This is a genomic window from Fibrella arboris (genome assembly GCF_041321095.1).
Lineage (GTDB): Bacteria > Bacteroidota > Bacteroidia > Cytophagales > Spirosomataceae > Fibrella > Fibrella arboris.
The window spans coordinates 230,687-346,029 of record NZ_JBGGWE010000005.1 but is presented as its reverse complement, the minus strand read 5'-3'; the positions used below and the strand labels follow the sequence as shown (position 1 = coordinate 346,029).

Below are 115,343 nucleotides of genomic sequence, written 5' to 3'. Positions count from 1 at the left end.
ACATCAAAACGGGACTGCAAACGCTGCTCGATAACCCCGATGCCAGCCAGAGCCTGAAAAACTACATCAACGCCTATTCAGGTCGCCTGGCCGAGCGGAATGGTGGTATCAATGATTTCTATGGCGTATTCGATATCCGGCTGCTGAAGCGGTTCCGGGTGGGCGGTACCCGGGCCATCGAAGTGTCGGGCGATATTTTCAATTTCGCTAACTTCCTGAATCGTAACTGGGGTGTCAACCGGTCGTTGGGTTCACAGGCGCTGTATGCACTGGGTATTCCAGCAACCAGCACGTCGCCCGTTGTGCCTGGTTTCAGTCAGGCTACCCGCAGCTTTAACTACCGGGTCAACAACACGGGAGCCGTAACGCCTTCCGGCGACCCCTTCCAGGTGCAGATCGGTCTGCGGTATAGTTTCTAGATGGTCCTAATTGACAACCAACAAGACGTATGAAATCAATCTTTCTGGGGCTGTTGCTGCTAGGTGCCCAGCCACTGCTTGCCCAACCTAAACTGGATCGTCAGGGGCATCGGGGTACGCGGGGGCTGATGCCGGAGAATACCATTCCAGCCATGAAAAAAGCCCTCGATCTGGGTGTGCAGACGCTGGAACTGGACGTGGTCATCTCGAAAGACGGTCAGGTGGTTGTGTCGCATGACCCATACATGGCAGCCGATATTACCACAAAACCCGATGGTACATCCGTTACGGCCGACGAGCAGAAGTCTATCAACCTCTACCAACTGACCTACGACCAGATTAAACGGTATGACGTGGGTAGCAAACCGCATCCGCAGTTTCCCCAGCAGCAGAAGTTTCGGGCCTACAAACCCTTGCTGGCCGAACTGATCGATTCGGTAGACACCTATGCCCGGGCGAAACGTTTGCCACCGCCCCGCTACAACATAGAAATCAAATCAAGCCCAACGACCGATGGGGTGTACCATCCCGAGCCCGCTGCCTTTGTCAAGCTCGTCCTGCCCATCTGCCAGCAGAAACTGGGTACGCGCTACAATGTGCAATCGTTCGACGCCCGCCCCTTACAGTTGATTCATCAGCAGTACCCATCAGTTCGGCTAGCATACCTGACCGCCAATGCCAAATCGGTGGAGGAGAATCTGGCCGTGCTCGGGTTTAAACCGCAGGTGTATAGCCCTTATTACAAAGCCGTTACAAGCGAAACGGTAAAGACTTGCCATCAGCAGGGTATGCAGATCATTCCCTGGACGGTGAACACCAAAGCAGAGATTGACCAGTTGATTGGCCTGCAGGTGGATGGAATCATCACTGATTATCCGAACCTCTTTTAGCAGCGTCACACCTTGACAAAAAAGCCCCGATTCACTGAATCGGGGCTTTTTGCTTTTATCTATTTAACCTTCCCAGAACCCACCGAAGACGTAGAGATACCTGCTTCTGATTGGTTTATGGTCTATATACGGTGAAGTTTACCCGTTTAGATTTCCTGGAAGCTGGTAGCCCCGTGCTTATTGAGTAAGCGGTTCGTGAATGGATAGGTGTCTACTAGCCGAAGTTGTTACAAATAATTTACTAACCGGCATATTTTGGAACGGTATTTGGTGTAAACATATGAACAAAGTATGTTTCTTTTTACTGTACTAAAAGTCGATTAGGAATATGTAGTAAAGAGATATACTCAACTTGTAACGACGCGCTTTATGAATACAGGTGTACAATGTCCTAAATGTAGATCATATCAACTATCTGGTAAACGTAAGACCCTGAGGCCGAAGAAGGCAGCCGAAGATGTCATCTTTGCTGACGGCATCGATACGCTGGCTCAGGTCTACCGCTACGGTGGTATCAATGTGCAATGCACCGACTGTAACTATGAGTGGGACCCTTCGGAACGGATCGTTGAAGAACGGATACGTACCCACCAGCAAAAGCTACAACACGAAAAAAAGTGGAAAGCGGCGTTTTATAAAGCTGTTGAACAGGATGATCGGCTGGAAGCCGGTCGGATTCTGGAGCAGGAACGGGAGTACCTCTACCAGCGAGCCAGTGTTCGGCGGGCGTACAGTATTCTGAAAAAAGAAGACCAGTCGGTCTATGTATTCATGGCAACGCTGTTTGCTGTTTGTATCTGCCTGGTGGCTGGTATCCTCTTCGGATTTGCTGAATAGCTTCTGAACTAGGAATAAAGATGCCATTCCAGGGCCAGCGTCTGTAACATCTGAATGATACGGGGAATCGTTAACGGCTTGGTCAGGAAACCATTGGCACCTAAGGCGAGTGCTCTTTCCCGGTCATGAACAGAGCAGGAAGTGGTTAACATGACAACTGGTAACAGCCGAAAGGCTGTGCGGCTACGTATTTCCTCCAGCGCCTCAAAGCCATTTTTGCGGCTCATATTTATATCCAGCAACACCAGACGCGGTAGAACGGATGTTTTCTCCAAACGGAGTAACAAATCATCTCCGTCTTCTAAAAGTGTCAGGGATACTGACGGTAATACGCTTTTAAACGCGAGTTCGATCAAAAAAAGATCGTCGGTGTCGTCGTCTATTATCCAAACAGCAGGCTGATTAGTCATGGATAGGGTAAGTATAAGTACGGTTAGTATAGCTATTTATCAATAATAGGCTAATCGGTAACAAATACAAGCATAAATTGACGCAGAGTACAAATCAGTTAGGGTATGGTTCTTTATAGAATACATTAACAGGCGGTAGTACCCAGGTGAATCGTTTACGTTTCTTGAGTATATCATCACGTCCGACTGCGGTCAGGTAGGGGGGAGGACTGTGCAAAAAGTACGAAAAGGCTATAGCGACGGTTCGCCCGTTGGAACGCCGGAACCTTTTTTTATGCCCTAAATCCAATCTATACTTGTTTAGATGCCGTTTATAGCCTAGTATTCACCAGGCTATGAGAAATCCGTTCCCCGCGTTGATCACTTACATGTTGGTTCAAACCATCCTGTTGTACCCATTTGCGTCCTGTATATCGCTGGCATGTATCGTTCTGATCGGCTGGGGATTGGCGCTGAGTGAATTGATACCGCTCTTCAGCGGCAAGCAGCCCGTAGGTACTGCGTATCAGGATTGACGCTTGGTGAGCGGGCCATCAGCCCATTTAGGCGCCCAGTAGAAACAGGCAGCCATAAAAAAAGCCGCTTCAGATGAAGCGGCTTTGTGCTCTCGTAGGGATTCGAACCCCAAACCTCCTCATCCGTAGTGAGGTGCTCTATCCAGTTGAGCTACGAAAGCATTCCCGTGTTGGGATTGCAAAAGTAGTGCAAAAAAGAGGTTTGTCAAATTACCGGCCCTGAAATTTTGTGGGTTTTTTCATCAGAAACGAACCGATACCCTCTGCTACATCATTTGTCTGGCCTAGTCTGTCCTGATTATCAGCCTCCTGCTCGAGCTGGTGAGCCAGGTCGGAATAGAGTGATTGGTTCAAAACTTTTTTCATAGCTCCGATAGCCAGTGTAGGAGCGGCGGCATAATAGGCGACAAGATCGGCAACGGCGCTATCTAGTTCATCAGCGGCGACCGATTGGTTCACCAGACCAAGTGAGGCGGCTTCGGGGCCATATACACGCCGACCAGTGCTGCATAACTCGAATGCCTTGAGCGGGCCAATGAGCCGGGGCAGGAAGAACGTAGATCCGGCATCGGGCATGAGGCCGATGTTAACAAAGATCTGGCTGAAATAGGCCTCGTTGCTGCACACAAGCACATCGCAGGCCAACGCCAGCGAGAAACCCGCGCCAGCTGCTACCCCATTCACGCGCCCAATAATGGGTTTGGCTATGGTCCGCATGGCCATGATCATGGGATGATAGCCGTTACGCAGTGATTCGCCCAGCGCCATGCCACCGCCCGATAATTGAGCGGTGGCAAAGCCTTCTTTCAGGTCGGCACCTGAACAAAATGCTTTGTCGCCAGCTCCGGTCAGCACGATCACCCGCACTGTGGCGTCGGTGCCGGCCTGATTGATGCCCGCCGTAATGTCGCGGATGAGTCCAGGGCTCAGCGCGTTGTAGACTTGCGGCCGGTTGAGCGTAAGACGGCAGATGCCCTCTTCGACGGAGTAAAGCAGGTTTTCAAACACGAGGTTAGCGGTCGTTTAGCTAATTAGTAGGCAAGCATACTACTTTTTGCGGGAATAGCGAAGCGCTTAAGGAATGGGGCGTGGGAAAAGGGAGGTGAAGAACCAACAAACTCGACCGACTAAACCCTTACAGGCTCTGTCATTTTACGCCAAAGAACAGGCGCATGGGCGGTATAGGGCGGATGAGCAGCAGGTACGTGGCCAGGCAGATCGCCAAGGAAACGAAACTGACCGTCAGGAAGCCGCTGTATACGCCGAGGCCGGTGCGTGTCAGCACGTAATAGCCAACGACAACGATCACGGTCTGGTGCAGAATATAGAAAGGGTACACGGCTGCATTCAACTGCGGGAGCCAGCGGTGATTTTTGTTCAGGTACGTGTATCCGTAGCCGACCGTCATCAATACCGAAAACCAGGTGAGGCAAATGCTGTTAAAACTGTAGAGCGTTCGTATCAGGGCGTTCTGGTCGATCTCGTCGTCGCTCAAAATGGTACGGGAGCCGTAAAGTAGGGCCGTACAGATCAGCGTAGCCACAAAATAAGCCCGTCGCTGATCGGCCAGCAGTTGCCAGAACGCCCGGCGGCTGATGAGCAGGTAACCCAGCCAGAACAGCAGCAGATTCTTCATGAAATAGGCCCAGTCATCAACGAGGCCATGCGTCTCACGAGGGAAGAGACCGCCCAGAACAACATCGTTGACGAGCAACGGCACAACCAGCCACAGCGCTCCACCCCGACGCACCAGCAACGTACCCAGCCAGTTAGTGAACAGCTGACCTCGCGTACTGTTCAGCCACCGAAAGACGGGAATACTCAGCAGCGAGTAGAAAAACAGGTAACAGATGAACCACAGATGGTGCCAGCTGAACGCCCCGCCGCTACCGCCGTCTTTGTACGACTGGAAACGTAATACTTCTGGATAAAAATCGAGGTAACTACCCGTGAACCGGCCCCGGAACAACCATTCGATGTAAATCTGCGGTGGCACAACCACGAACATACCGAAGACCAGCGGAATGAACAGCCGCCTGACGCGCTCGGACGCGTAGGCCCCGTAGCTCCGTTTTTGAAGCGCGAAAAAGGTGCCGGCGCCGGAAATGAAGAACAGGAGCGGCATACGCCAGCGGTGAAGCCAGCGCATCACTTCTTCCATGGGCTGGCTGTGTTCAGGGCTTTTTATATGCCAGCCCCACGAAACATAGATCATGCCGGTATGGTAGAAAAGCAGGATCACAATAGCGAGGAGGCGCAGCCAGTCGAGGTCATATCGGCGAGTGGCAGGAGCGATCGTAGGCGATGTGGGGGCGGCGGAATCCGTTTGCATACAGGGCTTATGGTTTGACTTGCCAAAGGTGTGGCCATGCGCCTAAAATCCACTATTTGCCCATCGTCTCGAAGTTCACGCCGGTCGGCACGAAGTGGTCAACGGCCTTGCTGGCGCTCAATTTGCGCGGCGTCGCGAAATTGAGCGGGTGTCTGATTGGTGATGCGTTTAAAGGCCGTATGAAACGCCGATGGCGAATTGTAGCCTACCCGCTCGGCAATCTCGTCGATCTTCAGGTACGCCGTGTCGGGACTGTGCAGCAGTCGTTGCGCCTCAGCAATGCGATAGGTTGCCAGCCAGTCGAAAAAACGTTGTCCCAGCCGGTCGTTGAGCAGTTGCGACAGGTGATGGGGGCTGGTATTGAGCCGGGTTGCAAGCTTAGGCAACGACATATCGGTCTGTAGATAAGGCTTTTCGGTGATCAGTAGGTGCTCCAGTTTGCGAAGTACAGCGTCTTCCACTTCTTCCGACAGCGACGATTTCTCGTACTTTTTTCTGGGCTCGTCAGGTACGTTGCTGGTTGGCGAGTCGGCTGGGTCAGGTACGTTGTCGCGGAAGAAATCGGAGCCGCGCATCACCAGAAAACTGGTCACATAAATAACGCCCGTGAGGTAGCAGGCCAGCAGGTAATCGCCCAGGTCTTCATGGAACTGTGGTTTTACGATAACGATCAATACCGGCAATACAGAGAACAGGAGCGTCAGGTTTCGCAGCCGGGCGAAAATGGCGGGCGACGCGGCCCAGACTGACCGGCCTGCCTGCTGGAGCGCTCGTCGGATAATCAGGAAGGCCAGCACATTGTAGGTCAGGCAGCTGATCAGCGTAAGTTCATCGATGTATTCCCGAATGCCGAAAAAATCTTCGTGCAGGTAGTAGGGTGGATCCGGTATGGAGGGTAGTTCAGGATGCCAGGCTTCAAGGTAATTGTTGTATTTATAGTCGATAGGCTGAACCAACCATGAAACGGCATCAACGCTCCATAACAGCATCGGAAGCAGATGCCAGTACCAGTGCCGGGGCAGCCGCCCATGAATGCGTGCAAATACGTACAGGAAAAAGAGCGGCCCCATGCCAAAGTTGAGCGGCTCCGAAAAGTCGACCCAGGCTAATGCCTGGAACATGTAATTGCTGTAGCACAGGAAAATTTCGCCGATAATGGCCGAAACGCCGATCATCAACCAGCCCAGGCAGCGATTGGCCACGTTTGTCTGTCGGCTGCCGGTGAGAAAAAAGAAGCCGAGGAACAGCCCCTGAGCCACCCCAAGCAGGATGATCAGACCAAACAGATCGAGGTGGGGCGGAAGAAGGCGCATAGCACAAACTTACCCAAACCCGTCTGAAAACGATAGCGTACTGCAGAATAACGCGCGTAACTGGTTTGGGCTGTAAATCGCCGGTTGCTCAACGGTATCGGCTAACAAGCTGCGAATAAACTGGCGATTTGCGATACTCTTTCCGAACGAAGTCGAGTAGGGGATCTTTTTTCAGGAAGTCTTTCGGAATACCCATCTGCAAGGCCTTTTCCAGCTGAACGGCAGCCTGCTCGTCATCGTCGGCCTGGAGATGAGCGCAGGCCAGCACGTACCTGAGTTTAGGCGCAATGTCGGGCATGATCGATTTGGTTAACGCCCCGCTCAGACGCACGTTAGCGGGCATCTGACCAGTACGTACCTGGGTGTAGGTACGCAGATACAGACATTCATCGGTACAGGCGAGCCCGTCGTACTGCCCTACTTTGTTCAACTCGCTGAGGGCCTCCAGGTATTTGCCGAGGGAAATCAGGCAACGGCCTTTGCCCAACGCAATAGCAGAAGCCAACTGGTGATCATGATCCAACTCCTGACAGCGATTGTAAGCGCTGAGAGCCTCTTCTGTTTTCTCCCGCTTTTCCAGCAAAATGGCCAGGGGCAACTGATGGTCGGCTACGGTAGGTTCCAGCTGCGCCGCCCGGTTAAAATCGTCGCGGGCGCGGTCAGGTTTGCCGATCGCTTCGTAGGTACGTCCCCGTGCGGTGTAGGCCGCAGCCCAGTCTTTCGACATGGCCAATGCCGCCTCGAACTGATCGAGGGCGACCTCATACTTATGCAGTTCATAGGCGCACCGGCCCGACAGGTAGTAGGCATCGGCAAACAGAGTGGCCGGATACCGCTTTTCGAGCTGCTTGCGCTGATTGAGCAATTCGGTCAGCGTTGTCTGAGCCTGATCGTACTGGCGCAGCCCATACAAGGCTTTTGCTTCGCCAAGCAATGCGTTCTGTAGGGTGTTTGAAAGCCCAACGGCCTGCCTGAAATCGGTAGCGGCCTGGGCATATCGGTTCATTTTGAGGTACGTCAAGCCCCGCTCGTAGAGAATTACCCCGTTGGTTGGGTTATAGGCGAGTGCTTTCGTCAAGGCGCTGTCAGATTTGGGGTAGTCACCAAGCGAATAGTAGATTTTGCCGGTAGAAAGCCAGGCGTCTGAGAAGTCAGGTTTCAACTGAAGGCTGGTCGCCAGATGGCCGAGGGCTTCAGGAATGCGCCGTTCCTGCACACTAAAATCGCTTTGCTGGTAGAAACTGGCGGCGATAGAGTCGATTTGCGTTTTGAAAAGGGGGTCGAGACCAAGCTCGTTAGCCCTGGTAAAATCGGCCCCGGCGGCGGCCACCTGTTTCAGGCACAGTTCGGCCACGCCCCGGCGAAAATACAGCTCCGGCTGGCGGCGGCTCCGGTTGATCCCTTCAGTAAAGTCGGCTTCGGCCTTGTCGCAGGCGCCCATTTTTTGGAACAACAAACCCCGCATCAGGTAGTAACGCGGGTTCTGATTACTGATCTTAAGGGCTTCACCATAGTCGGCAATGGCTTCGGTGGTGCGGTTGGTGCGGACCCGGTAGCCCGCCCGGCGCGCCAGCAATTCCGCATTAGCCGGGTCAACCGTCAGATAGACGGATAGATCGGCGGCGGCTTTGGGGTAATCGTTGAGGCGCGCATACAGATCGGCCCTTGATTCAAGGGCATCCAGGTTTTGAAAATCAACCGTCAATGACTCGTTCAGATCCCGCAGGGCATCTTTGTATTCGCCCAGTTGCGTCAGGCATTTACCACGCCCGAGCAGCCAGTCAGACAGGTTCGTCTGGTCGCCGGTTTGTTTGGCCTGTTTTCGTTCGGCATCGAGCAGCCGTCCGTATTCTTTAACCAGTTCGCGATACTGGCCGGCCGAGAATCGCTCGTCGAGTTCGGCTTTGCGGCGGGCCTTGCCAACGAGGTCCTTGCGTTGAACGTCGAGGTTGGTCGAGTCGGGTTGCTGATCGGCAATGCGCTGTGCCAGCGAGAGGGCTTCGGTGTAGCGCCGTTTGCGCAGGGCTAACCCCAGCTGTTTTTTCTGTTCAACCAATGAGTTGCGGCTTCGTTCTTCCAGAACTTTCTGAATCCGGAACATACGCAGCTTGGGGGTCAGGTCTTCGATCGGCTTCTGTTTTTCGGCCTGTTCGTAGAAACGCTGAGCCGTTTCCAGGTCGTTGGCGGCCAGCGCCGCTTCGCCATCGGCCAGGAGCTTCTGGTAGGCCAGCAGCGCCGCTTTTTCCCGTTCGCGTTCAGGATCCACGGGGGGCGCCGTGGCTACAGCAGACGCTTTGGCTGAATCTGACCGAACGGCGGCTGAATCGGTTGTCGCCATTAGCCTGCGTGGGGCCACTTCTTTTAACGCAATGTTGTTCAAGGTGGCATTGACCGAATCGGCAGGGGTAGCAAAAGCAATGCGGGTGATCACGACCGTCCATTTGGAGCCGGTCTGGTCGGCCCGCACTTCGGCCACCCGCCGAACGGGCCCGTATGGTTTATCGATCTTGGTGTGTTTACCCCGAAAAAGGGAGGTGAACAACACTTTGACGTACAGGCTACTGGCCTTTTTCAGGTCCGATACGGCAATGTCTGAAAAACTGATTGTACTCTCGGCTGATTTCGCGTAGAGCAGATCGAAATTGGCCAGGTACTTCTCAACGGGCATGTCGAACACCGTACCGGCAGCGGCCCGGTTGGGGCTGATGTCATCTTCAACGATGATGTCTTTATTGGCGAAAAGCTGGTTGGTCCCGGGGGCGTAACTCTCGCTGATCAGCGCGTTGCGTTCCGCTTCGCCCAGATCGGCCAGGCTCAAGACATTCAGTAAATCGCTCAAGCCAAGCTCTATTTTACGCCGGGCCAGTAGCTTCACCTCTTCGTTGTCGCGAGTGGTTAGTTCCTGCGCAACCGCACAGGTTCCAACCGTAAGCAGGATCGAAAAGGCAAATAGCCAGCTGCGTAGCGGTCTGATCATGAGTGTATTGGTTATTGGGTAGCCACCACGCCGACATTACCCAGCAGCACGGCCCATTTGCGAAGGTCTTCGCCTTCCGTTTGTTTTTTGTAGGGGGTAAGCATCACGTCGACGTCTTTTTCGGTGATGTCGCTATACTGTACAGAACCCGTCTGATTTAGGCCGGAGAAGCGTTGTTCACCCTTAATTTTTCCGTAATAGTTACCGTCGTCTTTCTGAGTCAGCTCCTGCACATACTGAATGTCGGTCCATTCGAGCACGACGCTTTTGTAGGGCAGGAGCTTCAGCCGAATCAGGTAGTCGCGCATTTTCAGGTTGGTTGGCGCGCCACCCCGAATCGCGGAACTGATCTGAATGGTTGAGCCGGGTTTGAACATGGACAGGATCTGGCCAATGGCCTTGTCTTTCTGGCTGGTTTCTGTCGCTTTGTCGGCTACTACCCCCAGCAGCACACCAAACTCTTCAACCCGTTGCAGGGCCTGCTGGCGGTATTCCTCATACTGGGCATCGGTCAGCTTCAATACGGCGCCGGCCGAGGCCACTGGGGCGGGTTTGGGTGGTTCAGGCGCTGGGGCTGGTTTAGGGGCCTGACGTTCAACAACGGGGGGCGGTGTTTCTTTGGGTTTAGCGGCTGCTGGTGCGCTGGCAACGGCTGGCGGTAACGCCCCGCCCAACTGATCGATCTTATCGCAGAGCACAGCGGCTTCAGCAAATAGCTCGTGCTTGCCGTTTTTGTAGAACACGCCAATCAACTCGGATTTAGGCATGCTGACCGATTTCCCTTTCAGGGTGGTGTAGGTGATGGTTGTTCCCTGATTGGACTTGATGGTGCCGTAAATCACTTCGGCGGGCCGGTTTCTGATCAGCATGTCATGGGTGAGTGGCTCTTTGCCCGACATAAACTGATCGATAAACCGGGTACGTTTATCGGCGGGCATATACCATAACTGATCCAGACAAACGAACCGACCCCGCCGGTTAACGATTACCAGCACCCGGTCGGCCCCGTAGGTGAACTTCACCGTAGATTCCCCTTTTTTTACATCCACCGATATACGCTCGTGCGACAGGCTGATCAGCTTTCCCTCCACATGAGTCTGATCGGCCAGATACAGGACGTCCTGGGCCATTGTCCAGGTAGATAAACCAAGGCAAAGCAGGGTGGCATAGAAGTAGACTCGCATAACCAGGATTAATCGTTTTATGGAATCTGCAAATAGAACGGTACGTCGATGATATCGCCATTAGGCAGGGCTACCTTGATGGTTTCGCTGATAATCTGTCCAGATGTCCACTTGCCGGTCCGGCGGGCGGCTGTCCATGTTGAGCGGTAAAGCTGTGCGCTACCCCGGAGCAAGTTGCCTAGTGTACCAAAGGATGTAACCAGTTGTTCGGCGTCTTTTGCGTAGAAGAAAGCACCGCCTGTTTCATTCGCCATCCGTGAGAGGACACTCACATTTACGCCATTACTCAACCCAACCATATAGAGAGGGACCCCCTGATTCTTGGCCCTGTCGATGGCATTCGCCAGCGTAGCACTGGAATTGGTATTCTCTCCATCCGTAAAGATAATGACCGCCTTGTTGGCTGTTTTAGCGTTAGTGGCCGTGTAATCAGTCATCAAGACGGAGCTATAATACAGGGGGGTACCGCCATCTTCCGTCGTTGCCAGCGTATCCAGCGACTTCTTCATGGCGGCTGTATTGCGGGAAAATGTCTGGTGTACTTTAACCGCCCCGAAGTAATCGTCGGTGAAACTGGCCAGACCGGCCTGATCACTGGTTCCCAGATAATCCAGGAAAATCTTGCTGGCCGAAATGCGTAAATCTTTCGGGTCTGTCGACAGAATACTCCCTGACTGATCAAGCAGGAGCATGGCTGAGTAGCCGCCCGTTTTCGCCGCCTGGTTCACGACCTCCAGTTTCGCTAAGGAATAGGTGAAACTGGCGGGGCTGGTAGCGGTGATCCCGAAGTTGCTCTGATTGAGTCCCTGCACATACTTGCCGCTTCGGTCAACGACGTACATATCTACCCGAAACTCAATTTTGTCGCCTCCAACGGCTCCGGTAACCAGGCCACCCAGCGAAGCTACAGACGGCTTGCCAACAATCTGAGGGCGAGCGGGTAGGGGCACCTCCACTTCGCGGCGGCAACTCCAGGTAAGTAAAAAAATGCTGATCAGCAGCAGCGGCATCAGCCGGATGTTGTACAAGGTTCTCATGATATGGATAGCTTATTTTTTAGGCGAATTGAAACCGATACCAAGCCGGAAACTGGCAATGCCAACCTGCTCGGAGAGGGTCTGCTGAAATTCGGTGAAACTCAGGTTCTTCACGTTCAATAACTGGTAGCGCAGGCTTAGGTCGATCAAGAGTGCTTTGCCCCGAATTTCGTAGCCGAGGCTGCCCCCGTAGGTAATAGGCGTCGACTTCACCGATTCGTTGGCCGGTGTGGGATGTCCTTCTGAAGTCGATACGGAGGACATAAGGAGCGTAGCGCCGCCTTCGGGCATGATGTAAAGGCCCCCCAATGGGTAAATTTTGAGCCCCACCTGAACCGGAATCTGGGTGAGCTTCTTGGTTTCACTGTATTCGGCTGAACCGTCGCGCGTGTATTTTCTGGTCAGTTCCCAACCGTAATAACCCGCCGTAAGCGAAATGGCGACTGGCTTGAGAAACTGGTAGTCAACCCGAATGCTTGCGCCTATGTTTTGTTTCATTCCAAAGCCGGTAGAGTCACTCAGCCAGGCTTTTCCTTTATTCAAAAATTCAGGATAATAGGCGAACTCGGGGCCAACCGTAATATGAAAATGGCTGAACTTGTTGACGTTCGCGTAGGTAGCCACTGCTCTGGACGGGCTGTAGGTGGAGGAAGCCGACGCCGCCGTTGGGCTGGACGTTCCGGGGCTGGCTGTAGACGGGGCGGGCGTTGTTACGACCTTCTCTTCGGGTAACGGGCTGATGGTTTCAACGCTACCGTCGCTAAACACAACTTTCCAGACCTCGGCTCGTGGCAACGTCTGCTTGACCGTCGGGTTGGCTGGCTCGCGATACACTACGCCGGTCTCGGTCAACTCATCGATCTTCACTGCCAGCGTTGATTTGTCCAGTTTGTACACCATGTCTTTGTAGATGACCACGGGTTGGGCTGGTTTGGCTGGCTGGGCGGGGCGAACTGTTCTGGTCGGTTTGACTGGCTGCTTTTTTCGGGGCGTCTGGGCGATGGCCAGTGCGTGCAGAAAAACAAAGGTGGTCAGTAAGAGTACTCTCATAACGGGTCTGTTTACAGTGCAGATAGTTTGTAAGCGGAAAGCAGAAACTACACAACCAGCTAGCGAAGGGCTATGGATGGCAGCGGAAGAGAGGCAGTCAATAGCCGGTAAGCAGTAGGCAGCTAAAGGGCATTATCGGGTACGTTGGCTTGCAGTGGCCGGGTACGAAGGAGCGGTAATTGGGTTAGCACAGCTGATCGGTACTGACGGCCCATAGCCAGTGTCTGGTTGGCAATGACCAGTTCGTTGCCATGCATGACATCGATCCGGTGCAGGTTGACAATATGACTCCGCGAAATGCGACGGAAGATCGTACCGTCGAGTTGCGTGGCGATATTGCCCAGGTGTGTGGAGATCCGGTACGTCTTATGAACGGTGACTACATCGACCCAACTGCCTTCGGCCCGCAGGTAGAGCACATCCATCTTAGGTACTTTCTCGTAACGCTGATAGGTATCGCTCAGGAACATACAGTCTTCGAGTCGATACAGATGAAAAGTAGAGTCGGGCATAAGCAGAGCAGAAATACTGTCTCACCGGCTTATTCCCGGAGTTTCAGAAAGGTGATCATTACAGTGTGGATTTGCTTGGATGTATTTACAAGTATAAGGACTGCTGCAGTGAAAGGGTCGCCCGTTTTGACAAACCAGTGGTTTGTTTTGATAAACTGGCGTTTTTAGCCAACAAACGCAGTAGACTACTTGATAAGGTGTCTATTGATCAATGGGTTAAGTGAATGCCTGGCCCCTGAATGTGGTCATCGAAGATCAATTCTGAACTTGCCTTCACTGACAGTCATTGGCTGGCCGGTACTGGTACGGCCGGTGAACATAAAGGTGCCTTCGGCATACCCTTCGGGATCGTACAAACTAATCGTAAGCGAATTGCCGGTGCTGGTCGGCACGGTGTAATCATCAACGGATGTGAAACTTTTTATCAGGCCAAACTCAACGGATAACCCGCCTTTCTGGGCGGTGAAAACGCCTGCTTTCGGGTTATCGGCCGACACCTTTATCGAATAAAGCTGGCTATTGGCGCTGGATGTTAAGGGCAGCAGTCCCCACAAATAAAAGTAGGAGTCATCGCCCAGCGAGGAGGCATTGTAGCTTGAGTACGCTACGCCGTTGATCTTGCAGGAAATGAATTCGTCTGTTTTTTCAGGCGTCACATCCGGGTCGGCCGATCGGCAGCCCGCGAAGAAAGCGCTGATGCCAACGAACAGGACTACAGACAGTCCTGTTCGGGCCATTGAACGTAAGGTGCTCATCGACTAATGGAGAGGTTGAATTTTTGCGTCTGTCCGAACCTGCGAACTGCTCAGCACCCGCTCGTAGCCCAGGTTCGATAGGGGCGCATAGTTGATCATTGACTCGGCGCTCTGGGCCATGAGCCACGAAGAGCAGCAAACCGGCAGCCTACCAGGGCTAGTTTACGGAACAGGGATTGCATGGGTGAACAAAGGTTAGATGATGAAAAAAGATGTAGATAGAAGCGGAGTAATTCAGGGGTCGCAGAGCAGGCAATGGCGTAGCCCAGCACGACGGAATCCCGAACGACGGGAACAAAATTCCATACGGGTGGTCCGGTAGGAAATAGCAGTTTTAATGATTTTAGTAGCGATTCTGCCAGGTCAGATTGCTAATTCTGCCAGGGAGAGCCCGTGGAAACGACAGAGTAAATAGTTGATTCCATGATTGTTTGCTGGTAGAGCAGTGGCGATACTTGCAGTGGCTATTAGCCCTTGCCAACCTACTCCCTGGGTCATGCTCACACCTTTCTTGAAATACCTGTTTGCTCTGGGCTGGCTGCTGGCTGGCGCCCCAGGTACGTTGCTGGCCCAGGTAACACTCACCGACCAAACGAACCAGTATACTATTGGGCGGCAGGTGGCTATCCTGGCAGATACTAACCACGTTTTCCGTACCCTGCCCGACGTGCTGCGCGACTCGGTCAGCCGTGCGTTTGAGCCGAGCCAGCAGCAGTCGCCCAACCGGGGGTTTTCCACCGCCGACTACTGGGTACGTTTCGACCTGACCAACCAGAGCCGGGCGAATCGATCGTGGCTACTTGAGATTGGCTTCGGTAATTTCTCGATGATCGACCTCTATCTGGTGTCGAAACGAACCGGAAAAGTGATCCACAAACGAGGCGGAGAACTGCTGGGGCGCCAAGCGCGTGAGATCTCGTATTATACCTATCTGTTCTACCTGCCCATCAGCCCCGGAGATCCGCAGACAGTCTATATCCGGCTTGTATCGACCTTCGGGCAGGCGACGTTCCCGCTGTTTATCCTGCGCGAGGATGCCTTTGTTCACTCGGCGCAGCTATCGGGTTTGCTGTGGGGGTTGTATTATGGCTTTCTGGTATCGGTTTTCTTATACCATCTGTTTCTTTTGCTGCTCAACCGGGAGAAAAACTACCTGCTGCTGACCCTCTACCTCGCCGCCTACATCTTCTACGAAATAACGCGGGGATACTGTGTGGGCGTACGGTTTTTATGGCCGGGCCATGTCTGGCTTTTAACCCACGGCCTGGCCACCGCCTTCACGCTGACGATCACCAGTTTCATGGTCTTTTACAGCTCGGTGCTCGACCTGAAACTGGTTGCGCCAAGACTTCAGACCGGCATTTATGGCCTCATCGGCATGTCGATCATGGGTTGGTTGCTCACCCTGTTTTCCTTGCCCGGCATCTCGCAAAACCTGATCATTACCGCTGGCGGCGTTATCTCTGGCTCGTATGTCATCTTTCTGGGTAGCTATTGCTGGTACCTGGGCTACCGGCCTGCGCGGTATTACTGGGCGGCTGCGGTGGCCATTTTTCTGGGCGGCCTTGTTCATTCAATGAATCGGGCGGGCATCATTCCTGGCTCTAACTTTTTTGTGCATTACACGCTCAACCTGGGCTCGGTGCTGGAATTCGTCTTCCTGTCTATCGGTGTAGCGGATACGGTGCGCACCGAACGGCGGCAACGTACCCAGCTGCGACAGCAGCTCACCACGGAGGTAGACGCTGCCGAACTGCGGGGACTGGCGGATGAACGCGAACGGGTTGCCGCCGAGATTCATGACGGTGTGGGCAACTCGCTGCTGAACCTGCGGGAGTCGATTCGGAGTATGCAAACCGGCGATAAGGCAACGCCGGCCCTCAACAAACTGGAACAGCTGGTGCAGGACACGTACGACGAAGTGCGAAAGATTGCCAACGATATGTTGCCGGCCGAATTTGAACAGAAAGGCCTGGAAGTGGCCCTCCGGGAATTGGTCACTACGCTCAATTACAGCAACCAGACCCAGTTTTACTTACTGATGTCGGGCCATGAATCTCAACTGAAACCGGCGACCCAGTTTCAACTCTATCTGGTGATTGTTGAGCTGATCAACAACATCCTCAAGCATGCCAACGCTACCGAAGCCAGCATCCGCTTCACAAAGACCGGCGACCTCCTACAGGTTACTATTCGAGACAACGGCATCGGGCTTATCAGTACGCCCACTACTGTTTCCCGACGAGGCTGGACCAACGTCAGGAAACGGCTCAGCCGGGTAGGAGGGCATTTTCAGCTCGTCGATAAAACGGAAAAGGGGGTAAGTATTGCTATTTCTGTCCCTGTTAGTCCAGCATCCCATACTTAAAAGCAAAATGGGCAATACCGACATTCGATCGAACCCCCAGTTTTGTCATCAGGTTGGCCCGGTGCGTGTTCACCGTCGATTCGGAAACCGACAGATCATCGGCAATCTGACTGTTAGACCAGTCGCGGGCTATGCGCATCATTACTTCCCGTTCGCGGGACGTAATCGTACGCAGTGGCTCATATTCCTGGTCAGTATGCTTAGTCGATTCTGGTGTCGTGGCCAGAATCTGGACCAGTTCAGGACTAAAATACCGTCGGTTTGAGTGAACCAGGTTGATCGCTGCCAGGACGTCGTCGGCATTGTAGCGTTTGAGAACATAGCCATCGGCTCCGGCCAGCACGGCTTCCCGCACTTCGTTGGTTTTCTCAACCATGGTGTAGAAGATCACCTTCATGGTCGGGTAGTGTTCTTTAACCTGTAACAGCAGATGGATACCCGACATCCCGGCATCGAAATGCATATCACAGACCAGTATGTCGACAGGGTATTTTTTCAAAAAAGTTAAGGCTTCCTGAGGTGAATGAGCCTGGCCAGCCACCTCGACCTGGTTGATAGTGCTGAGAAAATGAGCCAATCCACTAACAATAAGCGGATGATCATCAAGCAATAAAACGGTTGTCATTACTTAGTCGGATGATGTGAATAAGCTGTGCACCTGCATTTTACAGGTGCACAGTTTGTTCCTAAACTACGATGTTTATACTAATCAAGGAATAATTAACCCTAAAAATCAACTATTTGGTAAAGGTGATGTGGTGCCGCCACGACGTCTGGGTGTCATGGCCGCCAGCCACTGTTTGACCATAAACCGGCTTATATTCCAGATGGCGCCAAACCACGATGCGTAGATGACCCAGCCGTATTTAGGTACTCCGAACAGATCGATTTGCCCCTCATACAATAGGTTGCTGAGCACCGTCATCAGCCTAGGAAGTAAATCAGGATTCGCCGTTCCGCCGATCAGGTATCTTCTGCCTGCTTTGAGCCCGTCGATAAGGCTGTTGGTATAAAATTGTTGCTGTTCTCCAGGCAACCACCCCAGGCTTCGGTCGCGACAGAGGAGCGTGATTTCGGCCATCTGATCGATAGCTATTCGCTTCGTTTTCAGGGCTTTGACTTGTTGTGCTGACGCTAAAGGAACCAGACACCTGTAGGGCGGTTTCTTGTTGATCACATAGGTGCATACCCACCGGTCAGGGTCTTCGGGGCGCACGTGCGCGTAGGCCATAGCGCCTTCCAGGTACGTCCGGTCGACGTGGGCGCCTTCGTTGTGTTGATTAAAGGCTATGAGTCGGTCATAGTCTGTAGGAGTGATACGCTGTTTGACTAACATGACAAAACGGATTTGGTCCGTTTGTGCATGTCATTGACTCAAAAAGTGCCCCCCCCATAGTCAGGCAGACAGGGGGCGGGATTGGGGCCGGCAGGCGTTACATACTACCTGTCAGGGGGTATACTGCCATAATTGCCCTGTATCGGTGCCTATGTATACCCTATTGTTTGCCGTGAACTGGTAGATCATACGCCCGGCAATGGGGCAGTTTTTTAACTCTGTCCACCCGTTGGGCGGCGCGTAGCGCCAGAGTCGTTTAGGGCGCCCATCGACCCAGTCGGTAATACAGAAGCCGTAGTTACGCACCGAAAAAGCCAGTCTGGCAATCTGTGATTCGCGTGGGGCCGGTGAGTCGGTCGGGATCCAGGCGGGGGTTTGGGTGGGGTCGAAGCGCAGGCATTCTCTGCTGAATGAGGTGCTGATAAGATAGAACTGCTGGTTCAGGGTGAAGGATACCTGCGATTCGGCACTGCCCGATGACAGCGGCCGTTTCCAGTTGACCGGGCTGGTCCAGCCATTCGTGGCGGGATCGTACTGCCAAACGTCGAGCGTATCCTGCGAAAAACGGTTTGTAAGAATCACATACCCCCGATTGTTGAGTCCCGCCGTATGGGCCAGCCCTGTCCCTTTTCGGGGCAGCGGCGCAATGGTATCCCATTGGTCAACGTCGGGCTTATAGCGCCAGAACGTAGCGGGCCCGCCGGGCTCAAATGTGTTGTAGGGGTTGCCGACATAAGCGGCCGTGCTGGTGGCAAAAACGCGGTTAGCGCCCAGGGTACTGCCACGCTGGCCGGGAAATGGCTTGCGGGTACGCGCCGAATCGGTTTTAGGCAGGTATTCCCACAAAGCGCTGCCGTCGAAAACAGCATCCAGCAAGATGTAACCCCGGTCCTGTACAGCAAAGGCGAGTTCGGTTGTGGAACTGCCAAATACCGGTTTTCGGAGTTGCTGCCAGCTATCGCAGGGGTCTTTATACAACCTCCGAATGGCGCTGATGTCTGACGCGTCGAGTACAGTTTGTGTGGTTAGCCGCTCGCCCGCCATAACTGAAGTCGGCACTGTTGAGGTCGCCAGCCCCAGGGCGGCACCAATCTGGAACAGCAGCACTCGCTGCAACGCAGCCGGATCCTGAAGGAGTGCGCGCCGGAGCCGTATGGTGCAGCTACTGTCTTTTGTCGACTTGATCAGTTGCGATAGAGGAGGCAGTGGCTGGCCGATCAGGCCAAAGCTGGTGTAGGTCGTTTTAGCCGAAGACAAACTGTCGCTGAACACAATGTTGATGTCGGCAGGAGTGGTTGGCAAAACCCGCTCAAAGGTTAAAAACCCGTGCCCCTCCGCCCAGCGGTCGAAAGGAATTTCCAGGGTCTTCTGTAAACGGCTGAGGTCCGACTCGTTGAGTTGATCGGAAACCGCATACCGAAAGAGGCATTGATCAAAGCGATGGCTGGCTGTTGGTTGCTGGTAATCGCTGATGAGGTAGAAGGGCTGGGCTGGTGAGAGTTCCTGGCCAATGCAGCCCGCCGCGATGAAACCAATGAACAGGCCATAGTACAATAGCTTTTTCATTACCAGAACCGGCCAGAAAGTTCGAGACTAATCGTATGCAGAGTGGCGCGGATGGGGTCGGGTGCCTGGGTGCTGAACCGGAGCGGTTGTGGCTGGTAGAGGAGCCATAGCCGGTAATGACCCTCTTTGTGGCGCCAGCTTGAGTGGCCATACCCCACACCCACTACTGGCCATAGACTGGCCTGAGGAACCGGCGGTTGGTTTGGTTTCACCCCATTGTTGCTGTACGTGAACGCTAGTGGCAGGGCGGCTGCCAGCCCGCCAGTCAGTCGCCAGCCTCGCCGCCAGTGCTGAAGATCGCCATCGTCGCGCCCCAGCCGACGAACGTACCTGGAACGTAGCTGGAAGTTGATGGTGTTGAAACGCTCAAGGATGTGCCAGCTATCGGCCTCCTGGATCAGCGTGCTGAATGAATGCCCCGTCAGGAGCAGGTCGGTCTCGAGGCTATGGCGACGGTACCAGGGGCTGATTGTCAGTCGGACGCCGCCCAGCCAGCCAGCCCCGTTGCTGGCTGCTACGGGGTTGCCATTGCGGGTGAGTACAGGCCGCTGGAAGAAGCCACCCCCAACCAGCTCAACCGAAAACTGTTCCCGGCGCACCAGCGAATCGCGGCGGGCACGTTCAAGGGCCGTCAGCTCGTTTAGTTGAGCCTTATCGGTAGTGACAAGCGCAAATCCATAGGCCGTTTCTGTGTCGATATGAATGGGATTGTTGGGGTCATAAGCGCCCGGCTCCGTAGACGAGCGATCGTAGGTGGCAAGGTAGCTTTTGAGGTATTCCGGGTTACGGAGCCGCGCCCACTGCTGGTCGATAACTTGTTTTCGCAAGGGGATACTCGGGTGTGTCGGGGTGGCTGCTTTATTGATGATGGTGGGCAGTAGGCTGAAGATCACGTCCATATCATGCTGGGTTACTTTACGCTGCTTGATGATCAGCCAGAGCCCCAACGCGTCGGCTTCCAGCTCTTGCAGGTGTTGCCGCGATAGAAATACAACTTGTGGTTTCGTTTTTTTATCGCCGGCCGTCGTGTAGCTAACGGGTTGATAAGGGCCACCTGCGGCCATTCTGGCACCCGGATGCCCGCTGAGGCCGAAGGCCTCGGTGGTGTGCCCCAGCAGGTGGTGGGCCAGTTCATGGGCCAGCACAAAGGCATCGCCCTGACTGGCCCCGTTGCGAAGGTGGGTGATCAGTGCCGGACTGTAAAAAATATACTTTTGCTGGTTAGCGGCGCAGATTTCAGACATGGCTGCATAACCGGGGCAGACAAACGGTTTGGTGATGATCAGCAGCCGATTGGTGAATGGCTTGAGCAATTCATTGGCCAGCGATTGCGCTTCTGCCTCCGTGATTTGGGGACCCAGACCAAAGCCCGAGGTCGGTTTGATGAGCGCACAGCCACAGCCTGCTTGTTGTTGTGGTTGTGCCAGTAAACCCAGGGGTATCAGGCAGAAGAGCAGGACAGATACCCACTTAGCGGCGTTCATCAGCAAGATCGGTTAAGGTTGGCTGGCCAGCTACCAGGGTATACGTGTGCTGACCGGTTTTGAGCCGGTACTGGCTCGTGTTCGGAATACGTTCGAGACGCCACCGGGCTGTGGACCCGGTACCTACGGTTTTACCATACAGGAAAAGCGTATCATTGGGCCATCGATAGCGGTCGGCGGTGCGCAATGCTCCCAATAGCCCCGGCGCGTGGGAGTACTGTACCACTTGCAGGGGTGCGCCCCCCATCCCCATACTGTCTGACGCGTCGCTGGAAAGGGGTAGCGTAGCTGGTACCGGCCGGGGCGGCAGGCTAAGCGACCAGAAGCCACCTACCAGCAGCACATAGGCGGCAGCAAACAACAACGGCCTAACCAGCGGCGCATATTTTTTACCAAAAATGATATCAACTGAAAAGGGGGTCGGCTTCTGGGTAACATACCGGACGGCTCCCTCTTTCCGGTCCATTGGCCCGGGCTTCAGTTCAGCAGACAGCGCCGCAGTGGTCTGGTTAAAGGCAAGGGCATCCTGCTCGTCGGCCAGGAAATTATGGACCAGCCACAAGGCCACAACCTCCTGCTCGAAGGCCGGGTCTTGCCGGCAGCGGGCCGCTACCCGTTCGTGTAGGGCCTCGGGAAGCTGACCCGTCAGGTATTGCTCTATAAGCCAGATACGGTCAGCCAGCGGATTTGTATCAGTTACCTCCATAAACGGCGTTTGTCGAGACGCTGGCGGGCGTCGGCCAGCTGTTTGTCAAGGAGTTTCAAAACGGCTGTGTAGTTCTGCAGGTCTGGGTCAGCCGCCAATTGAGGCGCCACGGTCACCACCAGCTGCGCCAGGCAGATACGGTGCCTCAGGCCAATCTTCTTTTCGCTGAGCGGCTTGTCTTTATACGTAATGGTAGCAGCAAGTTGGGCCAGGGAACCAATTGAGCCAGGTTGTCGGATAGCCACGTCGAATCGCGCCATAAAGGCATCTTCGGTTAAGGGCTGTATAGCGTCGGCGCGTTGGGCTACCACACGCAGACGGCTCACATCCAGCCCGTACTGGTGCACGATGATGCGTTGGCATACGTCGCTCATCGCCTCCAGTGCTTGTGTGATTACCTGGTGCGAGCGCTGATAAAATCGCACGATGTGGGCTGGGATCAGGGGCTTTGGCGGGAGCGTACTGGCTGTTTCCCGCCGTCGCCGGGGCAACTGTATTCGATGGGCTTTGGTGCGCTTCCTTGACCGGATCCCTTCCAGCATGACCCGGCGCAGGATGCCGATAAAATAAGCGTCGAGCGACGAGGTTAGCAAAAAGCGGGGGTCAAGCAACTCGTCAACAAACACGTCCAGCGCATATTGCCGTACCTGTTCCTGATCGTCGTCGAGGCCGAGGCCGGACGGATGGCGGCTCATGTGGCGGCTCAGGTACCGTTCCCCGGCTGCCCGGAAGCGGTTAAGCCATTGGGCAGGCGGCTGATTTTGGTGAAGGCGATAAACCAGCACCTGATCGGCAAGGAGCTGATCAAGTAGGTCTGGTTTTTTGTGATTACCCTTTCGGAGCGAAGCAATGGCAGCGTTATGGGCTCGCTCTGCCAGTTCACCGCTGTCATGACTCGAAATGCCATGCTTCTCTTTGAGTTGCGCTATGGCCCAGGGCTGAAAACCGGCTGAAAATTTTGACTCTGCGCTGGCACCTGCGAAAATTTGCCCGGCATAGCGTTGCCAGGCGAACGGCACTATTTCCTGACTACTCATGGCAAGGCAAACCTGGTACGCCGGGCGGCTTTGTAACAAAGAAACAACCCGGCTTGTACACCATCAAGTACTGGTAACAACAAATTGAGGCTGGTCTGATAGAACGGCTGTTCTGTTGTAGTGCCGTCAGGCTGCCAGGGTGTCGACAACAGGGTGGATCACCTGTCGTTCAACGAATGTTAGCTGGATCATAACAAATAAACAACATGTATTATCAACCAGCAAGGGTGCTGCCAACTAAGTCAACGTAAGGCGTTTACCTAACCGTGTAGGCTACGCTGCCTGCTTAGGCCAGCCAAAGAACGGCCAGCCCGCTTACCACTATGCCCAGCCCCAGCCCAGCCCCCACCTGCCCGACTGTGTGGGCGTTTAGTTGTAGCCGGGCCGTACCCAGCAGCCCACTGAGGGCAATCAGGACAACGAACGGGATAAATAATTCGGAGTCGCTGTGTTTAAGCAACATCAGCATGACAGTGCCCAGTACGCCACCAATCCCTACCATGTGGGCGCTGATTTTCCAGACTGTGTTGATAATACCGACCAGCAGGATGGAAAGGGTGATACTGCCCAAGATAATGGCTACTTCGGGGGATGTCTCTGAAAACAGGCTCATCTTAAACGCAAACAGGTACGTTACCACCGAATAAACAACCCCCGAAAGCAGATACGGAAGCCGCCGGTCAGTCCGGTTGGGCATGGTCAGGTCGGTGAGAAAGCCCGTCCGATACAGGTAGAGGATCAGCAGGCTGGGTATGGCAAACGTGCCGATGAAAACCAGAATGAGCAGGCTGAAACGTAATTCAGGGTTGTAGGTATCGACGTTGAGGCGGGCGGGGGCCACGTACAGCAGCAGGCCAAACAGCCAACTGGGCATCATCAACGGATGAAAAACAACGGAAAGCAGGTAAGCGAGACGGGGGTGCAATATGAGTTTTCTGTTTACTGTTTACTGTCTTCTGTTGCTCCGCTACTTCAGCAATGTGCTTCTGGTTAGCGGAGCAACAGAAGACAGTAAACAGTAAACAGAAAACTTCTCAAAGCTGTTTCCGCAAGCGGGCCACGGGAATATTTAGTTGCTCGCGGTACTTGGCTACCGTCCGGCGGGCAATGTTGTACCCTTTGTCGTTCAGCATTTTCTCCAGCTTATCGTCAGAGAGCGGATTAACTTTTGGCTCGGTGTCGATCATGTCTTTGAGAATGTTCTTCACCTCGCGGCTGCTGACGTCTTCGCCCGAGTCGGTAGCAATACCTTCCGAGAAAAAGTATTTCAGCGGATAGATACCAAACTCGGTCTGAACGGCTTTGCTGTTGGCCACCCGCGAAATCGTCGATACGTCCATATCGATCATCTGTGCGATATCTTTCAGGATCATCGGCCGCAGCTTGTTCTCGTCGCCGGTCAGGAAGAAATCATATTGATAGCGAACAATGGCGTTCATCGTCTTCAGCAGGGTCTGTTGCCGTTGCTTGATGGCATCGATGAACCACTTGGCGGCGTCGAGTTTCTGTTTCACGAAACTGACGGTCTCTTTCAGGCTTTTGTTCGTCTTGTTGCTCTTGTCGTAGGTGTCGAGCATATCAGCAAACGACCGGCTGATTTTCAGTTCCGGTGCGTTGCGTGAATTCAAGGTCAGTTCCAGCTTTCCGCCATTGTTGGTGAGCAGAAAATCGGGCATCAGGTACTGGACCGTGTTGTCGTCGCCTTCGACCGAACCCGGTTTTGGATTCAGCTTAATGATGATATCGACCACCCGTTTCAGCGCATCGTCGCTGACATTGAGCCGCCGCTGAATCTTATCGTAATGTTTCTTGGAAAACTCGTCGAAGAACTCCTGAATGATACGGATGGCCAGCTGAACGTATGGGTCCGATGAGTCTTTCCGGCGCAACTGAAGCAGCAGGCACTCCTGCAGATCGCGGGCCGCAATACCCGGCGGGTCAAACGTCTGAATCTTGTGTAAGACCTCCTCTACCTCGTCGGTGTCTACGAACACGTTTTGTGAAAAAGCCATGTCGTTGACGATAGCCTGCAGCGACCGGCGGATGTAACCGTCGTTCTCGATACTGCCCAGCAACTGAAGGCCAATGGCGCGCTGTTCTTCGGTAAGTTGCAGGTAACCAAACTGTTGCATCATCGAGTCCATCAGGCTCGACATGGTGGCAATGGGCATCTCGCGGTCCTCGTCATTATACGATCCATCCCCCTGCATTTTGTAGCCTGCAAATTCGTCGTTGGCCAGGTACCCATCGATGTCCAGATCGTCGTTGCGGTCTGTATACTCATCTTTGTCGTCGAATTCCCCGCTATCGTCGTACTCGTCTTTGGTGTCGAACTCCTCATCCATCCCCTCTTCCAGGGCTGGATTGATTTCCAACTCTTCCTCAATACGAGTTTCCAGTTCAGCCGTCGGAATTTGCAGCAACTTAATAAACTGAATCTGCTGCGGCGACAGTTTCTGCTGTAGTGACTGGCTAAGGCTAAGTTTCTGCATATATAAGATCGCGCTGAAGCGGAGTGGGTTAGATAAGCGAAGGACGCATGAACAATGCGTATCCCAAGAGCCGCCCCTCAATTATCAGACCAATTTAATTCTGTTTTGTTGGGACTGTCAAGAAAAAATTCATCACCTCACCAATAGGCGGGTACGTACCTACGTTATAACTGGTTGTTTGTGAGTAAAGAAAGCGACTTTGGGGCTCGTTTTGCCTGCGAAAAAAATGTGCCTATGGCTAAACGGGCATGGCCAAATCCTGACAAGCAGTAACCTATACGTCTGTTTCGGGTTAGGAAGATATGAATGCTCCTGATCGTTTTGTTGACGGGTTCGATGTGATCTTGCTCGACCTGATGGATACCCTGATGTTTGGTGGTAATCGGTTTTCTGATGAACAGGCCTATGCGCAGACTTACCGGAAACTGGGTGGTACCTACCACTCTGATAGTGAGGTGCAATGGGTCATTCAGCAGGTTTATGAGACCATGAATGAGCATTACGCCAACCCGGCCTACCACGAGAATTTTCGGCCTGTCAGCACGTACCTGGACGAAACACTGGAGACACTGGGCCTACCCCGAACCGATGCCGCCCGGCTCCACAATGTGTTTGCCCATCACGAGCTGGGGCACGTACCTGAGGTACATTGTCAGGCCCTACGCGAACTGGCAAAAACGCACCGGCTGGGGTTGGTGAGCAACCTGTGGTCCGAAAAAGCCTTATTTATCCGGGCATTCCGGCAGAGCCACATTCATCACCTCTTCGATACGCTGGTGTTCTCCTCGGATTATAACATTATCAAGCCATCGCCAAAACTGTTCCAGAAGGCCCTTGACCAGTTCGAGTGCCCGCCTGAGCGCGTTCTCTTCATTGGCGATAGCCCCGAGCGCGATATGGCCGGCGCCGAAGCCCTCGGACTAGGTACGTTGCTGGTCACCGGCGGCCACAAAACAACGTACCCAGGCCGCACCGCCACCGACATCTGCGCTTTACTGGCTTGACGGCAGCGCCGTGGCGATAAAAAAACAGCCTCACTAAAGGTGAAGCTGTTTGTACTGGTCAAACCGAATAGGCTGGGGTACCGCTACGCAATCTGCCGACCAAATGTTTCCAGCGCTGATGCCAATTGCTGCAATGAACCCTGCGCGTCGCCGCCAGCCTGTGATGAAGCGGCTGCTGTCTGCTGAGACAGGCTCATCAGAATAGTTGAGATTTCGCTGCTGTCAGGGGCGTCGTCTTCGAGCGCTTCTTTCAGCGAATTCAGGGCATCGCTGATTGGGCTGTCCTCGCCCAGGGTGGCAATCCAGCTGTCGATCAGTGACGTGCCGTCGGTAGGCGATACGCTTGATGGGTCACCATTCAGGGCCTGAACGGTTTGGCTGGCCAGGGTCGAGGCGTCTTGATGTTGAGAAGTCATGACTGTATTTTTTGTAGTTAAAGACTATAGGCTAAAAGGATTTGTATTGCTTTTTTGTTTATGCTCATTTGGTTAAGAACGTTCAGGGATTGATAACTATAAGCTAACAGTAGCGTGAATCTTGGATAAAGCAACTTTTAACTGTCTAATAGTTGGGTAATTGATTCGGGTGCGGTCCTTAAGCCTGCCGGGGATCGCAGCGGCGAACCGGCCTAGTCGAAGGGACCGCACGCGAAGCAATTGTAGTAAAGCCGACCTATAGCTCACGTTAACAGTAGACGTCAGATTCAGGTAAGGGGTGTTTTCAGCGCCGGTAGCACCCTGACAAGAAGCCGGATTTTCGGAATGTACTAGCTCGTCAAACCCTTTCCTGTTGCATCTTTGTTAGGCTTGTAAACCTGCATGAGTAAACGAAGGAGTACACTCTTTCACTCACCGAACCGTCGGACCGTCGCTCTGTCACTCTTTCTCTGAATGAAACTAGTAAAAGTTGCCGCTGGGGTGCTGAACCAGACCCCGCTGGATTGGGACCACAACCAGCAAAACATCATCAATGCCATTGATGCGGCCCGCAGCCAGGGGGTGAGGCTGCTTTGTTTGCCCGAACTCTGCATCTCCGGCTATAACTGCGAAGACATGTTCTATGCGCAGAATACCGTTGATCAATCTATTGCGTCATTGCTCGAGATTGTTGGGCATACAGCCGATATGGCTGTGTCGGTCGGGTTGCCCATGCGGCACAATAACCGCACATTCAACGTAGCCTGCTTTATCGTCAATAAGCGTATCATGGGCTTTGTGGCCAAGCAATACCTGCCTGGAAACGGCATTCACTATGAACCACGCTGGTTCCAGCCCTGGACGGTGGGGGTGCGCGACGAGACCCATATCGGTGAGTTTAGCTATCCGTTCGGCGACCTGATCTTCGACCTGTCGGGCATTCGTGTCGGTTTCGAGATCTGCGAAGATGCCTGGATTGCCAATCGGCCGGGTCGGGCGCTGTACGAACGGGGCGTCGACATCATGCTGAACCCGTCGGCCAGTCATTTTGCGTTTGGTAAGTCCGTGACCCGCGAACGACTGGTGGTCGATGCGTCGCGGTCGTTTGGGGTTAGCTATGTGTATACCAACCTGTTGGGGAACGAAGCGGGCCGGGCTATTTATGACGGCGACGCCATGGTGGCTTCTAACGGTGAACTGCTGGTATCGGGTCCGCGCCTGAGCTACGAAGACATGCACATCGTGGCGGCGGTTGTGGATGTAGACATGACCCGGCTTAACCAGACGCAGAACCGAGGTAACCTGGCTTACTCGTTACCCAATCTACGCGTGACCGACCGGTTCGACTGGCCCGAGATCAGCCCGGTGATCCAGAAAGCCGAACTCGAGCCCTGGGAGCGGTTTGGCAGCATCAAGGAAGAAGAATTTGCCCGGGCTGTGGCGCTTGGCCTGTTTGATTACCTGCGCAAAAGCCGCTCGCAGGGGTACGTGCTTAGCCTGTCGGGTGGAGCCGACTCGTCGGCTATTGCCGCTACGGTGTACTTGATGGTGCGTATGGCGGTGGAAAATATTGGTCTTGACGGGGTAAAGAAAAAGCTGCATCACCTGACAGCCGTTCAGGACTGCGACAGTGCCGAAGCCATGGTCGGTAAACTGCTGACCACTATTTATCAGGGTACCAGTAACTCGTCGGACGATACGTTCAATTCCGCTAAAGAACTGGCCGAGAGCCTGGGCGCTACGTTTATGAACATCAACATCGACGGATTGGTCGATACGTATACGGGCCTGATCGAAGGGCAAATTGGCCGCAAACTGTTATGGGACACCGACGATCTGGCCCTGCAAAATATTCAGGCGCGGGTACGGGCACCGGGCGTCTGGATGCTGGCCAACCTGAAAAACGCCTTGCTGCTCAGCACGTCGAACCGATCAGAAGCGGCCGTTGGCTACGCCACTATGGACGGCGACACGGCGGGTAGCATTTCGCCCATCACCGGCATCGACAAGCATTTTCTGCGAGGCTGGCTGCGCTGGCTGGAAACCGAGGGCTTAAACGTCATCAACACCGCAAGTCCCGATGCACAGATCAAGCTGACTGGCCTGAACCGGGTGAACAACCTGCAACCCACCGCCGAACTCCGTCCGCTCGACCGGAACCAGACCGACGAAAATGACCTGATGCCCTACGACGTGCTGAATGAGATCGAGAACGCCGGTATTCGGGATAAACAGGCTCCGGTCGATGTATTTAAGCTGATCGAGGCGAAATTTGGTGGGCAGCATAGCCGTGAGAATCTGCTGATGTGGGTCGAGCGTTTTTATAAGCTCTGGAGTCGAAACCAGTGGAAGCGGGAGCGCTACGCCCCCAGTTTCCACCTCGACGACCACAGCCTGGACCCACGTACCTGGATGCGCTTCCCCATTCTGTCGGGTGGCTTCGAGAAGGAACTCGCCTACATGCGTGAATGGGCTGGCGAAAACAGCGGGAAAAATAACCGGAAAGGAAAGATTGGGTTTTAAGAATAAGGGGTCATTGATTATCATCAAGTGGTCATTACACTGCGCTGTCATTAGTTGTTATTCATAGCAAGACAACTAATGACAGCGCAATGTAATGACCACTTGATGACAATCAATGACCCTGTTTAAATGTATGAATGCTTCCCCCCGTAACCTCGTTATTCCCGGTTTGCTTTTTGCCATGTTCTGGGCGTCGGCGTCGGTAGCCACAAAATTTGGTGTGCAGTCGGCGCCGCCGCTGGTGCTGGCTACGGTCCGCTTCCTGATCGCCGGGAGTGGTATGTTGCTGGTCGCCTATGTATTCCAGAAAGGTAATCCAATGCCGACGGGTGTCGAGTGGCAGCGACTAACGATTTTTGCGGCGTTGAACACAACCATCTACCTCGGTCTGTTCGTGCTGGCGTTGAAGCAGGTATCGGCGGGGATCGGCAGCCTCTCAACAGCCACGAACCCATTGTTTATCACCTTGATGTCGGCCATTTTCTTGCGCCGGCCATTGCGCTGGCAGGAAGCGGCGGGGCTTCTGCTAGGTCTGCTGGGTGTATGCGTAGCGGCCTATCCATTGCTCGGCAAGGCCTACGCTACGGTAGAAGGACTACTCATCTTACTGGGTAGTATGCTGTCTATTTCGGCGGCAACGGTTTATTACGCCCGTTACAACTGGCGCCTGCCCAATCTGGTAATCAATGGCTGGCAGGTGCTCATCGGCGGGGTACTGATCCTGCCCGTGACACTGCTTGCCACAGACATCCGTACTACCACGTTCGATGGTCGATTCTGGGCATCGGTCGGTTGGCTTATTGGCCCGGTATCTGTATTGGCACTTCAGTTGTGGTTCCGGCTAGTCCGGGCCGATGCCGTGAAAGCGTCGCTCTGGCTGTTTCTGTGCCCTATCTTCGGCTTTGCTTATTCGTCGCTGCTGCTGAACGAACCCATCACGGCCTACACCATGGTGGGCACCGTACTGGTCATCGCCGGGCTGGGACTTGGTCGACAAACGAAGGGGACTACTGCCTAATTTACGTATATGAAGAAACCGGTATGTTCGTTACGATGGTATCCGCGTGCACTGGAACGTACCTGGCGCTGCCACGGAAAGCTGCTCTCTATGCCTCATTTATACGCTATGAATCGATTCTACTGGCTCGCCCTGACAGTACTGCTTACACTACCCAATGGCAGACTGACAGCCCAGACTAGTCAGCGCTATCTGATGATGTCCATCAACAACAACTACATTGGAAATGGCGATAACGGTGTTGAGTCGATTAATCAGCTGAAAGCCAATGGTGGAAACGCCGTACTGATTACTGTTCTGTGGAGCACTGTCAATAACTGGCAGAAAGACGCGCCGAACCCCTGGCAGCAGTATGACGATCAGATTGCCGCTGCCCGCCGGAACGGGCTGAAAATCGCGCTGCGGATCTGGATCGACAACCAGCGCTTCGATACCCCGTCTGATCCGAATAACAACATGGAAGATGGGTACAACGGCTGGAGCGCTGCCGACCGGATGCAGGGATACAATATTTACGGGCAGAATCTGCGGGTTTACCAACAGTTTGACGGCCTTCATGAGAATAGGGGTACGTTCCGGGTTTTTACCAGTTTCGCCGCCCCGTCTACCGTTGAGAAAGGAACGACCTTTGCCACACGGGTGGCGCAACGGTATGGGTATTTAGCAAACACCAATGAATTGCTGTACATCTGTGTAGGCACCACCGGCCAGGGCGAGTACGGCTATCCAATCAGTACGACCAAGGGGCTCGATGGAGATATTGAACGGCTTTTCGATTATTCCGAGCCCATGCTACGCGGGTATAGAATCTGGCTGAAATCAAAATACAGAGGGTCTATCAGTCGGCTAAAGGCGGCCTGGAAAGGCGATGGGCAGCCCTCCGATTCTTTCGAGCAAATTCGGCCAAAGGCTCCCAATGGCCGGTTTAAAGGCGCTTTCGACGGCGAGGCTGGCCTGGACTGGTACCGGTACCGGCATAGCGTCATGAAAACATTCATGCTCGAAGTAGTCGCCGCGATCAAAGCCGTTGATAACCGGCTCAAGGTTATTCAGGAATATGGCTCTGTGTACGATAAGCTCTCCGTTCGGCGGGGCAGTTTTAGCTTTAAAGACACTGGCGAAAGTCTGGATGGTATCAAAATAAACGATGGGCATTTCTCCGACTTCCGATTTGCAACGGATCTGGCTCGGTCGAACTCACCGGGGAAACTGATTGTCAACGAGGTTGAAGGCAATCTGAGCCGCCACAACAACCCTATTCTACGCGATGAGCTGCTCAGGCAGTTCACCGAGTGTTTCGAGCATGGCGCCCAGATGATCTCAGTGTTCAATTTTGACCTTACCTATGAAATCGACCGGGGCGTGTTCAGGGAAATAGCCGCCCGATACATTACCAATACAGGCCCGGTTGTTCGGGCCCCTAAGCAACATGTTACCTATACCACATCGGGCATATTGTCTGCTGATGGCTGTGCAACCAACCGGGATTCGTATGCACTCGATTGCCAGGCGTATAAAGACTGGCGGGCCGTGTATGACCTGAGCGGTGGCCAGCCGGTAAACTTCATTCAGCAAGATGATATTCTGTCGCCTCCAACGCTGGAGGTGCCGCGCTATAATCGGGTGTTGGTACTAGGAAACGCCCTGACCGAAAAAGCGCCCGATGCCGCTATTGGCTGGACGGGCGGACCCTGGGGCATGGCCGCCACCAGCCGGGCGAAAGACTACGTGAGTTTGCTGACCGAGAAATTGAAAGAGCAGAACCCTGATGTGTCGGTGCAACGGCTACGGCTCGATGAGTGGGAACGTACCTACGCCACTAAAACCTTCCCTTACAAAACGGCTGTGACCGATAAAGTGGTGGCCCTATGGCCTGGAAACAGGCCCGATCTGGTCATCGTCTCGCTCTCTGAAAATGTCAGCCAGACCAGCTTTGATGCTACCACTTTCCGCGACGAAGTGCTGAAACTGGTGGTATCCACTGGGTTCACCACTGGAATTACCGTACTGCGGAACTCATTTTTCCCCGGCAAAAGCAAATCGAACGCCGTGCTCCGACAGGTAGCCGAAGAAACGGGCTGGCAGTTTGTAAACCTGGCCTGCCTTCGGGGCGATGAGGTATTAACGGCTGCTACCGATTGGCCCAGGGCTGATAGCCTGGTGAAGCAGTATCCCGGCGATGCAGGCATGAGCGCTATGGCCGACCTGTATTGTTCGCAGATTCCGGGTTTGAATTGCAGCGCGGTGGGGCCAACTCCAACCGTGTCTAGAATACGCGTGCATTTTGGTGTCGATTCCTGCCAGACCTGTAGCGATCGCTGCCGCAGCGGCCTCATCCAGGGCTCGCAGGACAGCACTGCCTGGACTACCCTGGCCATTCTGCATCAGCCCGCCCGGGGGTGGAACGAGTATGTGGTCAATGCCGATCAGCCGTGGCGGTATGTCAGGTACGTTGCCGCTAAAAACTGTTATGGCGAGCTGACCGAACTGGAATTCTATGCCAGCAATCGAAAGTTGAAAGGCACCCCCTTTGGCAGCGGAACCAGCACAACGACCGGTTATTTGTCGGCACTGGATGGGAACCTGGCCACGGTCTGGAAAGGCACTGTGCCTGGCCCGCAGAATACCGTAGGCCTGGATTTTGGCGTGCCTTCGTCAGATCCCGATCCCATCGTGTGGTGTCCTGATCTGGATGAGACAAAAACAAGCGCACAGCTGGAGCTGGCCCCCAATCCCGCCAGCGATTTTGTCACGTACCTGTATCAGATGCCCACTACCGAAGCCGTTACACTCGACGTGTTTGATCTGGCTGGCCGACTCATCAGTCATCAGGACTTTGCTGGCAGCGACGTGCGTCAGCAGGTAAGGATAAACGTTGGCAACTGGATGCCGGGTATGTACATTGCCAAGATCAAGGCAGGTACGTTTGCCGCATCGAAACGCTTCCTGATTGCCCGGTAAGTGAATCGTTTGGGGCTAACGGGGTAGGCTCCGCAGGGGGCGTCTCGCGTCGGCCATTAGCCAGTCATGGCTTCAGAATACGCATCTCTACACGCCGGTTGAACTGACGGCTTTTTTCGTAATTATTGGTGGCCACGGGCCGGGTTCCCCCATACCCCTTGGTCAGAATGCGGCTGGCATTAATGCCTTTACTGACCAGAAACGTCTTTACGGCCTCGGCGCGCTGCTTCGACAAAGCGACGTTCTGATCGAAATCACCCTGATTATCTGTGTGTCCGGCCAATTCGATATTGATCGATGGATGTTGCGTCAGGAAAACCAATACCCGGTCGAGGTCGGCTTTGGCTTCGGGTACCATATCGGCCGTGCTCTGCACAAACTGAATCGCCCGCAGGTCAATGGTCTTGTCGGTGACGGTGAGCGGCGGTTTGGCGGGAGCAGCGGCAGAGACGGGCGCGTTAGGTGGCGTTCGGTTGAGGTAAATTGTTTTGCCAAATAACCGGACCGCCCGACTATCCGAGAACGCCATCCGCTCTTCGGTGGGTACGTACCCGGCCGCCTGCGCCACAATCCGGTACGATTCCTTCGTGCTCAGACTGAGCTTGAAACTACCGTCGGGCGAAGCTGTCTTTGCCTGGGCTGCTTTTCCGGCCTGTGTGACGGCTTCAACGGTAGCGCCGATAACGGGTTGACGGGTGGCAGCATCAAGAACCAGCCCTTCCAGCGACGCTTTATCACTTTGGCCAAATCCGGTCAGCGTACTACACAAAAGCCCCACAACGAGGCCTGATTTACGGAATAGAGTCATACTAGTTAAGCAACGGCAAACGGTGCTCAAAAGTACGGGACAAGCCGTGATAAACGGTAAAAAAAGCCTGTGACCATCCACGAAAATAAGTGACAAAATTGGCTGAAATTTTGTTTGTATCTAACTGTTAATCAATTAGTTAACGACGTGAATTTGGCTCCAAAAAATGAACGCTCAACTAGTCTTGTTTGTTAGTAGTGTATGAGAGAAACAACCAATGTGTCGATGGCCTCTTTGCCTACGCAGATGCCCGTGCAACCGGTCCCGGTAGACGACAGCTGGCGGAGTGCCGCCCAGCGTAAGTCGATCCCGGCGCAGGTGTTCTTGAACCACTTCTTCGCCATGGATTACCATATCCAGCATCAGAACGATCTGTTCGATCTGGCTAAGTTTCCTATTTTCCGCCAGTTTGGTGGTCTTGGAGCGGCCGATAAGCAGGCGGCTTTGGAGAAGTTACTGCTCAATAGCTGGAGTGCCGAGTACGCACTTCGTATTACGCCTATTTTGAATGATCGGTCGGTCGATTCGGAACAGTACTTGCAAAGCTCGTTGCACTGGACGTTCCCACAGGCCTACTATAGTGTGCTGTTCAGCGCCCGTGCTTTTTTGGCGGCGCAAAACAGCAATGTGAGTAACGAAGAGCTGATTCGGAAGCGGATCGGCAATACAGTGGTGCGTGGGTATTATCCGGCCTCTATCGGGTATTATGCGCTTGGTCCGATCAACAGCTACCGGATTCAGCGGTTGCCCATGGCGAAGCGAATGGCCGAGGCTGGCCGGTCTGACCTGACGTTGCCATCGCGTACTACGTCGGCGCAGATCGAAGTGGCCCAGTTTCTAAAAACAACGCGCGATCAGCGGATCAAAGCCTTGCGCAATGCCGTTCAGAATAATCCTAAAACGGCGCTGCGTTCGGCGCGTACAGGAGAGATACTGCAAAAGTTTGGCCCTGAGCAATACAAGCTGTTGGCCAGACAGATAGGTTATACGACCTTTTTCGACATGTTGAGTCGGCTGCGTATTTCGTCGGCGAACGGAAGTGGGAGTCCCCGCGAAATTGAACGCTTTGTTGATTCGGAAGTAGATGTGCGGCTGTTTCACCAGAGCCTGGTCAACATTGTGACGCATGTAAACTCTGTGCACGAAGCCTATATTGCCAAAGCACTGGGGATTGATCGTTATCGCCAGCTGATCGCAAAGCTGCCAACGTACCTACAGGAGAGCTTCGTGCGTGATCGGCTCACGACCGTGATCGAGCCATTACTGGCTGCCGCTGAACAGGACTACTAGTCGTGATCACTCCGCCAGGCTGTCACTGATGACCAATAACCACCAGTGACAGCCAGGCGGAGTGATCATGTAATGACTATTGACTTTTTAAAATGGCCAGCCCCACGCCCGAGTCGGCGGCGCCATAATACACCCACCATTCGCCGGGATGACCGGCCGGGGTGTTAGACACCCAGCCATTACTAAAAACCACGTTCGGGAAGAAGCCTTCGCGTTCCCACTGTAATTCAGGTGTTAGCAACGGGGCATCAGCGCGCCCGATCAACTGCCTGGGGTCATTACTATCGAGCAGTGCCAGAGCAAGAGCATATTCGTGCTGTTCACTGGCCCCGTGGTAGAGCAGCAGCCAACCTTCATCGGTTTTGACCGGCTCTGGGCCAGCCCCGATTTTCAGGTATTCCCAGGCCGAGCCCGTTGCGCCAAATATATATCGGTGGTTTCCCCAGTGAATCCCGTCGGGCGATTCGCAAACCCAGACCGAAGGCTTACCGATATCGGACACCATAGGCCGGTGAAGCATCATCAGCTTTCCGTTGATACGTTCGGGAAACAGGCAGGCATCTTTGTTGGGTGGCGGAAGCACCATGCCCACCCGTTCAACATTGACAAAGTCAGTGGTTTTGGCTAGCCCAACGCCAGGCCCGTTGGCCGAGACAGCCGTGTACGTGATCCAATACGTATCATCGATACGGGTAATACGGGCATCTTCCAGACCAAAGGCTTCGTCGGGGCGGGCCGGAAACAGAAAAGGCTGCTCATCGATGGTAAAATGAATTCCATCCTGACTTCGGGCCAGCCTCAGGTGGCTGAGTGAGGTCAGGTACGTTTGCCCGCCCAGCGTCAGCACCCGCGGGTCGTAGGGGCCATCCGGCTCCGGAAACGTTTTTACGGTAAGCACCGACTGCCCATCCGCCGTGTCGACGATAGGTACGTGTAACCAGCCATTTTCTGGCTTTGGCGCCTCCGCCACGCGCAGCAGCAGGAGAATTTCGTCGCCAAATCGACAGGCGGCGGGGTTAAAAGCGCCCAGCACATCGAAACCAACACCATACGGTTTAACATCCTGGGTAGTCAGAATAGGCTGATCGCTGAAGCGTTGAAGGGTGTATTTTCTCATTGTTGTAGCAGGCCGTTGGCTCAATTCATACTATCTTAACCAACTAACCACGATATGGTCGGTTATGAGTTTCGGAAACCTATTCAACACACAACAATGGCCTATAACGAAAACCTGCTCGACGATGAGCGAGACGACGTACTGATGATGAATCCAGATCCAGATGATGACGACGCTGAATTTGGCGATGAAGGATCGGGTGCAACAAGCGGCTATGGCGATACGATCGAAGACGACCTCAGCGACGACGACGACGTTGAAGATTCGCTGGAAGTGGATCCCGACGAAGACTTCCGCGGCGACGATTTTGATGACGATGATGATATTTAATTAACCACGAAAAACATGCCAGAAGACGCAGAAAAACCAGACCAGGAGGGGCTCCGCCCGGACGACTCAACAGCTCCGGATAGTGAAACCCAGTCATCGGCAGATTCTGCCCAGGGCGAGCGCAATAATCCCGCGATCAACGAAGAAAAGACCGGTAGCCGGGAGAATGAACCGGCAGAAGGAGGGCGGTAAGTAGTAAGGCGCAAGCGTCAGGCCCCAGGTGTCAAAAGCTCTGCTAATCAGCTTCATCGCTGACTGGCAGAGCCTTTGACACCTGGGGCCTGACGCTTGCGCCTTTTTTTACCAGCGTTCGATAAGCGCCGTCACTGGCTCGTAGAGCTTGACCCAGGCAAGCCGGGCTGCCACAATGATAAAGACAACGCCTGTGATGCGGTTAAATGCCAGTGCTACTTTAGGCGTGAAAAACCGTTTTAGCTTGTGGGCAAAGATGGCCAGCGACGATTCGGCTACCGCTACGCCCAGCAACGCGAACACCATGAAAACAACTTGCTGGGTGGTATCATATTGCAGCGAGTGGCGCATATAGGCTGCAATGGTGACCCACGAAACAAAGTTGATCGGATTGAGAGCGTTCAGCAGAAAACCAGTGGTAAAATAGTAGGCGTAGTTGCCGAACTTGGTTTTCGGATAGGCGATGCGTGGGGTGCCTTTGATGATGTTGAAGAGCCCTAGCGACACAAGAAAAACTACGCCAACCGCCGCCAGAATTGGCTCAAGCGCAGCCGAATGAGGAATAATGGACGTACCCAGCAACGCAAAGGTGATGTAGATGGCATCGCCCAGCACTACGCCCAGGGTGATGGTCAAACCAGCCTTATAACCGTTATCGACACTATTCTGGATGAGCGCGAAGAAAACGGTTCCGAACGTGAGGCACAGGGCTATGCCTGTCAGAAAACCGAATAGGATAGGGAGGAACATTCGATACGAATTAGTCAGAAGAGGGCATTTATGGGTCTGGTATGCCTGTAGTCACAAACGGACAAACGGGTAAACAGGTTTTAAATGCCGCGTAGCCGGGCAACCATCAGTAATGCTGCCATACTGATCGAGTCGGTAATGCGCCCGTCCATCACCATCGAAACGGCCTCTGTCAGTGGCAGCCTCAACAATTGTAAATCTTCGGTCTCTTCCGGCGCATGCGGGCCGGGCGTCAGTTCTTCAGCGATATAAATGAAGCCTTCTTCATCGGTAGCGGAGTTCGACGTGTGGATTCGCGCAAGCTTTGTCCAGCGATTGGCCACGAGCCCGGTTTCTTCCTGAAGTTCACGCTGTGCAGACGTCAGCATATCTGTACCTACCGGGGCACCACCTTCCGGGATCTCCCAGGTGTACTCATTGAGCGCGTAGCGATATTGCCCGACCAGGTAGGTGTAGCCTTGTTCATCGATAGGAATAACGCCAACCGCTTTGTTTTTGAAACTCACCACACCATAAATACCTGGCGTACCAGCTGGGGTGATTACGTTTTCGTGTCTGATGGCCAGCCAGTTATTTTCGTATCTGACCTCCGAATCGAGGGTTTTCCAGGGGTTTTGGGTTGTATCCATGCGGCTAAAATACGAACGATTTCCCCGCTTCGCCGTATCTTTATAGGCTCTATGAAGCTATTGAAACACACCAAGACGCGCTGGATGGCCTTATCGCTGGTAGTCGGTATCGTTCTGTTGGTGCTAAAATTTACCGCGTTCTTCCTCACCAATTCCACCGCGATCCTGACCGACGCGCTGGAGTCGATCGTGAACGTAATTGCCAGTGGGTTTGCGCTTTATAGTCTCTACATCGCCGGGCAACCCCGCGATCAGAACCATCCGTACGGGCATGGTAAGGTGGAGTATCTGTCATCAGGCTTTGAAGGGGCCCTGATTCTGTCGGCAGGGCTGGTAATTATTTACGAAGCTGTCGTCAGTTTTTTTGAGCCTACTCTCCTGACAGATCTGGGCTGGGGCTTAGCCCTGATCGCGTTCACCACAGCCGCCAATGCGTTGCTGGGCTACACGCTAATGAACCAGGGCAAGCAGACCGATTCGCTGGCCCTGGTGGCCGACGGGAAGCATTTACTGGTCGACAGTGTCAGCAGCCTGGTTGTCATGGTTGGCGTTGGGCTGGTCTGGCTCACGGGCTGGCTTTGGCTCGACCGGCTGTTGGCATTTGCCTTGTCGCTGTTCATCATTTATAACGGCTGGTCGTTGGTCCGGCAATCGATCGGGCGCCTGCTCGATGAAACTGACTTGCCAACCATTGATCGGGTAGTGACAGTACTGGCCGAAAACCGCCAGCGAAACTGGATAGACGTGCATAACCTGCGGGTGCAGAAATACGGTGCCGATCTGCATATTGATTGCCACCTTACCTTGCCCTACTACTGGGATCTGCTGAATACCCATGATGAGGTACATCGGTTTGAAAAAACGCTTCAGGAGGGCTTTTCCAGTGAGGTAGAAATATTTGTCCACGCCGATCCCTGCCTGCAGGAATGTTGTCATTACTGCCGTGTGGCCAACTGCCCGGTAAGGGGCCATGCCTTTGTCAGCGATGTTATCTGGACCGCCGAGAATTTACCCCTGAACCAAAAGCATTTTGTGCCGGTAGGGGAGTGAGGGGGGGAGGAAAGGAGGAAAGGGAGGAAAGGAGGAAAGGGGGAATGGAGGAAAGGGAAGAGAGGGCGCTCTGCTTAGTTAAAGGGTATTTTACTGCGGAGCGTCCCCTCTTCCCTTTTCTCCATTCCCCCTTTCCTCCCTTTCCTCCCTTTCCTCCCTTTCCTCCCTTTTTTTAACTTTTTTCTTGACATATTCGCCGAAAAAATTGTACCTTTCGAGTGTATCATTTCGCTGATGCCAGAGGGTTGGTTCACCAACAGAATGATATTCAGGTTGTATTCTGAACTGGAAAGACGGGTTGCCCTACAGCCCGCCTTTTTTTATGCCGTATATCCAGGCTCTTTTCTGCTTATAGGCTTACAAACAAACTAGTAACGAAATAGCCATGAGTCACCTTAATCGCCGGTCGTTCCTGAAAACGGCTGGAGCGCTTGCCGCCACCGCTGCATTACCCGCCTGGGCAGAAGCCGCCCCCCAAAAGCTGTCGTTTGATATCTCTCTGGCCGAATGGTCGTTACATAAAGCGTTATTCGGCAAGCAGATCACCAATCTCGATTTTCCGGGTATCGCCAAAAAAGAGTTCGGTATCAGTATTGTCGAGTACGTGAATCAGTTTTTTAAAGATAAAGCCCAGGATAAAGTCTATCTGGATGAGTTGCTGATGCGCTGCAAAGACAATGGCGTAACCAATCACCTCATCATGATCGATGGCGAAGGACCACTGGCTGATCTGGATGCGACGAAGCGGAATCAGACCGTAGAAAACCACAAGAAGTGGATCGAGTGCGCCAAGTACCTGGGCTGCAAAACCATCCGTGTGAATGCACAGGGTAGCGGCTCACCGGAAGAAGTGGCCAAAGCTGCCGTAGACGGACTCAGTAAATTAGGGGAAGTCGGTAAGGCGTCGGGGATTAACGTAATCGTCGAAAATCACGGGGGCATCACGTCAAATGGCGCCTGGCTGGCTGGCGTGATCAAACAGGTGGGCATGAAGAACGTAGGTACGTTGCCCGATTTCGGTAACTTCTGCATGAAGCGCAGCGCCACCGGCTGCGAGGACTCGTATGACCGCTACAAGGGAACTCAGGAACTGATTCCGTACGCCAAAGGGCTATCGGCCAAAACGTATGATTTCGATGAGAAAGGCAACTGCATAGAGACCGACTATACCCAGATCATGAAGATCGTGAAAGACAGCAAGTTCAAGGGTATTATCGGCATTGAGTACGAAGGCAGCAAGCTGGACGAATATGCCGGTATTCGGAAAACAAAGGAATTGCTGGAGCGGGTGGGGTGAAAAAATTGGCTGTCTTCTGTTGCGCTGCTACGTACCAACAACGTATCTAAGCGGAGCAACAGAAGACAGCCAACTTTTTATGCCTTCTCGCAGAACTCTTCCAACGCCATTTCGAGGTGTTGGGCGATCATCTGGGCTGAGCGACCTTCGATATGATGCCGCTCAATGAAATGCACCAGTTCGCCGTCTTTGAAGATACCAATGGCAGGCGACGAGGGAGGATAGGGAAGCAGATACTCGCGCATCTTCTCAGTGGCATCGAGGTCAGCACCGGCAAATACAGTATACAGGTGATCTGGCTTCACATCGGCGATAGACAGGGCCGCTTTCACACCTGGCCGGGCAGCGCCGGCGGCACAACCACAAACTGAGTTGACAACCACGAGCGCCGTGCCTTCAGCACTGGCCATAGCGGCGTCTACCTCGGCGGCTGTCGTTAATTCCTGGAAACCTACGCTGGTAAGGTCTTCCCGCATAGGGGCAACTAAATGAGGAGGATACATAACTTTTTTTAGTCTTGATAGTCGTTATTGAGAACAGAATACAGGGCCTGGGTAGCCTGTTTCAATAGAGTAGAGCAGCGCACAGCGTTGGTGATAGACCAGAACGACTGTTTCGACTCAAGACGCTATTTTGCCAGATTTCCCAAACTATTGTTTACATAAAGCCGAGTTCCAGTTTGGCTACTTCCGACATCATATCGGATGCATAGGGCGGATCGAAGGTGAGTTCAACACTGACGTCGTTTACCCCTTCTACGTTGCGTACCGCCTGCTCAATTTCGCCCGGGATAGACCCGGCAGAAGGGCAGGAAGGCGACGTCAGCGTCATCAGGATATAAACGTTGTTGACGGGGAAGATCTTGATGTCGTAGATCAGGCCAAGCTCGTATACATCTACCGGAATTTCGGGGTCATACACGGTCTTTAGCGCCAGTACGACCTGCTCTTTCAGTTCAGTTTCTGACATAATTGTCGCATTCATGGAGTATCAGGCGTTTGCCAGGGCAAACGATTTCATGCGTTGAATCATTGACGCCATACCGCCCGCCCGCCGTGAAGTGACCAGGTTGCTGAGGCCAATACGATCAATGAAGTACAAATTAGCGTTGGCTACATCGTCCGGTTTCTGATCAGACAGCACCCGAATCAGTAGGCTAACCAACCCCCGGCTAATCTGGGCAGTGGGTTCGGCATCTGCTTCAAAATGCACCAACTCGTTATTTAGTTCGCTGTTCAGCCACACCTTCGACTGGCAGCCGGGAATTAGATTCTCAGGTACGTGCAGCGCGTCGGGGAGGGGCGGCAGCTTTTTGCCGAGATCAATGATATACTGGGTTTTATCTAACTGATCGTCGAAGAGGTCAAACTCTTCAATGATCTCGTCTTGCTTCTCGTTTATTGTCATGCCCTGGTTACGCTTACGCCATCATCGATTTTACGCGGTGGAGCCCTTTTACGAGCTTATCGATTTCGTCGGTTGTGTTGTAAACCGAAAACGAGGCCCGCGTGGTTCCGGCAATACCAAGCCGGCGCATCAGCGGCTGGGTGCAGTGGTGCCCCGTCCGGACGGCGATGCCCTGCTGATCCAGAATGACGCCGGTATCTTCGTGGTGAATCCCATCCAGTACAAACGAGATTACGCTGACCTTCTCTTTGGCGGTGCCCACAATACGCAGACCCTCAATGCTTTGTAGCGCGTCGGTCGCATAGGCGAGCAGCTCGTGTTCGTAGGCCGCGATATTCTCTTTACCCAGTGAATCAACGTACTCGAGCGCATTACGGACAGCAATCACATCGGCAATATTGGGTGTGCCCGCCTCGAACTTATAGGGAATATCGTTATAGGTCGTCTTCTCGAAAGTGACTTCCTTGATCATCTCCCCGCCCCCCCGGAAGGGTGGCATGGCCTCGAGGATGGCGCGTTTGCCATACAGTACGCCCATGCCGGTGGGGCCGAATAACTTGTGCGCTGAGAATACATAAAAATCACAGTCGAGCGCCTGCACATCAATATCAATATGCGATGTTGCCTGCGCGCCGTCGATCAAGACCACCGCGCCAACCCCGTGGGCCTTGTCGATGATTGTCTTGATCGGATTAATGGTGCCCAGCGCATTCGAGACATGAACGACGGACACGATCTTGGTGCGTTCAGTAAGCAGCTTTTCGTACTCATCCAGCAGCAATTCTCCCTCGTCATTGATGGGAATCACCTTCAAGGTACAGCCACGCGCTTCGCAGAGCATCTGCCAGGGGACGATGTTCGAATGGTGTTCGAGGGTCGAAATAATGATCTCGTCACCTGGCCCCAGGTACGTCTGTCCGTATGTTTTGGCTACCAGGTTGATGCCATCAGTGGTGCCGTAGGTAAAAATGATCTCTTCGGATTCCCGGGCATTCATAAACGACTGAACGGCCCGGCGCGTAGCTTCGAAATTGGCCGTTGCCCGTTCGGCCAGCGCGTGAATACCCCGGTGGATATTGGCGTTGTCGTGCTCGTAATAGCGGGTGAGCGCGTCGAGCACAGCGCGGGGCTTCTGCGTAGTGGCGGCGTTATCGAAGTAAACGAGCGGCCGACCATTGACGAGTTGGTCAAGAACCGGAAAATCGGCCCGTATTTTCTGAATATCGAGCGGTGTCTGCGTAATGGCTTGCATAGGTATAGAACACCGGAACAGCCCCAAAAAGTTGACCCTATCGTCAGGAATATAGCGGGCACGAGTCAGGCCGTAAGCCTTTTGGGGCAGCACAGGCTGCCCGTCGGTCGTTTTGCCAAACGCGCCAATCAGGGTGGTGCCGACAGAGCAACAGAACCTCAAAAAGGGTTAAACATCTAAAACCTGCCGCCCTTTTTCGCCGATTCGTTGTAAGGTTTCCCGCGTTATATACTTTTTCTGGTCAATTTGTTGGGGCTGGTCTCGGCTGCAAAAATAGCTATGGATGCTTCTACGGTCGTGGTCTGTTTTATTGGTTGTGCCACCATGCCATACATGCGAGTTGAAAATAAAGACAGATCCAGCGGGGGCGATGATATAGATCTCGTCAGGATGTTTGTCATTGGCGTCTACCATAGCTTCATCGGGCAGAATAGCTACTTTGTGCGTTTTAGGGACGATCCGCGTAGCGCCATTGTGCTCTGTAAAATCGTCTAGAAGCCAGATACTATTGCAGACTTTATACGAACCATCGACAACCGTGTTTCTCCAGTCTACATGAAGTTTTTGACGTCCTTTGCCAGGCTTGGCCGCCCTGTAGTTCAACGAAGATAATTTGTATAACTGCCCTAAAACGGCTTCAATACCAGCTAACACACGTGGATGCGTATAAAAAATGTCGAAAATTTCCCCTTTATTGACCAGATCTGCTAAACGGTCTGCACCCTCCTCTTTCGGGTGACGTATGTATTTCGATTCGGCCAATTCAGCGCCTGCGTGCTCTCCTTCGCTTTGCATCAGGTCAGCAAGGCGATCATTGATCCGTTTAACCTGCTCAGTCGTCAATAACTGGCCTACATTGAGATAGCCGTATGTATCTAAAAACTCAATTTCTTCTTTCGTAAGCATGGTAGTGAATGGCAAGTGGTACGAAACGCTACGTCAGAAAAATATAGGAGAGTGGTATTCTACCTTTTTGCCACCGTTTTTTAATCGCCGATCGATTGATCAGTATGGGCAGGGCTTTCTCAAATTGCCGACGCCTAGTCGAAGGGCCAGGCGTCAGCAATTTTTGTTGCTAAAGAGGATAACTGGTTGAACTGGACTGGTTGCGGTACATAGTTAATTTGCGACGAAGGCGAATCACTTAGACAAACCAGCCCACCAGTACGCGAAGGCGCCAGAAAAACTTCAGCAAGATTAATAAACTAAACGACTAGCGTATGTCTTTTACGTTCACGGCAGCAATTGATCTGATCGGAGTCAATCCGTTCGTATTTGTGCCTGAGGATATTCTTCAACAAATCTTCGTCATAGCCGGCAAAAGCAAAGGGCACATTCCAATCTGTGGCACAATCAACAACGAGCCTTATAAACAGACCTTAGTGAAATACAGTAGTCAATGGCGGCTGTACATAAATACGAGCATGCTGAAAGAGTCACCTAAGCGAATAGGAGAGCTTGTCGTAATAACCATTGCCTTTGACCCGGAAAGCAGAGTAATTAGCCCTCCTGATCGTTTTCAAATTGCATTGGAGGCTAATCAGGAAGCGAAAGCTGTTTTTGATCGTCTTCCTGCGTCTCGGAGACTAGAGATTGTGCGGTATTTAGCCAGGTTAAAGGGTGAAGAATCTTTGACTAAAAATATTGATAGGGCCATTAATTTTTTGCTGGGGAAAGCCAGGTTCGTTGGTCGGGAGAAACCATAGAGGTCCTGGCTACTGCCCAACACAAGCTACATTTCTTGCTACTGCTTGCTGGTCAAAGGCAAAAAGGGCTGTTACAAAATTGTAGCAGCCCTTTTCAGTAAAAAGCAGTCGATATTACAGCGCCAGTTTCTCCCGGATGATGCCTTCGAGGTATTCGCGGATGGGCTGGATCTTGATGTTGCTGACCACTTCTTCGGCGAAGGCGTAAAGCAGCAACGTCCGGGCGGCGTCTTTCGGGATACCGCGCGATTGCAGGTAGAACAACGCATCTTCGTTCATCTTGCCGGTGGTGGTGCCGTGCGAACACTTCACGTCGTCGGCGTAGATTTCCAGTTGCGGCTTGGTGTTCATGCTGGCATCGGGTGAGAGCACCACGTTTTTGCACGACTGGTAGGCGTTGGTCTTCTGCGCGTCGGGGCGAACGTAGATTTTACCGTTGAAAACACCGGTGCCTTTATCATCCAGAATGCCTTTGTACAACTCGTTGCTGTAGCAATTCGGCATCGCGTGGTCGACCAGCGTGTGGTTATCGACGTGTTGCTTGCCGTTGGGCATGTATAGCCCGTACATGAACGACTCGCAGTGTTGGCCGTTCAGCACGATGTTCAGGTCATTCCGCACGAAACCGCCATTGAGCGTGATGGTCGCGTTGTAATAATGACTGCTATCGGCCTGGCTAACCTGGGTACGTCCGATGTGGTAGGCGCGTTCCGAATCGTTCTGAATGCGGTAGTGCTCAACACGGGCGTCGGCGGCCATAACCACTTCCGTTACCACGTTGGTGAAACTAGCACCGTCGCCCAGTGTCCGGTACGATTCGGCCACTTTCACTTCAGCGTTTCGGCCCACCACGATCAGGTTACGCGGCTGAACAGCTACGTTTTTCTGGCGCGCATCGGTAATGAATCGCAGAATGACGGGTTCTTCCACCACTTTATTGTCGGGGATACGGATAAACACCCCATCCTGGGCAAAAGCGGTGTTCAACGCCGTGAAGGCACTGTCCTGGAAATCGGCGTACCGGCTGAAGTGCAGGCCAATCGTTTCGGCGTCGGTTTGCTGCGCCTCGGCAAAACTCTTGATCTGCAGGTGGGTAGCCGGGCTAACGAGCTGCGACAGGTCGGCGCGGTAATGGCCATTCACGAAAAAGAGGATGTTACCCTCCAGGTTCGGAATTTGCAGCGGGGCCATATCGTCGGTGGTGAGGGCGGTGCCATCGTCGAACGCATACTGCTCGCCGATCATCGCTTTCACGTTCGAGTATTTCCACTCTTCGTGCCGAATGGTGGGGAAACCCAGCGTCTCGAACGATTGCAGGGCCGACCGACGTACCTGGTGAAAGGCTGATTTACTTTCGCCGTTCATGCGTTCCTCTCCCTCGCGGAAGGCCGCAATGAGCTGGTCTTTGAAAGACGTATATTCTTGATTTGGAGTCATGGCAAAACAGTTTACCGTTTGCTGTTTGCCGTTTTCAGTTGCGTTGCACAGGTACGTTACTATAGGACGTAGCGAAGCAGCCGTAAACTGAAGACAGTAAACAGTAAACTCTTTTATACGCTTTCTACTTCGGCTTTGATCCAGTCGTAGCCTTTTTCTTCGAGTTCGTAGGCCAGTTCTTTGGTGCCTGATTTGACGATCCGGCCTTTGTAGAGCACGTGCACATAATCGGGCACGATATAGTCGAGGAGGCGCTGGTAGTGGGTCACTACGATCGCCGACCGTTCTGGCGAGCGAAGTTTATTCACGCCTTCGGCAACGATGCGAAGCGCGTCGATATCCAGGCCTGAGTCGGTTTCGTCGAGGATCGCCAGTTTCGGTTCGAGCATGGCCATCTGGAAAATTTCATTCCGCTTTTTCTCACCACCCGAGAACCCTTCGTTCAGCGACCGGCTCAGCAGCGACTGGTCGATGTTCACGAACTTCATCCGCTCTTTCATCAGTTTCAGAAACTGAACGGCATCGAGTGGGTCCAGGCCGCGGTACTTGCGAATCTCGTTCAGGGCTGTTTTTAGAAAGTTCGTGGTGCTGACGCCCGGAATTTCGATGGGGTACTGGAACGCCAGAAAGATGCCTTCCGCCGCCCGCACTTCTGCCGACATATCTAACAAATCTTTGCCGTCGAAATCAACGTGGCCACCGGTGACCTCGTAATCTTCACGCCCGGCCAGGACAGACGCCAATGTACTTTTACCCGAACCATTCGGTCCCATGATGGCGTGCACTTCACCCGGCTTGATTTCCAGGTTGATGCCTTTCAGGATCTGCTTATCGCCAATGGAGGCCTGTAAGTTACTGATGGATAGCATATTATCTTATATGTGTCAGCTAAAATGAAGGGGCAAAGGTACGCTTTTAGCCCCAATGTGTCTGTATGGCTAACAAACAATTCCGGGTAAAAGTTGAGGGCAACCACCTGATCACCAAACACAAGAAAGCCCCCTGCTGTGTAGCAGGAGGCTTTCTTCACACTATCGAAACCAGTTCGGTCTGATCACTACCTGATCTTCCGAACCATGATCGGTACGCAACCCGGTGCCGGGCAGGTACAGGCCGCCGGGTCGAGCGTTACCGTTACCGTGCTGGTGCAACCGCCATCAACGCCGTAGAGGCGAATCAGGTACGTTACCCGCTGCGTTGGGTTCGGCAGGTTGGTGAACGTAAAGGCGCCACCCGTCACTGGCGATGCACTGGCGAAGTCAGGCAGGGTAGTGCCGTCGGCCGCTGAGATGCTCACCCGCACCGTGTTCTGCATGCCCGTCAGCGCAATGCTCGCGTCGTTGTTCGCCGTAGCTCCGTTACACGTTGCCCGCGTGGCCACTACATTCTGCGCCTGAACCGTTGGGGCAGGTGTTACGGTCACGGTTGTCGAGATCGTGGCTGAACAGCCCGTAGACAGTACACAGGTTGCCGAGTAAACCGTTGTCTGGAACGGCGTTACCTCCAGTGTAGCCCCCGTTGTGCCTGTCGACCAGGTAACGGTACCTGTGCAGCCGGTCAGGCTCAGGATCGCCGTTGATTCCTGGCAGATCGTTGGGCTGTTGACCGTCAGCACTGGCGTTGGGTTCACCGTAATGGTCGTTGACGCTACTGCCGCGCAGCCTGTTTCTGTGTTGCTCACCGTCACCGAGTACCCGGTGGTGATAGTTGGCGTAACAGAGATTGCCTGCGTAACCGCACCTGTTGACCAGAGGTAGCTGTAGGTAGAGCCGCCCGTGGCCGAGGCCGTCAGCTGAACCGTATTGCCCTGGCAGATGGTCTGGCTTGGCGCAACACCGATCGTAGCCGTCGTAGCCGGATTCACCGTGACTGTGGCTGTAGTTACGGCCGAACAACCGAAGCTGTTGGTCACCGTTACCGAGTAGTTGGTGGTGATCGCTGGTGAGACAACGACCGACTGCGTTGAACCGGTACCTACTGGAGACCAGGCGTAGCTAAAGCCGGTACCACCCGTTGCATTGGCTGTCAGCGTGGCAGAGGTGCCGTAGCAGATGGTCTGGCTGGCCACTGTTGCCGTTACCGCTGGGTTCACCGTGACAATACCCGTCGCTACGGCTGAACAACCGAAGACGTTGGTGACGGTTACGCTATAGGTCGTGGTCGTGGCTGGTGATACCGTGAAGCTACCGGTGCCGTTGATGGTGCCATCGCTAAACGCGTATACTGTACCTCCTGTCGCCGTTAACGAAGCAACGGTACCATCACAGATGGTGGCGCTGCTGAGCGTCGCCGTCACGGATGGGTTCACTGTTACCGTGGCCGTGGCCGTTGTTGAACAACCATCGCTGTTGGTCACCGTTACCGTATAAACCGTCGTTACCGTTGGTGAAACCGTCACCGATGAGGTATTGCCCGTACCAACTGGCGACCAGGCGTAGGTTAGGCCGGTGCCTCCTGAAGCCGTCACTGAAAGAACCGCCGATGTTCCGTCGCAAATGATCTGGTCAGCTACCGTAGCTGTCACCGCTGGGTTCACGGTTACCGTGGCGGTTGTGATGGCCGAACAGCCGAAGCTGTTGGTGACCGTCACGGAGTAATTGGTTGTGACGAGCGGAGATACCGTTACTGACTGCGACGTACCTGTGCCGGCCGGTGACCAGGTATAGGTAAAGCCCGTGCCGCCTGTGGCCGTAGCTGTCAGCGTAGCCGACGTGCCATAGCAAATGGTGCTGTTGGCTACCGTGGCCGTCACGGCTGGGTTGACCGTCACTGTGGCGGTGGCGGTTGTTGAGCAGCCGTCGCTGTTGGTCACCGTCACCGAATAGGTGGTAGTCGCTGTTGGCGAGACGCTGACCGTCTGAGTGCTGCCTGTGCCGGCTGGTGACCAGTTGTAAACGAAGCCAGTGCCGCCTGCTGCCGTCACCGACAGGGTGGCCGTGGTGCCGTCGCAGATGGTCTGGCTGGCTACCGTTGCCGTTACCGCCGGGTTGACCGTCACGATGCCTGTGGCGATAGCTGTACATCCGTAAATGTTCGTCACCGTCACGCTGTAGGCTGTGGTGAGGCGCGGCGCTACCTCGAAGAGGCCGGTACCGTTGATGGTGCCATCGCTGAAGCGATACGAGGTGCCGCCCAGGGCGGTGAGCGTAGTGCTGGTGCCATCGCAGATGGTGGCGCTGCTCAGGGTGGCTACAACGGCCGGGTTGACCAGCACGGTAGCGGTGGCCACGGCCGAACAGCCATCGCTATTGGTGACTATTACCGAATAGTTGGTAGTCACTGTTGGCGAGACGGTCACGGTCTGAGTAGTGCCCGTACCAGCTGGTAACCAGTTGTAGGTGAAGCCCGTGCCACCCGCTGCCGTCACCGACAGCGTGGCTGTAGTACCGTTACAGATGACCTGGTCGGCCACCGTTGCCGTTACCGCCGGGTTTACTGTGATCGTACCTGTAGCGATACCCGTACAGCCGAATGCGTTGGTAACCGTCACGCTATAGGTCGTGGTGATGGCTGGTGAACTAGCCAGCAGGCCAGTCGTATTGGTGGTGCCATCGCTGAAACGATAGGAGGTACCTCCCGTGGCGGTGAGCGTTGCGCTGGTGCCATCACAGATGGTGGCACTGCTCAACGTAGCCGTTACGGACGGGTTCACCGTTACCGTGGCTGTCGTTGAGGCCGGACAGGCATCGGCCGCGGTTGGCGAACAGGTTACCGAATAGCTGGTTGTCACGAGTGGCGAAACGGTGATGCTCGTTGTGGTTTCGCCCGTGTTCCAGGCCAGCGTACCCGTACAGCCAGAAGCCGATAGTACCGTCGATTCACCGGCGCAGATAGAGGCGCTGGCCAGCGTAACGCTCAGATTGGGCAGGGCGCCATTGTAGATGATAATTGGGCAGCAGCTACCGGCCTGACAATCGGTTCCGACCGTGGTCGAGGTGTAACTATACGTACCTGCCGTCGCAATGGTGAGGCTATTGCCCGTGCCAACCGAAACCCCATCCCGGAACCATTCAATATTGGTCAGGTTAGCCGAGAGGCTGGTGACGTAGGTGTCGCCTGCGCAAAGTTTGACCGGTACCGTAAAGCAGGTGCGGGCTACATTGTTGCGGGGTGTTGCATCTGCAGAGGCCGACGAAACACCGGCGGTATTCGACAGCACACCATCGTTGATGGCCCGAGTGGTAACCGAAAAATTGGTCGACGCACCGGCCGCCAACGTACCCAGCAACCAGGTAACCTGTACCTGACCTGTGCCGAGCAGCGCGGTAGTGCCGGTAGGCGATGATGACACGTAGTCAAGGCCCAGGTCGAGTGTATCGCGGATCACTACGTTCGAGGCCGTGCTGCCGCCAAAGTTCGTGACCGTGATGGTGCAGGTTGCCGTGGCACCTCTGGTAACACTGTAGCTATCGCTGACGTTGGTGAGCGACAGGTCCGGGTCGCCGGCGGCAAAACCAAAACCGAAGTTGTTGGCCAACGTACCGGTGGGGCTACTCTGGGCGACAATTACCGCCGTGTTACCAATCAGGCTGGCATCACTGTCGGCAAAATCATCGCTTCCCTGGTTGGCCAGTACCAGCTTGCGGTTCGCGGGCGCATTGGCTCCGGTGATCCGAATATCATAGCTGGTATTTGGCTGAATGGTGCTGGTAAACGAGAACTGACCCGTTGCGGTAGTCAGCGTTGTTTCACGCAGCACCCCGTCGCTGGTGTACAGATTCACCTGCACATTAGGGATACCCGGTTCTGCCGCGTCGAAAATGTTGTTCTGGTTGTCGTCACGGAAAACGTAGTTGCCCGGCGGAGTAGGGCCAGCCAGACTTGCCGGATGTCGTGGCGGTGCGGCCAGAGCTCTTGAGCAGATACTCAGGAGGCCCAGCAACAGCAGGCAATAATGCCAGCGTAGTAGACAAGAGACGTTTTTCATAAATACACTTGGTTAAATACTTGATTAGTAATGAATTGATAGTTTGGTTACTGTTTTTGGATACGTGCCGGTTGGCACAGCGGTGGTAAGCACGACGAGCACGGACTCACCTGACCAGTAAGGCGAGTACTACGACAGCCAGAGTTTCCACTGGTAGCATTGCTGTCGCGTATAGAGAGCGAATAGATAGATGAGTTATTGGCGAGAAAGCCTCTGGCGTTGGGCTGGCCGACACCACCCACTGTCGCCGGGCTGCCGTAGAGGGTACCGCCGGGGTTGAGCACCGTGCCCCCCAGCCCATTGGCGTCGGCACCCAGTACCACTTCGTAGCGCCCGGCCGCACCCGGCGTACCATTGGTAGCCTGGATTGTCACGGTGAAATAGTCGTCGGTGGCCGTTGCGTCGGTGCCGTTATTGAGGCAGCTGCTCTGCGTGAACAGGGTGACTTCCACGCCCGCAAGCTGGGAAACGGTGGTGGTCGTGGTGGCGGCGCAACCCGTTTGGGCGTTCGTCGAAACCACGGTATACGTGCCTGGGTACGTTACCGAAACCTGCTGCGTCGTGGCCGTAAACCCATTCGGGCCCGTCCACTGGTACGTCAGCCCCGTCTGGCTGCTGGTTACCGACAGCGAAGCCGTAGGGGCCTGACAGGTAAGGGTGGCGCTATTGACCGTAGCCGTAATCGACTGGTTCACCGTCACCGTGCCGGTACCAACGGCCGAGCAACCACTGGCGTTGGTGACGGTGACAGCATAGGGGGTAGTGGTGGCGGGCGAAACGACGATCGTGGCCGTTGTAGCCCCGGTGACCCACCGGTACGTGGTGCCGCCCGACGCCGTCAGTGTTGCCGACAGACCGGCGCAAATGGTCTGGTTAGTGACCACCGCCGTAACGGCCGGGTTGACGGTGATGGTGGCCGAAGCCGTTGCCGTACAGCCATTTGCATCCGTTACCGTTACCCGATATGTACCCGACTGCGCCGTTGACGTGGTAGCGACGACCAATGGATTGGCACTGCCCAAACTACCGGCCGGACCACTCCAGGCGTAGGTGACACCAGTGGTCGGGCTGGCCGTTAAGCTGATCGGGACGCCCGCGCAGTACACCGTATTCCCCGCAATAGAGGCCACTGGCGGCGAAGGAACCGGGTTGATCGTGACGCTGGTGGGCAGTGATACGCAGCCGGTGCTGTTGTCTTTTACCCGAAGCTGATACACGTCTGGTTGCAGGCCCGACAGCGTGGGAGACACCTGATACGAAATGCCGTTGTTGAAGCTGTACTGTACACCGGAGGCGGGCGTCAGCACCTGAATCGTACCCGTCAGGGTCACGCAGGTAGGTTGGGTCACATTGACCGTTGGCGCGTTGGGCAGCGGATTGGTCGCGATGGTGATCGTCTGCGACGATACGCAGCCATTTGCATCCGTGACAACAACGGAGTAACTACCGCCAGGCAGGTTGCTCAGGTTAGCCGTTGTTGCCCCGTTGCTCCAGGAATACGAATAAGGCGGCGTGCCTCCCGTTACAGAGCTGGTAATGGTACCCGTAGTCTGTCCGGCACAAACGGGACCGCCACTGGTGAGCGATACGGCCAGTAGGGGAGGTTGCGTAATGGCCGCCGTCTGCGTGAGCGCACAGCCATTGGCGTCGGTGATGGTGATCGTGTAGCTCCCGGCCACCGTTTGCAGCGTACTTACGCCCGATGTAGTCGTGGTCGAGATCGGCCCACCGCTATTAAAATACCGAACCGTATACGGCGCCATGCCACCGCTGGTTGTTACCGTGATGCGCCCCTGCGCGTTGAAGCAAAGCGCATTGACCGTCTGCGTGTTCACCGCCAGCGGATCGGGCGTCATGACAGTCACGGTAGCCGTATTGCTCAAACAGCCGCTGGCATCCGTCACGATCAGGCTGTAGGTGTCGGGCGTACTGAACACCGGATTGGGTGAGGTTGAAATAACCCCCGCGGCACCCGACCGATACCAGGCATAACTGATCGGCGGTGAACCGCCCGTTACCTGCGTCGAAATGGCGACCGCTGGCTGATTGTTCGAACAGGTGATACTGGTGTTGATGATCTGTACTACGGGCACCGGTTTCACGGTTACGTTATAGCTGGCCGTCGCCGTGCATCCGTTGGCATCGGTCACCAGCACCTGATACGTACCTGAGTTGGCCGACGTACTATTGGCGATCGTTAGCGGGTTCGAGCTGCCCAGATTGCCCCCCGGTCCGCTCCAGGCGTAGGTGAGGCCCGTTGTTGGTGAGGCGGTCAGGGAGATGGGCTGTCCGGCACAAAGCGTTGCCGTGCCTGCGATGGTGGGTTGCGGCAACGCATTCACGAGTACGCTGGCAGTGGCTACCGCCGTGCAGCCCTCGGCCGACGTGACCGTTACCGAATACGGGTTGGCGCCGATGGTGGTTGGCGAAACGGCTAACCGTCCGGTGGTGTTCGTGTTGCCAGGGCCAAATCGATAACTAACGCCTCCCGTAGCGATGAGCGTAGCCGAGTTGCCGGTACAGATGGTAGCGCTGCTGAGCGTCGCCGTCACAGATGGATTCACCGTGACGGTCGCTGTGGCCACCGTCGAACAACTGGTGTTGCTGGTGACCGTTACCGAGTAGGTCGTGGTTACTGTCGGCGACACCACCACACTTTGGGACGTACCTGTACCGGCGGGCGACCAGGTGTAGGTGAAGCCCGTTCCGCCGGAAGCACTCGCTGTCAGGGTAGCTGACGTGCCAGGGCAGATGGTCTGGTTTGCCACCGTGGCGGTCACTGCCGGGTTCACGGTCACTGTCGCCGTGGCAATGGCTGAACAGCCCGTGCCGTTTGTGACCGTCACCGAATAAGTGGTAGTAGTAAGCGGTGATACGGTCACCGTTTGGGTTGAGCCGGTACCCGTTGGTGACCAGGCATACGTAAAGCCCGTTCCGCCAGACGCGTTGGCCGTCAGCGCGGTAGACGTTCCGTAGCAAATGGTCCGACTGGCTACGGTAGCCGTCACGGCCGGATTCACCGTCACCGTCGCGGAAGCAATGGCGGAGCAGCCGTTGCTGTTGGTGACCGTTACACTGTAGGTCGTGGTGCTGGTGGGCAAAACTGTTATCGCCGACGTATTGGCACCCGTTGACCAGGTATAGGTGAAGCCCGCGCCTCCCGTGGCGGCAGCGGATAACGTGGCGGTCAGTCCGTTACAGATCGTCTGGTTCGCCACCGTAGCCGTCACCGCCGGATTCACCGTGACGGTCGCCGTGGCCACCGTTGAGCAACTGGTGTTGCTGGTTACCGTTACGGAGTAGGCCGTCGTTACCGTTGGCGACACAATCACTGATTGTGACGTACCTGTGCCGGCCGGCGACCAGGTGTAGGTGAAGCCCGTGCCCCCACTTGCATTGGCCGTGAGCGTAGCCGATGTGCCGTTACAGATGACCTGATTCGCCACCGTGGCAGTCACCGCCGGATTCACTGTAACCGTGGCGCTGGTGATGGCTGAACAGCCGTTTCCGTTGGTAACAGTGACGGTGTAGGCCGTCGTGGTCGTTGGCGACACAACGACTGATTGGGTTGAACCCGTCCCCGCGGGTGACCAGGCGTAGGTAAAGCCCGTTCCGCCACTGGCGTTGACCGTGAGCGTAGCTGCGGTTCCGTTACAAATGGTCTGGCTGGCGACCGTGGCCGTTACCGCCGGATTCACCGTAATCGTTGCCGACGTGATCGCCGAGCAACTGGTCGCGGCATTGGTGACGGTCACGCTGTAAACGGTTGTATTGGTGGGTGATACCGTAATGGCTGATGTAGTAGCACCCGTCGACCAGCGATAGGCGTTCCCACCCGAGGCGGTCAGCGTGGTCGTCGTTCCCTGGCAAATGGTGTTTCCCGGACTGACCGTGATCACCGCTGTAACGGCAGGGTTGACCGTAACCGTGGCGGTGGCCGTGCCGGAACAACCGTTGCTGTTGGTTACCGTTACGGTATAGGGCGTCGTGCTGGTGGGCGATACCGTGATGGCCGATGTGCTGGCTCCTGTCGACCAGGCATACGTAAGGCCGGTTCCGCCTACTGCGTTGGCCGTTAACGTAGCCGCCGTTCCGTTGCAAATGGTCTGACTGGCCACTGTTACCGTCACGGCCGGGTTGACCGTGATCGTTGCCGCCGTGACCGCCGAGCAGTTGGTAGCATTCGTGACCGTTACGGAGTAGGTCGTGGTAACCGTTGGCGAGACAATCACGGATGGCGACGTACCTGTACCGGCGGGTGACCAGGTATAGGTGAAGCCTGTGCCACCGCTGGCATTCGCGTTAAGCGTAACCGAAGCGCCCTGGCAGATCGTGGCGCCCGGCAGGGCCGAAACCGTGGCGGTGACCGATGGGTTTTGCGTCACTGTGGCCGTAGCCGTGCTCGAGCAACCTGTTTGTGGGTTGGTTCCCACCACGGTATACGTACCTACCGCCGTTACCGTAACGCTCTGTGTGTTGGCCGTAAAGCTGTTTGGACCCGTCCAGGCGTAGGTAAGGCCGGTCTGGCTGCTGGTGGCCGTCAGGGTGGTCGATGTAGCCTGGCAGGCGATCGTCGCACTGTTGACCGTTGTAACTGGCGGCACGACACAATCATTGACCACGCCCAGTCGCAGGTTGACGGCCAGGTCGGTTGGTGGTGTGATGAGCCAGCTGAATGTGATCGTGCCCGTCAGGGTGAACGCCTGATTCAGTTGGGACGAACGCAGGATGATATTGTCAATACCTGTGGACGTAAGGGTGCTGGTTGCCGACAGGCCCTGATTGAGCGGTATACCATTCAGGGCTAAACCAGCTACCTGACCGGTTGACGAAAGCAGGTTATTGGCCTGAACGGAAAGCTGAATGGCATTGAACTGAAGCGGAATAGGCAGGGCATCAGGCGGTGTCTGCGGATTGACCTGGATGCTCGCCGTTTGCCCCGTCCCCGACGAGAGCGTAAAGACGGTTCGATTATCACCCTGAAGCGAAGGGTTGTACGTGAGCGTGAACGAGTTTACCGTGTTATTCCCCCACGTGTACTGATCATTGGCCAGTGTGGCCGAAGTCGGCGTGGTTCGGTAAAAATCCAGTTCATACGCGCCAGTCAGACTGTTATTGCCGTAGCGAGCTTCAGTCCCCAGGCCAATGTATTTGAACTGCGCGTTGGCGAGGGCCGTTGATCCATACCGGGTAACGGCAACCGTGCTACAACTAGCCGCGCAGGCGACAAAGCAGGTCGCCGGACTGGCCACTGTGGTTGAGGCAGTACCGCAACTGGCCAAGGAAGTCGAGATGGTCCGCGTTACTCCGTCCGATTCGGCCACGAACGTAAACGACACCGCCGTTGTCGAGGTAGTGACCGCAAACGTCTGGGCGTAGGCACCATTGCTTACGTACAACGTACCTGCCGCCGGTACGTTGCTCAGCCGAACGGTCCCCGTTGTGTTGAACTGGTTGTTGGTGGTACTACAGACGCCAGCTACCACGTTGGTCAGCGAAATGCCGCAGCAGGCAACCGCAGGCACCGTGACTACATAATCCTGAAAGCAGGTTGTGGCCCCGTTGAAGAGCCGGACGGTGTACGTGGTCCCGCCCGTGAGCCCGGAGAATGACACGGCTGCGCTGGTCACTGTCTGGTTGGTGGGGTCGTTGAAACCCGCCGCCAGCGTATAGGCGCTTCCGGGCGAAATGTTGGCCTGGGTAGCATTGGCGATTGACGTTACGGCAATACGAACCGGTGTCTGTATGACACCATTGAAACAGGTCGCATTGGTAAACGAGGTGGTTCCGGTCGGCGTCGTACATACAAAGACACCAATATCGTAGGTGTGATTATTCTCGCCGTAATCACCGGTCGTCAGCGAAACAACACCCGCTAAACTGGCATCCGAATCGATCGACGAGTTGGTTCCTGACGCGGTCGACGTAACGAGCAACGACGTACTCGTGGGTATAACCAGTTTGACCTGGTAAGCCGTATTGGGCTGGATGGCCGTGGTGGTGGCACTGCTGAACAGATACGTACCTGTGGCCGAAACGGTAGTGCTCGCGATAACGGTGGTCCCCTGCAGGAGCTGCACGGTTAGGCCCGAAACAGCGGCATAACTGGTTTCGCCAGGGTCCTGAATGCCATCTTTGTCGACGTCGTTCCAGACGCGGTTGCCAATTTCGATCGGCGCAGGGTCGAACGATAACTCGATGTCGCCCAGGCCATTGGCCTTGCCATAGGTGGCCACGTCCGTACTCTGATAAATCTGTACGCTCGTTGACGGGCTAGACGATCCATCCGAATTCTTAAAGCGACGAATACCGCCCGCGTCGATTTGGTCGGTCGGGTCAAGAACGATCGACGACACCTCGCCGCTGCCCATAAGCAGAGCCAGCGCACCTTCGCTCATTTCTGTGTGGAAAGGGCTGGTGGTATTCGGTTGCGAAATGGCGTCGCTGTAATAAAACTCACCATTACCAATACCCTGCCCGTTGTTGACACCACTCAGCGACGTGACGCCGCACACCGTGGCGTTCGATTCCATCGTCCATTGCGTAGCGGTGGGGCTGCACTTGCCGGCCCGCAGAATATCGCCGGGCGCAATTACCCGGTACAGGGTCGTGTTGGTGGGGCCGTAGTTATTGTTGCCAAACTGGTCGCCGGTCCGGTCGCGGATACTCAGAATCATGGCCCCGTCCACGTCGAATTCGATCCCCGTAAGCCAGGGCTGTGGGTACGTTGCATTGGGCAGGTCGGCGCGGGCAAAACGGGACGGAACAGCGGTACTGCCAGGCACAACGTCGGTCCAGGGGAGCCAGTAGGTAGCCCGGTCAACGCCTGTTTTATCGTTGTTGGTAGCTCCTTTTTTATACGTCAGCGGAAACGACAGTACTGACGTAAAGGCATTGGTCGCCGGGTCGAATTCATAGACGACGGCCTTCATGCCCGTTGTGTCGCGGGTGTATAAATTGCCCGCTACTGAGCCTGCGCCGAAATTGATCGTGGTCGATGTCGGCACGCTTTCGTTCGTACAAACCCCCCCGATATACATCTTGTCGCGATAGCCTTTCAAGGCAAAAGGACGAAAGACACTACCCGTCCGGCAAACCGAGGCGGAACCTGAAATACTGAAGCTGGTGATCCCGGCGGTGTTGGCCGTAGGGTTGGTCGAGGTTGGGTTGTTGATCGGAATGCGGTACAGTTTCTGATCGGACAGGTTCACGGCGTAGAGCTGTGAACCATCTTCCGACAGCTCAATGTCGCCCAGTCCCGTTTTGCCGACCTGCCCAAAAACCGAGGCGTCCTGACTCAGCACCGTCGTGCTGCCCGGAAGCGTACGCGCGCTGTTCGACGATACCGTGACGGCCATTGGCAGCGTGGTAAATACGGTAGACGTAAACGAGGTAAAAGCGGCGTTGGTCGGTCTGGTCAGGTAAATGGCTCCCGCGCCCCCCGGACCCAAACCCGAATGCCGTTTAACGAAGGCAGCGCTATACGCATGCTTGGATACCCGCTGAAAGGCAAGGCCAAAGACGGTCCCTACCTGGCTGTTTTGTGAAATCGCGAATTCTGCCGGCGCATTACCCGTGCTGTTGTACGGCAGCGCTACCAGCACACCCTGGGCCCCTGAGTTGCCCGTTGCACTGGTGGGGTCACCACTCACGTAGCAGGGAACCAGATAATACGGGTTCGCCTGACTGTAATCAGCCGGATAGTTGACGCCGAGGTTAATGTTTGTGGCTGTAGCCGTGGCAACGAACTGGATCGTTGACCCACTGCCCGTACTCACAGGGCCAGTGAAATAACCGGCCGGGAGACTGGCGAATTGAACCCGGTAAGGGGCTGTTCCTGTAGGGGTTACGCTATACGTACCCAGGCTGGCCGTGACTGTGCTTGACGTAGCCGTGTTGACCACTCCGTTTGCACCGGTGACGGTTATGGTAACGCCGCCTACGCCAACTTCACCGGGCGTTTCCCGGGTGCCCGAGGCGTTGAAGTCTCTAAAAACCGTGCCAGAAATCTGGGCCGATACCGTTGCATGAAGCAGGCAGAGTAGTATTACGGAAAAGAGACAACGTATTATTTTTAAGTATTTTTGTATACTTCTTTTCATATGTTGACATAAGTAGTTGGATATCAGTGGCATTGTGTTAACATATTCTGCTAGCCACGTGCCTGGAAAAAGCAATAAAAAAAGCGTAGCCCCCGCTCGTGACGGAGTACTACGCTTATTGCTGCAAAAAGTAGACTATTAATCTATGAACTAAGAATAGTAATGCGTTTTATATAAAAAATCAAAATGTCTTCATTTATATATAATCGGTAACTGGAAAGCTGTTTATTGAACGGTTCAGTTGGTTGGTTTTGCGGCCACCGGCATCGAGGCGTGAACGCTGCCCTGAATCCGAATAATATAGTCATCAAGCAAGGTCCGTACCCGTTCTGGAGCGTCGGCCTGAACGATGAAACCAATATGGTGTTCGCGGTTCATGCGCCACACGATTTCGGGATCAGTGAAGGTGGATGTATCGGGCTGCGCTTCGTTGGCCAGTGACGCGATCAGACCCGCATGTCGGCCGGTATCGACCGGTGTCGTATAGGGTTCGTTGAGGGCAGCGGCGGTTTCGAGCCTGGCCCACTCGGCCCATAGATTCACCCCTGAAGCGGCTTCTACCATTTCGGCGATGTGGGCACCCCCCACGCGCGAAGCCGTTTCCAGAAAATAGAGTTCGCCGTCGTGATTTCCCCGGATGTATTCAGAATGCGAGGCGCTATTGCGCATACCAAACGCGTTCATGACCGTCTCGTTGATCACCTGCAGATCGGCCACCAGTGCGCTGTCGAGGGGCAGGGTCTGCGTGCGGAACACACCCCCGCCATGCGCCACTTCCATTGGCGTGGCCAGGTATTCACTGGCGCGGGTAAATACCACCTTTGCCTCATACGACAGCGAGTCGACATGAAAAACGGTGCCGGGTTTGAACTCTTCGATCAGGAATTGATGGCGGTTATCCCCCAGGCCATGCACCACCTGCCAGGCTTCGTCGAGCGAATGCACTTTCCGAATGCCGGTGGTCGATGCTTCTGAACGTGGTTTGATGAGCCAGGGGCCTTCGCTCTCGCGCAGGTATTGGGTCAACTGCTCATCGTTGAACAGCGAACTGAACCGGGGCACACGAATGCCTTCGGCCTGGGCCCGCATGCGCATGGCCAGTTTGTCGCGGAAGAAACGGGCGGTGGTTTGCCCCATGCCCGGCAGCCGGAACGTTTCGCGGACCAATGCGCCTTTCTCTACGTCGAAATCATCCAGTGAGACAACCCGGTCGATGTGGCGCGAGCGCATGGTATGTGCCAGCCCCAGAACCATGGTGTCGAGGTTCTGGCTGTCGTTGCTTTCAGAGGGGAGGTAAAAGATTTCGTCGATGGCATCGAACGGCCAGGCCTTATCACGATGACGCTCTTCGGTAAGCAGGTAAACGGTGTGGCCAAGTTCTTTGCTTGCTCGCATAAACGCTTCGCCTTTGAAGAACGTAGCGATGCACAGAAAAGAGAGCGGCGATTGCGTGGGCGTCATGGGTGTCGAACGGGTTGATGCGATACGTACAGGAATTGCGTTGGAATTTACCCGAAACTCATACACAACAGTTCGTTTACGCAATCAAATTTCGCCGACACCCCTAAAATGCGCCGTATTCCTATTTTATGACGGTGTAGTTGGGGAGGGCTGATGTTGAAAATGGCTTCGCGCTGCGGTCGAAGGGCCTACAGCGCGAAGCCATTTTCAGCCTGAGTCGCTACCGTTTATCGGTAGTCATAAACTTGATGGTCGAGAACGTCATCAGGGGCTGGATGGGTTTAGCCTGTTCATTTTGAAGACGAAACACACATCGTGAACGCCGCTGTCTGGCTTTACGGTCAGCTAGACGGGGGGCGGGCAAACGGATTCCTTGGCGGTGCGGCGGCTGGCGGTGGGGTAGTACCGCTGCCCGTTGTTGTGGCGCCGGGCGGGGTTGTGGCTGGTCGCTGCCCCGACTCCATCTGCGCCATCAGTTTCTCCATGTCTACTTCAGTCGCCAGTTCAATCGTTGATGAAACAACGATAGGTCCCGTTGGCGAACCCTGTTGTTGTCATGGATCATTCCTCTACCTTCGGGCTGCGCCACGTTAGTCCAGATTCGTTGCAGACTACCAGAAATTCATCGTCCGAACTCGACAGCAGGGCGCTGAGGGGGTTGTTGGCTGGCCGTACCGGCGATAGCAGGCGGGGTGCTATGGGCGGGCGTGTGTGTACGTAGCATCACTTGAGTTGGTCAGGTTGATTGCTGTTTAACTGAAGAACGTATAGATCGGCCATTCACTAGGGGGGGCGCGGATTCTTAAGAAGTTGTTTGCGTCAGCCAACTCGCCGCCTAGCCAAGGGGCGGACCGGACTTAATGGCTGTAGAAAATGGGGCTGCTTGCGTAGCCGCCCCGCCGTACAGCGCCCCGTGCGTCGCCTAGCCGCCCCCTCCGTCGCGTAGCCGCCCCGTCGCACAGCGCCCCTGAAAGTCTTCGACACAGGCATTTCCATCGCCTAATCGCGCCGTGCCTAGCCGCAGCGTGCCTAACCGCAGCGTGCCTAACCGCATCGTGCCTAACCGCATCGTGCCTAACCGCATCGTGCCTAGCCGCAGCGCACCGTACGTCGCCGCACCGTCGCATAGCGACCGAATGTCTGTAGCTAAAAGTCTTCGACATAGGCATTTCCATCGCGTAGCGATCTAACCACACGCTGAATTGTTAGATCGCTACGCGATGGAAATACCTGTGTCGAAGACTTTTAGCTACAGACATTAGATCGCTACGCGATGGAAATACCTGTGTCGAAGACTTTTAGCTACAGACATTAGATCGCTACGCGATGGAAATGCCTGTGTCGAAAACTTTTAGCTACAGACATTCGGTCGCTATGCGACGGGGCGGCTAGGCACGGCGCATAGCGACCGAATGTCTGTGTCGAAGACTTTCAGGGGCGCTGTGCGACGGGGCGGCTACGCGACGGAGGGGGCGGCTAGGCGACGCACGGGGCGCTGTACGGCGGGGCGGCTACGCAAGCAGCCCCATTTTCTACAGCTACTAAGTCCGGTCCGCCCCTTCGCTAGGCGACGAGTTGGCGAACGCAAACAGGGTAACTGTCTACCGCCAGTAAGTCCGGTCCGCCGGGGTGGCTAGGCGACGGAAGAAAACTAAAACAACTTCTAAGGTCTTTTAACGAGTTTCATTCCCGTTGACTTTCCCTTGTTTTTACGTCGGAACGTACCTGGCCGTTGCCAGAAAATGCCCTTCTGGAGCGCAATAAACGGTTTTTCGCGACGAACGAAAGCAACTCATCGTTGGTCAGTAGCCATACCACTCGCCCCACCAGGCTTTCAGGCTCCGAAGGATATCCTGCTCGCGTGGATTCTGGCCGGGGTCATACAGTTTATGCCCCTCCAACTCATCAGGCAGGTAGTTCTGCTGGCTGAAATTGCCATTGTAATTGTGCGAATACTGGTATTCATTGCCATAGCCGAGTTGTTTCATCAGCTTGGTTGGAGCATTACGCAGGTGGAGCGGAACGGGTAGGTGTGCCGTTTTTTCGGCCAGGGCCATCGCCTCATTTATCGCCACGTAGCTGGCATTGCTTTTCGGCGACGTGGCCAGATACACCGCCACCTGCGACAGAATGATGCGGCCTTCGGGCATACCGATCACCCGAATGGCCTGCATGGCTTCGGTCGCCATAATCAGAGCGGTGGGGTTGGCATTGCCAATATCTTCCGACGCCATGATCAGCATACGGCGGGCAATAAACACCGGGTCTTCGCCCGCCACCAGCATTCGGGCCATCCAGTAGAGCGCCGCGTTGGGGTCTGAGCCACGTAGCGATTTGATAAACGCCGAAATAATATCATAATGCTGCTCGCCGGACTTATCATACCGCGCAATGTTTTGCTGCGCCACGCTCGTAACATACTCATCAGTCACCACCAGTTCATCGGCCGATACATGGTTGGTCACTACCAGTTCGAGCAGGTTCAGCAGCTTCCGGCCATCGCCCCCCGACAGCCGCAGCAGCGCATCATACTCGGCGATCCGTACCTGGCGTTGCTTCAGAATAACATCGGTTGTCAGGGCCCGGTCGATGAGTTGGATGAGGTCATCGCGATCGAGCGCTTCCAGCACATAGACCTGACAGCGGGAGAGCAGCGCCCCGTTGACTTCAAACGATGGATTTTCGGTGGTAGCGCCGATCAGCGTAATCTGCCCTTTCTCAACGGCACCCAGCAACGCATCCTGCTGGCTTTTGTTGAAGCGGTGAATCTCGTCGATGAACACCACGGGCGGAAACATCCCGGCGGGGCGAGCCAGTACGTCGCGCACTTCTTTAACGCCCGAGTTAATGGCGCTGAGTGCCACAAAAGGCCGCTTGACGGCTTCGGCCAGCAGTAGCGCCAGCGTTGTTTTTCCGACGCCCGGAGGACCCCACAAGATCATGGAAGGTAGACGGCCCGACGCTACGGCCCGGCGCAGTGAACCGGTAGGGCCGATCAGTTTGGCCTGGCCGATTACTTCATCAAGCGTACGGGGGCGGATTCGTTCGGGCAGGGGCGTTGAGGACGTGTTCATCCTGCAAAGCTACGAAACCCAGCAGGTCATCGGGTATGCGCACACACCGACCAGGACGATTATACGCACGGTCATTCATTGGCAGGCGGGCTTAAAAAGACGTTGCCTAGCGAATGCGTTCAGCCGATATTGGCAGACAGTCCATAGGCGGGCAGTCGCACTGGACTGGTGCTGCGTAGGATACGTTGAGCGTGCCGCAACTGGCCAGGGTGATGGCCACTGTATGTGTACCACTGCCGGGTGTCAGACCGGTCAACGAGTAGGTCACAGACGTTGTTGCTGGTGTCACTGTTAAGGCCGTTGACTGGCTACCGTCGGTAATAGTTAACAGGCCAGCCGTTGCGTTGGAGAGGCTCACCGTTCCTGTCAGGCCATAGACAGTACCAATACACGTACCCGGAATCGCTGTTGCCGAGAGCGAACACACAGGTGGTGCCGTGGTGGTCAGGCTGAAGCCGGCTAGGGCTGTGCAGGCTTTAGTGTCGGTTACCCGGACGGTAAAGCTGCTGGTAACTGCCGAAGCCGGTGTGCCCGATAATGCACCGGTGGTCGGGTCGAGTGAGAGGCCGGCCGGCAACGTACCTGACAGAATCGTGTAGCTAATGGGCGCCGTGCCGCCACTGGCCGTGAGTGTCTGGCTATAAGCTGAACCGATCTGACCGCCTGCCAATGGGGTCGCAGTCAGGCTGAGTGAGCAGACTGTACAGGATGCTGGAGCAACATAGGTAGTGCTGATGGGGCTGTACCCCGGCCCACTCACAGTAACCGTGTGAAGGCCAGTGCCGGAAGGTAGATTGGTAAGGGTAAACGAAGCCGAAGACTGGCCAGCCGTTACGGCAACAATAGCTGTGCTGACCCCATCCGTGACGGTCAACGAACTGGCTACGGCATTGGTCAGACTAAGTGTTCCCGTTGTCGTGTACTCATTGGTGGCACTCGTACACGTACCCGGACCTGCCGTGACAGCAATCAGTGGGGCAGGAGGGGGCGCAATAGTGATATTGAGTGGCGCTGTGGCAGAGCATGCCTGCCCATCCGTGACCAGGAGGGTAAACGTAGTGGTAGAGGCAGCCGTTGGGGTTCCTGAGATGATACCTGTGCCGTTGCCGAGGTTGAGTCCGGCCGGGAGCGAACCCGCCGTGATCGAATAGGTGAGTGGCAACGCTGACGTACTGGCCAATACGGTTTGGCTGTATACAGACCCTACCTGACCAGTCGGCAGGTTTGGCGTTGTCAGGCTAAGCGAGCAGATAGGGGCACAGCGTAACGCCCCCGGCTGATCCACGCCGGTAAACTGACCCGCATTAATTTGAAGAATACCGTTGTTGGCCGGAACAGCATTGAAGCTGGTAAAGTCGGGGCTGAACTCCAGGGTGGGGTTTCCATCGGGGTTACGAACGCTGAACGTGATCGTGCCAATACTCACCCAGTCAGCACTGGTGATAAGCGGACAGCTGATCGACGAGCTGTTCAGGGTTAGGGTCAGGTTGAAGAAACCGGGAGATGATCCGTCAGAGCTGTGTGTGTCCCACAACGATTGACCGTTGCACAACGTGTTCTCGTTGAAATTGAGCGACTGGTAGTTAACGAATGTCAGCGAACTGGGGTCATATGTCAGGAAGATTGACGACGTACCTATCGAGAACGAGGTAGCATCACTAGCCCGGATCTGTAGAGTTGCCGTATAGCTACCGTCGGCGCAACCCAGTTGGGTCGATAGGCGAAGGTTGGCTGTTTGAGCGGTAACCCGGTGCGAGATAGCACAAATCAGCACCAGGCTCAGGCTGATATGGAGCAATGAAAGGAGAAACTTGGTCATAGGGAAGGGCGAAAAACGGCTGAACAGTTATAAACCGGGAGTTCCTATTTTAGAACGATTCAGCATCCAGCGGTTAAAATCTTTGTTGTTGATAACGCCATTGCCATCACTGTCGGCAGACAGGTAACGGCCCACACTGGAGGCGTTGAGTTTCCATTTATTAAAATCGAGCGAGTTGATAATGCTATTGGCATCAAAGTCGCCGGAATACATAGCCAGCTTGCCACCAACAGCCACCAATTGATTCGTGCCGCGCACGGTCGACAGGGAGGATGTAAAGTCAACCAGCTGATTATCGGTGATCGGGCTACTCGACTGAATGGCTAAATGGCTCCGATGGTGGATCGAGACATAGATGGGGGCCGTCAACGGAGGGAATAAAACCCCTTCGCTGCCATCTGGACTCAATAAAATACCATCGCTCCTGACAAAAACGGCTTTGCGGGCCAGCACTTCTCCCGCGGCATTTCGGGCATAAACCAGTAGCCAGTCTGTTACATTGGCAGGAAAAGTAGTTACCTGCTCGGTGCCCTGATAGAGCCAGGGAGACACCGTATAGGGCTGTTGTTTGGGGAGTAGATTACCTGTAGCCAGCAAGGTGTGCATGGTGGCCGTTGTCGTACTGGTAAACCCTTCGAGCAGTATGCGCCCCCGAAACAGGACGGATGTGGGACAACTGACAGCCTGAACAGTGGTACTGGCTGCACTGGTGCAACCAAACGGGTTGGTGTTGGTGACCGAATACACGCCCGTAGCCGACACGCTGATACCCGCCGACATCTCACCTGTAGTCCAGGTATAGTTGCTGCCCCCAGTGACAAGGACAGGTAGCGACTGACCACTACAAACGGTGGCATTCTGGGGGCTGACGGTCAGTGAATTAATCGGATTCACCGTCACCATTGCCGAAGCGGTCACTAAACTGGCCGGGCAGCCATTGGCGTCGGTCAGCGCCTGTAGCTGATAGGTTCTGGTCTGCGAGGGGACAACCGGGATCGGCGTGCCACTAACGTACCCCGTCACTGCACTTGTCGCAAAACCGTCGCTGAGTTGAAGGGTGTACGGGCCCTGTCCGTTGAGAACCGACGCTGTCAGGGTGACCGACTGGGTACCACAGACCGCAGTGGCGCCGAGCAGACTGGCCACCACAACCTCAGGCTGACCAACAGTGACCACCAGGCTCTGACTACAGGTGGCGTCGGTTACTCTGGCAACGTAGCTGCCTGCGGCCAGCGTGGAAAACAGACCGGTCGCCTGCGTCAGATTATTCAGAGAATAGGAGAAAGGGCCAGTTCCGCCAGTGGTAGCTAATTGAACGCTGCCATCCGTACTGCCTGCACAGTGTGCTGGCGTAGCCGAAGCGGTTAACGTAAAGCAGGCAGGTGGCGCTGGCGTATCAATGAGCAGCGTGTAGTCTTCGGTCTCGCCATAGTTATAGGCCGCGCAAGCGCTATTGACCAGCCCTTCAGACGAATACTGACTGCGCAGACGAAGCCGGGCCTGACCGATCGACACTGAGGCAGGTATGCTGATCGAACTCTGTATCCGTGGGTTCATCAACTGGCCGGCCGATGATTGATACAGGATCTCAGCGGTACTAAACACACCGTCGCGGTTGCTATCCAGCCAGATAGTCAGGTGCTGAACCACATAACTGCCGCTACTACCCGTCAGTGCGCTGGCGGTGAATGAATATACCCGGCCCGGAAGAACGCGATGCACCGTCGATGAAAAATCGGAGTAACCGGCCGTGCCAGCTCCGGTGGCCACTGAACGTAGCGTCGCCTGGCTTCCCGTCAGAATGAACTCGTCTATTTTAGGGAAGAAGTTAGCAATGGGAAAGACATACGTGGGTATGCAATAAAACAGCCCTACATCGATACGCTGTACTAAACTGTACTGTGTCGAGGCATTGGACGCCTTTACCCGGTAGTAATAGGTGGTATTCGACTGAACCGATCCGTCGGTATACGAGAAGGTTCCTGGCGGGGTGCTGCCAACAACAGAAAAATTGGCGGAGGGGTCTGTTGAGCGTTCAATCAGAAAACCGGCGGCATTGCTCTGTGCGTAGGCAAACTGAACGAGTGCGCCAGTGGGCGTTTGCCTGACGGTCAAAGCAGTAGGGGCAGCAATGGTATTGTCAACGCAGTTTAGGCTGTATTCATTCTGCGGCGAAAGGCGTAGGGCAAGACCTGCCGAAATGCGGGCGTACTGACCAGCCGTAAACGTGTTGTTGGCCGTGCAGCCGGCATAATACGACATGATATTGTCGAGCAGGGGGGTATACTTGTCGCCATTGGCATCGGTAACCGTTCCCGTATAGACGCAGCCGGATACGGTAGCGCCCGCCCGACCATATGGATCGGCTGGTGTATCGCACACCAGATCACCGGTGTCTGAACAGTTGTGCGCAAACGGCCTGCCAGCCTGCGCTTCACCCGGCCGAATAACCAATTCACGGTCGGTTATATCACTGCTGTTACTGCCTTCGAAGGTGTGATAAAGGTTGAAATAATGGCCAAGCTCATGCGGCAATGAATTGCCCGTTACCTGATTGGCCTTCACGAATACCCGATTTGTCAGGGCAATTGACCCTGGGTAATAGGCATAGCCCGACGCTTGCACGCCCCCGTAGTTAATGGTATTTAGGATGTAGATGTTGATGGCATTCAGCACGTCGTGCGAATCAGCCAGCGCACTCTCTTCGCCGGTATCATAATCAAATAGAGCGGTATCATCAATGTAATCTGGTTGACCACCACAGATGTAAAAGGCGATACCAGCGGGTTGGTAAATCTGGTTTATCAGTACCACCGCCTGATTCAACGTACCCAGACTGACACCACCCGTTCCGTCGTCCCGGCGTACTACATGGAACCGGACAGGCAAATACTGCTTGTCGCCTGCCAACCGTGCTGAACGGCCGCGAGGCAAACCCGATGCGAGTAGTTGTTCCTGCCTGATCATCTGTTCAGTAGAGAGGATAGGCGTGACACAGATATCCTGCGCGTTACCAGCTTTCCAAACCAGAAGCAACTGTAACGCAACAAGCAGAGCGTGTAACCTACCGATAGTTGCCATGAGTATAAACCGAAACCAAGTATGGCATCATCCTAAGCTGGGTTATACGTTCAATAATTATACCAATGTTCGTTTGTGTCTGACAATTATAAGCAACCTGATTTTGAATGAGTTAACTTATAATATTGCCCTTATACTCAAGATGGTATCGAGTATAGCTGTATTTCGTTACAGTGTTAATTGTTATACTAATTCTACTTATTCTATAAATGGTATCCAGATAAATACTCATAGTTTCTGGCCGGGTCTACGGCAGAATTGAGGTGCAGGAGCTATAATCAGCGCCGATTGCTGTAGCAACGAATCTGTCTGTGATCTCGGCTAAAGGAGGCTATATGAACTAGTCGTTTAAGACTCGGTTTGAAAACACCTATAGATGCAGCAGGCCAGCCTTGAACGGGCTGGCCTGCTGCATCTATAGGTGTAATAGCTGTCGCTTGCTTACCTGCTCACGATGCGCCGAACCTTAACGGGTACACAAATAGCCGGTGGGCACTGGCACTGAGCGGGAGGGATCACCACGACCACATCGCTGAAGCAGCCTTCCGCCGAATAGACCCGTATGGTATAGGTTGTACCGGGGGCCGAAAGCGGGTTGGGCTGATTGGCCAGCAGGACACTGCCTGGGGTCAGACCTGCCAGGGGTTGGTCAGTGGCGAACAGCGGGGGGCTGGCCGTGAAGCTGCTGCCCAGGCTGACGTTGTAGCTCACGGCGTTGGTCGAGCTACCCATCAGGGTGAGCTGGGCGTTGTTGGCGGGGGTCGAGCCGGTGCAGCTAGCGGCTAGGGCTGTGGCCGTGAGGCTGGGTGCCGGATCGGCAACGATCACGAAGGGGCAGCACGAGCCGTCGGGGCAACCCGCTGAGTTGGTGGTTGCCACAGTATACTCGCCAATCGCTGTTACGCTCAGTGTGGCGCTGGTTGCACCCGGAATAGGCGTACCATTCAATGACCACTGGTAGGCGCTGGACCCAGTCGGCGTGGTGAGTAAGAACTCGAACGGCGTGTTCTCGCAGACATGGAAGGGCACCGTCAGGCAGGCTGTAGCGGTAGTGCTGGTTCCGCCCGGGGCGGTAGCTACGTTATAAACCAGGCCTTCCGTGTTGACCTGCGCCTGGAAGCTCAGAGTGGCTACGGCTCCACCGGTCAGGGTAGGGATTGTCCAGGTACCGCCCGTTGCCGAAGGCGCAAAACTACCCGTTGAAGCCGACCCTGACCCGACAATTGTAAGCCCCGAACTACTAAAGGTATCGGTAACGATCACGTTGGTAGCTGTGGTGGCACTCGTGTTCGTGAGGGAGATCGTGTATGTCACAAGCTGGCCTTTCGCTACGCGGCTCTTGTTTACCGTCTTGGCAATGGCATAGGTAGCGGCTGCCCGAACGAAACCTGCATCCAGGGTTGGATTGTTCTCGCTGGCGGTCAGCGTAACGGGGGCTGTGACGCCGCCTACCGGATCGGAGTCGATGGCATCGTTGCTGCCCACATTCGAGGCCGTGGCCGCCGAGAAGCCCGCCGGGGTAGTGAAGCTGACCGAATAGGGAAGCCCCGGGGTCAGCCCCGTAAAGCTGTAGAGGCCGTTCACATCGGTGGTGGTCGTACCAGCCACCGTGCCGCTCTGGAGCAGGGTCACCACGGCGCCCTGGATGGGCAGGTCACCCGCATCCTGGAGACCATCCTTGTTGACGTCTTCGAAAACGAAGTTGCCCAGCGATGCACTTGGCCGGAAGAAGCCCGCATCGAGCGTGGGGTTGTGCTCGCCAGAAGTTAGCGTCACTGGCGCCGTAATGCCACCAACCGGATCGGAGTCGACAGCATCATTGCTTCCTGTGTTCGACGTTGTTACTGAATAGCCAGCCGGTGTGGTGAAGCTAACGGAGTAGGGTACGCCAGGGGTTAAGCCCGTGAAGCTGTACAGACCATTGGCATTGGTATTGGTAGTCGCTACCACCGTTCCATTGCTGATCAGCGTTACGGTAACGCCGGGAATTGGGTTGTCACCTGCATCCTGAATGCCATTTCGATTGGCATCTTCAAACACATAGTCGCCCAATGAAGCTGGCCGATAGTAACCCATATCGACAGTCGGATTCGTCTCATTCGCCGTCAACGTATAAACGCCGGTCAACCCGGTGGCAGGGTTGCCATCACTATCGCTTGCATCGTTGCCTGAATTAGCACTGGTGGCGAAGTAGCCCGCTGGTGCGCTGAAACTCACGGAGTAAGGCACCCCGGGGGTCAAACCGGTGAAACTATAAAAACCTGCGGCGTTGGTGGTGGCAGTGGCTACCACCGTACCACTACTGATCAGGGTCACGGCGACACCTGCGATAGGTACGTCGCCTGCGTCCTGCTGCCCATTGGCGTTGCTGTCTTCAAATACATAATCGCCCAAACTGGCGGTCAGCGGGTAAAAACCGGCGTCGAGCGTTGGGTTATATTCCCCTGGTGCCAACGTCACGCTTTGGGTCAATCCTGTCACTGCATTGGCGTCGCTGTCAGCTGTATCGGAGCCTACATTACTAATCGTAGCCGAGAAATTAGCCGGCGCGGTAAAGCCCACTACATAGTTGTTGGACGTACCTGGCGCTAAACCGGTAAACGAGTAGAAGCCAGCCGCATTGGTCGTCGTTGTCGCCACAGCTGATCCATTCAGGAACAGCGTGACTGTCACACCCGCCAATGGGCTATCCCCCGCATTCTGGATGCCGTCTTTGTTGGCATCAATAAAGGTGTAGTCGCCCAGAGAAGCCGTCGGCAGGTAGAAACCCGCATCCAGGGTGGGGTTGTTTTCGCCCGGCGCCAGGGTCACGGACTGGGTTTTGCCCGTAATGGGGTCGGCGTCGGAGTCCGCCGTGTCTGAGCCTACATTGCTGATGGTGGCGGTATAACCCGCCGGGGCGGTAAAGCCCACCACGTAACTGTTGGCCGTACCGGGGGCCAGGCCCGTAAAGCTGTAGAGCCCCGCGGCATTGGTGGTGGTGGTGGCCACGGCTGATCCGTTCTGATACAGTGTCACTGTCACGCCTGGCAGGGGCGAATCACCGGCGTTCTGGATGCCGTCCTTATTCGCATCAATAAAGGCGTAGTCACCTAATGAGGCTGGAATGATTGGCCGAACGAAACCTGCATCCAGGGTGGTGTTATTTTCATTGATCGTCAGCGTAACGGGGGCTGTGACGCCGCCTACCGGATCGGAGTCGATGGCATCGTTGCTGCCCACATTCGAGGCCGTGGCCGCCGAGAAGCCCGCCGGGGTAGTGAAGCTGACCGAATAGGGAAGCCCCGGGGTCAGCCCCGTAAAGCTGTAGAGGCCGTTCACATCGGTGGTGGTCGTACCAGCCACCGTGCCGCTCTGGAGCAGGGTCACCACGGCGCCCTGGATGGGCAGGTCACCCGCATCCTGGAGACCATCCTTGTTGACGTCTTCAAAGACGAAGTTGCCTAAGCTGGCGGTCGGCAGGTAGAAACCCGCATCCAGCGTAGGATTGTGCTCGCCTGGTGCCAGGGTCACGGACTGAGTTTTGCCCGTAATGGGGTCGGCGTCGGAGTCCGCCGTGTCTGAACCTACATTGCTGATGGTGGCGGTATAACCCGCCGGGGCGGTAAAGCCCACCACATAGCTGTTGGCCGTACCGGGGGCCAGCCCTGTGAAGGAGTAGAGCCCCGAGGCATTCGTAGTCGTAGTAGCTACCGCTGAGCCATTCTGGAAGAGCGTCACGTTTACGCCGGCAAGCGGTGAATCGCCGGCGTTCTGAATGCCGTCTTTATTGGCATCGATGAATACATAATCACCTAAACTAGCAGGCTTCAGGTAGAAGCCGGCGTCGAGCGTTGGGTTATACTCCCCTGGTGCCAGGGTGACGCTCTGGGTCAGCCCCGTGATTGGACTGGCGTCCGAATCAGCCGTGTCGGAGCCTACATTACTGATGGTGGCGGTATAACCAACTGGCGCTGTGAAGCCTACCACGTAACTGTTGGACGTACCTGGAGTCAGGCCGGTGAAGGAGTAGAGGCCGGAGGCGTTGGTGGTGGTGGTAGCTACGGCAGACCCATTTTGGTATAGCGTCACCGTAACACCTGGCAGGGGCGTATCCCCGGCGTTCTGGATGCCGTCTTTGTTGGCATCGATGAAGGCATAGTCGCCCAATGACGCTGGAATCAGGTAAAAGCCTGCGTCCAGGGTGGGGTTGTGCTCGCCCGGCGCCAGGGTCACACTCTGAGTACGGCCGGTGAGGGGATCGGCATCCGAGTCCGCCGTATCCGAGCCCACGTTGCTGATGGTGGCCGTGTAGCCCGCCGGGGCGGTGAAGCCCACCACATAGCTGTTGGCCGTACCGGGCGTCAGCCCCGTGAAGGAATACAGGCCATTGGCATCGGTGGTCGTGGAGGCCACCGCACTGCCGTTTCGATACAAGCTCACCCGCACCCCGGCAATGGGCGTGTCGCCCGTATTCTGGATGCCGTCTTTGTTGGCATCCACGAACACGTAGTCGCCCAGCGAAGCGGGCAACAGGTAGAAGCCCGCGTCCAGGGTGGGGTTGTTTTCGCCCGGCGCCAGGGTGACACTCTGGGTTTTGCCCGTGCTTGGACTGACGTCCGAGTCCGCCGTGTCGGAGCCCACGTTGGTGATGGTGGCCGTGTAGCCCGTTGGGGTGGTGAAGCCCACCACATAGCTGTTGGCCGTACCGGGGGCCAGACCCGTGAAGGAGTAGAGGCCGGAGGCGTTGGTGGTGGTGGTGGCTACGGCTGATCCGTTCTGATACAGTGTCACTGTCACGCCGGGCAGGGGCGTATCCCCGGCGTTCTGGATGCCGTCTTTGTTGGCATCGATGAAGGCATAGTCGCCCAGGGCAGCGGGCTGGAAATAAGCGGCATCATAGGTGAAGTTGTTTTCGCCTGCCGCGCCCAGGGTGAAGCTGATGCTGCCCGCGCTGGTGGGGTCGGTATCGATGGCATCGCTGTTGGTGCCCGTTGCCGCGTTGGGTTTGCTGCTCAGCAGGTAGGTCCCTGCGCTGGCGCTGGTGGGGAAGCTGAGCGAGTAGCTGGCGCCTGCTGTGAGGCCGGTGAGGCTGTAGACAAAGCCGGTGGCATTGGCGGCTGTAGCGTTGGAGAAGTAGTATTCTCCGTTGGCGTTGGTGGTGACGTTGACCCCGGCGGTAGGCAGGCCTGGTCCTTTGAGGGTGACCACGACCCCTGCCAAAGCGGGTTCGCCGGGGTCCTGGACGCCATCATTATCGGTGTCGATCCAGACCCGGTTGCCAATCTGAATTGGTGCCTGGTTACACAGCACCTCCAGGTCACCCAGGCCATTTGCTTTACCATATTCCAGCGCACTACCGCCATACAACATGGCCCCGGCACCTGGATTAGTGCTGGTTCCGGTGGTATTGCCATCTTTAGCACCCGTGAGATTGATTAGTCGTTTGATACCGCCCGTGTTGAAATCGTCCAGCGGATCAACGGCCGTCATCGCCAATTTACCACTACCCGCCAGCAAAGCCAGCCCTGCCTGGGAGCTCATGCCATGATTGGCTCCGTTCTGCACCCGGTCACCCCAATAGTATTTTCCTGATCCGGGGCCTTCGCTAGCCGTCTGATTCGACGATGCCGTGCTGCCACAGATAGAACCGTTGCTTTCGAGCGTCCATTGTGTGTCTGTGGGATTACACTTCCCTGCCCGTAACACTTCGCCCGGACTGATGACACTGACCAGGACTGCGTCGCCGGCAATTGGCCGATGGTTCTGGTAACCCATCTGGTCGCCAAACCGGTCGCGAAGCCCCAGGATCATATCGCCGTCAACATCAAATTCAATATCGGTTAACCACGCCTCGGGGTAACTCGTATCTGTCCGGTCAGATTGGTAAGCGGTAGACCAGGGACGCCAGTATTCTGCCCTGGCCTGCCCTGTCTGGTCGGCGTTGGTAGGCTGCTTTTTATAAGTGAGCGGAAACGACAGGACGCTGTTGAACGAACTGCCATTAAATTCATAGACTGTTGCGCTCAACCCAGCCGTACTGGTGTAGGTATCGGGTTTACCGTCGTTGTTGGCATCCAGGTCAAGATCCTCCCTCGTACATACCACGCCCAGATAAGCTTTACCCCGATAATATTTGACGGCAAAGGGCCGATAGCTTTGTCCACCACAGGGGTTTGGGATAGCAAAGGCAGTGGGTGTTTTCGTCGCTATATCGATCAGATATAACGTGCGGTTCTTAAGGTTGACAACGTAAAGAGTTTTATCGTCGTCTGAAATGTCGATATCGCCCAGACTTGTTTTGCCCACCGCATTAAAAGCTGGTAGGTCATAACTGTCTAACCGATTACTGCTGTTAAGGGCGGTGGGAATGTCATTACCGTGTGCCTCGGTTGTCGACGTGACAGCGGTACCGCCAACGGTAGTAAAATTGAAAAACTGCGTTGTCGTAGGCGTAGCGGAAGCTAAATTAGTGACATAAATCGCGTTTGGACCACCAGCGGCAAAGCCCACATGCCGCTTCGTGAAAGCTGCCGAAAAAAGCTGTTTCGTATCTTTCTTGTAAGCCAGCCCCCAGGCAGCGCCGATGTCGTTCACCACAGCGTAGTGGCTGACCGTTTTCGTGGTCTCCACAACTTCATATGGAACGCCCACCAACGCGTCGCGGCTGCCTAACGGGGGGGAGTTGGTGGCGTTTATGGCAACAAAACAGGTCGTTATTAGTTGCGGATTGGTCGTTTGGCAGTAGTTGGCCGGGTAGTTGATACCGAAATTTGCGTTGGTAGCTCCCGCTGTCACGAACTGGACAGACGTACCACTGCTGCTGCCCCGAAACGAATCGAAATCGCCGGATGGCAGGTTGGTAAATTCCAGGCGGACGCTACCCGACAGCCCTGAGATGGTGAAGCTACCGGTAGCGCTCGTTGTAGCCGATACTGGATTGCCTGTGATCGGATAACCTGTTACCACTACACCCTGTGCACCGATTTCAGCATACGTATTTGTGCCAGACGTAGGAGCGGTGTCGTAAACGCCATTACTGTTAAAATCCCTGTAAACAGTACCTGTTATGGCTTGAGCTTGAGCAAATACAGGTAAGAGACCTACCAAAAAGACGAGGCACCAACTCAGAACCCGCCAATGGATTGGAATACAGGATAGAGTCCGGTAGTGATTTTTCATGACCAAAAAATTTGCAGCTAGATAAGTATTTACTCCTCCAGCATGCACAATTGCAAGGCCATTGTAACTATGATGAGCCAGATTAAGTAAAAATCATAAATTAACAGAAGTTATATATGAGTAATATTTTTAAATTAAACTATTGTTTGTCAGTTTGTTATATATAAAATATGTTTTAATTGCCGCCTGTTGGCTAAGGTTAAAACTAGTATTTTTTATATAATAGATAAAAGCACTAGATTAAGTATTTTAATCTAGTGCACAGATTTTCGCGTCAAAACAATAATTGTACCAATTACTCAATAAGCGCAAGCGCTCGATTGCCTTGGTGGGCTATAACCTGAAAAAGGTGGGCCAGCCCTCTACAGGGCTGGCCCAAGCTAACTCTATACTAGTGATCGTGTATCCTACCGGCGAGCGACCTTCCTGACTACGAATGGCGCGCATTTGACCGGTGGGCACTGGCACTGAGCGGGAGGGATCACCACGACCACATCGCTGAAGCAGCCTTCCGCCGAATAGACCCGTATGGTATAGGTTGTACCGGGGGCCGAAAGCGGGTTGGGCTGATTGGCCAGCAGGACGCTGCCTGGGGTCAGACCTGCCAGGGGTTGGTCAGTGGCGAACAGCGGGGGGCTGGCCGTGAAGCTGCTGCCCAGGCTGACGTTGTAGCTCACGGCGTTGGTCGAGCTACCCATCAGGGTGAGCTGGGCGTTGTTGGCGGGGGTCGAGCCGGTGCAGCTAGCGGCTAGGGCTGTGGCCGTGAGGCTGGGTGCCGGATCGGCAACGATCACGAAGGGGCAGCACGAGCCGTCGGGGCAACCCGCTGAGTTGGTGGTTGCCAGCGTATATTCACCGATAGCTGTCACGCTCAGGCTGGCCGAAGTGGCTCCCGCTATAGGCACCCCATTGCGACTCCACTGGTAAGTGCCGTAGCTGGTGGGTCCCGAGATTTCAAACTCAAAGGGGATTCCTTCGCAGACATGGAAGGGCACTGTCAGACAGGCTGTAGCGGTAGTGCTGGTTCCGCCCGGGGCGGTAGCTACGTTATAAACCAGGCCTTCCGTGTTCACCAGAGCCTGAAAACGGAGAGTCGCTACGGCTCCTCCGGCCAGGGTAGGAATCGTCCAGAGGCCCCCCGTCGCTGAGGGAACGAACGTACCTGAGGAGGCCGTTGCTGACCCCACTACACTTACCCCTGTAGTGCTGAAGGTATCGGTCACCACTACGTTGGTTGCCGAGGTCACCGAGGTGTTGGTTAGCGAGACGGTGTAAGTGACGATACTACCTTTGGCAATACGGCTCTTGTCTACCGTTTTAGAAAGGGCGTAGGTGACGGCTGGGGTCACTGCCCGCACAAAGCCCGCATCCAGGGTGGGGTTGTTCTCCCCCGCCGTCAGGGTGACCGGAGCGGTGACGCCCCCCACGGGGTCCGAATCAATCGCATCGTTGCTACCCACGTTGGCTGTCGTGGTCGTCGAGAAGCCTGTCGGCGTAGTGAAGCTCACCGAATAGGGAATCCCCGGTGTGAGGCCCGTGAAACTGTAGAGGCCATTGACGTCGGTCAGGGTGGTACCTGCTACCGTGCCACTTTGCAAGAGCGTAACAAGGGCTCCTGGAATGGGCAGGTCACCCCCGTCCTGAAGGCCGTCTTTGTTAACATCCTCGAAGACGAAGTTGCCCAGGCTGGCCGTGGGCTGGTAGAAGCCCGCATCCACCGAGGTGTTGCTCTCCCCCGAGCTCAGCGTCAGACCGGCGGTGCGTCCGGTAATGGGGTCAGCGTCCGAGTCCACTCCGTCGAAGCCCACGTTGGCCAAGGTGGGTACGAACCCGGCTGGCTGGGTGAAGCCCACACTGTAGGTATTGGCCGTTCCGGGGGTGAGGCCAGTGAACGAATACACGCCATTGGCATCGGTAGTGGTGGTAGCCACTGGCGTGCCGTTCTGGTAGAGCACCACGGTCACTCCTGGGATTGGCGTGTCGCCGACGTTCTGGATGCCATCGCGGTTGTTGTCGTTGAACACATAGTCCCCCAGGGAGGCGGGGCGGTAGAAGCCTGCATCCACGGTAGGGTTGAACTCATCGACACTCAGGCTGTAGGGCCCCGTCAGGCCAGTTACTGTGTTGGCATCCGAGTCCAGTGCATCGTTGCCCACGTTGGCCAGGGTGGGTACGTAGCCCGCTGGTTTGCCGAAGCCTACCGTGTAGGCAGTACCCGGGGTGAGGCCAGTGAAGGAGTAAAGGCCGTTGGCATCGGTTAGGGTGGTGGCTATGGATGTGCCGCTGGTGTAGAGGGTGACCTTAACGCCGGGGATGGGTAGGTCGCCTGCATCCTGAATGCCGTTGGCATTTTTATCCTCGAAGACATAGTCGCCCAGGCCTGCTGTAGGCAGATAGAAACCCGCGTCCAGGGTGGGGTTGTTTTCGCCCGGCGCCAGGGTGACACTCTGGGTACGGCCGGTGAGGGGATTGGCGTCCGAGTCCGCCGTATCCGAGCCCACGTTGCTGATGGTGGCCGTGTAGCCCGCCGGGGCGGTGAAGCCCACCACATAGCTGTTGGCCGTACCGGGGGCCAGGCCCGTAAAGCTGTAGAGACCACTGGCGTTGGTGGTGGTCGTGGCCACGGCCGACCCGTTCTGGTAGAGGGTCACGACCACCCCTGGCAGGGGTGCATCGGCCGCATCCTGAATGCCGTTCTTATTGGCATCGATGAAGGTGTAGTCGCCCAGCGAGGCAGGCATGATTGGCCGAACGAACCCTGCATCCAGAGTGGTGTTGTTCTCCCCGCTGGTCAGCGTGACCGGAGCGGTTACCCCGCCCACAGGGTCGGAGTCGATGGCATCGTTGCTGCCCACATTCGGACTCGACGTGGTCGAGAAGCCTGTCGGGGTGGTGAAGCTCACCGAATAGGGAATGCCCGGTGTGAGGCCTGTGAAACTGTACAGTCCATTAGCGTCGGTCAGGGTGGTACCCGCTACCGTGCCACTTTGCAAGAGCGTAACAAGGGCTCCTGGAATGGGCAGGTCACCCCCGTCCTGAAGGCCGTCTTTGTTGACATCCTCGAAGACGAAGTTGCCCAGGCTGGCCGTGGGCTGGTAGAAGCCCGCATCCAGGGTGGGGTTGTTTTCGCCGCTGGTCAGGGTGACCGGAGCGGTTACCCCACCCACGGGGTCCGAATCAGTGGCATCACTGCCCGTGTTAGGGCTGGTGGCCGAGTAGCCCGCCGGGCTAGTGAAGCTCACCGAATAGGGAATCCCCGGGGTGAGGCCTGTGAAACTGTAGAGGCCGCTGGCATTGGTCAGGGTGGTGGTTACTACCGTGCCATTACTCACCAGGGTCACCACCACACCCGCAATGGGCAGGTCCCCGGCATCCTGCTGGCCGTTTCTGTTCTTGTCCTCGAAGACATAGTCTCCCAGGGAAGCCGGCCGGTAGAAGCCCATGTCGATGGTGGGGTTGAACTCATCGACGCTCAGGGAGTAGACACCCGTCAGGCCCGTGGCGGGGTTGCCGTCCGAATCGGTGGCATCGTTGCCCGTGTTCTGTGCGGTAGCCGAATAGCCTGCCGGGGCGGTGAAGCTGACACTGTAGGGTTTACCAGGGGTAAGTCCGGTGAACGAGTAGAGGCCGGAGGCGCTGGTGGTGGTCGTGGCCACCACTGTGCCATTGCTCATCAGGGTAACCACTACACCGGGTAGGGGCGAATCCCCGGCATCCTGCTGCCCATTCGCGTTGTTGTCGATAAAGACATAGTCACCCAGGCCTGCAGTGGGTAGATAGAAACCCGCGTCCAGGGTGGGGTTGTGCTCGCCCGGCGCCAGGGTGACACTCTGGGTACGGCCGGTGAGGGGATCGGCATCCGAGTCCGCCGTATCCGAGCCCACGTTGCTGATGGTGGCCGTGTAGCCCGCCGGGGCGGTGAAGCCCACCACATAGCTGTTGGCCGTACCGGGCGTCAGCCCCGTGAAGGAATACAGGCCATTGGCATCGGTGGTCGTGGAGGCCACCGCACTGCCGTTTCGATACAAGCTCACCCGCACCCCGGCAATGGGCGTGTCGCCCGTATTCTGGATGCCGTCTTTGTTGGCATCCACGAACACGTAGTCGCCCAGCGAAGCGGGCAACAGGTAGAAGCCCGCGTCTAGGGTGGGGTTGTTTTCGCCCGGCGCCAGGGTCACCGACTGGGTTTTGCCCGTGCTTGGACTGACGTCCGAATCAGCCGTGTCGGAGCCTACATTACTGATGGTGGCGGTATAACCAACTGGCGCTGTGAAGCCTACCACGTAACTGTTGGCCGTACCGGGGGCCAGACCCGTGAAGGAGTAGAGGCCGGAGGCGTTGGTGGTGGTGGTGGCTACGGCAGACCCATTTTGGTATAGCGTCACTGTCACGCCGGGCAGGGGCGTATCCCCGGCGTTCTGGATGCCGTCTTTGTTGGCATCGATGAAGGCATAGTCGCCCAGGGCAGCGGGCTGGAAATAAGCGGCATCATAGGTGAAGTTGTTTTCGCCTGCCGCGCCCAGGGTGAAGCTGATGCTGCCCGCGCTGGTGGGGTCGGTATCGATGGCATCGCTGTTGGTGCCCGTTGCCGCGTTGGGTTTGCTGCTCAGCAGGTAGGTCCCTGCGCTGGCGCTGGTGGGGAAGCTGAGCGAGTAGCTGGCGCCTGCTGTGAGGCCGGTGAGGCTGTAGACAAAGCCGGTGGCATTGGCGGCTGTAGCGTTGGAGAAGTAGTATTCTCCGTTGGCGTTGGTGGTGACGTTGACCCCGGCGGTAGGCAGGCCTGGTCCTTTGAGGGTGACCACGACCCCTGCCAAAGCGGGTTCGCCGGGGTCCTGGACGCCATCATTATCGGTGTCGATCCAGACCCGGTTGCCAATCTCGATTGGCGACAGGTTGCAAAGGATTTCTACATCGCCCAACGCCGCGCCTTTACCGAAGTTAGCGATGTTCGTGTTGGCGATGATGGTATACACCCGGCTTTGGTAGCCAGTGGTCGTATTCAGCCAGCGGACACCCATCGCGTTGAAAGCCGCCGGGTCAAAGGATATGGCGGTGAGTTCGTTCGAGCCGGGCAACAGGGCTAAACCGCCCAGCGCTGTTTCGGGGTGAGTCGCATCGGAACCAATATAATAGTCCTGGTAGAAAAACTCGCCGGCACCGGAAGGTCCATCATTGAGCAGCTGACCTGCCTGTGCATTGGCGGCAACGGGTGGGGTGGTAAAGTTGTCATTCTCCGTGGGGCCTTCAAACACGTACCCGGACCCGGTAAACGAAGCCAGCAGCACATCGCCCTGACTAACGGCGCTACGCAACTGTGTTGAAGAGCCAGGTACAAAATTTGCCCAGCCCTGCTGATGGGCAAAACGATCTATAAAACCTAAAGCCAGACTCCCATTGGGCAGAAATTCGATGTCTGACAGCATGGGCTGTGGAGCCCCTACGAAGGTGCCGTTAATACCAGTTTTGAAGTCCTGAGCAGCCGCGTTCACACTACCGCCAAACGTAGTTGGGTCGGTGTAAACGTCGATCCACCGCTGCCATTTGTCAGACTCCAGGGCGTCGAAAGTCGATGTGGGAGAAAAGGGGACCCAGCCCTGCTCACGTGCGTAATTGAGGGGCACACTGGTCACTTGCGTGAAGGCCGTTGGGTTTTGTGGATCGAACGATAGGACGTGGGCCAGTTGGTTGACCGTCATGTCGGGAGTTGTCAGGGCTGAACCGTCACAAACCATACCTACATAACCAACACCATTCCGGAAGCCCAGGGCGAAAGGCCGCATTGTACCACTCGGACAGGCAGGAATCCCCGTGATCGAGGGCGAGGTTGTTCCATTGATGAAATAACGCTTCACTTTAGCCGCAGGTACGGTGTTAGGTACTGCCGTTCCGTAGAGTGCCGTAGAAATATCGATCGCTACCAATGATCGTTCGAACAGGTTGACGGCCCATAGTGTGTTGGTAGCCTGATCAATATCAATATCGCCGTACCCGACCTTGCCGACTTTAGCGTAGGCATCTTCATCTCGTGAAGCTTTTGTGCGATCGGCTGACAAATCGTTGACGCCCGTGCCACTGCCTGTTGCAATGAGTGTACGGGTCACGCTGCCGAAGGAGATGGCCGCCCCCCCATTAGATGGGATTACGCCTTCTAGGTCAAACCCACCCGCCAGCGTAGGCGTGGCGCCTGTGTAATCGACTGCGTAGATCCCGTCGAGGCCACGGTCGCCTAAACCAGACTGCCGTTTCAGGAATGCGCTCAGGTACGTGAATTTCCGTTGCCTATCGTAGGCAACGCCCCAGGTCGAACCTACTTTATCGGCATTCACATTGGTCGGGTACACATTCGAGCCTGAACCTGTGTCCGTATAATCCAATGAAACGACAACCGGATTTGTATTGCCTGCTCCACTTCCATTTTCGTAGCAGGGAATGACCAGCTGTGGGTTGGTCTGGCAATAGTTTTCGGGTAGATTCACGCCCAGATTGACGCCGGTTGAGCCGCCATTGACGAACTGAACCGATGTACTGCTATTGGCACCTTTAAACGAGTCGTAATAGCCAGTTGGTAGATTAGTGAACTCGACCCTGAACTGAGTTGTGGCCCCAACTGTGAGGGTATACGTACCCAGGGCGCTGGTCGTTGCCGAAATAGGTGCTGTAGCCGAGTTCAAACTATAGGCAGTGACAACGATCCCGGCCAGGCCAGGTTCACCATAGGCGTACGTACCCGAGGCTGGTATGGCTGCATAGGCACCATCGGCGTTGAAATCTCTATATACGGTGCCCGTAATGGTTTGTGCCTGGGTAACAAAGGGTAGAAGCCCTATTAATAATACTATATACCAGCCTGCACGCAGATGATTGGCGGGTATACAGGACAATGCCCGGTAGGAATTTCTCATGACCAGATGGTTTCGCAGCTAGATAGGTATTTATGCGATCAGCCTACGCAATCCTGGCGCCATTTTGGTGGAATAAGCGGTAGTGAACGAAGTCAGTGTATTTATGATTATTTTAAATCAGTATACTATTTGTTCGGTAACAGCCTGATTATTAATTGTATGTAATAGAGATGATACTTTGGCAAATTTTTTATTATAGAAAAAATAGCTAAAAAATTATAGCACACTTGACTAGTAGAATAAATGCTCAGTATTAATTTTTTTAAAACTATCATACTTCTCAAGAATTGTACCAAAGTCCACTTGTGGCCCGTAAGCAGATGCCCGCGCTTAGGGTAGACTTGTTCTCGCCCGCCAGCAGGAGCAGGTTGGTGGCCAGGTACGTGGCCGGATTGGCAGTTGAGTCGGCGGCGTCCGAGTAAGCGGCATCACAGGTGAAATTAGTTGTACAACTTACCCCGGTAAGTAAGTCAGGCCGAAGTTGCCACCCGCGCAACCAGGATCGGGAAAAACTGGTCAATCAGCCGCAGCCGTAAGCGGTATAGCGGTTTATCATTGCAGGGCCGGCCAAAGCAGATGTACCTGTTGATACGCTTTAAAAATCGGGCCTGTCTGTAAATATTGAGCGGCCGGTATTGCGCTAACCGAGCCGTCTAAGTAGTTTTACTAAAAGAGATGGTTAGACTAAAGTAGAGTAAGGAGATGTCTGAGTAAGCTAAATGGGCTGCAATGAAAAGGTTGACACTAAATACACGACGACTACGCCTGTACGTTGTTCTGCTCAGTCTTGCTTTTGCCAGCAGTTGCGAAAAATGGGACCTGCCGGTGGGGACTGACAGCCTCACTAATGGCTTGATCGCTTACTATCCATTGAACGGAAATACACTGGATATGAGCGGAAACAGCTTGACTGGCCAACTGATAAACGGAGCCACCTACGGGCCAGATCGCAGCGGATCAGCGCAGGCGGCGCTGCAACTCGATGGAGCCGACGATTATTTTGAGATCCCCGATAATACGAAACTACGGCCCGACTCCATCTCGATCAGTGTCTGGTTAAAGGCAGATCAGGTGGTGGACATCACAACGACCACCAGACATATTTACAACAAAGACAACTTTTCGGATCACATCAATCAGCAGTACAGCGCATTTATCAGTAAGCCGAAACCACCCAATACGGCTACTGCCTGCTGCGAGATAAGTGTCGATGTGAACAATGACGGCACCTGTAGCAGGGAAGAACCCGTTAAGAACAGACTGATTTATTACGCCCCCACTTTTGACTTGAATCAGTGGTATCACTTTGTCAGCGTTTTTGCAGGACAAACACTCAAACTGTATATCAACGGCGAACTGAAGATGGCGCAGAGAGAACTGACCACCAACCCGATTGACCGGTGTTCGGGCGGTAACCTGCGTTTTGGCGCCCACACCAGTGACGACGAGAATTATTTCGACGGGTTGATGGACGAGATCCGCATCTACAACCGGGGACTCACACAGGCAGAAATCAGTGCACTCTATAAACAATGAGCCCGTCAGTTTTTTTTCCGCTTCGAGTTGCTGCTGTGGTGGCAATGTGCCTATGCCAGAGCAGGGCGGTTGGGCAGGCTTTGGTGAAAAAAAACGTTACGGTTGCCAATATTCGGGTTGACCTGGATACCAACCGGGTGAAGATACAGTATGATGTAAGCGGAATAATCAGCCGTGATTCGGTATATGTGCAGATCGAAAGCCGGAATCGAGGGTTGTTGAACGCCCGTACCGTGACTGGAGACGTGGGCACGGCGGTGGAGCCGGGTAAAAACAAAACAGTTTACTGGGATTACCGGCTTGATGGATTAACGATGGAGGATGCCATTCGGGTAACTGTGCTTGTTAGCCAACCCGTGCCATTGGCGTTGCCCGTTACCATTGGGGGTGGCCCGGCCAATGCGCTACTGTCTGCCGTGGCGCCAGGAGTAGGGACCATCTTCGTACAGCCTAACCGAAAAATAGGGATAAGGCCTTTGATAACAGGCGCTTATGTAGGGATTTGGGTGTATGGCCTGGTGTGCAGAAGCCAGTCTGATCACCACTATGAGCTGTATACCAGTCAGCTAAACAAGGTTGATTATACGGAGGCTAACCGATTGCATCACCACTATCTGGTAGCCTCCTGGACCGCCTTGGCGTTGTTATTGACCGATGTGACATACACGTTTCTGAAGGGGCGAAACAACGAGAAGCAAAAGCAGGCGGCCCGGCAACAGGTTGCTATCAGGTACGTTGGCAACACACCGACTGTGGGTGTTCAGCTTACATTCTAATCAGGTACGTTTATGAAAAATAAGGTAGTGCTTCTGGTATTTTACCTGCTGGTGGTTGTGCCGCTGGCAGCCCAGCCGCCAACGGTCAGTTCGGCCCGTAGTGACTGGGTGTCACTCAAAAAGGAGCCGCTTACAGCACCAATCATCAATTGGCAGGTTCCACTGGCAAAGCAGGTGATCGAGCACGGGCTTACCGTTTCGGTGAAAGTGCGGGTACAGTCGGTCGATGCCATGACCCGGCTACTGTTCATTCGCAATGGCATTGAGTTGAATCGGGAAACGCGCGGATTCAAGCGGGAGGGGGGAATCGACTATTCGGAGACAATTCCATTGGTGGCGGGGGCCAATGAAATTTATGTGAAGGTCACCAACGCTATCGGGAGCAGTACGTCTGAGCCAAGGATCATTATCTGCCAGCCCGATTCAGCTCAGCTGGCCGTGACCCCGCCCGGGCCGTCGGTACAGAAACGGCTGGCGCTGGTTATTGCCAACGGCAGTTATACCAGGTATCCGCTCAGAAACCCAACCAATGACGGTAAAGCCGTGAAGCAACAGTTGGCGGCATTGGGCTTTGCTGTTATCTACAAAGAAAACCTGCCGTTGCGCGAGCTGAAGCGTACGTTCGATGCATTCATGACGGAGTTGGGTGCTCATACCGTAGGCCTCTTTTATTATGCCGGTCATGGACTTATGGTCGGAGGCGAAAATTATGTTCAACCGGTAGATGCTGACCCCAAAGCCGAGCCTGATGTGGAGTTTGAGTGTTATCCGTTACGCCAGATCGTAGCCCGGATGACCTACGCCAATGCCAGAGGGACCAACATTGTCTTTTGGGATGCGTGCCGAAATAATCCGTACCGATCCTGGCGGCGGGGGAGTGGTGAACCGGTATTTGCCCCGGTTCAGCCGGCTGTGGGTACCATGATCGTCTTTGCGACTGAACCAGGTAAGCAATCGTATGATGGAGATGGCGAAAACGGCCTGTTTACCAGCGAGCTGTTAAAGCACATGAACCAGCCGAACATTGATATTTTCGAGTTAGTCGACCGTATTGATCGGGGACTTGAAGACCGGGGTTTTAAACAGCCCCCTTACCTGGAGGGGCGGCTGAGAGGGAAGTTCATGTTCAACGTGAACTGACATGCCTAGGCCGCCCGCTTCCCTGAACATAATGACCTGCATTGGCTTCGCCTTTTGGTTTGGTTTACTGACGCATACCGGCAGGGCACAGACCATCCACGCTGTTCTGGTAGCTGATACCGAAGATCCGCTGCTGTACACGGCCTGCAAGCGGGACATTGAAACCATGCATCGGCAGTTTGTTCAGATAGCTGCTGCTATTCAGTATAAACTAAGCGAGCAAGTTATTGAGGGGGCCAACTTTAGCGCTAAAGGACTCTATGAGGCAATCGGAAACCTGGCACCCGCCTCAACCGATATTATCTTTCTGTACTATACGGGGCATGGGTATAACGCCAGGCGGCGGGCGGGCCGCTTTCCGGTCATGCTGCTTAACAAAAACGCTGCGATTAGCCAGCAAAATCCTGCTCTGGTAGCGGTTCATCAGCTACTGAAAGCTAAGAAAGCCCGGTTATGTATCACCCTGGGCGACTGCTGTAACCAATTGGTCGGGAATATGCGGGGCATGATCCATAAAACGCTTATGCCCAGGGGGCTGACGGTAGCCAACGATTCGCTGAATGAAGCGTACCGGACACTTTTTCTGAACGTGAAAGGGGATGTGCTTATCGCCAGCAGCCAGCCGCCGCAGCAAGCCTATGCCCATCCCGATTCTGGAAGCTTTTACACGCGCTCGTTCGACGAAGCGCTGGAGCTGGCCAGTCAGTATAACCATCAGGCGAATTGGGAAATGCTGCTGCGGGATACACAGACCAGATTGACCCGGCATCAGGCTACGCGGACGAGACAATCTATTTACGAAGTGCACATGGCTGATAGGATGCCAACGCAGCCTGCCATCAGCTTCGATCTGATCAACCGTGACCTGAACGAGCTAAACGATAAGACACGCCCAGCGGGGCAACGGCTGGCGGTTTTGAACCGGCTGACCAGTTACTTTACGAAGCAGGCGCGTATAGCCACCTACGTTAACTCGACGTTGATCGGTGAACAATCCATCGAAACGTTCTTACAGCGGCTCTATTCGACAGCCGATCGGATTCAACAACTTAACCTCATCGAGCGCCTGTCGGAGGTAACTACCTACGGTAAACAGTATAAGCGGGCGGCAATTCAGGAAGTACGACCGGACACGGTCGCCGGGTACGTTGCGGATGCCCAAAAAGGGCCGTCGATGTTGCCAAAGGCAGCCTTGAGCCTGACAATTCGGACCGATAAGGGTCGAGCAGGGGTTGTATATCTGGAAGGGAGTCGGCTTATCGTGGAAGCGAAGGTGAACCGGCCCTGCCATGTGCGTCTAGTCTATGTATTGGCCGATGGCACAAAAACCCTGCTCGAAAACGACGTCGAGATTAAGCCCGGCCAGGAGAATCAATACGTCCGCTTGGTTCCCGGCGTATCGTTCATCTGTGCTGCTCCCTTTGGCATGGAATACCTGCTGGCCTATGCCGCCGACGCGCCCTTTTGTCCGTTGGCAGTGACGCCCAATGCAACGTTTTATGCCCGTTCTGAAAACGGATACACGATACTGGTAGGCTCCATTTCGGAAATGATGAAGGCCATTACCTGCGCAGAGGACGGGACTAACGCGATTGAAGACCAGATCCAGATTGCCACCCAGGCGGCCCACTGATTACTTCACTACGTAGCCATAGCGCGTAAAACGGACCATATCCTGGTAGCCGATCCAGCAGAAACCACCATCGGCCCAGGCCTTTCCGAAGCTATTCACTACCCGAAAAGCGCCCCCAAGCCGGTTATCGTCGTATCCGATTAGGCAAAGGGCGTGGCCCGGCAGTTGTTTATCCTGTGGATTGTCGGCGGGGGTTGGTTTCCAGCTCCGGCCAGCCCTATAGAACGAAGGCGGAATTACCATTCCCACTACCACTGGGGCGCCTTCAGCTAGTGCTTTCTTTAAGTTAATGACTTTTTTAAGCTCGCTATCCTGCACGTTGAATAACCGCGCATAGCCGCGAATACGGTAGCGGGCGGCCAGCGCATCAACGGCCTTGGTCTGCTGCCCACAGGCTGGGTACGGAAACCGATTGAATGGCACACTGCCAATATCTTTGAGAACAGTAAACACTTTGGATAGATAGACGCCTTCTGAACAGGCATAATCTCCATCGGCCTTGGCCTTTTCGTACAGGTAACTGGGTGAAAAGGCCAGCTTGCCGATGTCCCTTCTGGTTTTCACCCGCCTGGCTTTAGCTTCCAGTATGGTGCGTAGGTAGTAGCCGCAGGCGAAGCCCACACAGGTCCCATACGCTCCCTGCGCCTGCACGGGCGGACATAATGACTCGAATGAAACCCGACCTGGCAGCGGCTCTTTGCTCAGAATATCTTGATAAGACACCTGTGCGTATGCCTCATCGTTGAACAGTAGGCCAGGGGCAGGCGCGGGTTGAGCCAGCACCGAAGCCACCAGCAGCCAAAGCAGAAGACTAGTGAGCCCTACGGTCTTCATGGTTAATGGGTGGTTGAGGAAGGCGGTAACTGGCTGAGTAGCAAACGCGCTTCCTGCTGGTAAGGGTGTCCATTGAGCCTGGCTATTGTCTCTAAAAGTGGCTGGGCCTGGGTACGTTGGTTCGCCTTCAGATAGGCCAACGCCAGGTACCATTGCGCACTGGCAGACCAATGCCCCGACCTACTGGTCGACTGAGCTCTGAGCGCGGTGATAACGGGTTGAAGGGTAGCGCGCGGTAAGCCCTGGATGGCTGTCTGTAATCGTGTTGAGTCCAGTGCCGACCGGCTATTTTCCGGTGAGGCAGCCAACCGATCGGGGTCGGCTGGAAGGGGAGGGACAGGCTTGAGCGTGACAGAAAAAAAAGCGTTGAACACCCGTTCATTCTGAGCCAGCTCCGCTTTTTTCTCGCGCTGACTGGTATAAACAAGCCAGCCTACACCAGCCGCCAGGATAACCGATGCGGCCATAACCCACCCTGCCCAGCCATACCGAACCGTTGCGCGACGGGCAGGCCATGGAACAACATTCGGTTCCGGTCCAGCCGGTTGACTGCCTGGTAGCTGGTCGGCCTGGTGGGTATGGCCGGGTAGTAGCCCACGCCGGTCAAGGTCAGCGTGCATTTGTTTGAAGCGGTCTTTTTGAACCAGCAATGAGATGCCGTCTTTAAGCTCGCGCTGGAGAGCCACTTCCTGTTGTAAGGCCGGGTCCTGGGCTAAACGGGCAGCAAAGCGTGCCGTCTCGTCGGTCGTTAACCGTCCCGACAGGTAGGCGCCAATCTGTTCCAGAAGTTCGTCGGAGAGCTCCATCAATCGTTTAGTTTATACTGTAGGTAAAGGGTCTTCATGCGCTGGGCGCATCGGAACCGCTTCACTTTAGCGGAGTTTTCCTGCAGGCCAATTCTGGCTCCGCACTCAGCCAGCGTTTTTTCTTCTACGTAGAAGCAGTGCAACATGGCCTGGCAATCGTGGCCTACCTCGGCAAAGGCCCGGCTAACTGCCTTCCAGTCTACGTCGTTGCTGTCCCAAAGTGACTCGTTATCTGCCAAAGGCTGGGTACGTTCACTGCTTCGCCAGGTGTCGGGCTGTAAATCAGGCGTAAAGGTGGCTGGCGGCGCGTCAGCCTCGTCAGCCAGCGTATCAGCCTCGTCGCCCACTATAAAGTCGATCTTCTGTATGTGGTTCTTTCGCAGGAAACTCACCCACTGATTGCGGCAGACAGTGAACACATAGGCCGCAATGGGCTTCCCCTGAAAAACGTATTTACCATTCTTCAGCTTAAGCGCGAATTCGGCCATGCCATCCTGCAACATGTCGAGGGCATCGTCGAACGAGATGGAACTGCGCTGCCGGGCATACGGAATAAAACTCCGAAAGACACTGATGTACAGGCATTCCCAGGCCTGCTCATAGTTGGCCAGGAGCGCCTCGTAAAATGCGATGCTGTTCTGTTCAATGTTGAGGCAAGGGTTATCGGTGGTGGCGGTCATCCTGTCTGGTTTTACAGTACTGGTAGGGCATAGGTAATAATTTGATCGCCCAAATGCAATGCTTCAGGTACGTTGCCCCTGGTACAGACTTGACGTGGGCCCGTTTATGAATCGCTGGTTCGGGAAAAGGTTATCGTTCCTGGTCTTTTCTCAGCGTTGATAACCTGAACCAAGCAAGTGCGATATACGGAAGAGAGACACGCATAATCAGTTCATCTTTACCACGTATCGATCATGAAAAAGCTTATTTCAGCATTGGTGGCAGCCGCCACTATCTGCAGCGCTCATGCGCAATCCAACACGCTGTCGCTTGGGCAGTCAGGTGATGGCAACAGCAGTCAGGTTACTCAGGGTGGGCGGGGAAACGCGGGATCAGTAACGGTGTCAGGCACTAACAATACGGTTTCTCTAAGTCAGGCGGGCGACAATACAGCGGCGGTAGTGGTCACTGGTAATCGGAACGTAGGCACGCTTGTCGCGTCGGGGACAGAAGCATCGCTGACACAGATTGGGGATGACAACCGGGCCTCTACAAACAGTTTTGGCTCATCGAACAACCAGTATACTCTGTATCAGAGTGGAAACAGGAATACGGCGCAGGTAGAGTCAAGATGGGGAGGGAATAACCAGGTGTCGGTTTCGCAGACAGGCTACAACAACCTGAGTACCGTCAGAGCGTCGGGCTATGATGGACAGTCGACGCCTTACAACAGCCATGACAACCAGGTGACCATCAGCCAGATGGGTACCGATAATGTCAGCCAGGCCAACATTCAGTACAGTTCATTCAACCAGGTGACCATCAGCCAGACGGGTAATGACAACTCTGCCAGAACGAACCATATGGGGGGCATCAATTTTGGCCAGGGTATGTATAACCAGGTAACGATCAGGCAGACTGGAGAGGCAAATCAGGCCGTGGCCGAACAGCCCGGAAACGCAAACCAAGTTACCCTGAGTCAACTTGGCAGCAGCAATGAGGCCCGTCTCCTGCAGGGTGGGAACGCAACTACAGCCACCGTTCTACAACAGGGCAACGCTAACGTGCTGACCGGGCTGGCCTCGTTGGGGACCAGCGCCAGGCAAGCCGGAGGTGATGGCAATACGTTGATGGTCAGTCAAATGGGCGATGGCAACGTGATACGGTTTGGGCAGACAGGCAGTCACAACACAGCTACCATTATGCAGACGGCTAATTAAACGCTTTTTACAAAACACTTTTTTTCTGATACTCATGAACAAGTCCATCTTCACTGCCCTGCTGGTCGTCATCGTCTCGGTGGCCCAGGCCCAGACAAATACCGTATCCCTAAACCAGACGGGGATTGGCAACCAGGTAGTGACCACCCAAAAAGGGATTGGCAATACGAATACCATCTCGCTATCGGGTACCGATAACAACGCATCTGCTAACCAAACTGGCAGCACCCTTCGGGGGACAATTTGGGTTTCCGGCAACAGAAACACCGCCACTATACAGGCAGACCATTACCTGAACGAGGCTACCGTGCAACAGGTTGGGGACGATAATACAGGATTTGCCTTCACCACGTTGCGAAGCGATCACAACCAGGTTGCGCTTCGACAAAATGGGAATAGTAACCGGGGTAACGCTTACGCAACAGACCACAGTGATGATAATCAGGTTGGTATCTGGCAACTTGGAAATGGTAATACAGGCGAGGCGTTTACTGCCTACCGCAGTGCCCATAACCGAATTAACCTGTTTCAGAACGGGGATGGCAATACGGCTAGTGTCAATGCATATGGCAGCGACAGAAACCAGGTCGGCCTGACCCAGGCTGGCGACGGCAACACTGGCTCGGCGGCGGCGCTGAGTACCGATAGAAGCACGGTTTCATTGTATCAGGCTGGCGATGGAAACAGAGGCGCTATTTCGGCCAACGATGGGAGCGATAATCGGGGCAACCTGACGCAAACCGGAGCCCGGAATAGTGCGGTTTTTTCGCAGGCTGGCATTGGTAATGAAGCCACCATACAGCAGACGGGTAACAGCAATACGCTCACCAACCTGACAGTGGACCCCGATGTGCGGGTACGTATTCGCTACCTGGGTGCGGTGCAACAGGGAATAGGCAACACATTTACGTTGAGCCAGCAGGGCGATGGCAATACGCTGCGATTTGGGCAAAATGGCAGCCATAACACGGCTACTGTTACGCAGACTGCTTATTAGGCTTCGCCTGTTGCGGCGGAGTGGTCATTTAAACCAGATTTTCTATGAAACGCCTGTTTTTCCTGCTGCTAATTGCCCACCCTATAGTGGCTTTGGCTCAGTCGGACGCGTATGTCCGGCAACCAGGTGCTGGCCAGGCCCTGTCGGGGTTATTGGCTGGTGAGGTAATTCGTGTACAGATGGGCCAACTCAGTCAACCACAAGATCGGGTAACTGGCCAGGGTACTACAGTAAGCCTGCTGCAACAGGGTACAGCCAATGTGTTGGAGCTTACGTTGACCGGAGAAAACAGCCGCTATACGTTTGCCCAGCAAGGCAATCATAATGTGGCCCGGTGGCAGTCACGGTATAGCAACACCCAACTGGACGTATGGCAACATGGCGATAATAACCAGCTCATTCAAACCGGCAATGGCCGGGCTGTGGGTGTGCCTCTGCGGATAGAACAAACAGGCGGTATGCAGCTACAGATACAAAACGGGTACTGATATGAAAACCATATGTGGGCTGGTCCTGGCCCTGTTGCCAGTGCTGGCTATTGCCCAGGACCCCGCGTCGGATGAGGAGTTCGATCTACGCGGAAAGTTGCTCGAAGATTTACGGAACGATACGGGTAGCAGCCTGATTCTGGATAACACCCGTACTAAAGTCGGCAAGGATTTCTACGACTTGTTCTATACATACTGGACAGACCGGACCATGCCGACCGATACCAACCGGCAGTGCACCGATACACTGGTGACGATCGGCCTGGTGATTCTGGTGGAAGAAATTCCGTCGCCGGGCACGGCCAACCAAATCGTGATCAGCATCGACGATCAGCCCGTTTGGGAGCAGTTTGTGCAGGCCCGTTACGAGTTGCTGGAAGAAGACGCACTTTATGCACTGGAAGTGGTTCGCGACTATCTGGCTTCCAGGCAGGAAACGCAGCAGCGACTGAACACCAGAGACCAGCAAGGCACCGGCGTATATTGAAGGCGACACTACGTTCCTGCTGATGGGCTATTCTCGCCAGGCAGCCAATGCCCGTCAGCAGGCGTGTAGTGTTTTCCTGTTAACCTTTTTGCCATCCTGCGATATACAGACAGCACAACTTATCAAGCTATCTGTCTATGAAAACGCCAGTCATCCTCATCGCCCTGCTGCTCGCTGCCGGTCTGCATCCGCTTTGTGCACAGGCTCTTGTTTACCGCCCCAACAATCCGGCTTTTGGCGGTAACACCTTCAATTACCAGTGGCTGCTCAGCTCGGCACAGGCCCAGGATACCCATAAAGATCCCGCGGCCAAAAACACGTCAGCGACCAGCCTGAACGGGCTGAACAGCAGCTCATCGCTACAGAGTTTCTCTGATAACCTACAGCGGCAACTGCTGAGTCGGCTGTCGCAGAACATCCTCAGCAAACAGTTTGGCGAAGACGGCCTGAAAGAAGGTACGTTCTCCTTCGGGGATATGCAGGTAGTGATCAGCAATGCGGCCGAAGGGGTCATCATCCGTATCAACGATGGTAAAGGGGGCGAAAGCTCCATCACAGTGCCTTATCTCTGATTTCACCCCGCGTACATCATTCCTTACTCCATTTTCGCCATGAACACGTTATTTACAGGAAACCGATCTATAGTATTGGTTGTCAGCGGCCTGGCCTGGCTGCTGACTGGGTGCAATGCCTACTTTTACCAGCCTACACGTACCCGGTCGGCCCGGCTGGGCGAGGGGACCGCTGCAACCGCCGAGCTCCATAAACTACCAACGCCACAGGAGAAGTTAGTAGCGGCCGTTTACAAGTTTCGGGATCAGACCGGCCAGTATAAACAGAGCGAAACGGGGTCGGGGTTTTCAACGGCCGTATCGCAGGGGACTACCAATATTCTGTTGAAAGCGCTGGAAGAAAGCGGCTGGTTTGTGCCTATCGAACGCGAAAATATGGGTAATCTGCTCAACGAACGCAAGATTATCCGGTCTAGCCTGGCCCAGTACAAGGAGAATGACAACCTGCCTCCGCTGATGTTTGCGGGGCTTATCCTGGAAGGAGGAATTGTTTCCTACGATGCCAACACAATGACGGGGGGCGCCGGCCTACGGTTCTTCGGTACGGGTGGCTCCAGCCAGTACCGGCAGGATCGGGTAACGGTCTATCTCCGGGCCGTAGCCACCAAATCAGGGAAGATTCTCAAAACAGTATATACGTCGAAAACCATACTCTCGCAGGCCGTCGACGCAGGTACGTTCAGGTACGTCAGTTTCAAGCGCCTGCTCGAAGTAGAAACGGGCTTCGCCACCAACGAGCCGGCTCAGCTGGCCGTGACGGAAGCCATTGAAAAAGCCGTACAGGCCCTGGTACTGGAAGGAATCCGCGATAACCTCTGGACGGTTGATGCCAAATCCGCTGACCAGGCCCGAACCATGCTGCTGGCCTATGACGAGGAAAAACTGGCGATGAGCCAGACCGATGAGCATGGAGCGCGCAACACCGTTGACCCATCGCGGCTTACGATTCACCCCTATGCGTCGGCTTGGCGCTACGCCGGTGATTTCGCCACAACGGGCCTTCGGCTGGGGTATGGGGTGGCGGCCGATGCGTACCTGTCGCACTCGGTTGGTGTGCAGCTCACTATGGGGGTGGGCACCCTGGCCAGTGATCAGCGCTTTAGTTGCCCGGTCAGCACGATAGAGGCAAACCTGATTTACCGCTCATTGCCGTTTCGCAGGATCACGCCACTGATCTACGCCGGCGTTGGAATGATCGCCTGTCGCGTTGGGGGTTCGCCGGTAGCTGTACGCGGCAGGCAGTATGGGCTGCTCAACGGTGGCATCGGGATCGAATACGCCATGAATCGACTGATGGGTGTGCGAACCACGCTGGCGTATCAGCAGCCGATGACCGATGCACTCGACGGTCTTCAGTCGGGTAGCCACAACGACTACTACCTGCGTGGTTCGGTTGGCCTGTCGTTCTACCTCGCTCGCTCGGCCCGGAATCGTTCAATGACAGCTAACAATAGAAAGCCATGAAACGTATACAGCTAATCGGCTTACTTATCGGCCTCCTGCCCACGGTTTGGGGCTGTACGGAAGAGGTACTGGTGGAACCTCTTCAATATGGATCGGTTACCGGCCAGATAATCAATAAAAAGGACGGGAAGCCCATCAACAGGGCGGCCATTCGGTTGAACCCCTCCGGCCGCACCGTTCAGTCCGATACGCTGGGCCGTTTCCGGTTCGATACCATCCTGGCCGGTAAATACACGCTACAGGCCTCTAAAGAAGCATTCCGCGATGAACTGACATCCGTTGAGGTAGCTGGAAATTACGGGACAGCCACCATACTGTATCTGGTGAGCGAAAATCCGCTGCCAACAGAACCTACGCTCCTGTCGCCGACCAACAGTATGAGTGCCGTGTCGACGACGACCGTGCTGAAATGGAAAGCAACTGACCCAAACAGAGACCCGCTGACTTATGAGGTCGTCATCACACGGGAGGGAAGTACGGTGCCGATGCAGACACTGACGAGCCTGGCTGCCGACTCGCTGGTGCTGAAGAATCTGTCGTACGGAACCACGTATTACTGGCAGGTGACTGTTTCAGATGGAGTGAACTCGGTAACAGGAAAGATGTGGAGTTTCCGAACGGCGCCGTTTCCCGATGCCCCCTATACCTTTGCGCGGCGCGTAGACGGTCGCTACCAGATTTTTGTTTCTACAGATGGAGTCAATGTCATTCAACTCACGCAGACGGGTAGTAACTGGCGGCCCGTTGCCAGTCCGAACACCAGCCTGAACAAGAAACAGATTGCGTTTATCTCCAACGTGGAAACGGACCTGCATCTCTTCGTGATGAATGCCGACGGGAGCAATCTACGCCGGGTAACAACGGTACCCATTGCCGGTCTGGTACCATCGGACCTCGCCTTCTGCTGGTCGCCCGACGGCACGCAACTGCTTTATCCGGGTAACAATAAACTATATGTTGTGAATGCCGATGGGTCGGGAAATGGGCAGCGGGTAGTGGCGCAGGCCCCCGTTGGCCGCACCTTTGCCGGCTGTGACTGGACACCGCAGGGTGACCGGATCATTGCCCGTACTTACGGCGCCACTATCTACGACACGCGTTTTGTGACAATGTCGCCGCAGGGGCAGGGTAAAGACACGCTGACGATCTATACCAGAACGGGCGGCCGGGTGGGGAACCCCGTCTTTTCAATCACCGGCCAGGAGGTGCTGTTTTCGTATGATCGCATCGCCTACCAGAATGAGCAGGGGCGTCAATTGAATGCACAGCTAGCCTTGCTAACGGTGGCGGCCAAGTCGGCCCCCCGCGATTTTATGGCCGAGGGCACTACTAAACCAGCGGGCACGAATGATTTGGAACCCCGTTTCTCGCCAAACGGATCGAAAATCATCTTCACCAACCTGAGTAACGTTGGAACCGGGGAGGCCACCATAACGATCCTCGATTTCGATGGAAAAACCGCGCAGACAAGAACCGCACTGATCAAAGGGGCCGAAATGGCATACTGGCGCTGAGCGTCGAAAAGCCCATTTAGAGTAAAGGCGAAAATAAGTAGTTCAAAAAAGTACAGTCTATTGGCTGTACTTTTTTTGCTGTAAAACGGAGTTTATTTGGCTTTTTGCCTGAAATCACCCCTTTTGTAAGGTGTGATGCCGAATGGCGGGTTATTCTTTCGTTGGCACAGCTATTTTTGATGCTTAAACTAAATTGAACACTCATCTACATGCGTAAACATCTCCTGTTGCTCTTGTTGGCAGTCGGGTTGGCACAGTCGGGGCTGGCACAAACCATAATTCCCCAGAATGGTGTCCATGACGAACGGCCAAACCTCTACGCGTTTACCAACGCAACCATCGTGGTTGACCCACAAACTACGCTGCAAAATGCCACGCTTATTGTCCGTAATGGCCGTATCGAAGCCATTGGCACATCCGTAACGGTACCGGCTGGAGCCGTTGTCGCCAATCTGGCCGGACGGCGGATCTACCCGGGCCTGATTGATATTGATTCTGACTACGGTATGCCCGAAATCGTTCGGGGGGCACCGGGTCAGGGCCGGGGTTTCGGCGGCACACCTCAGCTTGAATCCAACAAAAAAGGAGCCTATTACTGGAATCAGGCCATTCAGCCCGAAAACGATGCCAGTCAGCTCTTTAAAGTGACCACGGCCAAGGCCGATGAACTGCGTAAGCTAGGCTTTGGGGCGGTGTTGACGCACAACCACGATGGTATTGCCCGGGGTAGCGGCGCGCTGGTAACCGTGGCCGACGATCGCGAAAATCAGGTGTTGCTGCGCAGTGGACTGAGCCAGCATTTCTCGTTCAGTAAAGGAACCTCGGGCCAGTCGAACCCGAACTCGATCATGGGTACAGTAGCTTTGATCCGGCAGGCGCTATACGATGCCGATTGGTTCAAACGCTCGAATCAGAAGGCGCAAATGAACCTGTCACTCAGCGCATTTAACAGGCTGGCGGGCGTTCCTGCCTTCTTTGAAGCGGGCGATAAACTAGGCGTTCTACGGGCCGATAACATCGGTGATGAGTTCAGGATGCAGTTCATCATCCGGGGTGGTGGTGATGAATACCAACGGATCGACGAGATTAAGGCAACGGGCGCGACGCTTATTGTGCCGGTAACGTACCCACAAGCCTATGATGTTGAAGATGCCTGGGATGCCGACAACGTATCGCTGGCCGAAATGAAACACTGGGAAATGGCACCTGCCAATGCCGCCATGCTGGCTGCTGCCAACATTCCGTTTGTGCTGACCAGCTCGGGCCTGCGGAACCGTACCGAGTTCATGGCCAATGTGCGTAAAGCCATCGAAAACGGACTTTCTGAGCAAAAAGCGCTGGAAGCACTGACGGTCGGGCCGGCCAGACTCATTAAAGCCGATGACCTGCTGGGTACGTTGGCAGTGGGTAAAGTAGCCAATTTCGTGATCACGTCGGGCAATATCTTTTCGCCAACGAATGTCATCTACGAAAACTGGATCCAGGGTAAACAGTACGTGGTGACCAACCCGAACGTAGCTGATATCCGGGGTACGTATGACCTGAAGATTGGCAATGCCGGATCGTCGGACCGCCCCACTCTGAAACTGCTGGTGACGGGCGATAACCCGGAGAAACCAACGTATCAGGTGACGGTTAGCGACACCACAAAACTGACACCGACGGTAACGATTGATAACAACCTGATCTCGATGCGGGTGGCCCTGAACCGTCGCCAACCCAACGCCATCACCCGCCTGACGGGTTACCGCGACGGCACGGGTTTCAAAGGCGATGGTGAACAACCCAACGGCCAGCGGGTGACCTGGTCAGCCACGATGAGCAAACCGTTCAGCGCGTCTGTGGCCAAAGCCGATACGGCCAGAAAACCACAGCTTGGCGGTATGTTGTATCCGTTTGTGGGTATGGGTAACGCCAAAAAACCACAGGCACAGACCCTGCTGATTCGTAACGCAACCGTTTGGACGAACGAAGCCGATGGTATTCAGCCAACTATGGACGTGCTGGTGACCGATGGCAAGATTGCGCAGATTGGTAAAAACCTGCCTGCCCCCGCCAGTGGAAGCGTTGTTGACGGAACCGGAAAGCACCTGACCAACGGGATCATCGATGAGCACTCGCACATTGCCCTGGTGTCGATCAACGAGGGGTCACAGTCGAGCACAGCCGAGGTACGTATGTCAGATGCCATTAACCCGGATGATATCAATATCTACCGGCAACTGGCGGGTGGCGTCACGTCGTCGCAGTTGTTGCATGGTTCGGCCAACGCCATTGGTGGTCAGTCGGCCATTGTGAAATTGAAATGGGGCGAGCCGGCCGGGAACATGCTGATCAAAGGGGCCGACGGGTTCATCAAGTTCGCCCTGGGTGAGAACGTGAAGCAGTCGAGCGCCCCGGCGGCCGCTCAGGTACGCTTCCCGCAAACGCGGATGGGTGTTGAGCAGGTATACATGGACCACTTCATGCGTGCCAAGGAATACGCCAAAGCCTGGGCCGACTACAATGCGCAGGCCGCCGCACCCGCCAAAGGAAAGAAAGCTACCACGAGTACCGCGCTGGAAATGCCCCGCCGGGATATTGAACTTGACGCACTAGCTGAGATCCTGGCCAAAAAACGGTTCATTACCTGTCACTCCTACGTACAGTCGGAGATTAATATGCTGCTGAAAGTGGCCGATTCACTGGGCTTCAAAGTCAACACGTTTACGCACATCCTGGAAGGTTATAAAGTGGCCGATAAGATGGCCAAGCACGGCGTGGGTGGTTCATCATTCGCTGACTGGTGGGCTTACAAAATGGAGGTGAAAGACGCCATTCCATACAATGCGGCCCTGATGAGTCGTGAGGGGGTAACGGTATCGATCAACTCGGATGATGCTGAAATGGCCCGCCGCCTGAACCAGGAAGCAGCCAAGACCGTGCTGTATGGTGGCATGACGGAAGAGCAAGCCTGGAAAATGGTAACCCTGAACCCCGCCAAACTGCTCCATCTGGATAGCCGTATGGGCAGTATCAAGGTCGGTAAAGATGCCGATCTGGTGCTGTGGAACAACAACCCGCTGTCGATCTACGCCCGGCCTGAATTCACGATGATCGAAGGCGCGATCTATTACAGCCGGGAAAGCGACGACAAGAACCGTGAAACGATGGAGGCCGAACGCGCCCGCCTGATCCAGAAGATGTTGCAGGCTAAAACCGGTGGGCAGTCTACAGTACGGCCAACCATGCGCCGTCAGCGGATGTGGCATTGCGAAGATGTTGAAGGGGTATTCGCCGAAGGAGAAGAAAAATAGTCAGTACGCTTTGCTGGCAGTATGTGGTCATTGATTGTCATTCGTTGAAAACTATCAACGACTACTTGATGACAATTAATGACCACATACTGACAGCAAAGCGTACTGACAACCAATGACATTATACAACATGAAACACATTCTCATTACCCTATTATCGCTGGCCTCGCTTACGAGCTTTGGCCAGAACCCTGCGCCGGGTAAAGCGCAGGAGCGCCCCATCGCCCTGATGGGAGCCACCATACACACAGGCACCGGTCAGGTGATTCAGAATGGGCTGATCACCTTCGACAAGGGTGTGATTACCAATGTGGCCGATGCCAGCACCGTTCGGCTGAACACCAGCGAAATGCAGGTGATCGACGTTACAGGGAAACACATTTACCCCGGCCTGATCTCACCGGCATCGCTGGTTGGTTTGCAGGAAATCGCCTCGGTGCGCGCCACGGTCGATTCGCGCGAAATTGGCGTGTTGAATCCAAACATGCGGTCGCTCATCGCCTATGACTCGGATTCTGAAATTATTCCAACAATCAGGAATAACGGCGTTTTGCTGACGCAGGCCATGCCGATGGGCGGTACTATTTCTGGTTCGTCGTCGGTGATGTATGCCGATGGCTGGAACTGGGAGGATGCGGTGCTCCGGAAAGATGACGGGCTCTGGCTGAACTGGCCAGGCTATTATGCCCGTGAGTTTGATTTTGACACGTTCCAGGCTGCGATAAAGAAAAACGACCGCCGCGATGAGGCCATTCGGGCACTGCAGGCCACCTTTGCCGAAGCGAAAGCCTATGCTGAGGCTGGCACGAATGCGGCCAAACAAGCCTCGTCGAACCTCCGGTTTGAATCGATGAAAGGCCTCTTCAAAGGCACACAGAACCTGTATGTCCGGGCCGATTATGCCAAAGATATCATCGAAGCGGTGCGTTTTGCCAAAGCGGCAGGCGTAGCCAAAGTGGTAATTGTCGGGGCTGAAGATGCGGATAAGGTGGCTGGTTTCCTGAAAGAAAACAACGTACCTGTGATCCTGAGTGCGTTGCACCGCCTGCCCAACCGGCAGGATGAACCGACCGACCTGCCCTACCGCCTACCGGGCATTCTGCAAAAAGCAGGGGTGATGGTGAGCCTCAGCTATGCCGAAGAATGGTGGCGGACCCGCAATCTGCCTTTCCTGGCCGGAACAGCCGCTGGATTTGGGGTGACTGACCGGGAAGAAGCCCTGAAAATGGTTACGTCGAATACAGCCAAAATTCTGGGTATCGACGGGCAGGTAGGTACGTTGGAGCCCGGTAAACAAGCCACGCTCGTTGTGTCGAAAGGCGACCTGCTCGATATGCGGACCAACCTGGTTGAACACGCCTTCATTCAGGGCCGTAAAGTTGACCTCGACGACAAGCACAAACGCCTGTACAACAAATTCAAGACGAAGTACGGCCAGAAGTAGAGCCCGATTTGTTTATAGGGCCCGTACCGGCTGTCTGCCGGTACGGGCCCTACATTTTGTTACACCACCATGAAATCCCTCAATCAACTTCATACCACTTTCACCGAACACCTGTCTCAGTACGGCTGGCAGTTATTAATGGCTGGTCTGTTGGCAGCTGGCGGGTTATGGCTGATCAAACTGATTGTGCAGGCCATCAGCCGCTTGATGAATCGGCAACACGTTGAGCGCGACGTACAGCCTTTCCTGTTGGCAACGCTCCGCATCGGATTACGGATAGCGTTGGTGCTTAGTGTACTAAGCGCGTTAGGTGTTGAAACGACCTCGTTTGTGGCTGTGATTGGGGCGGCAGGTATCGCGATCGGGCTGGCCTTGCAAAATAGCCTGGCCAATTTCGCGGGTGGACTGCTTATCCTGGCGTTTAAACCGTTTCGGGTTGGTGATCTGATCGCCACGCAGGGGTTGACGGGCTACGTTGAAGCCGTTCAACTATTCAACACCGTGCTCATTACCAACGACAACCGAACGCTGACATTACCCAATAATTCGCTGACCAATTGCCCGATTATTAACTATTCGCGGCTGGGTACGTTGCGGATAGAGGCCCAATTTCTGGTCGACCGCGATCATGATATTGATCAGGTCCGGACGGCTATCCAGCAGGCACTGGATAAGGCTACCCATCTGTTGCCCGACCAGCATCATGATGTGTTGCTGAGCAAACTCACCGCCGATGCGATCCAGTTCGACGTTCGCGTCTGGATCAACGCTGCTCAGGTAGAAGAAGCGCCGTTTGTTGTGCAGGAAGCCGTAGCCCGGGAATTTGCCCGTCAAAAGATTTGCGGACCGAAACAGGAGGTATTTATCATCCAGAAGCAATAGGCCTTAGTCTTTCTGTATCAACGCCACACAAAACCCCGCGATGCCCTCTTTCCGACCGACGAAGCCCATGTGTTCGGAGGTGGTGGCTTTGATGGCAATGTCTTCGCTGGGTACGTTCATCACGCCAGCCAGGCAAGTCACCATAGCCGGAATGTATGGGTTCAATTTCGGCTCCTGCAACACCACGGTCACGTCGACGTTGCCGACTTCCCATCCCGCTTCACGAATCATGCGCATCACCTCGGCCAGCAATACTTTGCTGTCGACCCCTTTCCAGCGCGGATCTTTGTCGGAAAAGTGATACCCGATGTTCCGCATGTTGGCCGCTCCCAGCAGGGCGTCGCAGATGACGTGGCAAACAATATCGGCATCGGAGTGACCGTAGGCTCCGTGGGTGTGCGGAATCTGAATACCACCCAGCCAAAACGGATGTCCTTCTACGAGTTTATGGACGTCGTAGCCCTGTCCAACGCGAATTTTCATGTAATGGTGAGTGTCTTTATATACTGACGGACAGCGCTAACAAACTCTGTCGCTGTTTGCAGGCTGTTTTCTGCGTCATATTGAGTAAGAACGACATTGAGTTCGTTATCAGCGCCCTGACGTTTTTCCAGCAGTCGGTTCACATCACGGCTATATTTCTTATCGAATAAACCGGTTTTTACAAAGTGCAACCCGAAGAGTGATTGGGCAGCGCTGTGAGAATTTATGCCAATTTGCTTGCTGGCTAATAGGGCGCGGATCGCATCAAAAAAGGCGTAGTAGGTCCGGTTGCAAGCTGCTTCATAGCGATCTTCACGAACGAGAATCTGGCAATCAATTAAACATCTTCAGCCTTTTGAAGGCATGCGATCACATCCTCATTCATAATGTGATACCCTCACTCCGAACGGCTTGATAGAACAGACGGCTCGACGACTTGTAATCAACTACAGAAACGGGTTTAGCTGATATGTGTACTGTATACTCGATCCCTAAGTCGCTGGATATCTGACTTATTTTATCAACCTCCTGCCCGAATTGTACTGGATGCTGGTTAAGAACAACCAGATAGTCTACATCTGAATCTGGTGTGTAGTTTCCCCGCGCATAGGAACCAAACAAGACTAGTCTTTCCAGCCTTTCTCCATACAGCACGGTCAATTCCTCTTTGAATCGACGCGAAATGGCGTCGAGATCTTCTTGAGTAAGTGACTTTAGCAGTATCTTATTCATACCTGTTGAACTGATATAGACAGATGATGACATGAATTCTGTTCCGCATGAAGCGTAACGGTCACGAAGTTACCAGTTTATAGTAAGCCTGACCTCGTTCAGGCAGCTTCTTCCCGCCGGTAGTAAAGCGTTGAGCTGTTTTCGGGACGTAGAATCTGGCGGGCAGCGGTTTGAATAGCCTCGGGCGTAACGGCCTGAATTTTTTCGGCTTCCTGATTTACCAGTTCGGGATCACCCGCGTTGGCAGCAAAGGCAAGGTTCATAGCCCGGTTCAATAACTCCACTTCCGAAAAAGCCAGGGTCGACTCGGCCTGGTTTTTTACTTTCGTGAGTTCTTCGTCAGGTACGTATTGGTCGATCACTGCCTGTAAGACGCCCTGCACGGCAGCATCGGCCTCTTCGAGGGTTACCCCTTCATTCAGCGTGCCCTGAACCAGCAGCAACCCTGGGTCGATCGATGACGTGATGTACGCCCCGACGTTGCTGAACAGCGACTGCTCTTTCAACAGTTTCTGATACAACCGCGACGATTTACTACGGCCCAGCAGGTCGCTTAGCAGATCAGCTTCGGCAAAACCGGCATCGAACCGGCCCGGCATGTGGTAGGCTTTGTAGAGCGCATTCAGCGGCACATCGGCCATTGTCTCTTCAAAACGAGCCTGTGTCTGGCGAGCTTCGGCGGGCAGGCTACGGACATAGTCTTTCCCGGCCGGAATAGGCTCGAACCATTTCCGGCACAATTGCTTCACCTGCTCGGTGGTCACGTTGCCCGCCACGACCAGAATGGCGTTGTTAGGTAAATAATATTTGTAGAAAAAGGCCTTCACATCATCCAGAACGGCATTTTCTATGTGGCTAATGTCTTTGCCGATCGTGGCCCAGCGGTAGGGGTGCTGCTGATAGGCCAGCGGCCGCAGTTTCAGCCAGACGTCGCCGTAGGGTTGGTTCAGGTAGCGCTGGTTGAACTCTTCGATCACTACTTTCTGCTGCACATCGAGCACCTGCTGATCGAACGAGAGGCTGAGCATCCGGTCAGATTCGAGCCAGAACGCGGTTTCGAGATTGGCCGAGGGCAGGGTAATGTAGTAGTTCGTAATGTCGGGGCTAGTAAAGGCGTTGTTCTCGCCACCTACCCGTTGCAGGGGTTCGTCGTAACTCGGAATGTGCTTCGAGCCGCCAAACATCAGGTGTTCGAACAGGTGAGCAAAACCCGTGCGGTTGGGATCTTCATCGCGAGAACCAACGTTGTACAGAATATTGACGGCGGCCATCGGGGTGCTGGCATCCTCGTGGACAAACACCTTCAGGCCATTATCCAGAACGAATTGAGTATATTGAATCATTGAAAACGGTTCGCAAAAGCCACTATCGAGGCCACAAACAAAAGTACACCGTCAATTGCAAATAGTCATCGGAGACAGTCATCGCAGATAGTCATCGCAGATAGTCATCGGAGACAGACAATAAACCATTAATGACGAAAAACAGTCATACTAGGGATACTACCTACCTATGAAACGCATCCAACTACTCTTTCTGTTCGTACTTGTTCCTTTTCTTACCCCTGCCCAAATTCTGACTGATCCTGCTGCTCAGCAGACGGTGGCTAAAGCACTCGATCATATCTACAACTATGAGTTTGCCGAAGCGGCCCCCTACATCCGGCAGATTCAGACAAAATACCCGCAAAGCCCGATTGTGCCGGTGCTCCGTGCGCTAACGCTGCAATGGCAATACCTGCCCATCAGCGACAGCCGGACTGTCACCAATCAGTACGTTCAACAGGTTGATCTGGCCATTCAGGGTGTTGAGCGGATGATTGATCGTAATAAAAACGACCCGGAAGCGATTTTTCTGGGGCTAACGGCGCATGGCTATATGTCGATGAAACACAATTTCGATAACGAGACGATGAAAGCCGTCAGTGAATCACGGAAGGCATATGTGTACATGAAGCAGGGCTTCGAGCTGCTGGATAAGAACATTGAGTTCTACTTCTCAACCGGCCTGTACAACTTCTACGTTGAACGCTACCCAATTGATCATCCGGCGGTGAAACCGTTTATGTTCTTCTTCAAGGACGGCAATATGGCGTTGGGCTTGAAGCAAATGGAGGTATCGGCCAAACGGGCGTTATTCACCCGGCCGGAAGCCAATCTGTATCTGGCGCACATTTACGTAAAGCACGAAACTAACTTCCCGAAAGCCGTCGAAAACCTGGACTTTCTGGTCGATCACTACCCGAAAAACCCCATTTTCATGCTCAGGTACGTTGAGGCGTTACTCCTGGCGGGGCGGTATGACGAAGGGCAGGCGGCGCTCCAGAAATTGAAGAAAATGCAGCATAAACTACTTCCGGCTGCTATTTATACGTTTGATGGCATACTGGCCGAACGTGCAGCTAAGAACGATTCCGCAGCGGCAGTAGCTTATAAAGCGGCGCTGAAACAGCCTGTCAACGTTGCTTACACGACTGAGGAACATAGCCTGGCCTACGTCGGCTTGGCGCGAATTGCAGCACGAGCCAATAACCCGGCACTGGCCAAAGAGTACTACAAAAAAGCGCTTGACATTGCCGAATACAAATTCGTCATCCGCGAAGCGAAAGCGTATAAGTAAGAGGACGCTACTGCTTGGCCTCGTATTCGATCTCGTTGTAATAAAGACTGCAACTGCTCGTTTCCCAACGTGTCGCCAGACCATTGGGGAGGTAGCTGTAACGGCTGCCAAAAGGGTTCGAACAAAGGTCGATGAGCCCTGTGTAGTCCCGTTCGAGTTTCCCGCCAATCTGATTGTTGTAGGTACGTGGCTGATCGGGGTCAGGGTTTACAGTCAGTAGTGCCTTGTAATTCGGTTGCTGATCGTAACTGTACGACCATTCTGACCTTTCCTGCCCTTTCCCATTCATGTCAACCCTCACTACCATATTGCCATTTTTCCAGGTGTAGCGGCTGATGAAGGCATCGTTTGGGGAAGACAGGTATACGGTTTTTCGCTCAGTTAACTGCCCGGAGTTATCGAACTGGTAGGTGGTTTCTGTGGCGACCGTGCCGTTTTGTTCTACAGTTTTTTCCAGCTCCCCTGTAGCGTTGTAGAAAAACTGGGTACGTATGAGGGGTGTACCATTCTGGTACGTCAGTCGCTCGGCGAGGCGGTTATCCGTGTACCGATAGGCAATACTTTGGCCGTAACTGATTGAGTCGATGCGGATAAGCCGGTTCTGTGCGTCGTACGTATAGTTGGCCGTAGCCTTATACTGAACGCCCTGTCGGTAAGCCGGGTAGCTGTATGATTTAATACGGATAGGAAGGTCGCTGACCGCTTTCCCGGTAAATGCGGGTGGAACGTTGTGTAGCAGACCCGAGCAGGCTACCAGTAAATAGCAGGCTGAAAACGTGAGTAGTTGCGTGCGCATGATCATCCTTTTTATCAGGACTCGCCGAACAACAAATCAGTTGGAACATACGCTGTTTAAAACAGCCTGCTAATTGCAATAAGGGCATTGCCAATACCAGTTATTGGTGTTGGCAATGCCCTTGTTAACCTGCATTTTTATATCAATTTCGCTTAGATATCTCGTCGCGGATCTTGGCGGCCCGTTCGTACTCTTCGTTGCCCAGGGCTTCGTCGAGCATCTTTTGTAGTTCATCAACGGTCATGTCTTTCAACTGCTCGCCAAACGCACGGGGCGACCGGTTCGATGCGCGTACCAACTCTTCCTGCTCCTCCTCTTCTTCATCGGCCGAGGCGGTAATACCGGCTTCCGACAAGATTGACTCATAGGTGAAGATCGATACGCCAAAGCGGATTCCGATAGCAATAGCATCTGACGGACGAGCATCGACTACCGTTTCCTGAACACCGTCTGAGCAGACGATACGGGCGAAGAAAATGCCTTCGCGCAGATCAGAGATCACGATTTCGCGCACGGTGAAGCCGAAATTCTTGGCAAACTGCTTGAACAGATCGTGCGTCATGGGCCGGTTGGGCACAATCTTCTCGATCTCGATGGCAATGGCCTGCGCTTCGAACATGCCAATAATGATCGGTAAACGACGATTACCGTATTCTTCGCCCAGTACCAGTGCAAACGAACCCGACTGCGACTGACTCGGCGATAAGCCTAATATCTCTAACTTAATTTTTTCCACGACGCAAAATTAACTGATAGCAGGCTTGTTTGTTCGGTTGTTGGTGGGATTATCGGCCCGTTTGTTCGACAAACCAGCGACTGTGTAGCCAATAACGTACCTGTCTGTACAACAAAACAACCAAAAAAATGCCCGGATCAGTTGCCTACTTCACTTTCACCAGGAGCGTGACGATGTTGGCCGTCATGCCCGTGCTGCGTAAATAATGGCCGTAGCGCAGTTCCAGCGCATTCCAGCCGCGAATGCCCATGATGCCGCCCGGAGGGGCATACCGAACACCGGAGCCTACAAACTGCGTAGTCATGTTGCCGATGTCATAATCGCTGGTGTAATAGGTCTGGGTTGGGTTATGCTGGCCGTACGGGTGAAAGTACCGCACCGCCGTCTGGGTATGAAACCGGTAAAAGGGACTCACTGACAGGAACGGTGTGAGCTTCACGGGCACCTCAACGCTGGCCGTGTGGGCCACCATACCCCAATCATCCAGGTAGAACCGGTAAAAGGAACGGAGAATCGCCCGATCGCCTTCAAAATAGTTGGCGCGTAAACTGACCGGGAACTTCAGGCGTGTACCGGGTAATTTTTCGGTCGTTTCGGCTCCGTTGGTGAAATACACGCGGTGGAACGGCGTGCTCAACAGACCGTCCTGGTACGACGGCTCAACCGTGGCCAGCATCTGTAACCGCTTATTCACAACCTGCGACACCGACAGGGCCAGATTGAATGAGTTTCGCGGTTTACTAGCTACCTGAACCCGATCGCCCTGCGAGCCCGACCCATAATACGCTGGTCGAAGTTCAGACGGCAGAATAGCGTTGTACGTATCCAGAAAAGCGCTGGCCCGCAGGCTTACCTCACGGTTGCGGTCGGCCGAGAGTTTGGCAAACTGCGCCGTAAACCCGTGCGACCGGTAATCGTATTCGGTTGAGTACGAATAGCCAAACCCCTTGGTGATTCGGCTTTTGGGGTTAAAGACCCGCCACGAAACGGACGGATAAATATGTACGTCGCTTTTCGAGGCCGATGACACCGTCAGCGGGTCAATGTTGTCTGACGAAGCGGAGGTGTACGCGTCAATATTGAAGTCGATAGTAATGGAATGAAGGCGGCCGTAGCGATCTGTTTTCGATAAGGTCAGGTCGAAGGAATTGGCGAAATCGGTCAGTTTTTCAGTGCCGATTCCACCCGTCACGGCCGACTTGTTGCCGTCCTGATTGTAGTAACTGGAAACGAAATTGATCTCTTCGACTTTCAGCGGGCGGGCTTCATACGACGAAGCCGTTTCGGGTTTCGTCTGAGCCCAGACACTTGATAATGAAAGTAATGCGGCGACAGTGAATACGATTTTCTTCATGGGATAGCTGTGTAGCGAAGGTCAGTTTAGTTACAGCCACAGCCACCGCTGCTTTTACCACCGCTGGCCCCCGACGGCCCTTCCCGGTAGAGGTAAAAACTGCCCTCGAACTTCTCCGATTTGCGGTTCGATAACTCCATCTCCGAATCGTTGATCCGGTTTTTTTGATACTCTTTCACCGATACGCAGGAGGCTCCCGTGAGCGAAAGCGTTAACGCGACGATGCCCAGAAGTTGGCCGTTTTTAAAGACAGTTATGTTCATGATTAGGTTAATTTAGTGGGTTGATTTTTGTCATCCAGACGCAAGGAGGGATCTTGATTTTTGGCTGACTGTATGGCGGGGTACCCTCAAGATCCCCCCTTGCGTCGGGATGACAAAAATCAACTTAAGCGAATATTTTTTGACGTAAACAATCGGTCGTTATCGTCGATCAGGATGCAGCCGACCTGCGGTATCTGGTCAATCAGGTGTAGGCCTACGCTCCGGCCCATGACCATGACCGGTGTGGTCAGGGCATCGGCAAGCTCGGCGCTTGGCGCCAGAATGGTGACGCTTTTCAAGCCCGTTACCGGGTAGCCCGTTCGCGGGTCGATGGTGTGGCTGTAGCGTTTGCCGCCAATCAGCACGTATTTTTCGTAATCGCCCGACGTGGCCACGGCAAACCCGCTGATCGATAGCCTGGAAAAAGCTGTTTGGCGCGTGGTTGGGTCGGCAATGCCGATGGTCCAGGGTTCGCCGTTGGGCTGTGTTCCCCAGGCCGTCAGGTCGCCTGCTGCGTTCACAACGCCCGATGTTACGCCCAGCCGAGCCATAACGTACCTGGCGCGTTCGGCAGCGTAGCCTTTCCCAATACCCCCGAAGCCAATACGCATACCCTTTTCCCGGAGAAAAACGCTGTTATCGGCTTCGTTGAGCAGCACGTTCCGGTAGTTGATGAGCCGTACCGATTGCCGGGCCGTTTCGCGGTCGGGTAGGGCAGTCATCGTCGTGTCGAAATTCCAGAGCCGCTTGTCAATTGAGCCGTAGGTGATATCAAACGCGCCCTGTGTCAGGGCTGATAGTTTCAGTGACCGACCAATGAGCGCAAACACCTCCTGATCGACCTCCACCGGGGCAATACCCGCCTGGGCATTGATCTGGTTCGTCTGACTGTCGGGGCTAAACGTGGTGAGCAGCGCCTCGATCCGGCCAACCTCGGCAATGGCGGCGTCGATCCCAGCTTCTGCGAAAGCGACATCGCCGGTTACGGCGCTGATCTCAAAGCGGTTACCCAGTAGCCGCACCACCTTTTTGTGCAACTGGCCAGACGGGTCAGTGAGTAGCGGTGCGCCGACCATCTATCTCGTTTATAAGCGTTTGCGCGGTGAGTGTAGCCGGATAGCCTACCCAATGCGTCAACTCGTTGCCTGAGTCGTCAATCAGTACAGTGAGCGGAAATTGCCCCTCGGGATTATAGCGGTCGGCCAGACTTTCATTATGGGTAGTCTGCTGTGGACTAAGCTGGTTCTTTTTCGAGCGGGGGAAATCGGCCCGGACCAGTACCAGATGCTTGTCGGCGTAGGTCAAAAACGCTTCCGATTCAAAAACTTCTTTCTTGAGTTTGATACACGGCCCACACCAGTCAGAGCCTGAAAAATTGAGCAGAATGAATTTATGGCTGGTCTTGGCCTCTGTTTTGGCCTGATCCATATTGAGCTGCCACTGCGGCGCGTTGGCCATTCCCAGAATCAGGAGAAAAGCAAGAAGGGGCTTCATAGGTAGAAAATTGGCGTTACTAAGACATGCAGGAATCAACTGTATACGACCAGGGTCGTGCCATCAGTAATCACTTTGTATGCTTTGATGCCGCTGCCGGCGAGACTGTTCTTACCGGTGCCATCCAGATTAAAGCGGGCTCCATGATCGGTGCAATAAAACTCGGTATTATTGAAGATGACTCTTTTTTTAGGCTCATGACTACAGGTCTGCGTAACAGCCGCATAGGTGGTGGCGCTTACTTTGGCAATGACGATACCACTCAGGATAACGTACCCACCCACAGTTTTAAGCCCGGTAGTCGTGGCCAGATTGATGGTCACTAGCGGATTTTTGATACCTAACACATCGGATGAAGAGGCTGTTGTGCTGGTTGGCGTACTGACCGATGTGGACGTTGAAGAACTGATTGTTGCCCCGTTTGGACCGGTGATGGTCTGGCCCTGAGCATTCAATGTCAACGCAGGTACGTATGAATCTTCTTCATGAACGCAGGAGGTTAACACGGCCATCAGGGCAGCGCCCCTGAAGCCGAGATTTTTTAGAAAGGTATACCGGTTCATTAGTACAAGAATTGCCGTTTATAGTAGGTATTACGCAGGGGTAGAACGGTTCGTTGCACATAAAATTTTGTAAGCACAAACAACAAAAAAGGCACCCCTGCCTTTGTTTCGGTAGGGGTGCCTCAGTAAGGGCAACGATCGGTTTGGTTATCAGACCGGTTCACGCAGGGCCTTACGCCTAGTTCAGCGCCTGAACTGCTTTTGTCAGTTTGGGTAATACCTCGAATACGTCACCAACAATCCCGTAGTCGGCCGATTTGAAGAACGGAGCGTCAGGATCTTTGTTGATCACCACAATCACTTTCGACGAGTTGACCCCCGCCAAATGCTGAATGGCTCCTGAAATGCCGGCGGCGATATACAGGTTTGGGCTCACCTTGATGCCCGTCTGCCCAACGTGCTCATGGTGCGGCCGCCAGTCCAGATCAGACACTGGTTTTGAGCAGGCCGTAGCCGCGTGAAGCGCTTTGGCCAGTTCTTCAACAATACCCCAGTTTTCGGGCCCTTTCAGGCCACGCCCGGCTGATACCACGAGGTCAGCTTCGGGCAATAGAATATCGCCCGTTGCCTTTTCGGTGTTGGTCACTTTCAGCACGAAATCGCTGTCGGCAACGGTTGGCGTGAATGCTTCTACGCTGGCCGTAGCGTCGGTTTCCTCGGGGGCAATTGTGTTTTTCTTGATGGCCAGGATTTTTACGTCGGCTTTCAACTCGTTGTATGCGAAGGCTTTACCGGTGTAAATGCTGGTCTTCACGCGGAAACCGCTGCTCAGATCGGGCAGGTCAATGACATTCGGCGCCAGACCGGCTTTCAGTTTGCCAGCCAGCCGCGCCGCCATGGCGTCGCCTAGGGATGATTTGGCCAGCACCACGACTTTTGCACCTTCCTGCTGGGCGGCGGCCGCTACTACGGAGGCGTAGGCCATGCCGTTTACTTCATTCAGCTTACTATCGGCGGCATGTAGCACCTTCGTTGCGCCAAAACGACCCGCTATAGCGAGTTCGCCCTGATCGGCGGTGCCAATAACAACGGCCGTTGCCGACGTACCCAGCATGCTGGCTACTTTAGAGCCGTAAAAAATGGCCTCCTGCGAGGACTTTTTGAGCTTCCCTTCGTCGAGCTCAGCAAAGATTAAGACAGACATAAACGAGTTTATAGTTTACAGTTTGCTGTTTTCTGTTGCTCCGCTATACTCTGTAGTTGGCTGTAGGCAGCGCAACAGAAAACCGGTCCGCCGGTGCGGGTAAACTGAAAACAGTAAACTTGTTTTTAGATGACTTTTGCTTCGGTGCGTAGGAGCGTGATGAGCGTTTCGGCTTCGTCGGCGGGGATCATTTTAACGCTGCCCCGTGGCGCTGGCAGTTCGTAGCTGGCTACGGCCGTGAGTGAGTCCTGACCGGCGGGCTGAACAATTTTCAGCGGCTTGGTGCGGGCCGTCATGATCCCGCGCATGTTCGGAATTTTCCATTCGGCGATGGGCTCCTGGCAACCTAAAACCAGCGGCAACTGCGCCTCGATGTCTTCTTTACCGCCTTCGATTTCGCGCGTCATTTTGGCCGTAGTGCCGTCGATGTCGAGTTTCATGACGGGTGAGATAGACGGAATGCCCAGCATCTCGCCCACGATACCGTGTACCTGTCCGCCGTTATAATCGATCGACTCACGGCCCATCAAAATCAGGTCATACGGCGTTTCCTTGGCGATAGCGGCAATTTGTTCGGCTACGAAATACGCGTCGATCGGTTCGGCGTTGACCCGGATGGCATCGTCAGCACCAATGGCCAGACACTTACGAATGACCGGCTCCGCGTCGGCTTCGCCCACGTTGAACACCGTTACCGAAGCCCCCAACTTTTCTTTCAGCTCAACGGCCCGCGCCAGCGCATAGTCGTCGTAGGGGCCCGTGATGAACTGTACCCCGGCTTTGTTGAACTTGGTGTTGTTATCGGTAAACGTAATTTTGGTCGTTGTGTCGGGCACGCTCGTGACGCACACTAAGATTTTCATAGACTGGCGTTTAGTTTTCGGTTTACTGTTTACTGTCTTCTGGTTGCTTCGCTTGTCGCAGTCTGTCTCAGTCAGCAGCGCCACAGAAGACAGTAAACAGTAAACGGTAAACAGTTTGATTTGGCGAAATTACACATGATCTTTTAAATGGTATGCATGCATACTACTTTTCTTCTTAACTCATGAATCAGGAACGTATCCAACAACTCCTTCAGTTTGTCCAGGATGAACCCGGCGACCCTTTTACTATTTATGCCCTCGGCATGGAATACCTGACGGAGAACCCCAGCCAGGCGCAGCACTACTTCGAACGCCTGTTGACCGATCACCCGCAGTACCTGCCGACCTATTACCATGCCGCCCAGCTCTATACCGATCTGGGCAATCGCGCCAAAGCCGCTGAGCTCTATGATTTTGGTTTGTTGCTGGCCAAGCAGCAGAACAATGAGAAGACCTTCGATGAGTTAAAACGCGCTTACAGGAGCTTCCAGGACGAGGAAGACGAGTAGGCGCTTCGTTTTGGCGTGACTCCGCGTTGAGCTGAATGATACACTTGGGTTGATAACCTCGGTGGCAGCGCTGCGATACATAGATAAACTGGCCATGCAGGTGGTCAGCGATATGTTTCTTTTAAACATTTTATCTATGAAACCCTCTCTACTCGCAGTATTGGCTTTTCTGCTTAGTGGCGTCAGCGCCTCTGCTCAACCGACAACGCCTGTTTTTCAGTCGGGCGCTACCTGGAAGTACTTAGTGACGTCGGCGAATGCGGTGCCTGCGGCGGCCTGGAAAGCTGATCCCAACAGTGCGCCTGCGTTCAACGATGCTGGCTGGCTGTCAGGCCCCTCCCCGCTGGGATATGGTGGAACCAGCGAAACAGGGAACGGTACAGGTACGTGCCTGAACCAGTGTGTATCAACCACGGCGGCTACCTGCCTGACCTGTACCACCCGCGAGATCACCACCTACTTTCGGAAAACGATCAACCTCACCACGGTTGCCGGCTCCTTCTTTCTGAACTACCGGCGCGATGATGGCATTGTGATCTACATCAACGGGACAGAGGTGCGGCGCGAAAACCTGCCGCCGGGCCTCATCACACACACAACCCTTGCCGCCGAAGCGGCCGATGAAGAACTGTGGACACAACTGGAACTGGCTCCGGGCGTATTGCGGACAGGCACTAACGTGATTGCGGTTGAGATCCACCAGATGAGTCCAGCCAGCTCTGATATTCGCTTCGACATGAACCTGTGGCGTTGTGATGTCTGCCTTTTACGGGGTCCTTATTTGCAGCGGTATTCCGACGATCCGAATCTGGTGATTCCTGCCGGTAAACGAAGCATGACGATACGGTGGAGTATGAATGTAGCAGCGGGTGGACAAGTTATTTACAGGCGGAAAGAAACAGCAGGTACGTTGCCAGGCAGCACAACGACGGTTTCTGCCCAGACCGCACCAAAGGCATATACCGTGGCCACGAATGGGACCCCCCGGACCCTGTATGATGTCAGCGTGACGCTGAACAACCTTGAGCCGGATACACCCTACGCCTACACGATTCAATCGGCAAACGGCGCCATGCGTCAGGGCGATGCCATGAACTACTTCAA

The 115,343-nt window shown here is 54.6% G+C and carries 87 protein-coding genes and 1 tRNA gene (2 of these 88 running past the window's edge); 32 read left to right on the top strand and 56 right to left on the bottom strand.

The features are described from left to right. The 3 genes from ACAW75_RS11250 to ACAW75_RS11240 all read left to right on the top strand — a co-directional run. A protein-coding gene (locus ACAW75_RS11250; protein WP_370728812.1) for a TonB-dependent receptor crosses the window boundary here: on the top strand, window positions 1–419 show its end. It extends 2,779 nt beyond the left edge of the window; the window shows 419 of its 3,198 coding nt (coding positions 2,780–3,198); its start codon lies beyond the left edge, outside the window; the stop codon is at window positions 417–419. Window positions 420–448: 29 nt separating this feature from the next. Next, entirely contained in the window at window positions 449–1,309 is an 861-nt protein-coding gene (locus ACAW75_RS11245) for a glycerophosphodiester phosphodiesterase family protein (protein WP_370728811.1), read from the top strand. 369 nt (window positions 1,310–1,678) lie between these two features. After that, a complete protein-coding gene (locus tag ACAW75_RS11240; RefSeq protein WP_370728810.1) occupies window positions 1,679–2,146 on the top strand; it encodes a hypothetical protein in 468 nt (155 codons plus the stop codon). Between the two features lie 8 nt (window positions 2,147–2,154). Here ACAW75_RS11240 and ACAW75_RS11235 read toward each other — a convergent pair whose 3' ends face one another. Continuing rightward, window positions 2,155–2,556 carry a response regulator gene (locus ACAW75_RS11235; RefSeq protein WP_370728809.1) on the bottom strand — a complete coding sequence of 134 codons (402 nt, stop codon included), beginning with the start codon at window positions 2,554–2,556 and terminating at the stop codon, window positions 2,155–2,157. A 335-nt stretch (window positions 2,557–2,891) separates the two neighbouring features. Between ACAW75_RS11235 and ACAW75_RS11230 the strand changes: the two genes are divergently transcribed. Next, window positions 2,892–3,071, top strand: a complete 180-nt coding sequence (locus ACAW75_RS11230) for a hypothetical protein (RefSeq protein ID WP_370728808.1) — start codon at window positions 2,892–2,894, stop codon at window positions 3,069–3,071. A gap of 87 nt (window positions 3,072–3,158) precedes the next feature. Here ACAW75_RS11230 and ACAW75_RS11225 read toward each other — a convergent pair. The 10 genes from ACAW75_RS11225 to ACAW75_RS11180 all read right to left on the bottom strand — a co-directional run bounded on the left by ACAW75_RS11225 (window position 3,159) and on the right by ACAW75_RS11180 (window position 14,231). Continuing rightward, window positions 3,159–3,232: transfer RNA gene (locus ACAW75_RS11225), tRNA-Arg, on the bottom strand. 49 nt (window positions 3,233–3,281) lie between these two features. Continuing rightward, complete coding sequence (locus ACAW75_RS11220; RefSeq protein WP_370728807.1) at window positions 3,282–4,079, bottom strand: enoyl-CoA hydratase/isomerase family protein; 798 nt, start codon at window positions 4,077–4,079, stop codon at window positions 3,282–3,284. Window positions 4,080–4,218: 139 nt separating this feature from the next. Then, window positions 4,219–5,403, bottom strand: coding sequence for an acyltransferase family protein (locus tag ACAW75_RS11215; protein ID WP_370728806.1), 1,185 nt, complete (start codon window positions 5,401–5,403; stop codon window positions 4,219–4,221). A 98-nt stretch (window positions 5,404–5,501) separates the two neighbouring features. Further along, window positions 5,502–6,716: a helix-turn-helix domain-containing protein gene (locus ACAW75_RS11210; RefSeq protein WP_370728805.1), complete on the bottom strand. Its 1,215-nt coding sequence runs from the start codon at window positions 6,714–6,716 to the stop codon at window positions 5,502–5,504. An 88-nt stretch (window positions 6,717–6,804) separates the two neighbouring features. Further along, a complete protein-coding gene (locus tag ACAW75_RS11205; protein WP_370728804.1) occupies window positions 6,805–9,693 on the bottom strand; it encodes a tetratricopeptide repeat protein in 2,889 nt (962 codons plus the stop codon). Between the two features lie 11 nt (window positions 9,694–9,704). Beyond that, the gene (locus tag ACAW75_RS11200) at window positions 9,705–10,877 is read right to left on the bottom strand and encodes a hypothetical protein (RefSeq protein ID WP_370728803.1); all 1,173 of its coding nucleotides are present in this window, start codon (window positions 10,875–10,877) and stop codon (window positions 9,705–9,707) included. 17 nt (window positions 10,878–10,894) lie between these two features. Continuing rightward, window positions 10,895–11,914 carry a vWA domain-containing protein gene (locus tag ACAW75_RS11195; RefSeq protein WP_370728802.1) on the bottom strand — a complete coding sequence of 340 codons (1,020 nt, stop codon included), beginning with the start codon at window positions 11,912–11,914 and terminating at the stop codon, window positions 10,895–10,897. A 12-nt stretch (window positions 11,915–11,926) separates the two neighbouring features. After that, window positions 11,927–12,964 carry a hypothetical protein gene (locus tag ACAW75_RS11190; RefSeq protein WP_370728801.1) on the bottom strand — a complete coding sequence of 346 codons (1,038 nt, stop codon included), beginning with the start codon at window positions 12,962–12,964 and terminating at the stop codon, window positions 11,927–11,929. 122 nt (window positions 12,965–13,086) lie between these two features. Next, window positions 13,087–13,476, bottom strand: coding sequence for a LytR/AlgR family response regulator transcription factor (locus ACAW75_RS11185; protein WP_370728800.1), 390 nt, complete (start codon window positions 13,474–13,476; stop codon window positions 13,087–13,089). A 245-nt stretch (window positions 13,477–13,721) separates the two neighbouring features. Continuing rightward, a complete protein-coding gene (locus tag ACAW75_RS11180; RefSeq protein WP_370728799.1) occupies window positions 13,722–14,231 on the bottom strand; it encodes a hypothetical protein in 510 nt (169 codons plus the stop codon). Window positions 14,232–14,727: 496 nt separating this feature from the next. On the opposite strand from ACAW75_RS11180, the gene ACAW75_RS11175 reads away from it, so the two are divergent. Then, a complete protein-coding gene (locus tag ACAW75_RS11175) occupies window positions 14,728–16,599 on the top strand; it encodes a sensor histidine kinase (RefSeq protein WP_370728798.1) in 1,872 nt (623 codons plus the stop codon). On the opposite strand, the gene ACAW75_RS11170 is transcribed toward ACAW75_RS11175, so the two are convergent. The 8 genes from ACAW75_RS11170 to rpoN form a co-directional block, all read right to left on the bottom strand. After that, window positions 16,577–17,224: a response regulator gene (locus tag ACAW75_RS11170; protein WP_370728797.1), complete on the bottom strand. Its 648-nt coding sequence runs from the start codon at window positions 17,222–17,224 to the stop codon at window positions 16,577–16,579. The two genes, ACAW75_RS11175 and ACAW75_RS11170, sit on opposite strands and share 23 nt — an antisense overlap. A gap of 108 nt (window positions 17,225–17,332) precedes the next feature. Next, entirely contained in the window at window positions 17,333–17,935 is a 603-nt protein-coding gene (locus ACAW75_RS11165) for a hypothetical protein (RefSeq protein WP_370728796.1), read from the bottom strand. Window positions 17,936–18,046: 111 nt separating this feature from the next. Beyond that, complete coding sequence (locus tag ACAW75_RS11160) at window positions 18,047–19,501, bottom strand: matrixin family metalloprotease (protein ID WP_370728795.1); 1,455 nt, start codon at window positions 19,499–19,501, stop codon at window positions 18,047–18,049. Then, window positions 19,501–20,985, bottom strand: coding sequence for a M48 family metalloprotease (locus ACAW75_RS11155; protein ID WP_370728794.1), 1,485 nt, complete (start codon window positions 20,983–20,985; stop codon window positions 19,501–19,503). Before ACAW75_RS11155 ends, ACAW75_RS11160 begins: the two co-directional genes overlap by 1 nt. Continuing rightward, a complete protein-coding gene (locus ACAW75_RS11150) occupies window positions 20,972–21,691 on the bottom strand; it encodes a hypothetical protein (protein WP_370728793.1) in 720 nt (239 codons plus the stop codon). The genes ACAW75_RS11155 and ACAW75_RS11150 overlap by 14 nt, the downstream gene beginning before the upstream one ends. Further along, window positions 21,682–22,728, bottom strand: coding sequence for a hypothetical protein (locus ACAW75_RS11145; protein WP_370728792.1), 1,047 nt, complete (start codon window positions 22,726–22,728; stop codon window positions 21,682–21,684). The genes ACAW75_RS11150 and ACAW75_RS11145 overlap by 10 nt, the downstream gene beginning before the upstream one ends. 286 nt (window positions 22,729–23,014) lie before the next feature. Next, window positions 23,015–23,653 (bottom strand): hypothetical protein, encoded by a 639-nt coding sequence (locus ACAW75_RS11140; protein ID WP_370728791.1) that lies wholly within the window; start codon window positions 23,651–23,653, stop codon window positions 23,015–23,017. 109 nt (window positions 23,654–23,762) lie between these two features. After that, window positions 23,763–25,220 carry an RNA polymerase factor sigma-54 gene (gene rpoN / locus ACAW75_RS11135; protein ID WP_370728790.1) on the bottom strand — a complete coding sequence of 486 codons (1,458 nt, stop codon included), beginning with the start codon at window positions 25,218–25,220 and terminating at the stop codon, window positions 23,763–23,765. Between the two features lie 302 nt (window positions 25,221–25,522). On the opposite strand from rpoN, the gene ACAW75_RS11130 reads away from it, so the two are divergent. Further along, entirely contained in the window at window positions 25,523–26,224 is a 702-nt protein-coding gene (locus tag ACAW75_RS11130; protein ID WP_370728789.1) for an HAD family hydrolase, read from the top strand. Between the two features lie 83 nt (window positions 26,225–26,307). Here the strand turns inward: ACAW75_RS11130 and ACAW75_RS11125 are convergent, their stop codons facing one another. Next, complete coding sequence (locus tag ACAW75_RS11125; RefSeq protein WP_370728788.1) at window positions 26,308–26,640, bottom strand: hypothetical protein; 333 nt, start codon at window positions 26,638–26,640, stop codon at window positions 26,308–26,310. A gap of 474 nt (window positions 26,641–27,114) precedes the next feature. Here ACAW75_RS11125 and nadE point away from each other — a divergent pair, with 474 nt between their 5' ends. The 3 genes from nadE (at window position 27,115) to ACAW75_RS11110 (ending at window position 33,142) form a co-directional block, all read left to right on the top strand. Then, the gene (gene nadE / locus ACAW75_RS11120; protein WP_370728787.1) at window positions 27,115–29,163 is read left to right on the top strand and encodes an NAD(+) synthase; all 2,049 of its coding nucleotides are present in this window, start codon (window positions 27,115–27,117) and stop codon (window positions 29,161–29,163) included. 133 nt (window positions 29,164–29,296) lie between these two features. Next, window positions 29,297–30,181: a DMT family transporter gene (locus ACAW75_RS11115; protein ID WP_370728786.1), complete on the top strand. Its 885-nt coding sequence runs from the start codon at window positions 29,297–29,299 to the stop codon at window positions 30,179–30,181. Window positions 30,182–30,289: 108 nt separating this feature from the next. Further along, the gene (locus ACAW75_RS11110) at window positions 30,290–33,142 is read left to right on the top strand and encodes a T9SS type A sorting domain-containing protein (RefSeq protein WP_370728785.1); all 2,853 of its coding nucleotides are present in this window, start codon (window positions 30,290–30,292) and stop codon (window positions 33,140–33,142) included. 64 nt (window positions 33,143–33,206) lie between these two features. On the opposite strand, the gene ACAW75_RS11105 is transcribed toward ACAW75_RS11110, so the two are convergent. Next, the gene (locus tag ACAW75_RS11105) at window positions 33,207–33,950 is read right to left on the bottom strand and encodes an OmpA family protein (RefSeq protein ID WP_370728784.1); all 744 of its coding nucleotides are present in this window, start codon (window positions 33,948–33,950) and stop codon (window positions 33,207–33,209) included. Window positions 33,951–34,151: 201 nt separating this feature from the next. Here ACAW75_RS11105 and ACAW75_RS11100 point away from each other — a divergent pair, with 201 nt between their 5' ends. Continuing rightward, a complete protein-coding gene (locus tag ACAW75_RS11100; protein ID WP_370728783.1) occupies window positions 34,152–35,240 on the top strand; it encodes a hypothetical protein in 1,089 nt (362 codons plus the stop codon). A gap of 76 nt (window positions 35,241–35,316) precedes the next feature. Here the strand turns inward: ACAW75_RS11100 and ACAW75_RS11095 are convergent, their stop codons facing one another. Beyond that, the gene (locus tag ACAW75_RS11095) at window positions 35,317–36,357 is read right to left on the bottom strand and encodes a glycoside hydrolase family 130 protein (RefSeq protein WP_370728782.1); all 1,041 of its coding nucleotides are present in this window, start codon (window positions 36,355–36,357) and stop codon (window positions 35,317–35,319) included. A 96-nt stretch (window positions 36,358–36,453) separates the two neighbouring features. Between ACAW75_RS11095 and ACAW75_RS11090 the strand changes: the two genes are divergently transcribed. Then, window positions 36,454–36,687: an adhesin gene (locus ACAW75_RS11090; RefSeq protein WP_370728781.1), complete on the top strand. Its 234-nt coding sequence runs from the start codon at window positions 36,454–36,456 to the stop codon at window positions 36,685–36,687. Between the two features lie 15 nt (window positions 36,688–36,702). Beyond that, window positions 36,703–36,879, top strand: coding sequence for a hypothetical protein (locus ACAW75_RS11085; RefSeq protein ID WP_370728780.1), 177 nt, complete (start codon window positions 36,703–36,705; stop codon window positions 36,877–36,879). Window positions 36,880–36,987: 108 nt separating this feature from the next. On the opposite strand, the gene ACAW75_RS11080 is transcribed toward ACAW75_RS11085, so the two are convergent. Together ACAW75_RS11080 and ACAW75_RS11075 are read right to left on the bottom strand one after the other, a co-directional pair. Next, complete coding sequence (locus ACAW75_RS11080) at window positions 36,988–37,629, bottom strand: LysE family translocator (RefSeq protein WP_370728779.1); 642 nt, start codon at window positions 37,627–37,629, stop codon at window positions 36,988–36,990. A gap of 80 nt (window positions 37,630–37,709) precedes the next feature. Then, window positions 37,710–38,258, bottom strand: coding sequence for an NUDIX domain-containing protein (locus tag ACAW75_RS11075; protein WP_370728778.1), 549 nt, complete (start codon window positions 38,256–38,258; stop codon window positions 37,710–37,712). Window positions 38,259–38,309: 51 nt separating this feature from the next. On the opposite strand from ACAW75_RS11075, the gene ACAW75_RS11070 reads away from it, so the two are divergent. Together ACAW75_RS11070 and ACAW75_RS11065 are read left to right on the top strand one after the other, a co-directional pair. Continuing rightward, on the top strand, window positions 38,310–39,308 hold the full coding sequence (locus ACAW75_RS11070; protein ID WP_370728777.1) for a cation diffusion facilitator family transporter: 999 nt from the start codon (window positions 38,310–38,312) through the stop codon (window positions 39,306–39,308). 385 nt (window positions 39,309–39,693) lie between these two features. After that, window positions 39,694–40,605, top strand: a complete 912-nt coding sequence (locus ACAW75_RS11065; protein ID WP_370728776.1) for a sugar phosphate isomerase/epimerase family protein — start codon at window positions 39,694–39,696, stop codon at window positions 40,603–40,605. Window positions 40,606–40,682: 77 nt separating this feature from the next. On the opposite strand, the gene ACAW75_RS11060 is transcribed toward ACAW75_RS11065, so the two are convergent. From ACAW75_RS11060 to ACAW75_RS11040, 5 genes are all read right to left on the bottom strand, one after another. Further along, on the bottom strand, window positions 40,683–41,108 hold the full coding sequence (locus ACAW75_RS11060; RefSeq protein ID WP_370728775.1) for a BrxA/BrxB family bacilliredoxin: 426 nt from the start codon (window positions 41,106–41,108) through the stop codon (window positions 40,683–40,685). Window positions 41,109–41,262: 154 nt separating this feature from the next. Further along, entirely contained in the window at window positions 41,263–41,574 is a 312-nt protein-coding gene (locus ACAW75_RS11055; protein WP_370728963.1) for a DUF59 domain-containing protein, read from the bottom strand. A 21-nt stretch (window positions 41,575–41,595) separates the two neighbouring features. After that, window positions 41,596–42,012: a SufE family protein gene (locus ACAW75_RS11050; protein ID WP_370728774.1), complete on the bottom strand. Its 417-nt coding sequence runs from the start codon at window positions 42,010–42,012 to the stop codon at window positions 41,596–41,598. A gap of 13 nt (window positions 42,013–42,025) precedes the next feature. Further along, the gene (locus tag ACAW75_RS11045; protein WP_370728962.1) at window positions 42,026–43,264 is read right to left on the bottom strand and encodes a SufS family cysteine desulfurase; all 1,239 of its coding nucleotides are present in this window, start codon (window positions 43,262–43,264) and stop codon (window positions 42,026–42,028) included. A 168-nt stretch (window positions 43,265–43,432) separates the two neighbouring features. Then, on the bottom strand, window positions 43,433–44,170 hold the full coding sequence (locus ACAW75_RS11040; RefSeq protein ID WP_370728773.1) for a phytanoyl-CoA dioxygenase family protein: 738 nt from the start codon (window positions 44,168–44,170) through the stop codon (window positions 43,433–43,435). 314 nt (window positions 44,171–44,484) lie between these two features. Between ACAW75_RS11040 and ACAW75_RS11035 the strand changes: the two genes are divergently transcribed. Beyond that, on the top strand, window positions 44,485–44,970 hold the full coding sequence (locus ACAW75_RS11035) for a YdeI/OmpD-associated family protein (protein WP_370728772.1): 486 nt from the start codon (window positions 44,485–44,487) through the stop codon (window positions 44,968–44,970). A 114-nt stretch (window positions 44,971–45,084) separates the two neighbouring features. Here ACAW75_RS11035 and sufD read toward each other — a convergent pair whose 3' ends face one another. From sufD to ACAW75_RS10980, 11 genes are all read right to left on the bottom strand, one after another. Next, entirely contained in the window at window positions 45,085–46,407 is a 1,323-nt protein-coding gene (sufD, locus tag ACAW75_RS11030; RefSeq protein WP_370728771.1) for a Fe-S cluster assembly protein SufD, read from the bottom strand. Between the two features lie 113 nt (window positions 46,408–46,520). Then, window positions 46,521–47,276, bottom strand: a complete 756-nt coding sequence (gene sufC / locus ACAW75_RS11025; RefSeq protein ID WP_207332571.1) for a Fe-S cluster assembly ATPase SufC — start codon at window positions 47,274–47,276, stop codon at window positions 46,521–46,523. A 188-nt stretch (window positions 47,277–47,464) separates the two neighbouring features. Beyond that, window positions 47,465–51,334: a beta strand repeat-containing protein gene (locus tag ACAW75_RS11020; protein WP_370728770.1), complete on the bottom strand. Its 3,870-nt coding sequence runs from the start codon at window positions 51,332–51,334 to the stop codon at window positions 47,465–47,467. A gap of 47 nt (window positions 51,335–51,381) precedes the next feature. After that, on the bottom strand, window positions 51,382–59,436 hold the full coding sequence (locus ACAW75_RS11015) for an SdrD B-like domain-containing protein (RefSeq protein ID WP_370728769.1): 8,055 nt from the start codon (window positions 59,434–59,436) through the stop codon (window positions 51,382–51,384). A gap of 237 nt (window positions 59,437–59,673) precedes the next feature. Beyond that, complete coding sequence (locus tag ACAW75_RS11010) at window positions 59,674–60,897, bottom strand: ATP-grasp domain-containing protein (protein ID WP_370728768.1); 1,224 nt, start codon at window positions 60,895–60,897, stop codon at window positions 59,674–59,676. Window positions 60,898–61,238: 341 nt separating this feature from the next. Further along, window positions 61,239–61,382: a hypothetical protein gene (locus ACAW75_RS11005; protein ID WP_370728767.1), complete on the bottom strand. Its 144-nt coding sequence runs from the start codon at window positions 61,380–61,382 to the stop codon at window positions 61,239–61,241. A gap of 1,317 nt (window positions 61,383–62,699) precedes the next feature. Continuing rightward, window positions 62,700–63,971: a replication-associated recombination protein A gene (locus tag ACAW75_RS11000; RefSeq protein ID WP_370728766.1), complete on the bottom strand. Its 1,272-nt coding sequence runs from the start codon at window positions 63,969–63,971 to the stop codon at window positions 62,700–62,702. Window positions 63,972–64,077: 106 nt separating this feature from the next. After that, a complete protein-coding gene (locus ACAW75_RS10995; protein ID WP_370728765.1) occupies window positions 64,078–65,790 on the bottom strand; it encodes a putative Ig domain-containing protein in 1,713 nt (570 codons plus the stop codon). A gap of 27 nt (window positions 65,791–65,817) precedes the next feature. After that, complete coding sequence (locus ACAW75_RS10990; protein ID WP_370728764.1) at window positions 65,818–68,871, bottom strand: GEVED domain-containing protein; 3,054 nt, start codon at window positions 68,869–68,871, stop codon at window positions 65,818–65,820. 441 nt (window positions 68,872–69,312) lie between these two features. Then, on the bottom strand, window positions 69,313–75,819 hold the full coding sequence (locus tag ACAW75_RS10985; protein ID WP_370728763.1) for an SdrD B-like domain-containing protein: 6,507 nt from the start codon (window positions 75,817–75,819) through the stop codon (window positions 69,313–69,315). A gap of 620 nt (window positions 75,820–76,439) precedes the next feature. Then, a complete protein-coding gene (locus ACAW75_RS10980) occupies window positions 76,440–82,934 on the bottom strand; it encodes an SdrD B-like domain-containing protein (protein ID WP_370728762.1) in 6,495 nt (2,164 codons plus the stop codon). 729 nt (window positions 82,935–83,663) lie between these two features. Here ACAW75_RS10980 and ACAW75_RS10975 point away from each other — a divergent pair. From ACAW75_RS10975 to ACAW75_RS10960, 4 genes are read left to right on the top strand one after another with little or no spacing between them, the layout of a single operon-like run. Beyond that, window positions 83,664–84,470, top strand: coding sequence for a LamG domain-containing protein (locus ACAW75_RS10975; protein WP_370728761.1), 807 nt, complete (start codon window positions 83,664–83,666; stop codon window positions 84,468–84,470). Continuing rightward, window positions 84,467–85,246, top strand: coding sequence for a hypothetical protein (locus ACAW75_RS10970; RefSeq protein WP_370728972.1), 780 nt, complete (start codon window positions 84,467–84,469; stop codon window positions 85,244–85,246). Before ACAW75_RS10975 ends, ACAW75_RS10970 begins: the two co-directional genes overlap by 4 nt. A 12-nt stretch (window positions 85,247–85,258) precedes the next feature. After that, window positions 85,259–86,386, top strand: coding sequence for a caspase family protein (locus tag ACAW75_RS10965; RefSeq protein WP_370728760.1), 1,128 nt, complete (start codon window positions 85,259–85,261; stop codon window positions 86,384–86,386). 1 nt (window position 86,387) lies between these two features. Next, the gene (locus tag ACAW75_RS10960) at window positions 86,388–88,019 is read left to right on the top strand and encodes a caspase family protein (RefSeq protein WP_370728759.1); all 1,632 of its coding nucleotides are present in this window, start codon (window positions 86,388–86,390) and stop codon (window positions 88,017–88,019) included. Here the strand turns inward: ACAW75_RS10960 and ACAW75_RS10955 are convergent, their stop codons facing one another. The 3 genes from ACAW75_RS10955 to ACAW75_RS10945 are packed head-to-tail and all read right to left on the bottom strand — an operon-like array spanning window position 88,020 to window position 90,339. Beyond that, window positions 88,020–88,853, bottom strand: a complete 834-nt coding sequence (locus ACAW75_RS10955) for a C1 family peptidase (protein ID WP_370728758.1) — start codon at window positions 88,851–88,853, stop codon at window positions 88,020–88,022. A gap of 2 nt (window positions 88,854–88,855) precedes the next feature. Then, window positions 88,856–89,659 (bottom strand): anti-sigma factor, encoded by an 804-nt coding sequence (locus ACAW75_RS10950; RefSeq protein ID WP_370728757.1) that lies wholly within the window; start codon window positions 89,657–89,659, stop codon window positions 88,856–88,858. Then, window positions 89,659–90,339 carry an RNA polymerase sigma factor gene (locus ACAW75_RS10945; protein ID WP_370728756.1) on the bottom strand — a complete coding sequence of 227 codons (681 nt, stop codon included), beginning with the start codon at window positions 90,337–90,339 and terminating at the stop codon, window positions 89,659–89,661. The genes ACAW75_RS10950 and ACAW75_RS10945 overlap by 1 nt, the downstream gene beginning before the upstream one ends. 234 nt (window positions 90,340–90,573) lie before the next feature. On the opposite strand from ACAW75_RS10945, the gene ACAW75_RS10940 reads away from it, so the two are divergent. The 10 genes from ACAW75_RS10940 (at window position 90,574) to ACAW75_RS10895 (ending at window position 102,683) form a co-directional block, all read left to right on the top strand. Next, window positions 90,574–91,539 (top strand): hypothetical protein, encoded by a 966-nt coding sequence (locus ACAW75_RS10940; RefSeq protein WP_370728755.1) that lies wholly within the window; start codon window positions 90,574–90,576, stop codon window positions 91,537–91,539. Window positions 91,540–91,573: 34 nt separating this feature from the next. Continuing rightward, complete coding sequence (locus tag ACAW75_RS10935) at window positions 91,574–92,536, top strand: hypothetical protein (RefSeq protein WP_370728754.1); 963 nt, start codon at window positions 91,574–91,576, stop codon at window positions 92,534–92,536. A gap of 44 nt (window positions 92,537–92,580) precedes the next feature. After that, a complete protein-coding gene (locus tag ACAW75_RS10930; protein ID WP_370728753.1) occupies window positions 92,581–93,024 on the top strand; it encodes a hypothetical protein in 444 nt (147 codons plus the stop codon). Between the two features lies 1 nt (window position 93,025). Then, window positions 93,026–93,511, top strand: coding sequence for a CsgE family curli-type amyloid fiber assembly protein (locus ACAW75_RS10925; protein WP_370728752.1), 486 nt, complete (start codon window positions 93,026–93,028; stop codon window positions 93,509–93,511). A gap of 137 nt (window positions 93,512–93,648) precedes the next feature. Beyond that, window positions 93,649–94,083: a curli production assembly/transport component CsgF gene (locus ACAW75_RS10920; RefSeq protein WP_370728751.1), complete on the top strand. Its 435-nt coding sequence runs from the start codon at window positions 93,649–93,651 to the stop codon at window positions 94,081–94,083. 39 nt (window positions 94,084–94,122) lie between these two features. Beyond that, the gene (locus tag ACAW75_RS10915; RefSeq protein ID WP_370728750.1) at window positions 94,123–95,547 is read left to right on the top strand and encodes a CsgG/HfaB family protein; all 1,425 of its coding nucleotides are present in this window, start codon (window positions 94,123–94,125) and stop codon (window positions 95,545–95,547) included. Next, window positions 95,544–97,061, top strand: a complete 1,518-nt coding sequence (locus ACAW75_RS10910) for a carboxypeptidase regulatory-like domain-containing protein (RefSeq protein WP_370728749.1) — start codon at window positions 95,544–95,546, stop codon at window positions 97,059–97,061. The genes ACAW75_RS10915 and ACAW75_RS10910 overlap by 4 nt, the downstream gene beginning before the upstream one ends. Before the next feature lie 209 nt (window positions 97,062–97,270). After that, complete coding sequence (locus ACAW75_RS10905) at window positions 97,271–100,357, top strand: amidohydrolase family protein (RefSeq protein ID WP_370728748.1); 3,087 nt, start codon at window positions 97,271–97,273, stop codon at window positions 100,355–100,357. Window positions 100,358–100,487: 130 nt separating this feature from the next. Beyond that, window positions 100,488–101,801, top strand: coding sequence for an amidohydrolase family protein (locus ACAW75_RS10900; RefSeq protein WP_370728747.1), 1,314 nt, complete (start codon window positions 100,488–100,490; stop codon window positions 101,799–101,801). Window positions 101,802–101,870: 69 nt separating this feature from the next. Further along, on the top strand, window positions 101,871–102,683 hold the full coding sequence (locus ACAW75_RS10895) for a mechanosensitive ion channel family protein (RefSeq protein ID WP_370728746.1): 813 nt from the start codon (window positions 101,871–101,873) through the stop codon (window positions 102,681–102,683). 3 nt (window positions 102,684–102,686) lie between these two features. Here the strand turns inward: ACAW75_RS10895 and ispF are convergent, their stop codons facing one another. The 4 genes from ispF to ACAW75_RS10875 all read right to left on the bottom strand — a co-directional run bounded on the left by ispF (window position 102,687) and on the right by ACAW75_RS10875 (window position 105,241). Next, window positions 102,687–103,166 carry a 2-C-methyl-D-erythritol 2,4-cyclodiphosphate synthase gene (gene ispF / locus ACAW75_RS10890; protein ID WP_370728745.1) on the bottom strand — a complete coding sequence of 160 codons (480 nt, stop codon included), beginning with the start codon at window positions 103,164–103,166 and terminating at the stop codon, window positions 102,687–102,689. Beyond that, window positions 103,163–103,504 (bottom strand): HEPN domain-containing protein, encoded by a 342-nt coding sequence (locus ACAW75_RS10885; protein WP_370728961.1) that lies wholly within the window; start codon window positions 103,502–103,504, stop codon window positions 103,163–103,165. Before ACAW75_RS10885 ends, ispF begins: the two co-directional genes overlap by 4 nt. 43 nt (window positions 103,505–103,547) lie before the next feature. Beyond that, a complete protein-coding gene (locus ACAW75_RS10880) occupies window positions 103,548–103,898 on the bottom strand; it encodes a nucleotidyltransferase family protein (protein ID WP_370728744.1) in 351 nt (116 codons plus the stop codon). Window positions 103,899–103,996: 98 nt separating this feature from the next. Beyond that, window positions 103,997–105,241: a M16 family metallopeptidase gene (locus tag ACAW75_RS10875; protein WP_370728743.1), complete on the bottom strand. Its 1,245-nt coding sequence runs from the start codon at window positions 105,239–105,241 to the stop codon at window positions 103,997–103,999. Between the two features lie 169 nt (window positions 105,242–105,410). Between ACAW75_RS10875 and ACAW75_RS10870 the strand changes: the two genes are divergently transcribed. Beyond that, window positions 105,411–106,517, top strand: a complete 1,107-nt coding sequence (locus ACAW75_RS10870; protein ID WP_370728742.1) for a tetratricopeptide repeat protein — start codon at window positions 105,411–105,413, stop codon at window positions 106,515–106,517. Between the two features lie 7 nt (window positions 106,518–106,524). On the opposite strand, the gene ACAW75_RS10865 is transcribed toward ACAW75_RS10870, so the two are convergent. The 9 genes from ACAW75_RS10865 to ACAW75_RS10825 all read right to left on the bottom strand — a co-directional run bounded on the left by ACAW75_RS10865 (window position 106,525) and on the right by ACAW75_RS10825 (window position 113,730). Then, window positions 106,525–107,313, bottom strand: a complete 789-nt coding sequence (locus tag ACAW75_RS10865) for a hypothetical protein (RefSeq protein ID WP_370728741.1) — start codon at window positions 107,311–107,313, stop codon at window positions 106,525–106,527. A gap of 142 nt (window positions 107,314–107,455) precedes the next feature. Next, window positions 107,456–108,049 carry a bifunctional nuclease domain-containing protein gene (locus tag ACAW75_RS10860; RefSeq protein ID WP_370728740.1) on the bottom strand — a complete coding sequence of 198 codons (594 nt, stop codon included), beginning with the start codon at window positions 108,047–108,049 and terminating at the stop codon, window positions 107,456–107,458. Between the two features lie 145 nt (window positions 108,050–108,194). Continuing rightward, on the bottom strand, window positions 108,195–109,403 hold the full coding sequence (locus tag ACAW75_RS10855; RefSeq protein ID WP_370728738.1) for a DUF3570 domain-containing protein: 1,209 nt from the start codon (window positions 109,401–109,403) through the stop codon (window positions 108,195–108,197). A 26-nt stretch (window positions 109,404–109,429) separates the two neighbouring features. Beyond that, window positions 109,430–109,666, bottom strand: coding sequence for a DUF4266 domain-containing protein (locus ACAW75_RS10850; protein WP_370728737.1), 237 nt, complete (start codon window positions 109,664–109,666; stop codon window positions 109,430–109,432). Between the two features lie 119 nt (window positions 109,667–109,785). Further along, window positions 109,786–110,742 carry an FAD:protein FMN transferase gene (locus ACAW75_RS10845; RefSeq protein WP_370728736.1) on the bottom strand — a complete coding sequence of 319 codons (957 nt, stop codon included), beginning with the start codon at window positions 110,740–110,742 and terminating at the stop codon, window positions 109,786–109,788. Then, a complete protein-coding gene (locus tag ACAW75_RS10840; protein WP_370728735.1) occupies window positions 110,717–111,160 on the bottom strand; it encodes a thioredoxin family protein in 444 nt (147 codons plus the stop codon). Before ACAW75_RS10840 ends, ACAW75_RS10845 begins: the two co-directional genes overlap by 26 nt. 35 nt (window positions 111,161–111,195) lie before the next feature. After that, entirely contained in the window at window positions 111,196–111,723 is a 528-nt protein-coding gene (locus ACAW75_RS10835) for a Rieske (2Fe-2S) protein (RefSeq protein ID WP_370728734.1), read from the bottom strand. A gap of 178 nt (window positions 111,724–111,901) precedes the next feature. Continuing rightward, window positions 111,902–112,867: an electron transfer flavoprotein subunit alpha/FixB family protein gene (locus ACAW75_RS10830; RefSeq protein WP_370728733.1), complete on the bottom strand. Its 966-nt coding sequence runs from the start codon at window positions 112,865–112,867 to the stop codon at window positions 111,902–111,904. Window positions 112,868–112,992: 125 nt separating this feature from the next. Beyond that, window positions 112,993–113,730 (bottom strand): electron transfer flavoprotein subunit beta/FixA family protein, encoded by a 738-nt coding sequence (locus tag ACAW75_RS10825; protein WP_370728732.1) that lies wholly within the window; start codon window positions 113,728–113,730, stop codon window positions 112,993–112,995. Between the two features lie 182 nt (window positions 113,731–113,912). Between ACAW75_RS10825 and ACAW75_RS10820 the strand changes: the two genes are divergently transcribed. After that, complete coding sequence (locus ACAW75_RS10820) at window positions 113,913–114,239, top strand: tetratricopeptide repeat protein (RefSeq protein ID WP_370728731.1); 327 nt, start codon at window positions 113,913–113,915, stop codon at window positions 114,237–114,239. A 136-nt stretch (window positions 114,240–114,375) separates the two neighbouring features. Continuing rightward, window positions 114,376–115,343: the beginning of a metallophosphoesterase gene (locus ACAW75_RS10815; protein ID WP_370728730.1), read on the top strand. 2,779 nt of this gene lie beyond the right edge of the window; the window shows 968 of its 3,747 coding nt (coding positions 1–968); its start codon is at window positions 114,376–114,378; its stop codon lies off the right edge, out of view.

What these genes read in the sequence shown, in the direction of transcription:
- ACAW75_RS11105 (WP_370728784.1), bottom strand. Translation starts at nt 33,950, where the DNA reads ATGACTCTATTCCGTAAATCAGGCCTCGTTGTGGGGCTTTTGTGTAGT.
- ACAW75_RS11215 (WP_370728806.1), bottom strand. Translation starts at nt 5,403, where the DNA reads ATGCAAACGGATTCCGCCGCCCCCACATCGCCTACGATCGCTCCTGCC.
- ACAW75_RS10980 (WP_370728762.1), bottom strand. Translation starts at nt 82,934, where the DNA reads ATGAGAAATTCCTACCGGGCATTGTCCTGTATACCCGCCAATCATCTG.
- ACAW75_RS11000 (WP_370728766.1), bottom strand. Translation starts at nt 63,971, where the DNA reads ATGAACACGTCCTCAACGCCCCTGCCCGAACGAATCCGCCCCCGTACG.
- ACAW75_RS11035 (WP_370728772.1), top strand. Translation starts at nt 44,485, where the DNA reads ATGTCTTTTACGTTCACGGCAGCAATTGATCTGATCGGAGTCAATCCG.
- ACAW75_RS10920 (WP_370728751.1), top strand. Translation starts at nt 93,649, where the DNA reads ATGAAAACGCCAGTCATCCTCATCGCCCTGCTGCTCGCTGCCGGTCTG.
- ACAW75_RS10840 (WP_370728735.1), bottom strand. Translation starts at nt 111,160, where the DNA reads ATGAAGCCCCTTCTTGCTTTTCTCCTGATTCTGGGAATGGCCAACGCG.
- ACAW75_RS11065 (WP_370728776.1), top strand. Translation starts at nt 39,694, where the DNA reads ATGAGTCACCTTAATCGCCGGTCGTTCCTGAAAACGGCTGGAGCGCTT.
- ACAW75_RS11165 (WP_370728796.1), bottom strand. Translation starts at nt 17,935, where the DNA reads ATGTTAGTCAAACAGCGTATCACTCCTACAGACTATGACCGACTCATA.
- ACAW75_RS11100 (WP_370728783.1), top strand. Translation starts at nt 34,152, where the DNA reads ATGAGAGAAACAACCAATGTGTCGATGGCCTCTTTGCCTACGCAGATG.
- ACAW75_RS11095 (WP_370728782.1), bottom strand. Translation starts at nt 36,357, where the DNA reads ATGAGAAAATACACCCTTCAACGCTTCAGCGATCAGCCTATTCTGACT.
- ACAW75_RS11125 (WP_370728788.1), bottom strand. Translation starts at nt 26,640, where the DNA reads ATGACTTCTCAACATCAAGACGCCTCGACCCTGGCCAGCCAAACCGTT.
- ACAW75_RS11170 (WP_370728797.1), bottom strand. Translation starts at nt 17,224, where the DNA reads ATGACAACCGTTTTATTGCTTGATGATCATCCGCTTATTGTTAGTGGA.
- ACAW75_RS10875 (WP_370728743.1), bottom strand. Translation starts at nt 105,241, where the DNA reads ATGATTCAATATACTCAATTCGTTCTGGATAATGGCCTGAAGGTGTTT.
- ACAW75_RS11085 (WP_370728780.1), top strand. Translation starts at nt 36,703, where the DNA reads ATGCCAGAAGACGCAGAAAAACCAGACCAGGAGGGGCTCCGCCCGGAC.
- ACAW75_RS11230 (WP_370728808.1), top strand. Translation starts at nt 2,892, where the DNA reads ATGAGAAATCCGTTCCCCGCGTTGATCACTTACATGTTGGTTCAAACC.
- ACAW75_RS11160 (WP_370728795.1), bottom strand. Translation starts at nt 19,501, where the DNA reads ATGAAAAAGCTATTGTACTATGGCCTGTTCATTGGTTTCATCGCGGCG.
- ACAW75_RS11020 (WP_370728770.1), bottom strand. Translation starts at nt 51,334, where the DNA reads ATGAAAAACGTCTCTTGTCTACTACGCTGGCATTATTGCCTGCTGTTG.
- ACAW75_RS10935 (WP_370728754.1), top strand. Translation starts at nt 91,574, where the DNA reads ATGAACAAGTCCATCTTCACTGCCCTGCTGGTCGTCATCGTCTCGGTG.
- ACAW75_RS11090 (WP_370728781.1), top strand. Translation starts at nt 36,454, where the DNA reads ATGGCCTATAACGAAAACCTGCTCGACGATGAGCGAGACGACGTACTG.
- ACAW75_RS10855 (WP_370728738.1), bottom strand. Translation starts at nt 109,403, where the DNA reads ATGAAGAAAATCGTATTCACTGTCGCCGCATTACTTTCATTATCAAGT.
- ACAW75_RS11200 (WP_370728803.1), bottom strand. Translation starts at nt 10,877, where the DNA reads ATGCGAGTCTACTTCTATGCCACCCTGCTTTGCCTTGGTTTATCTACC.
- ACAW75_RS10990 (WP_370728764.1), bottom strand. Translation starts at nt 68,871, where the DNA reads ATGGCAACTATCGGTAGGTTACACGCTCTGCTTGTTGCGTTACAGTTG.
- ACAW75_RS11060 (WP_370728775.1), bottom strand. Translation starts at nt 41,108, where the DNA reads ATGTATCCTCCTCATTTAGTTGCCCCTATGCGGGAAGACCTTACCAGC.
- ACAW75_RS11075 (WP_370728778.1), bottom strand. Translation starts at nt 38,258, where the DNA reads ATGGATACAACCCAAAACCCCTGGAAAACCCTCGATTCGGAGGTCAGA.
- sufC (WP_207332571.1), bottom strand. Translation starts at nt 47,276, where the DNA reads ATGCTATCCATCAGTAACTTACAGGCCTCCATTGGCGATAAGCAGATC.
- ACAW75_RS10825 (WP_370728732.1), bottom strand. Translation starts at nt 113,730, where the DNA reads ATGAAAATCTTAGTGTGCGTCACGAGCGTGCCCGACACAACGACCAAA.
- ACAW75_RS11055 (WP_370728963.1), bottom strand. Translation starts at nt 41,574, where the DNA reads ATGTCAGAAACTGAACTGAAAGAGCAGGTCGTACTGGCGCTAAAGACC.
- ACAW75_RS11110 (WP_370728785.1), top strand. Translation starts at nt 30,290, where the DNA reads ATGAATCGATTCTACTGGCTCGCCCTGACAGTACTGCTTACACTACCC.
- ACAW75_RS10930 (WP_370728753.1), top strand. Translation starts at nt 92,581, where the DNA reads ATGAAACGCCTGTTTTTCCTGCTGCTAATTGCCCACCCTATAGTGGCT.
- ACAW75_RS11180 (WP_370728799.1), bottom strand. Translation starts at nt 14,231, where the DNA reads ATGAGCACCTTACGTTCAATGGCCCGAACAGGACTGTCTGTAGTCCTG.
- ACAW75_RS10865 (WP_370728741.1), bottom strand. Translation starts at nt 107,313, where the DNA reads ATGCGCACGCAACTACTCACGTTTTCAGCCTGCTATTTACTGGTAGCC.
- ACAW75_RS10960 (WP_370728759.1), top strand. Translation starts at nt 86,388, where the DNA reads ATGCCTAGGCCGCCCGCTTCCCTGAACATAATGACCTGCATTGGCTTC.
- ACAW75_RS11245 (WP_370728811.1), top strand. Translation starts at nt 449, where the DNA reads ATGAAATCAATCTTTCTGGGGCTGTTGCTGCTAGGTGCCCAGCCACTG.
- ACAW75_RS10945 (WP_370728756.1), bottom strand. Translation starts at nt 90,339, where the DNA reads ATGACCGCCACCACCGATAACCCTTGCCTCAACATTGAACAGAACAGC.
- ACAW75_RS10975 (WP_370728761.1), top strand. Translation starts at nt 83,664, where the DNA reads ATGAAAAGGTTGACACTAAATACACGACGACTACGCCTGTACGTTGTT.
- ACAW75_RS11005 (WP_370728767.1), bottom strand. Translation starts at nt 61,382, where the DNA reads ATGGAGAAACTGATGGCGCAGATGGAGTCGGGGCAGCGACCAGCCACA.
- ACAW75_RS11130 (WP_370728789.1), top strand. Translation starts at nt 25,523, where the DNA reads ATGAATGCTCCTGATCGTTTTGTTGACGGGTTCGATGTGATCTTGCTC.
- ACAW75_RS11145 (WP_370728792.1), bottom strand. Translation starts at nt 22,728, where the DNA reads ATGAGTAGTCAGGAAATAGTGCCGTTCGCCTGGCAACGCTATGCCGGG.
- ACAW75_RS10895 (WP_370728746.1), top strand. Translation starts at nt 101,871, where the DNA reads ATGAAATCCCTCAATCAACTTCATACCACTTTCACCGAACACCTGTCT.
- ACAW75_RS11190 (WP_370728801.1), bottom strand. Translation starts at nt 12,964, where the DNA reads ATGAGAGTACTCTTACTGACCACCTTTGTTTTTCTGCACGCACTGGCC.
- ACAW75_RS11115 (WP_370728786.1), top strand. Translation starts at nt 29,297, where the DNA reads ATGAATGCTTCCCCCCGTAACCTCGTTATTCCCGGTTTGCTTTTTGCC.
- ACAW75_RS11010 (WP_370728768.1), bottom strand. Translation starts at nt 60,897, where the DNA reads ATGACGCCCACGCAATCGCCGCTCTCTTTTCTGTGCATCGCTACGTTC.
- nadE (WP_370728787.1), top strand. Translation starts at nt 27,115, where the DNA reads ATGAAACTAGTAAAAGTTGCCGCTGGGGTGCTGAACCAGACCCCGCTG.
- ACAW75_RS11155 (WP_370728794.1), bottom strand. Translation starts at nt 20,985, where the DNA reads ATGAACGCCGCTAAGTGGGTATCTGTCCTGCTCTTCTGCCTGATACCC.
- ACAW75_RS10970 (WP_370728972.1), top strand. Translation starts at nt 84,467, where the DNA reads ATGAGCCCGTCAGTTTTTTTTCCGCTTCGAGTTGCTGCTGTGGTGGCA.
- ACAW75_RS11050 (WP_370728774.1), bottom strand. Translation starts at nt 42,012, where the DNA reads ATGACAATAAACGAGAAGCAAGACGAGATCATTGAAGAGTTTGACCTC.
- ACAW75_RS10995 (WP_370728765.1), bottom strand. Translation starts at nt 65,790, where the DNA reads ATGACCAAGTTTCTCCTTTCATTGCTCCATATCAGCCTGAGCCTGGTG.
- ACAW75_RS11210 (WP_370728805.1), bottom strand. Translation starts at nt 6,716, where the DNA reads ATGCGCCTTCTTCCGCCCCACCTCGATCTGTTTGGTCTGATCATCCTG.
- ACAW75_RS10830 (WP_370728733.1), bottom strand. Translation starts at nt 112,867, where the DNA reads ATGTCTGTCTTAATCTTTGCTGAGCTCGACGAAGGGAAGCTCAAAAAG.
- ACAW75_RS10905 (WP_370728748.1), top strand. Translation starts at nt 97,271, where the DNA reads ATGCGTAAACATCTCCTGTTGCTCTTGTTGGCAGTCGGGTTGGCACAG.
- ACAW75_RS10850 (WP_370728737.1), bottom strand. Translation starts at nt 109,666, where the DNA reads ATGAACATAACTGTCTTTAAAAACGGCCAACTTCTGGGCATCGTCGCG.
- ACAW75_RS11070 (WP_370728777.1), top strand. Translation starts at nt 38,310, where the DNA reads ATGAAGCTATTGAAACACACCAAGACGCGCTGGATGGCCTTATCGCTG.
- ispF (WP_370728745.1), bottom strand. Translation starts at nt 103,166, where the DNA reads ATGAAAATTCGCGTTGGACAGGGCTACGACGTCCATAAACTCGTAGAA.
- ACAW75_RS11015 (WP_370728769.1), bottom strand. Translation starts at nt 59,436, where the DNA reads ATGAAAAGAAGTATACAAAAATACTTAAAAATAATACGTTGTCTCTTT.
- ACAW75_RS10925 (WP_370728752.1), top strand. Translation starts at nt 93,026, where the DNA reads ATGAAAACCATATGTGGGCTGGTCCTGGCCCTGTTGCCAGTGCTGGCT.
- ACAW75_RS10835 (WP_370728734.1), bottom strand. Translation starts at nt 111,723, where the DNA reads ATGAACCGGTATACCTTTCTAAAAAATCTCGGCTTCAGGGGCGCTGCC.
- ACAW75_RS10955 (WP_370728758.1), bottom strand. Translation starts at nt 88,853, where the DNA reads ATGAAGACCGTAGGGCTCACTAGTCTTCTGCTTTGGCTGCTGGTGGCT.
- ACAW75_RS10950 (WP_370728757.1), bottom strand. Translation starts at nt 89,659, where the DNA reads ATGGAGCTCTCCGACGAACTTCTGGAACAGATTGGCGCCTACCTGTCG.
- ACAW75_RS10845 (WP_370728736.1), bottom strand. Translation starts at nt 110,742, where the DNA reads ATGGTCGGCGCACCGCTACTCACTGACCCGTCTGGCCAGTTGCACAAA.
- ACAW75_RS10965 (WP_370728760.1), top strand. Translation starts at nt 85,259, where the DNA reads ATGAAAAATAAGGTAGTGCTTCTGGTATTTTACCTGCTGGTGGTTGTG.
- ACAW75_RS10900 (WP_370728747.1), top strand. Translation starts at nt 100,488, where the DNA reads ATGAAACACATTCTCATTACCCTATTATCGCTGGCCTCGCTTACGAGC.
- ACAW75_RS11185 (WP_370728800.1), bottom strand. Translation starts at nt 13,476, where the DNA reads ATGCCCGACTCTACTTTTCATCTGTATCGACTCGAAGACTGTATGTTC.
- ACAW75_RS11240 (WP_370728810.1), top strand. Translation starts at nt 1,679, where the DNA reads ATGAATACAGGTGTACAATGTCCTAAATGTAGATCATATCAACTATCT.
- ACAW75_RS11175 (WP_370728798.1), top strand. Translation starts at nt 14,728, where the DNA reads ATGCTCACACCTTTCTTGAAATACCTGTTTGCTCTGGGCTGGCTGCTG.
- ACAW75_RS11205 (WP_370728804.1), bottom strand. Translation starts at nt 9,693, where the DNA reads ATGATCAGACCGCTACGCAGCTGGCTATTTGCCTTTTCGATCCTGCTT.
- ACAW75_RS11195 (WP_370728802.1), bottom strand. Translation starts at nt 11,914, where the DNA reads ATGAGAACCTTGTACAACATCCGGCTGATGCCGCTGCTGCTGATCAGC.
- ACAW75_RS10870 (WP_370728742.1), top strand. Translation starts at nt 105,411, where the DNA reads ATGAAACGCATCCAACTACTCTTTCTGTTCGTACTTGTTCCTTTTCTT.
- ACAW75_RS11235 (WP_370728809.1), bottom strand. Translation starts at nt 2,556, where the DNA reads ATGACTAATCAGCCTGCTGTTTGGATAATAGACGACGACACCGACGAT.
- ACAW75_RS10940 (WP_370728755.1), top strand. Translation starts at nt 90,574, where the DNA reads ATGAAAAAGCTTATTTCAGCATTGGTGGCAGCCGCCACTATCTGCAGC.
- ACAW75_RS11045 (WP_370728962.1), bottom strand. Translation starts at nt 43,264, where the DNA reads ATGCAAGCCATTACGCAGACACCGCTCGATATTCAGAAAATACGGGCC.
- ACAW75_RS10915 (WP_370728750.1), top strand. Translation starts at nt 94,123, where the DNA reads ATGAACACGTTATTTACAGGAAACCGATCTATAGTATTGGTTGTCAGC.
- ACAW75_RS11080 (WP_370728779.1), bottom strand. Translation starts at nt 37,629, where the DNA reads ATGTTCCTCCCTATCCTATTCGGTTTTCTGACAGGCATAGCCCTGTGC.
- rpoN (WP_370728790.1), bottom strand. Translation starts at nt 25,220, where the DNA reads ATGCAGAAACTTAGCCTTAGCCAGTCACTACAGCAGAAACTGTCGCCG.
- ACAW75_RS10880 (WP_370728744.1), bottom strand. Translation starts at nt 103,898, where the DNA reads ATGAATAAGATACTGCTAAAGTCACTTACTCAAGAAGATCTCGACGCC.
- sufD (WP_370728771.1), bottom strand. Translation starts at nt 46,407, where the DNA reads ATGACTCCAAATCAAGAATATACGTCTTTCAAAGACCAGCTCATTGCG.
- ACAW75_RS11040 (WP_370728773.1), bottom strand. Translation starts at nt 44,170, where the DNA reads ATGCTTACGAAAGAAGAAATTGAGTTTTTAGATACATACGGCTATCTC.
- ACAW75_RS10910 (WP_370728749.1), top strand. Translation starts at nt 95,544, where the DNA reads ATGAAACGTATACAGCTAATCGGCTTACTTATCGGCCTCCTGCCCACG.
- ACAW75_RS11150 (WP_370728793.1), bottom strand. Translation starts at nt 21,691, where the DNA reads ATGGAGGTAACTGATACAAATCCGCTGGCTGACCGTATCTGGCTTATA.
- ACAW75_RS10820 (WP_370728731.1), top strand. Translation starts at nt 113,913, where the DNA reads ATGAATCAGGAACGTATCCAACAACTCCTTCAGTTTGTCCAGGATGAA.